Here is a 111,752-nt window from a genome sequence, read left to right as displayed (position 1 = left end):
GCGCCCAGCCGGTCTTCTGATCCTTGCCGATCGCCATCCAGGAAGTTTGCAGCATGAAGTCGGCAATGACGTGCTTCACGGTCAGAAGCAGCATCCATCCTACCAGCGCACCTACCGGAACCGAGGACGACATCGAAGGAAACAACAAAGCTGACGCCCTTTGCTGGGACTGACGGGGTGGCGAAAAAACCGGGGCCTAGGCTGTCAGCGCAATGTTCTTTTCAAACCCGGACTACTCTAACGTTGCCTTTATTTATGACATCTCCCGGGCAGGAATGCACCTCTCGGTAGTCTGAAAATCGCACGGTGTGGCGGAACTGCGATACTGCGGCACCGGCGCACAGCGGACTTATACGGGTAAGGTTACCGGCCAGCGCGGTTTGCAATCCCATAGGAGCGGGCTATCATTCCCAGGCAGGCAAAATTATCGTTCTTTTCTAGGTATTTACGAATTCATTCGGACGCCTGCCGCGCCAGCTCGGCGGCGACACGTCCCTGACCTTCCGGGTACGAGCCATGAGTGCTGAAGCCCCAACGCCGCATCCGAAAATGCCGCGTCGCCGGTCGCGGACGGTCAAGAGCAACCGGGCTCAGATCCTGCTGTTTTCCATCCTGACGCTGGTCCTGACCGCCGCCGTGGTGTGGGGTGGCCGGACCCTGCTGCGCAATTCCGAGACGCTGGTATTTGCGGTCGGTGATACCAACGGTCCCGAGGCGCGCTTCGCCGCCAGGCTGGCGACGGTGCTGAAAAATAATTCCTCGCGGCTCCGGCTCAAGATCGTGCCGAACGGCGACAATGCCAGGGCGTTGTCGCAGTTCGACCGCAAGGAAGCCAACCTTGCGATATTGCGCACCGACGCCAGGATACCGCCCCGCGCCCGCGCGCTGGCGATCCTCGAACACGACCTGCTGCTGCTGATCAGCCCGAACGGCAAGAAGATCAAGACCATCGCGGATCTCAAGAAAAAGAAGATCGCGGTTATCGCCGACAGTGAGAGCGGGGCTGTGCTGGTGCGCAACATTCTCGAATTGTCCGACACCCCGGACGCGGCGACACGGGTGCAGATGGCGGCGCCGGGCCAGACCTTCGACCAGCTCTTCACCGCGGGCTTCGGCGCCGTGATCAAGATCGCGCACGCCTCGCAGATCGTAAAGGACAAGAGCTACGAGCAATATGCCAGGCGTGGCGGCTTCACGCTGAATGCCATCGAGTCGGCGAAGGCGATCGCGCGAAAGTACCCGGCGATATCGGAGGAAACGGTGGCAACCGGAATGCTGTCCGCCTCCCCCGCCCTGCCCGCCGAAGACGTCGACACCATCGGGCTCGAATGGCTGCTGGTCGCCCAATCCAGGCTCTCGACCACGACTGTGGGCGATCTGGCGCGGATCATCTACGAGAACAAGGCCGAGCTCGCGCTTCCCGACGGGTTCGCCTCCAAGATCGAGCCGGCCGCGACCGACAAGGACGCCTTCATCGTGGCGCATCCGGGCGCCGCCGAATACATCAATGATGAAACCAAGTCCTTCGTCGAACGCTACAGCGACCTGATGTATGTCGCACTCGCAGCGCTCAGCATCATCGGCACCATCTTTGCCGCCATCTATGCCAAGATCACCCGGGTGGCGCCGGAAAAGGCCAGCCAGCTTGCAACCGCCATTCTCGATATCGGCGAGCGCATGGAATACGCCAACTCGCTGGACGCGCTCGACGAGTTGCAGGACGAGTTGGAAACGATCCTGCGGGGCGTGGTGATCGGCTTGCGCGACGGCACCATCAGTAGCGACGGGTTGGATACCTTCAAGCTCGGCTATGAATTCGTGCGCGACGAGATCGGCCTGCGCCGCGAGCACCTCAAGCGGCATGCCGCGGATGAAAAGGTCGTGGTCGTGAAGACCGCGCAGAGTGCGTGAACCCACTCTCGTCATGCCCCGGCCTTGTGCCGGGCATCCACGTCTTTGCTTCAATAAAACAAGAAAGACGTGGATGGCCGGGACGACGCCCGGACAAGCCCGGCCATGACAAAAAACGTGGATGCGTGCCCATCATTCAAACCACCGACGCAGATAGATGGTGGGCACGCTTCGCTTTGCCCACCCTACGTCTTTTCAGACGAAATCGCCACATACGCGCTGGCAGTCGCCCGCGCGCGGATCTCCGCGATCTTGCGCTTGAGCGCGGACTGCCGCGGATCGGGCAGCGCGGCGGCGCGAGCCTCGGTCACCGCGCCGGCGAGATCCGACAAGGCCAGCACGCCGTCGAAGGTCGGCTTGGCGAGGCCGTCGATGATCGCGTTCCAGTCCGCCATGCCCTGGCGATAGACGTCGCCATAACCCTCGATCATAGTCGCGGTCTGGATGATCGTCGGCGCCGCCTGCGGCTGCTTGGTCAGGCTGCGATCGATCATGTGCAGCCAGCGCTCGACCCAGACCCGCTCCTTGGCATAGCGTACCGAAAACAGCCGCCATCGCCGCAAGCCCGCCTCCATCTTGAGGCGACGAATGCCGTACCGGCTCGCCGTGCTGAAGCGGATGGAGACGCGCCTTTGGGCCCAGCCCAGCCAATCCAGCGCATCGATGACGTATTCGGCGAAGATGGCGGGAAGCGCGCCGATCAACTCCACGAGCCTGAATTTCCTGACGTCCACGGAGCCGGCAGAACGTCCCTGCAGTTCGGCGAGCTTGAGCTGCGCGATCCGGATCGGATCCTGATAGCTCATGCGCACCGCCATCAGCCGCGCAATCTCGCCAAGCATCACGTCGTCGACGCCTCGTTTGCCGATGAAGCGCCGCAGCCGGTCGACATAGAGCCGGGCGTAGCCCGGGCCCTGATAGTCGATGAGGAGATGGATGGCCTCGCTCGCCACCGCCATCACCGGCTCCGGCAGCCCCTCGGGCAGGAACGGCGCGGTGTCGTCATCATCCTCGCCGATGAAGTCGGCGAACAGATAACGCAGCGACGACAGGAACCCGCGGTCTGTCACTCTCCCTGCTCCGGCCTCTACGCAGGCTTCGGCTCGGCGGTGGACGCCAGATGCTGGGCCAGCCGCTTTTCCGCCGCATCCAGATTCTGGAACAGACGCGCGCTGGCGAGACGGAGGAAGTAGAAGCCGAACGCGGGGTTCTGCACGTAAAGCTCCTCGACCTTGGTGTAGCTGACGCTCAGGATCAGGCCGCTCTCGATACACTCCAGCGTTTGGGTTCGCGTGTTCGAGGGCGACAGCATGCCGAGCTCGCCGACGATGGCGCCGACCGGCAGCACGATGCCCGATTCGACCAGCTTGAACTTGCCGCTGACGATATAGAGCATGTCCTCGGCTTTCTCGTCCTTGTAGAACAGGATCTCGCCGGCCGCGCAATTGCGCTCGGTCATGAACGGCTTCAGCCATTCCATCGACAGGTCGCTGTTGACGGATTTCTTCACGTCGCGCACCAATTGCAGCATCTGATGCAGGCGGTAGGAATTGACCAGCAGCATGGCGAACTGCACCACCATCACCAGGTAGTTGTGGGCCGGGATCGCGGTTATGATCAGGATGACGTTGGCGAGAATGCCAAAGACCCGCAACGGGATCATGGTCTTCATCGTGGTGGTGGCGACCACGAAAATTGTCGCGAATAACGCGCCGGCCGTTCCTGCGTGTTGAGCCAGATGAGACGTATCCATTGGATGCCAACCAATTGCTTCAGGGACTGAATTTTTGTCGCGATTCTGCTGCGGCGCCGCCATCGTAAACGGCGCGGGGCCCTTTTGGTATACGAGGAAAAGGCGACGTTTTGTCGGGATTCTCACTATTCAGGGGTAAAATTCGCTCTCCTTCTCGGGCCGCGGCCTGAACCGGCCGGCCGTGGCGCAGCTGTCGTTGGCGGCCTCGCCGCAGGCGGGCACTTTGCGCGGCATTGGTCACGCTGCAGCCTGACCCTTATCCCGCATTATCGCACTTGCCAGGCCCCTTCTCATCCGATGTCCAAGCGGCTCGTTCTCTCGGCACTGGTTCAGTTCACCGCCAAGACGGCTGGCCGCAACATGACCAAGGCGGCCCATATCGCGGTGGCCGCCGCGTCGGTGCGATGGTGGCGCTCACGGCAGCCCCCGCCTCCGAGGCGGCGCACCAATGGGTCGATGCGGTGCTATGGGCGTGCCCGCTCAACATCCTCCGGGTGCTCAACGTCGTACAGCTCATTCCGGGTTGCGGCAGTTGCGGCACGCAAGAAAATAAGCAACCAAAACCACAATCCGTCATTGCCTGCGACAAACGGGAAGCGTTCGCACAAGGGAGCAGAGCGACAAAGCAATCCATTCTTCCCTTGCACAGCAAGATGGATTGCTTCGCGGAGCCTGTCATCTGGCGGCGCTTCGCGCCGACCCGATGGCTCGCAATGACGGTCAAAAATGGAGAGAATAATGTCCGACGTAGCCGACGCGGCGAGTGCGCCGATCCTCGAAATCAACGGCGCCCGCGCCACCATCCGCCTCAACCGGCCGCAGCACATGAACCGGCTGCAGAGCGAAGATCTCGGCGATCTCCTGAAACTGTTCGACCGGATCGAGGCTGATCCGGCGATCCGCGTCATGGTGCTGACCGGCACCGGCCGCGCCTTCAGCTCCGGTTATGATCTCAATTCGGTGGCTGACCGCGCGACCAGCGAGAACGAACAGCCGAGCGCGGGTTCGGCCTTCGAGGTCGTCGTCAACCGGCTGGAGGATCTCGGCGTGCCGACGATCTGCCGGGTCAATGGCGGCGTCTATGGCGGCTCGACCGATCTGGCGCTGGCCTGCGATTTCCGCATCGGCGTCGATACCGCCGAGATGTTCATGCCGGCGGCGCGGTTCGGGCTGCATTATTACAAGAGCGGCATCGAACGCTACGTGTCGCGGCTCGGCGTCGACAACGCAAAAATGCTGTTTCTCACCGCACAGAAAATCACCGCGCCGGAGATGCTGCGGATCGGCTACCTCACCGCCATGGTGCCGCCGGAAAGGCTGGACGAGGAAGTGGACAAGCTCGCCGCCATCCTGGCCGGCAATGCGCCGCTTGCAATGCGCGGCATGAAGCGCGCCATCAACGAATTCGCGCGCGGCAAGCTCGACGAGGACGCCGCCAACGTGCGCCACCGCGAGAGCATGCGCGGCGCCGAGATCAGGGAAGGCGTAAGAGCGCTGGCGGAAAAGCGTCCGCCGAAGTTCTGAAGAAGCTTAAGCCCGCTTCGTCCGCATCGCCCGGACCTGCTTGATCGCGGGATCGCGCGCCAGCGCCTTGTAGCGCGGGCTGTCGACGGCATAGATCGCGACGCGCCCTTCGGCATCGGCATGCACGCCCCAGCCGAAGCGCTTGCCGAGCCCCGATGCACGCAGGCACGCCTGCCCCTTAGAGAAGAATTCGTCGCGGGCGAGGTTTTTCTCCTTTTTCGTCGCCTTTGCGCCGAGCTGCCGGCCGGGCGCGGAGGTCGCGAACACCACATCATCGGAGGTGTATTTGTAGGGCGCTTCCGCAATCATCTGGTACTGAAGGCCAGCCACGGTCGGATTCCCTGCGCGCGCCGGCGGCTCTTCGCCGGTACGCGCGGGACAATCTTCCGCGACCTGGATGAAGGTGTCGAAGCAGTTGGTCGTGTGAACGGTCTTTGTCATCCAGGAATCCAGGCCTTCTTGATGCCGCGTCTTCTTGGCCTCACGCGCCGGGGGCTGCGGCGTGCTGCGCCGCCATTTCATCATCGGCCGCGCTGATCCGTTTGAACGCGGGGCGCGAGGTGATGCGCTCGGCATAGGCCTTGAATACGTCGTTTCCGGGCACGAGGCCAAACATCATCGTCCAACTGAACGCCACGCCCCAGAGAATGTCGGCGGCTGTCATGCGCTCACCGAGCAGATAAGGCCCCTTCGAAAGCTGCGCCTCCAATACGCCAAGCATGGTGTCGTAATCGGAATAGGGCGAGTGCGACACCGGCGTCGGTTCGCGCTTCATGAACCGGTCGATCAGGGCCGGCTCGAACGACGATCCATAATAGGCAATCCAGCGTAGATACGGGCCGCGTTGCGAATCGTCGAGCGCGGGCGTCAGCCCGGCCTTCGGAAACAGGTCGGCAAGATAGGTGTAGACGGCGACCTGTTCGGTCACCAGCGCCCCGCGATGGCGGATCGCCGGAACCTTGCCCAGCGGGTTGATGGCGAGATAGGCCGGCTGGCGCTGCTCGCCTGCCTTCATGTTCAGGACATGGAGATCGTAAGGCGCGCCCAGTTCCTCCAGCAGCACCCGCGTGCCCGTGGCGCGGCTCTGCGGCGAATAATAAAGCGTGATGCGGTCCTGGTTGGTCATTGGCAGTCTCCTTTTGAAGCCGACGGGCAGCAGGCCTTCTATGCCGGACCATACCTGACATCCTGTGTCAGGTATGGTTTAAGGGGCCATGCGCGCGAGCCGGCTGCTTTCGATCCTCACCACCCTGCAGGCGCGGGGACAGATCACCGCGCCTGCACTCGCCGAAGCTTGCGAGGTTTCGGTGCGCACCATCTATCGCGACATCGATGCGCTGGCGGCGGCCGGCGTCCCTGTTTATGCCGAGCGCGGCGCGGAAGGCGGCTATCGCCTGCTCGACGGCTATCGCGTGCGGCTGAACGGATTGTCGCAACCGGAGGCCGAGGCGCTGTTCATGACGGGACTGCCGGGTCCTGCGGCTGCGCTCGGCCTGGATGCTGCGATGATGGCGGCGCAGACCAAGCTGATGGCGGCGCTGCCCGAAAATCTGCGCCCGAACGCCGGGCGAATGCAGGAGCGCTTTCATCTCGATACGCCCGGCTGGTTTGGCGAGGCCGAGCAGCCGAAACATCTGCGCGCCATTGCTGCTGCGCTGTTGCGCGAAAGCTTGATCGAAATCCGCTACCAGAGCTGGCGGGCAGAGAAGCGCCGCCGCGTCGCGCCGCTCGGTCTCGTGCTGAAGGGCGGTAGCTGGTATCTCGCAGGCGATGTCGACGGCAGCGTGCGCACCTATCGCGTGGCGCGCGTTCTCGATTGCAATGTGCTGGAGAAGGGCTTCGTACGCCCCGCCGATTTCGATCTCGCCGCCTATTGGCAGGCGGCAACACTGCGGCTCGAGGCTGAGATGCATCCGAACGCCGCCACCGTGCGGCTGTCGCCGTTCGGCGTCAAACTGCTCAACGCCTTGAGCCAGCCTTACGTGCGGACGCGCACCCGCATCGAGGAGACGGCGGACGCAGACGGCTGGCGAATCGCCGTCGTGCCGATCGGGAAAACGGTATGGCATGCCGCCGCCGAACTGCTGCGTCTCGGCGCGGATGCCGAGGTGCTGGCGCCGGCGGAGCTGCGCGACAAGATGGCCGAGCTGACGCAAGAAATGGCCGCGCGCTACCGATGTCCGGATAGAGAAAATTTACGAAGATCCCGTTCCGCGAAACATTCCTGAAACACGATTCTTCGCTTCGCGCATGAACGCAAGCCGTTGCCGGCTCGACTGATGGGCAGGGACGCAACAACGGCCTCGCGCCAAAGAATTGGAGAAATTGAGTATGTTTCGCAAGATTACCCTCGGACTGATTGCCGCCGCCTCCCTCACCTTTGCTGCTGCGGCGCCCGCGTCCGCCGGGGGCTTTCATCACCATCATTGGGGCCATGGTTACGGCTGGGGTCCCGCCGTCAGCGTCGGCTTCGGCGGCGTCTATGTCGATACCGGTCTGAACGGCTGCCTGCGGCAGCGCTGGGTCGAAACCCGCCGTGGCGTGCGCCTGCGCACCGTGAACGTCTGCGCCTACTGATCCAACAGAGTTAGTCAAGAAAGATCCCGGCCGCACTGCGCGACCGGGATTTTTCCGCGTGCCTGATGCGTTGACCCCTGCCCGCGGCGGCCATATTGTGGCGCCTGCGGTGCAAGCCGCTCCCGGGCCCGCGGGAAGGGTTGAACCCACTTGCAAGCTTTCGAGCGACATCTAGAGCCTTTGTGCAGCCGGTTTTGCGGGCCGTCGGCGATGTCACGCACGGAGGTGTCTGATGGACCGATCACCCGATCGACTGAATCTCGATCATCTGAAAAAGCAAGCCAAGCAATTGATCCGTCTCTATCGAAGCCGCGACGCGGCAACGATGGTGCGGCTGCGCAGCGCACTGCCGGTAGCTTCCGGCCGTAGCGATGGGGATATTGCTTCCCTCGAACTTCGCCTGCACGACGCGCAATCATGCATCGCGCGCGAGCATGGCTTTGTGTCCTGGCCCGACCTGAAGCAATACGTCGAAGTGCAGATGGCGGCACGCGACAAGCGCGACGCCCGCGTCCTGCACTGGGCGCAGCTCCTCTATTCCGGCGATGTCAGCGGCACGGTGAACCGCGCCAACCCGCGCGTCGCGCTGCGGATCCTGGCTGACGATCCCGACCTGATCGCAGGCGATCCCTGGCTCGCCTGCGCGATCGGCGACGAAGGCGCGCTGCGGCGGGCGACGGAGGCCGATCCGGCGTGGGTTAATCGTCCCGGCGGCCCGCTGCGATTGCCGCCGCTGTTGGCGATTGCGCATTCGAGCCTCTCGCGCGTGGACGAATTTCGCCAGCGCCTGCACGCCAGCGCGCGATTGCTGATCGCTGATGGTGCCGACGTCAACCAGCACATTTTCAGCCGCTGGCCGCCGGGCTCGCTGGCCGAGCCGGACCAGAGCTGCCCGCTCTCGACGCTCTACGGCGCGGCCGGCAGCAACCATGATCCGGTGCTGACGAAGCTGCTGCTCGATGCCGGCGCCAATCCCAATGACGGTGAATCGCTTTATCACTCGCTGGAAAATCCGGCATGCACGCGCCTGCTGCTGGAGCACGGCGCACGCATTGCCGGGAGCAACGCGATCTACCGCTCGATCGACCTCGAGGACGACGCCGCGCTGAAACTGCTGCTGCAGCATGGCGGCGATGCGAACGAGCCGGCGCAAAATCCGCCGCTGACGGATTGGGGCTCGCCTTTGGCCTGGGCGATCTACCGAAGGCGGCCGCGTCACGTGATGGCGCTGCTGGAAGCCGGCGCCGACCCGGTGCGGCCGACCGCTGCCGATGTCAGTCCCTACCGGCTGGCGCTGCGGTTCGGCCTCTCCGATGCCGCGGCGCTGCTGCGCGGGCCAGCCGGCGAACCTGACATCTCCGACGAAGAGCGCTTCATCGCCGCGTGTGCGCGCGGCGATGAAGCCGAGGCGCGCGCGATTCAAGCCCGGCGGCGCGACCTGCCGGCCTCGCTGTCGCCGGCGCAATTGCGATTGCTGCCTGACATGGCCGCGGCCGGCGCCGATGACGTCGTGAAGCTGATGGTCACGCTCGGCTGGCCGATCGCGGTGCGCGGCGGCGACTGGGATGCATCTGCGCTCAACCAAGCGGTATTCCGCGGCAATGCCGGCCTGACGCGTTTTCTGCTCGAACACGGCGCTGAGTGGACCGAGCGGCATGGCTTCGGGGACAATGCTTGCGGCACGCTGTCATGGGCGTCCCTCAACGAGCCAGTCGAAGGCGGCGACTGGGCCGGCTGTGCACGCGCACTGTGCGACCATGGCATGCCCGGTGCCATTGCGATCGCCGGCGAATCCGAACACGCAATGGTCGCGCGCGTGCGAAGGCAATTCTCCGACGACGTCGCCGAGGAATTGCTGGGGCGCGAAGCTTGAAGCGCAACTCTCTCGTCATGGCCGGGCTTGTCCAGATCACGTCCGGGCATGACGAGTTTGTGGCGTCTACGACGAGTTACTCGTCCACGAATGTCACCGTATCCCCCACGCTTGCGCGCGAGGTGCGGTAGCTGTTGATCTTGTGGGAATGATCGGCAAAGCCGAAGGAAATGCCGCAGACCACCTTGCGATCATCGGCCAGCTTGAAGTGTCGCCGGATCAGCCCGGAATGCCGCGCCAGCGCGGCCTGCGGTATCGTGCCGAGGCCGAGCGCCTGCGCCGCCAGCATGAAGTTCGAGACATAGGCGCCGCAATCGACCGCGCCGTAGATGCCGAGCGGCTCGTCGGTGTGGATGATCGCGACATGCGGCGCGCCGAAGAAATTGTAGTTCTCCAGCGCCTGCTTGGCGTAGCCCATCTTGTCACCGCGCGCGATGCCGAGTGTGTTGTAGAGCTGAAAGCCGCTCTCGCGACGGCGCTCGAGATAGACGCCGAGATATTCGCGCGGCGGCCTGAAGTCGTGGTCGTCCCTGGCGCCGGAGGCCGCCTCGGCATAGATCGCCTTGCGAAACGCCTCCTTGGCCTCGCCGCTCGCGATCAGCACCTGCCAGGGCTGGCTGTTGCACCAGGACGCCGTGCGCTGCGCTACCTTCAAGATCTGCTCGATGGTCGCGCGCGGCACCTCGCGGGGCTGGAATGCGCGCACGGAGTAGCGCTCGTTCAGGAGCTCTTCGAGCACGCCGATGCGATCGGCGGTCGAATGGCGCGCCTTCGGCGCTTTTGCGTCCATGGCTACCGTCCCTTGGTCGGGATCTTGTTGAACGGCACGTCCTTGTCGACGCGGATGTCGCCCGGCAAACCAAGCACGCGCTCGGCGATGATGTTGCGCAGGATTTCATCCGTGCCGCCGGCGATGCGCATCGACGGTGAAGACAGCAGCATCTGCTGGAACTGGCCGTGAACCATTTCCTCATCCGTGCCGGTCAGCGCGCCGGCCGCGCCCTGCAGATCCATCGCGTAAGCCGCGATGTCCTGCAGCATCATGCCCGACACCAGCTTGCCGATGGAATTTTCCGGACCCGGCCGCTCGCCCTTCGACAGCGAGGAGATCGCGCGGTAGCTGGTGTATTTCAGCCCGTTCGACTTCACCGCCCAGCTCGCGAGCTTGGAGCGCACCGCGGGATCATCGATCGCGAGCCCATCCTCGAGCATGAGATTCGAGCAGAATTCGAACATCTCGGGGACGCCGGTCGCGAGCCGCGAGCCGATCGACATGCGCTCGTTCATCAGCGTGGTCAGCGACACGTTCCAGCCGTCGCCGACCGCGCCGAGACGCTGGCTGTCCGGGATCACGACATCGGTGAAATAGACCTCGTTGAATTCCTGCATGCCGTTGGCCTGCTTGATCGGCCGCACCTCGACGCCCTTGCTCTTCATGTCGAGGAAGAACATCGTCAGGCCCTTGTGCTTCGGCACGTTGGGATCGGTGCGCGTGATCAAAAGGCCGTAGTCGGAATAGTGCGCGCCCGAGGTCCAGATCTTCTGGCCGTTGACGATCCAGTTGTCGCCCTTCTTTTCCGCCCGCGTGCGCAGGCCCGCGACGTCGGAGCCGCCGGCCGGCTCGGAGAACAACTGGCACCAGATGTGCTCGCCGGACGCAAGCTTCGGCAAATAGTAGCGCTTGTGCTCCTCGCTGCCGAACGCCATCACCGTCGGCCCGCACATGCCTTCGCCGATCTGGAACGGCTGCGTCAGCTTGCCGTAGACACCCTCTTCCTGCTGCCAGATCACCTTCTCGATCGGCGTCGCGCCGCGGCCGCCATATTCCTTCGGCCAGTGCAAACACGCCCAGCCGCCTTCGGCCTTCTTCTTCTGCCAGGCCTTGCCGACATCGACGATCTCTTCCTTCTCCAGCCGGATACGGCCGAGCGAGGATTTTGACAGCTCCGCCTCATATTGCTTCGGGGCGTTGGCCTCGATCCATTTGCGGGCGGTAGCGCGGAACTCGGCTTCCTGCGGGGTGTCGTCGAAGTTCATGGCGGCTTCCTTTTTTCTTGTCATTCCGGGGCGCGCCTTGGCGCGAACCCGGAATGACGATAACTACGCCCTTCCCTTGGTCGGGATCTGGTTGAACGGCACGTCCTTGTCGACCCTGATATCGCCGGGCAAACCGAGCACGCGCTCGGCGATGATGTTGCGCATGATCTCGTCGGTGCCGCCCTCGACGCGGGTGCCGGGCGCGCGCAGCAGCATCGCCTGGAATTTGCCGGCAACTTCGGCGTCCTCCGGCCCGCTCAACACGCCGGCGGCGCCCTGCAGGTCCAGCGCGTACATCGCGACTTCCTGCACCATCGATCCCGCCACCAGTTTGCCGATGGAATTTTCCGGCCCCGGCCGCTCGCCCTTCGATAGCGCCGAGATCGCGCGCATGCTGGTGTATCGCAGCCCACTCGCCTTCACGGCATAGTTCGCCAGCCTGGAACGGACGCTGCGGTCTTCGATCGCCGGCCCATCCTCCAGCATCAGGCTGTTGCAGAAATCGAACAGTTCGGGAAAACCGGTCGCGACGCCGGCGCCGATCGACATGCGCTCGTTCATCAGCGTCGTCAGCGAAACGTTCCAGCCGTCATTGACGGCGCCGAGCCGCTGCGAATCCGGAATCTTCACGTCGGTAAAGTAGACCTCGTTGAAGTCGGACTGGCCGCTCGCCTGCTTGATCGGCCGCACCTCGACGCCGGGGCTCTTCATGTCCAGGAAGAACATGGTGAGCCCCTTGTGCTTCGGCACGGTCGGATCGGTTCGCGTGAGCAAAATGCCGTAGTCCGAATAATGCGCGCCCGAGGTCCAGATCTTCTGGCCGTTGATGATCCAGTCGTCGCCCTTCTTCTCGGCGCGGGTACGGAGCCCTGCGACGTCGGAGCCGCCGGCGGGTTCGGAGAATAGTTGACACCAGACCTTTTCACCTGACGCCAGCGGCGGCAGATATTTGCGCTTCTGCTCTTCGCCGGCGAACGCCATCATGGTCGGCCCGCACATGCCATGGCCGATGATGAACATGCCGGAAAGCTTGCCGAACGGCCCCTCTTCCTGCTGCCAGATCACGCGCTCGATCGGTGAAGCGCCGCGGCCGCCATATTCCTTCGGCCAGTGCAGGCAGGCCCAGCCGGCATCGGCCTTCTTCTTCTGCCAGGCCTTTGCGACCTCCAGAATATTGGCGCCCTTGAGGACGGTTCGGCCGAGAGAGGATTTGCGAAGTTCTTCCTCATATTGCTTCGGCGCGTTGGCTTGTATCCACGCCTTGGCCTCGGCGCGGAATGCGGCTTCCTGCGGGGTGTCGTCGAAGTTCATGTTCTATCCTCTCGTCCGTCATTCCGGACGAGCCGCGAAGCGGGTCGATCCGGAATCTCGAGATTCCGGGTTCGATGCTTCGCATCGCCCCGGAATGACTCATCAAGCCGCGTTCTTCTTGCGCATGCGGTCGATCAACTGATCTTCCCAGTACGACAGGCTGCCGAGCGTCAGCGCTGTGGCGTTAGCACGGCGATAGTACATGTGGCAGTCGAACTCCCAGGTGAAACCCATGCCGCCGTGCACCTGGATGTTGTTCTTGGAGCAGTGCTGGAACGCCTGCGTCGCGCTGATGCGCGCGGCCGCTGCGGCCTCCGGCAATTCGGAAGCGTTGGTCGAGAGCGCCCAGGCGCCGTAATAGCAGTTCGAGCGCGCCAGCGTCGCCGAGACATACATATCGGCGAGGATGTGTTTCACCGCCTGGAACGAGCCGATCGGCCGGCCGAAGGCGATACGATCGAGCGCATAGTCGCGGCCCATTTCCAGCGCACGGTCGGAGCCGCCGACCTGCTCGAACGCGAGCAGCACGGCAGCGCGGTCCAGCACTTGCGTGAGGATACTCCAGCCTTCGCCGGCCGCACCGAGCGGTTCGGCCTTGGCGTTCTTGAAGGCGAGCTCGGCCTGCCCCCTTGTCGGATCGACATTGGTCAGCGACTTCACCTCCACGCCGCCGGCCTTGAGGTCGACCAGGAACAGCGAGATGTCGGAATCGCGCCCCGAGGAGCCGGTGCGCGCGGCGACGACGGCGAAATCGGCAATCGCGCCGTCCGGCACCGGCTTCTTCACGCCTGACAGCGTACCGCCGGAAGCCTGCAGCTTGATCGCCTTGGACGACGGATTGCCCTTGCCCTCGAACAGCGCCAGCGTACCGATCGCCTCGCCCGAGGCAATCTTCGGCAGCCATTTCCGCTTCTGCGCGTCAGAACCGGCCAGCAGCAACGCTTCGGCGGCGAGGTAGACGGTGGAGGAGAACGGCACCGGCGCGTTGGCGCGGCCCATTTCTTCGGCGATCACGCAGAGCTCGAGATGGCCGGCGCCCGCGCCGCCGAATTCTTCGGGGATCGCAACGCCGAGGAAGCCCATCTCGGCGAGCCCCTGCCACAGCTTCTTGTCATAGGCGGCCTTGCCGTCGAGCACCTCGCGAACGGCTTTCGGCGGGCACTGTTCGGCGAGGAACTTCCTCGCCGCGTCGCGCATCTGTTTCTGGTCGTCGGAGAAATCGAAGTTCATGGCGGCTTACCTTCTTGGCTTGCTGTTATTTGTTTGCCGTCATTCCGGGGCGATGCGGAGCATCGAACCCGGAATCTCGAGATTCCCCGATGCGCAATTGCGCATCTGAGGTCTGGTCCTTCGGACCATCCCGGAATGACGGATGGAGAGAGCGTCGTTTTCATTGCAGCACAATCACATCTTCGCCGGGCTTGTCGGCGTAAAGCTTCTCCACCAGCGCGGCGCGGCGTTCGAGGCCGGCGCGCTGGTTGATGTAGCCCTTGTCGGTGAGTTCGTTGCCGTCGATCGAGGGCGGCTCGGCCATCAGCATGGCGCGCGCGATCCGCATGCTGCTGCCGGTAGTAGAGGCGTTGTGCGCTTCCAGCCCGCGCTTGAGGCAGGCGATCACCTCGGGATGCTTGATCACCTCTTCAAACGCCGCATCGGGATTACCAACGATTTGCCGGCAGGCATGCAGATTGGGCCAGGCGAGCAGTCCGATAAATTCGCGATCCTGTCCTGCGACCAGCGCGTCGTGCACGACGGGTGTCGCAGCCGCGATCGCATCCGTGCGCAGCGAGCCGACGTGCACAAAAGTGCCTGTGGTCAGCTTGAAGTCCTCGACGACGCGGCCGGCGAAGATGATGCCCTGCAGCGGATCGCTGTCATCGACGAACACGCCGGCATCGCCGATGCAGTAAAAGCCTTCCTCGTCGAACATCTTCTTCGTCAGATCAGGCTGGCCGAAATAGCCAGGCGTGACGTTGATGCCGCGCAGGCGGAGCTCGTATTTCGAGCCGCACGGCACCAGCTTCAGTTCGACGCCGGGGAACGGCAGGCCGATCAGGCCGACGCGCTCGGTGTCCCAATAGGTGCCGGTCGAGGTCGGCGCGGTCTCGGTCGAGCCCCAGCCCGTATAGAACACGATGCGCTCGCCGGTGGCCTTCACCGCCAGCGCCTGCATGCGATCGTAGAGATCGTCAGGCAGCCGCGCGCCGCCATAGCCCATGATGGAGAGGTTTTTGAAGAAGCTGCGGCACAGCGCGTCGTCCTGCTCCATCGCCGCCGCCAGCGCCGCGTAGCCTGCGGGCACGTTGGCATAATAGGTCGGCGAAACCTCGCGGAGATTGCGGAGGGTCTCCTCGAGTTGGCCCGGCATCGGCCGACCGTCGTCGATATAGAGCGTGCCGCCATCGACCAGGATCGGATGGAACGCAGCGTTGCCGCCCATGGTGTGATTCCACGGCATCCAGTCCAGCACGATCGAGGTCGGCCCGTTGGGATCGCGCGGGCGGACCTGCATCATCATCGCCGCATTGGCGCACATCATTTCCTGCGTGTTGATGACGGCCTTGGGCATGCCGGTCGAGCCCGAGGTGAACAGCAGCTTGCCGATCGTCTGCGGTGTGATCTTCGCGATCGATTCCTCGACTGCGTTCGTTACCGGCGTGGCGGCGAGATCGGTAAACGACAGGCTCTTGATACCCTCGCACGGCCGCAACACGTGCACGACGGTGACGCCGGTGAGATCGAGCGCCTTCAAGGCCTTCTCGAAGGTCGGCCCGTCCTGCACCATCACCACCGCAGGCTTGATCAGGTTGAAGAGATATTTGAGCTTGAGATGATCCTGGCTCATCAGCGAATAGGCCGGCGACACTGGCGCTGCGGGAGCGCGCGCCTGCATTGCGGCCTGCGTCATCAGCGCGTGTTCGATGGAGTTGCCGGAGAGGATTGCGACGGGACGGCCCTCGCCGAGGCCGAGATTGAGCAAGCCCTGCGTCAGACCGTCGACGATGCGCTTGGCTTCGCCGTAGGAAACTTTCCGCCATTGCCGGTCGGCGCCGCCACGCTGCGCCAGCCAGATACGCTCGGGCGCCTCGCTCGCCCATTTCGCGAGCGACGCCGGAATGTGCTTCTCGTAAGGCTGCAGCGGAATGCGCGACTTCAGGATGACGACGCCATCAGGACGACGCTCGACCGCGATGTCGCGCGGCAGCCACTCGATCTTGCGGAAGGCCGGCTTTGTCAGCACCTTCGCTGCACTCCCACCCATATTGCGTCTCCCGGAATTCGGTCCTTTGCGGATCTTGTCGTCATCGCCTGATATAGACAGGCTTTCGTTTCTCAAGGAAGGCCCTGATGCCTTCGCTGAATTCTTCGGAACGGCTGCACAACACCTGATTGCGGTCTTCCATCGCGATCACGGCTTCGATCGAGCCGGCATCAACGCTCATGTTGAGGCATTCCTTGGAGAGCCTTAAGCCCACCGGCGAGGCCGTTATCATCGCATCGACGTAAGGCTCGGCCGCGGCATCGAGCCCGCCTTCCTCAACCACTTCAGAAACGAGACCGACCGCGAGCGCGCGCTCGGCGCCGATGAAGCGGCCGGTGAGAATCAATTCGGACGCGATCGACACGCCGACGAGGCGCGGCAGGAAGTAGGAGGTGCCGATGTCGCAGCCGCCGAGACCGAGCTTGATGAAGGCGCAGTTCATCCGCGCCGATCGGGTGGCGATGCGGATGTCGGCGGCAAGCGCCAGCGCAAAACCGCCGCCGGCGGCCGCACCCTGGATCAGCGCGATGATCGGCTGCGGGCAACGCCGCATCAGCATCACGATGTCGGCGATGCGCCGCTGCGAGTCCAATGACTCGGTGACGCCGGGCGGCTCCTGCTGGCCGGCGCGGCGTTTCATCGCGTGCTTCAGATCGAGCCCGGCGCAGAACGAGGCGCCGGCGCCCTTCAGCACCACGACGCGGGTGGAACGGTTGCGTTGCAGGCCTTCGAAATAGGTGTTCAATGCGTCGATCAACGAAGGATCGAGCGCGTTGAGGCTGTCCGGGCGATTGAGGGTGACCCAATCGGCCCCGTCATGATGTGCGATCAGCAGCGGTTGAGTCACGAGGCGCTCCCTGCATCCGCGAGTTGCGGCGCTCATTGCTGCCCTCTCCCCTTGTGGGAGAGGGCTACGCCGGTATTAGCCGTGCATTCGATTGGGTGAGGGGTTGGCTCCGCGATAGATCTTTCTTCGTGGATAGAACCCCTCATCCGGCAGCTTCGCTGCCACCTTCTCCCACAAGGGGAGAAGGGAAGAACGCCCTACCGCGGCGCCATGCGGATGGCGCCGTCGAGGCGGATGGTCTCGCCGTTGAGCATCGGGTTCTCGACGATGTGAACCGCGAGGTTGCCGTATTCCGAGGCGTCGCCGAGGCGGGCCGGATGCGGCACCTGGGCGCCGAGGCTCTTGCGGGCCTCTTCGTTCAGGCCCATCAGCAGCGGCGTCAGGAACAGGCCGGGCGCGATGGTGTTGACGCGGATCTTGAGGCTGGCGAGGTCGCGCGCAGCCGGCAGCGTCAGGCCGACGACGCCGCCCTTCGATGCCGAATAGGCGATCTGGCCGATCTGGCCTTCATAGGCGGCGACGGATGCGGTGTTGATGGCGACGCCGCGCTCCTCGCCGATCGGCGGCGCGGTCGCGAGGCGCTCGGCGAACAGGCGTAGCACGTTGAAGGTGCCAATTAGATTGACGTTGATGATGCGGACGAACTTTGCCAGCGGATAGACGCCGTCCTTGCCGACGACGCGCTGCGAGCCGCCGATGCCGGCGCAATTCATCAAGACGCGCGCGATGCCGTGCGCGGCTTCGGCCTTGGCAATCGCCGCCTTGATCGCTTCCTCATCGGTGACGTCGGCGTGGAGAGCTATGCCCTTCACCTCGACAGCAACCTTCTCGGCGTTTTCCTTGTTCTGGTCGATGACGCCGATTTTCGCGCCCTTGGCGGCCATGGCGCGGGCGGTCGCGGCGCCGAGGCCCGAGCCACCGCCGGTGATGAGAACGGCTACGTCTTGCAACTGCATGGTAACTACCTTTCCTTGGTGCGTTTCTTCTCTGGATTTGCAGGCTACTGAAGTGTCGCTTTCGTCATCCGGCGGCGGCACCCTTTTCCTTCCCGTTCAGCATGCCGCCGAAGATCAGCGCTTCCATGTGCTTGATGTAGTCGCGGCAGACTTCGTCGGTGACGGGACCCACCCCGGTCGCGCGCGACATCGCGTGGCGGCCGAAGAACAGGTGATCGCAGGCGCCGATCAGGCTGGTGTAGAACAGCACCGGATCGATATCGCGGAACTCGCCGGCCTTGACGCCCTCGGCGAGCAGGCGGCGGTGGAAGTTCAGCAAGGGCGCGACGAAGAATTGCGAGACTTCGTCGGCGGCTTCCGCGCTGCTCTCGTGCAGGAGATAGTGGATCAGCCGGTTCATATAGGGGAACTGGTGATAGGCGCGGATGATGCCGCCGATATGCAGGCGCAGTTTCGCGGTCGGCGTGATCGGCTGGCTGATGAGGTATTCGAGCTGCGACATCTCGGTCGCGGCATCGCGCGCCAGGAGCGCCAGCAACAGGCCGTCCTTGTTGCCGAAATGATATTTCACCAGCGCGGCGTTGACGCCCGACTTCTGCGCGATGTCGGACAGGGAGACCTCGATCGAGGCGCGCTCGATCATCAGTTCGCTCGCGGCGACAAGCAGCTTCTCGGCGGTGGTATTTTTGCCGTTCGCAAGCCTGGTCGGTACGCTGGTATTCAACGGCGATCTCATCACGGCTGAGGGCGGGAAATCTGACCGCACATAAGCGCATGCCGCGGCTGCACTCAAGAGTTAATTGATTGATTGACTAAATCCCGACACACCCCTTTAATCCGCCCCATCTTCGAAAACTCACCAACAACGATCAGGGAGAACAGGAATGGCCGAGGCCTATATCGTCGCCGCTGCGCGCACCGCGGGCGGCCGCAAGGGGGGACGTCTCGCGGGCTGGCACCCGGCCGATCTCGCCGCTTCCGTGCTGAATTCGCTGGTCGATCGCTCCGGCGTCGATCCCGCCCAGATCGAAGACGTCATCATGGGCTGCGTGATGCAGGCCGGAGAACAGTCCAACAACATTGCCCGCAACGCGGTGATGGCCTCGAAACTTCCTGAGAGCGTGCCCGCGACCTCGGTCGACCGCCAGTGCGGTTCCTCGCAGCAGGCGCTGCACTTTGCGGCGCAGGCGGTGATGGCAGGCAGCATGGACATCGTGATTGCGGCGGGCGTGGAATCGATGACGCGCGTACCGATGGGTCTCGCCTCGTCGCTGCCCGCCAAGAACGGCTTTGGCCACTACAAGAGCCCGGGCATCGAACAAAAGTATCCGAACATCGTGTTCAGCCAGTTCACCGGCGCGGAGATGATGGCGGAGAAGTACGGCCTCTCCAAGGACCAGCTCGACGAATATTCCTACAACAGCCATCAGCGCGCGATCGCGGCGACGCAAGGCGGCAAGTTCAAGGACGAGATCGTTCCGCTGCAGATCACCCGCGCCGACAATTCGACCGACACCCACCATATCGACGAAGGCATCCGCTTCGACGCCAGCCTTGATGGCATCAAGGGCGTCAAGCTGATCGCGGAAAACGGCAAACACACCGCCGCCAGCGCCAGCCAGATCTGCGACGGCGCCTCCGGCGTGATGGTCGTCAACGAGAAGGGCCTGAAGTCGCTCGGCGTCAAGCCGCTGGCGCGCATCCATCACATGACCATGATGGGCGGCGATCCCGTGATCATGCTGGACGCGCCACTGCATGCCACCAAGCGCGCGCTGGAAAAGGCCGGCATGTCGATCAACGACATCGACCTGTTCGAGGTCAACGAAGCCTTTGCCGCGGTGCCGGTGGCATGGCTGAAGACGACCGGCGCCGACCCTTCAAGGCTCAATGTCAATGGCGGCGCGATCGCGCTCGGCCATCCGCTCGGCGGCTCCGGCACCAAGCTGATGACCACGCTAGTGAATGCCCTGAAGCAGAACAACAAGCGTTACGGCCTGCAGACCATGTGCGAAGGCGGCGGCATGGCCAACGTTACGATCGTCGAGCGACTCTAAGAACAACAAAGGCGATCGGCGACTGGCGGGCAGGAAGTGCGCTTCCTGCTCGCCATTTTCTTATTGAGGAAACACCCATGACCCATCCGTCCGTCTACGCCCGCACCCAGCCGAACAAGATCGCCTATCAGATGGCGGCGACCGGCAAGGCGATCACCTATCGCGAGCTCGACGAGCTCTCGAACCAAGGCGCGCATCTGTTCCGTTCACTTGGGTTGAAGGCCGGCGACCACATCGCCTTCCTGATGGAGAACCGGCTGGCGTTCATGGAGATCTGCTGGGCCGCGCAGCGTGCGGGTCTCTATTACACCGCGATCAGCCGCTACCTCACCGAGGAAGAGATCGCCTACATCGTCAAGGATTGCGGCGCCAAGGTTTTCATCACCACGCCGCAATGCGCCGACAAGGTCACGGGGCTGATCAAGGGCGAACCCGGCGAGCCGCTGTTCTTCATGGTGGATGAGCCCGCGCCCGGCTTCCGCTCCTTCGACAGGGAAGCGATTGCGATGCCCGTGACGCCGATCGCGGACGAGGTCGCCGGCTACGACATGCTCTATTCGTCGGGCACCACCGGGCGGCCGAAGGGCATCAAGAAGGAGTTCGAGGGCAAGGCGATCGACGTGCCGAATCCGCTCTTGAAAATTCTCTGCGCCGACATGTGCGGCATGAATTCCGACAGCATCTATCTGTCGCCGGCGCCGCTCTATCATGCCGCTCCCTTGCGCTTCAACATGATGGCAATCACGCTCGGCGGCACCTCCATCATCATGGAGCACTTCGACGCCGAGGAATTCCTGAAGCTGGTCGGAAAATACAAGGTCACGCAGTCGCAGCTGGTGCCGACCATGTTCGTGCGCATGCTGAAGCTACCCGACGAAGTGCGCGCCCGCTACGACGTCTCGACCCTGAAGGGCGCGATCCATGCCGCAGCGCCCTGCCCGGTCGACGTGAAAGCAAAAATGATCGAATGGTGGGGGCCGATCCTGATCGAGTACTACGCCGGCTCCGAAGGCAACGGCGTCACGGTCTCGACCTCGCAGCAATGGCTCACCCATCGCGGCACCGTCGGCCGCGCCGTGGTCGGCAAGGTGAAAATCCTGGACGAGAACGACGAGGAGCGGCCGACCGGCGAAATCGGCACCGTCTACTTCGCCGACGCGCCCGCCTTCGCCTATCACAACGATCCCGAGAAGACGAAGAAGGCCTACAACGATAAGGGGTGGTCGACGCTCGGTGACGTCGGCTATCTCGACGACGAAGGCTATCTCTATCTCACCGACCGCAAGAGCTACATGATCATCTCCGGCGGGGTGAACATCTACCCGCAGGAGACCGAGGACGTCCTGATCACCCATCCCGCCGTCTCCGACGTTGCGGTATTTGGCGTGCCGAACGAAGAGATGGGCGAAGAGGTCAAGGCCGTGGTGCAGCCGCACGATATGACAAAAGCGGGCAAGGCGCTCGAGGTCGAACTAATCGCGTTCTGCCGCAAACATCTGTCGCCAATCAAATGCCCGAAAAGCATCGACTTCGAGGCGGAATTGCCGCGCACGCCGACCGGCAAGCTGGTGAAGCGGCATCTGCGCGACCGCTATTGGCCCAAGCCGGCGGCGAAGGCGTAGAATCGTAGGGCGGGCAAAGGCGCAAAGCGCCGTGCCCACCATTTGATCCGCGCAAAGAATGGTGGGCACGCTTACGCTTTGCCCACCCTACGAAATGCCGCGATTATTTTCGTCCTTCCTTCCCTTCTCCCCTTGTGGGAGAAGGTGCCTTCGCGGAACGCGGAGGCGGATGAGGGGTCTCTATCCGCGGAGACAGACCCCTCACCCGTCCGCGATGCTGCGCATCGCGTCCACCCTCTCCCACAAGGGGAGAGGGGAGAGAAAGGCGAATCCATTATGACCACCCTCCCCGATATCCCGCTGCCCGCCTCCATCCGCTCGCGCTACATCGAGAACATCAACGGCCTGCGCATGCATGTGCTGGAAGCTGGCTTCGAAACCCGCGGCCGGCCCTGCGTGCTGCTGCTGCACGGCTTCCCCGAACTCGCCTTCTCCTGGCGCAGGGTGATGCCGATTCTCGCGGAGGCCGGCTATCACGTCATAGCGCCGGACCAGCGCGGCTATGGCCGCACCACCGGATGGGATCCAGACTACGACGGCGATCTCGCCTCGTTCCGGCTCCCCAATCTGGTGCGCGACATGCTCGGGCTGGTGTCGGCGTTCGGCTACAGAAGCGTCGACGCCGTGATCGGTCATGATTTCGGCTCGTCGGTCGCGGCATGGTGCGCACTGATCCGGCCCGATGTGTTTCGTTCGGTCGTCATGATGAGCGCGCCGTTCGGCGGCCCGCCGCCGCTGCCGTTCAACACGGTGAGCGAGCCTGCCAGACGCAGCGATGATCCCATTCATCGCGATCTGGCCGCGCTGCCGCGCCCGCGCAAACATTATCAATGGTACTATTCGACGCGCGAGGCCAACGACGACATGCACCACGCGCCGCAGGGCGTGCATGATTTCCTGCGCGCCTACTATCATCACAAGAGCGCGGACTGGAAGGACAACAAGCCCTATCCGCTCAAATCATGGACCGCGGACGAAATCGCGAAGCTGCCGACCTACTACGTGATGGACCACGCCAAGGACATGGCCGCCACGGTCGCCGAGCAAATGCCTTCGCCGGAAGAAATCGCCGGGAATAAATGGTTGCCGGACAGCGAGCTGGCTTTCTATAGCGCCGAGTATGAACGCACCGGATTCCAGGGCGGTCTGCAATGGTATCGTTGCGGCACCTCGGGCGCGTTCACACCGGAATTGCAGACATGGTCGGGCCGCACCATCGACGTGCGCTCCGCCTTCATCTCGGGCAAGCAGGACTGGGGCACCTATCAACGCCCCGGCGTGTACGAGACGATGCAGTCGAGGGCCTGCACGAACATGATCGGCTGCCATCTCGTCGACGGCGCCGGCCACTGGGTGCAGCAGGAGCAGGCCAACAAGGTGAGCTGGTTGCTGGTGCAATTCCTGCGAGGGACGAAGGCGAGCAGTTAGACGAAGGCCCGGGCACGCCCCACAATTGACCACGGCAAACGCCGATATTAGAATGATTCTAAATTAAGAAAAGGCAGGCGTTCCGTGAAGAATTTCGCCGATCTGACCGAGCGCGAAGTGCTGGCCGTTGCGATCTCTTCCGAGGAAGAAGACAGCCGCATTTACATGACCTTCGCCGAGGACCTCGCGGAGCGCTATCCGGACTCGGCAAAAGTGTTCGAGGAGATGGCGGAAGAAGAGCGCGGCCATCGGCACCGCCTGCTCGAACTCTATGAGAAGCGTTTTGGCTCACATCTGCCGCCGATCCGTCGCGAGGACGTCAAGGGATTCCTGCGGCGACGGCCGATCTGGCTGACCAAGAACCTGCCGCTCGACACCATCCGGAAAGAAGTCGAGACGATGGAGCTCGAGGCCGAGCGCTTCTACGCCAAGGCCAGCGAGAAGGCGGACGACGTCGGCGTCCGCCGCTTGCTCGGGGATCTCGCCGAGGAGGAGAAGCACCACGAGAGGCTGGCGGTCAAGCTGACGGGCGAGATCCTCAGCCCCGATGTGCGCGCCGAAGAAGACAAGACGCGCCGGCGGATGTTCGTGCTGCAATATGTGCAGCCGGGGCTGGCCGGACTGATGGACGGATCGGTCTCGACGCTGGCGCCGCTGTTTGCCGCGGCCTTCGCCACGCACCAGAACTGGCAGACGTTTCTGGTCGGGCTGGCCGCCTCGATCGGCGCCGGCATCAGCATGGGCTTTGCCGAGGCGCTGTCGGATGACGGCTCGCTGACCGGGCGCGGCTCTCCCTGGCTGCGCGGCATCACCTGCGGGGTGATGACGACGCTCGGCGGCATCGGCCATACGCTGCCCTATCTCGTTCCCGACTCCTGGCCGAATGCGTTCTGGATCGCGACCGCGATCGCCTGCATCATCGTGTTCTTCGAATTATGGGCGATCGCCTTCATCCGCGCACGTTACATGGACACGCCGTTCCTGCAGGCGGTGTTCCAGATCGTGCTCGGCGGAGCAATCGTGCTGGCGGTGGGGATATTGATCGGGGCGGCTTAGGAGCTTCCGCGTCAGCTCCCGTTCAGATCGCCGATCTCGGGGAAGAACATCTCCTTCCACGTGGCCGGCTCGTTGTTCGTGGTGCCGACCCGGCGCATGAATTTTGCGAATTTCATCGTCGCGGCCGGCGTCATCGTCCATTCGACATTGGAAGCGGTCACCACCTTGGTCACCATTTCCAGCGGCAGCTTGGAATTGCTGTCGTTGATCCAGCTTTGCGCGGTCCCCTTCGGATCGGCCGCGATGATCGCGGTCGCCTCCTTCACCGCGTCGAGGAAGGCGGCGTAGAGTTCGGGATTCTCCTTCCGGAACCGCGCCGAGGTCCACGCCACCGTGAACGTGTGCGGTCCCAGCACATCGAACGACGACAGCACGGTGCGGATGTTGTTCTGTTCCAGTTGCTGGAACTGGAACGGCGGCACGCTGAAGGCCGAGCTGATGCCGCCCGCGCCGCTCAAGAGCGCAATGGTCGCGTCCGGCGGCGACATCGACACGGTGAGCGGATCGAGCTTGGCGTAGTTCTCATCGCCGAAGGTGGCGGCTGACGCCATCTGCAGCAGCACCGCCTGCACCGATACCTTGATCGAAGGCACCGCGATGCGGTCGCGCTCGGTGAAATCCTTGATCGACTTGATCGCGGGATTGGCGGTGTTGAGCAGGAACGGCTGCGAGCTCAGCGCGCAGATGCCTTTGACCTCGAACGAGGTGCCCCGCGTCTTGTCCCATAGCGTGATCAGGCCGGGCACGCCGCCGCTGACGATGTCAGTCGAATTCGACAGCAGCGCCTCGTTCATCGCCACCGGGCCGTTGAAGCGTTGCCAGGAAACCTTGAAATCCTTGAGGCCGCGTTGCGTGGCGTATTTCTCGATCAGTCTGTCGCGCTTCATGACGTTGAATTGCAGGTAGCCCATCGAGAATTGTTCGGCCAACCTGATTTCCGCGGCGCGCGCCGGCACCGTCGCACTGCCGATCGTGATGGCCATCACTGCGATGCACGCCGATCTCATCGGAGCCTCCCCGCTATTTTCATTTTTTGTTGATCGGCAGATTAGCGCGCAAACGGCGGCTTCGCCAAGGGGTAGCAGCGCGACCGAACCGCCACTGTACAGCCATTGCTCTTGCCGCGTGCGCTCAAACTGAGCATCATCCGCAGCCTTCATCGAAACAGAGCGGGGAGTACGCCGTGGCCAAATCGCAATGGAGCTTCAAGACCGCCGTCGAATTATCGGCCGCACTATCAGCGAAGAAGGTCTCCGCGGTCGAACTCGCCGAGGACGCGATCGGCCGCATCGAACGGCATGATGCGAAGATCAACGCGATGTGCGTTCGCGATTTCGAGCGCGGCCTGGCCGCCGCCCGCGCCGCCGACGCCGAACTGGCGCGCGGCGTCAGGAAGCCGCTGCTCGGCATCCCGCTGACCGTGAAGGAATCCTACAATATCGCGGGGCTGCCGACGACCTGGGGCATTCCGGCGCAAAAGGACTTCCGGCCTGTGGAGGATGCGCTGTCGATCTCGCGCGTCAAGGACGCCGGCGGCGTCATCCTCGGCAAGACCAACGTCCCGCTCGGGCTCGGCGACTGGCAGAGCTACAACGAGATCTACGGCACCACCAACAATCCCTTCGATCTCGGCCGCACGCCGGGCGGCTCGTCCGGCGGATCCTCGGCCGCGCTCGCGGCCGGCTACGGCCCGCTGTCGCTCGGCTCCGACATCGGCGGTTCCTTGCGCGTGCCCGCGTTCCATTGCGGCGTCTACGCGCACAAGCCGACCTTTGCACTGGTGCCCGGCCGCGGCCACACGCCGCCGCCGTTCCAGCCGCTGCCGATCGATCGCGACCTCGCCGTGATCGGCCCGATGGCACGCAGCGCCGCCGATCTGTCGCTGCTGCTCGACACCATCGCCGGCCCCGATCCGCTGGAGGCCGGCAAGGGCTACACGCTCGCACTGCCGGCTCCACGTCACGCCGCGCTGAAGGATTTTCGCGTGCTGGTGGTCGATACCGATCCGGTGATGCCGACCGACGAGGTGGTGCGCGGCACGATCCACCAACTCGCTGCCAATCTCGAAAAGGCCGGCGTCAGGATCGAGCGCAACAGCCCGCTGCTGCCGAACTTTGCCGAGACATCCCGCCTCTACATGCGGATGCTGATGTCGTTCCTCGGCGCCTCCTTCCCGCCGGAGGTCTATGCCGGCGCGCAGGCCGCCGTCGCCGCGCTGCCGGCGAGCGAGACAAGCCTCGCCGCCGAACGCCTGCGCGGCATAGCGCAAAGCCACCGCAACTGGCTGATGGACGACGGCGCGCGTGCGCGCCTGCGCGCGCAATGGCGCGAATTATTCAAGACTTATGATGCTGTGATCTGCCCGATCATGCCGACGCCGGCCTATCCGCACGATCATTCGGATGATCAGGAAAAGCGCCGCATCAGGATCGACGGCAAGGAACACGTCTATCCCGACATGCTCTCCTGGCCCGGCATCGCTACGCTACCCGGCCTACCCTCCACCGCGATCCCGACCGGATTTTCACCAGGTGGATTGCCGGTCGGCGTGCAGGTCGTCGGCCCCTGGCTGGAAGACCGCACGCCGCTGAAGCTCGCCGAACTGATCGAGCGGGAGTTCGGAGGGTTCAAACCGCCGCCGATGTTTGACGATTGAGGAGCGAAACTTACCTGCGGCGTCATTGCGAGAAGCGCAGCGACGAAGCAATCTATATCTCGCAAGCGGCGGCATGGATTGCTTCGCTGCGCTCGCAATGACGAAGGATGGAGCGAAGGAAATCCGATGAGCAAAGACATCGAAGAACTCACCGCCCTCAACCGCGATTACGTGAATTCAGTCCAGAACTCCGACGTCAAACGCTTCGACGAAATTCTTGCCGCCGACTTCTATTGCTCGAATCCCGACAAGTCGCTGGTCGACCGCGCGGCGTTCCTGAAGCAAACCGCCGTGCCGGTGACGATCAAGAATCTCACCGCGCACGACGTCAAGATTCGCGTGCTCGGCGACTTCGCCATCATCCACGCCGCCACCCGCTATACGACCGCGGACGGCCAGCAGGCGCATGGGCGCTATACCGATTGCTGGGCGAGGCAGAACGGGAAGTGGCTGGCCGTGTCAGCGCATGTGTCGCGGTGAATTATGGGCGTCATTCCGGGGCAGCCCGACAGGGCTGAACCCGGAATCTTGTGCCGCACATAACTTCGAGATCCCGGGTTCGATGCTTCGCATCGCCCCGGGATGACGACGTTGTCGTCAGCTATCAAACACGATCACGCTGCGCAGCGTCTTGCCGGCTTTCATGTTGGCAAAGCCCTCGTTGATTTCGGAAAGCTTCAGCTTGGCCGAAATCCAGTCTTCCAGGTGTAGCTTGCCGCGCATGTAGAACTCGACGAGGCGGGGCATGTCGACGCGGAAATGGTTGGAGCCCATCGACGAGCCCTGGATGCGGCGTTCGCGCAGGAAGTCGAAGCCGTGCAGCTCGATCTTCTGGCCGAACGGGATCATGCCGACGATGGTCGCGGTGCCGCCGGCCGCCAGCATCGCAAAGGACTGCTCGGCGGTTTCCTTGCGGCCCAGCACCTCGAAGGAATGATGCACGCCGCCGCCAGTGAGCTCGCGCACCTGCTGCACCACGTCGCCCCGCGCGGGATCGACGATGTCGGTGGCGCCGAGTTTGGTCGCAAGCTGCAGCTTGGCGGGGTTGGTGTCGATCGCGATGATACGGCCGGCGCCCGCGATCGCGGCGCCATTGATCGCGGCCATGCCGACGCCGCCACAGCCGATCACCGCCACGGTCTCGCCAGCCTGAACCTTTGCGGTGTTCACCACGGCGCCGTAGCCGGTGATGACGCCGCAGCCGATCAGCGCCGCCAGCTCCAGCGGCATGTCCTTGCGGATTTTGACGATGGCGTTTTCGTGCACCAGCATCTGCTCGGCAAAGGACGACAGGTTTAGGAACTGGTTGAGCTTCTCCGACCGCGCCCAGGACAGCCGGTTGGACGCACCCGGCAGCATCTTCACGGTGGTGTCGGTGCAGAGCACGGTGCGGCCGGTGGTGCAGTTGTCGCAGGTGCCGCAGAACACGGAGAGACACGTCACGACGTGATCGCCCGGCTTTACGTAGGTGACGTCGGGGCCGACCTTCTCGACCACGCCGGCGGATTCATGCCCGAGCACGGCGGGCAGCGGATGCGGGTAGAGCCCTTCCATGAAGTGCAGGTCGGAGTGACAGAGGCCGGCGACGCGGGTGCGGATCAGGACTTCGCGCGGGCCGGGGTTCGGCACGCTGACATCCTCGATCACCAGCGGCTGGTTGACTTCATGCAGAACGGCGGCCTTCATCGGGTGCTCCCTATATTTCTGTTATTTTTGAACCAGTATTGAAATCAGCCTACGCTGCGACGAGCAATTCGCCAACCTCGGCCATGCCGACGTCGCGATCGCCGAGCAGGTGGTCGGTGATGGCGCGCTGGGTGGCATTTTCCGTTAAGCGGAACGGATCGCCCGTCGAGACGCGATGGTCGATTACCATCCGCGACAGCAGCAGCCGCCGTGCATCGCCACGCATCTCGTGAATGCGGCCGCCTTCCCAAGCCAGCGCGACGGCGCTGGCAACCTGATAAAGCAGGCTGGTGGCGCGCCGCGCATCGCCCTCATTGTCGCTGCGGCTGGCGATTTCGCGCGCGAAGCCAACCGCGCGGTCGGTCAGTTCGCGCAGGCGATTGCGCCACGCCTGCGGCACGTTGGCGCTGTCGTCGAGACGGGCATGCAGATCGGCGGCGAGCGCGGCATCGGCGCCGTGACGGCCGACCGCGCGCGTCAGCGTGTCGATCGCGACGATGTTGCCGGTGCCTTCCCAGATCGAGCCGAGATGGGCGTCACGCAGCAGCCGGGCGGTCGCGAATTCCTCGATGTAGCCGATGCCGCCGCGCATCTCCAACGCATCGCCGCAGACCTTGCGCGCATCGCGCGTGGCGCGGAATTTCAGCGTCGGGGTGAGGATACGCAGCAGCGCCGCCGCATCCTGGCTGCCGGCTTCCGCGCGGTCGAGCGCGTCTGCGGTGAGAAAACTCATCGACAGCGCCTGCTCGGTCGGCAGCATGATCTTCATCAATTGCCGCCGTGCCAGCGGCAGGTCGATGATACGCTGGCCAAACACCACGCGGTTCTTCGCCACCGTCATCGCGTCATGGTGCGCACGCCGCATCAGCGCGGTGGATTTGACGCCGTTGGAGAGCCGCGATGAATTCACCATTTCGGCCATCTGCACGAAGCCGCGATCGAGCTTGCCGACCGCATAGGCGATCGCGCCTTCGAACTTGATCTCGCCCGAGGCCATCGAGCGGGTACCGAGCTTGTCCTTCAGGCGCACGATCCGGTAGTGGTTTTGCGAGCCGTCGTCGAGGAAGCGCGGCATCAGGAACAGCCCCACGCCGCGGGTGCCGGGGCCTGCGCCTTCCGGGCGCGCCAGCAGCATCACCACCTTGGCGTCGGCATTGGAGCAGAACCATTTCTCGCCATACAGGCGCCAGTGATCGCCTTCCTGCACGGCCCGCGTCGTCAGCGTGCCGACGTCGGAACCGCCTTCCTTCTCGGTCATGAACTGGCCACCCTGGGTCAGCTTGCTCATGTCGGTCTGGGTCAGGCCGTCGAGATATTTTGCCTTCAGCGCGTCACTGCCGAAATTGTTGAGCAGCTTTGCGCAACCGTCGGTGACGTTGATCGGGCAGCCCATGCCGAATTCAGTCTGATTGAACAGGAAGGTGAAGGCGTGCTTGGCCACGACGGGATATTTGTCCGGCCAGCCCATGATGCCCTTGCGGATCGACAGTGCGTGAATGCCGAACTCGCCGAACGCAGCCTTTTCCAGCTCGCGATAGGCCGGGTGGTATTCGATATACTGGGTATCGCGGCCGAACTTGTCGCGCTGGTGCAGCACCGGCGTGTGGCGATCGGCGAGCCGCGCGCATTCGTCGAGATAACCGCCAGCGAGTTCACCGAGGCGGTCGAGATGCGGCTCGATATGGCGGAACAGCGCATCTGATAGATGCAGCCGCAGCAGATCCGTCAACGCCGGATCGGCCCGATAGAAATTCATGCCCGTCGTGTCAGGCGCGAGCAATCCCGGCTGGCTGGCTGACGCCGCTCCGCGATCTTGCATGAGTGGATGCATTTTTGGCCCTTGTTCGTTCCGCCCGATCTTGATCATCTACCGATAACGCAGGCGGACGCGCCGTCAACACGCATAATTGGAGGGCCGCCCGATTGCCAGGCGGAATCGGGTTCCTAAATACCGAGTCCCACCATCCGAGGACCGTCCCATGGAAATTCCGAAGTACAAGATTGCCCTGATCGTCGGCGTCGGCGAGGGATTGAGCGCATCGCTGGCGCGGCTGTTCGCGCGCGAAGGCATCAAGGTTGCGCTCGCCGCGCGCAAGATCGAGAAACTCGGCGCGCTCTGCACCGAAACCGGCGCCCGCGCCTTTGCCTGCAACGCTACCGAGGCCGAGGAGGTCGAACGCCTGTTCGGCATGGTCGAGCGCGAGATCGGCACGCCCGACATCGTCGTCTATAATGCCAGCGCCCGCGCGCGTGGCGCCTTCACCGATCTGGTTCCGGCCGAAGTTGCGAACGCCATCACGGTTTCCGCTTTCGGCGGCTTCCTGGTGGCACAGCAGGCGGCAACGCGCATGCTGCCAAACAAGCACGGCGCGATCCTGTTCACCGGCGCCTCCGCCAGCGTCAAGGGCTATCCGCAGTCGGCGCCGTTCGCGATGGGAAAATTCGCGCTGCGGGGGCTGGCCCAGAGCATGGCGCGCGAATTGTCGCCGCAGGGCATCCATGTCGCGCATTTCGTCATCGACGGCGGCATCCGCAGCGCTGTTCGCACCGAGCCCGCCGATAAGCCGGACTCGATGCTCGATCCCGACGCGATCGCGCTGAGCTACTGGAGCGTGCTGCAGCAGCCGCGTAGCGCCTGGACCTGGGAAGTGGAATTGCGGCCGTGGGTGGAGAAGTTTTAGCAGCCGATGCCGTCATTCCGGGGCGATGCGAAGCATCGAACTACGGTGCGCAGTTGCGCACCTGAGAATCTCGAGATTCCGGGTCTGGTGCTTACGCACCATCCCGGAATGACGTGCCAAAAATAAATAAGGGGGAAACCATGACCACCGAAACCAAAATCGATACCGGCACCGAGGAACTGCTCTGCGTGATCCGCGACCGTGTCGCGATCATCACGCTGAACCGCCCGGAAGCGCGCAACGCGTTTTCGGACACGTTGACGCCGGCGCTGCGCAACATGATCAAGGCCTGCGGTGAAAATCCCGAGGTCGGCGCGCTGCTGCTCACCGGCGCCGGCACTGCGTTCTGCGCCGGCGGCAACGTCAAGGGCATGGGCGCCAACCGCGACAAGACAAAGCTCGCGATGTCCCACGACGAGCGGGTCGCCGATCTGCAGGAGCGGCAACGTCTGTTGACCGGGGCGCTGGTCGCGGTGCGGAAGCCGACCATTGCCGCCCTGCCCGGCGCCGCGGTCGGAGCCGGCCTCGCTCTGGCGCTGGCCTGCGACATCAGGATATCAGCGCAATCGGCGTTCCTTTCCACCGGCTATCTCAAGGTCGGCCTCAGCGGCGACTACGGTATTGCCTGGCTCCTGACACGCCTGGTCGGCACTTCGCGGGCGCGCGAGTTGATGTTCACTTGCGACAGGGTCGATGCCGCCAGGTGCGAGGCGATCGGCCTGGTGAACCGCGTGGTGCCCGACGACCGGTTGCAGGCGGAAGCCTTCGCGCTCGCCAAATCGATCGCCGAAGGACCGACGATCGCGATCCGCTACATGAAGGACAATCTGGACGAGGCCCTGATGTTCGATTTCGCCACGGCGCGCGACCATGAGGCGGAGCGCATGATCCGAACCCAGGTGACCGCCGATCACAAGGAAGCGGTGCAGGCCTTCATCGAAAAGCGCAAGCCGGTGTTCAAGGGCAAGTGAATATCTTGTAGCCCGGATGAGCGGAGCGACATCCGGGATCGGGTCCCGCTGCAGCGAGAGTTTCCCCGGATATCGCTTCGCTCATCCGGGCTACGAAGTTGCGAAACTAGATCGGGTTCTCCGCAAACAGCCGCGCCACCATCACCGAATCGAGATAGGCGCGGACGCGCACGATAACGTCGTTCCTGAAATAGCAGACCCAGCAGTAATGATTGTCGAAGCGGAAGCCGTTCTTGGCGGTCGCTTCGGAATGCAGCTCCACAATCGCGACATCGTCCTGCACGATCAGGCTGTCGACATGTAGCTGCGCGCCGTTCGGCAGCACCTTGCCGAGGTTGGCAAATGTGCCGGCGATGAAATCGGCCTTCGACAAATAACGACCGGCGAGCGGATGCGTGCCCATCACAGTCCAGTCGACGTCATCGGCGACGTGGGCGAAGAAGCCGGCGCCATCGCCATGCTCGAGGCCGGCAAAGATTTTTCGCACGAATTCCGCATCGACTGCCATGATCAGCCCCTCCCTGCGAAGTCGCGGAAGGAAGGCTAGACCGCGGCGGAAGCATTATCAATCGGCCGCCGCCCGCCCCCGCGCGCGAAATCGACGAACGCGCGCAGCGCGGCGGGCAGTTGCCGCCGGCTCGAATAATACAGAAAGAAGCCGGGATAGGCCGGGCACCAGTCGGCCAGCACGCGCACCAGCTTGCGTTTGGCGATCAGCTCATCGACCTGCGCCTCGAACACGAAGGCGAGTCCGGCGCCGTCGAGCGCCGCATCGACCATCAAATCCTGGTCGTTGAGCGTCAGCGGCCCCTCGACATCGATATCGACCTCGATGCCGCCGCGCTCGAATTCCCAGCGATATATCACGCCGCTGGTGAAGCGGTAGCGGATGCACGGCATGCCCTTGAGGTCATGCGGCGTGATCGGCGGCTTGTGGGCCTTGAAATAGCCGGGCGAGCCCACGACCGCAAAGCGGTGCCGCGGGCCGATCGGGACCGCGATCATGTCGGCGGCGATGGTCTCGCCGAACCGGACGCCGGCGTCGAAGCCCGCCGCGACCGTATCGATCAGCGCGTCGTTGATGACGATCTCGACATTGACGTCGGGAAAGCTCTTGAGGAAACGCGTCACGATCGGCAGCAGCACCAGTTGCGTCGATTGCCGCGCGGCGTTGAAGCGCAGCGTGCCGGCCGGTTTGCCGCGGAAGTTATTGAGATCCTCCAGCGCGTCGTCGATATCGCGGAACGCCGGGCTGATCCGCGAGAACAGCCGCTCGCCGGCCTCCGTCAGCGCGACGCTGCGCGTGGTGCGGTTGATCAGCCGCAGATCCAGCCGCTCCTCGATGTTGCGCAGCGCGTGGCTCAGCGCCGAGGCCGAGACGCCGAGCTCGGTGGCGGCCGCGCGAAAGCTGCGGTGCCGGGCGATGGCCAGGAAGGTCGCGAGGTCTGACGGGTCAATCCGCATTGATGAATTTTTCTCAGTAACTCATGGAGTATTTAGCGGATTATCTCAGATATGGCGAACCGCTATTCCTTGCCCATCAGGCCAGGCGATCCCGCCGGGCCCTACCGAAAGGGCAAGAAAATGCGTGTCTGGTTCATCACAGGAGCTTCCCGGGGTTTTGGCGCGCTGATCGCAGAAGCCGCACTGAAGGCGGGCGATGCGGTGGTCGCTACCGCGCGCGATCCCAACACCGTCACTGCGCGGCTCGGCACACATGAGCGGCTGCTGGCGACGCGGCTCGACGTCACCAGCGAGGCCGAGGCCCATGAGGCTGCAGGCCAGGCGGTGAAAAAATTCGGCCGCATCGATATCCTCGTCAACAATGCCGGCTATGGCCTGCTGGGCGCGATCGAGGAAGCCAGCGCCTCCGAGACGGCCAAGCTGTTCAACACCAACGTGTTCGGTCTGCTCGGCGTTACCAGGGCGGTGCTGCCGCATATGCGCCGGCAGCGCTCGGGCCACGTCATCAACATCTCCTCGGTCGGCGGCTATACCGGCTATCCCGGCTGGGGCGTCTATGGCGCGACCAAGTTCGCGGTCGAAGGCATCAGCGAGGCGCTGTCAGCCGAAGTCGCGCCGCTCGGCATCAAGGTCACCGTGGTCGAGCCCGGCTTCTTCCGCACCGATTTCCTCGACGAGACGTCGCTGGCGCGCACCGCGCAGCACATCGACGACTATCGCGAGAGCGTCGGCAACACCCGGGCGTACGCCGCCGACGTCAATCACGGCCAGCGCGGCGACCCGCGCAAGCTGGCGAGCGCGTTCATCGCGCTGGTGAATGCGAAGAACCCGCCGCTGCGGCTGCCGCTCGGCAGCGACACGGTGGAGCGGATCGAAGCCAAGAACGCGTTCGTTGCAAGGGAACTGACGGAATGGAGGACGCTGGCGACCTCTACCGACTTCACTGACGAAGCCGCGTAACGACGGAAAATAGCCCGGTTCTGGTGCGGCCAGAACCGGGCTCAGTGATCAAACCGCAAGCGAGGACATGGCGCTGGGAGAGACGGCGGCAAGCCGCCAACTGGCGCATGGGATTTCCTGCGGCTCGATATGGATCTGTTTCTGGAAGCGCGTCAGCCTCCAGTCGCCGGGCGTATTGGTGAAGGCGTAGCCAGCCTTGCGGGCGAGCGCGATCATGACGTCGTTGGAACGCAGCGTGTCGCCAAAGATGCGCTCGGCGCCGAACGAGGCCGCGCGGCATTCGAGATTCTTCAACAGCGCCTTGCCGATACCGTGGCCCTGCCAGCGGTCATCGATCGACAGGCCGAACTCGATGGAAGCAGCTTCGCTGTCGAAGGCGTAGCGGGCCTCACCGACGATGGTCTCCCGGCCATCGACCAGCACGGTCGCGACCACGCTGAATCGGTCAGCTTCGCCGACGTGAATGAAATCCTCGAGCACCGATGGCGGCAGCTCGCTGGCTGCGCCGAGAAAGCGGCTGTAGCGCGAACGCGTCGAGAGCGAGCGGAAATAATTTTGCAGCGCCTCGGCATCGCGCGGCTCGACGAAGCGCACGGTCACGGCCTGGCCGTGCCGCGAGCGCAGCACGTCCGAATACTGCCTGAAATCGTCGAAACGTAGCGTGGTCATGGCGCGCTCCTGCCGCCCTTAAAGAAAATGGCTGGCGCCCCTCTGATGAGGCGGCGCCAGCCGGCTGCTACTCAAGCCCGCCAGAACGGCTTATCGGCCTCGTAGGCGACGTCGCTCCAGGAGATGCCGATATCGTGCAGTTCCCGGTCCGACCAGCTCGCCAGTTCGCGGCGCGACTGGTAGCGCTGCCGCCAGACATGAAGGGTTTCGGCCAACTGGCTCAAAACCCCCGCTCCATGATGATTTATCATCGATTCATGCGTGTAAGTGGACATTTTCGGCTCCTGTAGTAATCTGTTGGTGCTAGTATCTGCCTTGTTCGGGCCTTCCACAAACGACACTTTGTACCGTTTCGGATGAAATAAACTCATGTATTGGGGGATCGCGGAATGACCGCCAGGCTGCCGTCGCTCAATGGTCTGCGGGCCTTCGAGGCCGCCGCCCGGCATTTAAGCTTTACCCAGGCCGCCTCTGAGCTGAACGTCACGCAGACCGCGATCAGCCACCAGATCAAGCGGCTGGAAGAGGAGCTCGGCGTCCGCCTGTTCATCCGCCAGAACCGCTCGCTGGCGCTGACGGCGGAAGCGCAGGACTACCTTCCGGGCATCCGCGCCGCCTTCAACGATCTGCGCCTTGCGACCGACCGCCTGCTGCGCAAGGACGACGACCGTGTGCTGACGGTGTCGACGCTGGCTTCGCTCGCGGCCAAATGGCTGCTGCCACGACTGACCGCATTCCAGGAAGTTCATCCCGGCATCGACGTGCGCATCACCACCTCGACCAACCTGGTCGATTTCCAGCGCGACAATGTCGATGCCGGCATCCGCTATGGCCGCGGCCAATGGCCGGGCGTTCGCGCCGACTGGCTGATGGCGGACGAGCTCTTCCCGGTATGCAGCCCGGCGCTGCTCCAAGGCAACAAGCCGCTGAAATGCCCGGAGGACCTGCGGGATCACGTGCTGCTGCACACCAGCAACGCCAACTATGACGACTGGCGGCTGTGGCTGACGGCCGCTGGCCTGCCGGCGGATTTTTCCAAGCAGCCGGGCGTGACCTTCGACATGATCTTCATGACCGTGCAGGCCGCGATCGACGGCCTCGGCGTTGCCATGGGCCGCACTGCCTATGTGCAGGAAGACATCGCCAAGGGACGCCTCGTCGTTCCCTTCAAGATCGCTTTTCCGGTCGATGCGGGATTCTATCTGGTGTCGCCCGAGGGCAGAAGCGATCCACCAAAACTTGCGGCGTTCCGACAATGGCTGCTCGCCTCGGTGCGGAACCATCCCTGAGCGTGTGCGCTTATTTCGCACAGCGTGCGGCATGCGACATCGTCGCATGCCGCCGCGCAAATCACGCATGCGAGTGCACGAGAGGCGTGACGCGGCCGTTGCATCAGGCTAGAAAATCTTGAGGGGCGGATGGAGTTGCCTGGCCGAGCGCCGGTTTGATTTTCCAGGCCAACAACGACAACAAGAGCGCATGGCCGATTTGAATCGGAAATTCGATGTACTGGTGATCGGCGGCGGCAACGCTGCCCTCTGCGCCGCCATCAGCGCCCGCCGCGCCGGCGCTTCCGTGCTCGTGCTGGAAGGCGCGCCGAAATTCTATCGCGGCGGCAACACCCGCCACACCCGCAACATGCGCTGTGCCCATGACGCGGCGACCGAGATTCTCACCGGGCCCTACACCGAGGAAGAATTCTGGGACGATTTGCTGCGCCTCACCGGCGGGCAGACCGACGAGGAACTCGCCAAATTCATGATCAGGGAGTCGAAAGACATCCTGAACTGGATCGTCGAACAGGGCGTGCGCTGGCAGCCCTCGCTCGGCGGCACGCTGAGCCTTGGCCGCACCAATTCGTTCTTCCTCGGCGGCGGCCGCGCGATGCTGAATGCGCTGTATCTCACCGCCGAAAAACTCGGCGTCGAGATCGCCTACGATGCCGAGGTTATCGACCTCGAGATCGAAGACGGCATGTTCCTCTCCGCCAAACTGAAGCAGCCGATCGATGGTATCAGTGACGTCCGCGCTTCCGCGCTTGTCGCGGCGGCCGGCGGCTTTGAGGCCAACATCGAATGGCTGAAGGAGTATTGGGGCGAGGCGGCGGATAATTTCCTGATCCGCGGCACGCCCTATAATCGCGGCTCGATCCTGAAGATGCTGCTCGACAAGGGCGTGCAGGACATCGGCGATCCCACGCAATGCCATGCGGTCGCGATCGACGCCCGCGCGCCGAAATTCGATGGCGGCATCATCACCCGGCACGACTCGGTGATATTCGGCATCGTCGTCAACAAGCATGCACAGCGCTTTTACGACGAGGGCGAAGACATCTGGCCGAAGCGCTACGCGATCTGGGGACGGCTGGTGGCGGCGCAGCCGGACCAGATCGCCTACATCATTTTCGATTCCACTGTTGTCACCAGCTTCATGCCGACGCTGTTTCCGCCAATCGCGGGCGCCAGCATCGCCGAGCTTGCCGGCAAGCTCGAACTCGATCCCGCAGCGCTGGAGAAGACGATTACCGAATTCAATGCCGCCGTGCAGCCCGGCACGTTCGATCACACCATCCTGGACGATTGCCGCACCGATGGGCTGACGCCGCCGAAGACGCATTGGGCACGCAGGATCGAGACGCCACCCTATCTCGCCTATCCGGTGCGGCCCGGCATCACCTTCACCTATCTCGGCACCCGCGTGAACAAGCAGTCACGCATGGTGATGAAGGACGGCAAGCCTTCCGCCAACATGTTTGCGGCCGGCGAGATCATGGCCGGCAATGTGCTGGGCAAGGGTTATGCCGCCGGCATCGGCATGACCATCGGCAGCGTGTTCGGGCGGGTGGCCGGGCGCGAGGCGGCGAAGAATGCGAAGAATTAGGGTGGGGGAATTTCGGCGAGCGCAGCTCGTAGAGAGAGCCCCTCACCACTGCCCTCTCCCCGCGAAGAGCGGGGAGAGGGAGATAACAACGGAGAGAGGAAACATGTCGCGCACAGCAATTGCCGCAGCAGCAATGACCCTGATGATTTCATCCGCGGCCAGCGCCGCCGAGCCGATCGCGCTGCGCGATATGGGCTCGTTTCATGTCGGCGGACGACTGGTGGAAATTTCCGGCAAGCCGGTGAAGGAAGTGACCTTCACGCCCGGTGGCGTGCCGGCCAAGGTCGATCCGAACGGCACCTATCAGGTCGAGCAGATGTATGTGCAGTATTTTCTGCCCGCCAACGAAAAGGGCGCGTATCCGCTTCTGATGTGGCATGGCGGCGGCCTCACCGGCGTCACCTATGAGACGACGCCGGACGGGCGTGAGGGCTGGCTGAACTATTTCCTGCGCAAGGGCTGGGCCGTCTACAATTCGGATGCGGTCGAGCGCGGCCGCGCCGGCTGGGCGCAATATCCAGACATCTTCAAGAGCGAGCCGGTGTTTCTGACCACGGCCAATCCGTTCGAGCGCTTTCGCATCGGCGACGGCGTGGGCTCCTATGATCCCGATCCGGCCAAACGAAAGCTGATGCCGGGCAGCCAGTTTCCGAACGAGGGCTATGAGAACTTCGTCAAGCAGAACGTGCCGCGCTGGACCACGACCGACGATGCGATCATCGCCGCCTACATAGCCGAGATCGACCGCGTCGGTCCGTCCATCATCCTGTTCCACAGCCAGGCCGGCAGTTTTGGCTTCAAGGTGGCGCAGGCGCGGCCCGACAAGGTCAAGGCGCTGATTGCGGTCGAGCCGGCCGGCCTCGGCGATCCCGCCAAGGCCGATCTGCTGAAAAGCATTCCGACGCTGATCATCTATGGCGACTACATCGAGAAGGATTCGCGCTGGCCGAAGATCCGTGCCAACGGCCTTGCTTTCGCGGAGGCCGTCAGGGCCGCCGGCGGCCGCGTCGATGTCGTCGACCTGCCGCAGGCCGGCATCAAGGGCAATTCGCACATGGTGATGATGGACAAGAACAACGCCGAGGTCGCCGCGCTGATCCAGAAATGGCTCGAAGGCAAAGGCCTGACGAAGTAACCGGAAAGGCCGGAGGGCAGGAAGCAACGGATGCACGGAACGCGAATCCTTGATGAAGCCGACCGACTGATGACGGTCTGCAATTCCTGCCGCTATTGCGAAGGGCTGTGCGCGGTATTTCCGGCGATGGAAATGCGCCGCGCCTTCTCCGACGGCGACCTCAACTATCTCGCCAATCTCTGCCATGCCTGCGGCGCCTGCTACACCGATTGCCAGTTCTCGCCGCCGCATGAATTCGACGTCAACGTTCCGAAGACGCTCGCCGTCGCACGCGCCGAATCCTACGCGGCCTATACGTGGCCGCGCGCCTTCGCGGGCGCGTTCGCGCGCAACGGACTCGTCATCAGCCTGATCGCGGCGCTCAGCGTTGCCGCGTTCATCTTCGGCTTTGCTGCTTTCAACGACCGGCAGGTGCTGTTCGGCGTGCATACCGGTCCCGGCGCGTTCTACAAATTGATGCCGCACAATGCGATGGCAGCCCTGTTCGGCGCGGCATTTCTTTATGCGATCGTTGCGCTGGTGATGGGCGTGCGCGCGTTCTGGCGCGATATCGGCGAGCCCGTCGGCATGAAGACCGATGCGGCCGCGCTGTTTCAGGCGATCCGCGATGCCGGCGAGTTGCGCTATCTCGACGGCGGCGGTGTCGGCTGCTTCAACGAGGACGATCGCCCGACCGACCGCCGCCGGCTCTATCACCATTTCACTTTCTACGGCTTTGCGCTGTGCTTCGCCTCGACCTCGGTCGCGACGCTCTATCACTATCTGTTCGCACGCGAGGCGCCGTATCCGTGGTGGGATCTGCCGGTCGTACTCGGCACGCTCGGCGGCATCGGACTGCTGATCGGGCCGATCGGTTTGCTCGCCGAGCGATGGAAGCGCGATGCCGTGCTGGTGGACGAGGCGCGCTACGGCATGGATGTCGCGTTCATCGTGATGCTGTTCCTGACCAGCCTCACCGGCATGGCGCTTTTGATCCTGCGCGAGACCGCGGCGATGGGCCCGCTGCTGGCGCTGCATCTCGGCGTGGTGTTTTCGCTGTTCGTCACCATGCCCTACGGCAAGTTCGTGCACGGCATCTATCGGTTCACGGCACTGGTGCGTTATGCGATGGAGCGCAAGGCGACGGCGCATGGGGCGGTCGAGTAAAGCTCTCCGGTCTTTCTCCGTCATTGCGAGCCAACGGGTCGCAATGACGCGGTGATAGCGACGCAACACTCGACTGTCGTCCCCCGCGCATGCGGGGGATCCAGTACGTCGCGGCTTCTCGGTGCAACACTGCTGTCTCTGGAATACTGGATCGCCCGCCTTCGCCTTCGCGGGTGACGACGATTGAGGACGCGCGCGAAATGACCGGGCTCACATTCGGGTTACCTGCGTGACCTACATCACATGCCCTTCCGAACCACTTTTCTTCTCGCACCGTCGAACGTCTGTGCGAGCCATTCCGGCTTCGCCCAACCAGGAATGGAGAGTACAGATGTCGATGAAGTTGATGCTGTCGGCGGCAGCTTTGGTCGCACTCAGTGCGACGAGCAGCATGGCCGCTCCCGTGTTCGTGCCGTCGCCCTACTGCGATCAGGCAGTATCGCGACAGGCTTGCGGAGATCACATGAACTATGTGCAGTCGCTTCGCACCCGCCCCGACACTTCGCTGAGCTACATGAAGAATCTCGATCCGCGCGAAAACCAGGCGCTGCGTGACGGAGGCGGCGGTGGTGGTGGTGGCGGCGGCGGCGGCGGTCGCTAACCAACCGCAGTAACGAATTGTAGGGCGGGCAAAGCGACAGCTTGCCCACCCTACGGCCGTTAATCCCTGCGCAATGAATCAATGCAGCCATGCACGCTATTTGGTCTGGCATTGGCGCTTGCCAATACCTATGTCTGGCTCAGGTAGGAAATTCGCTCAGGGACAACTCCGATAAAGGAGCCATCCAATGGCGAACGCATTAACCACTGGGGCCTGGCTTTCTGCCCCGATCAAAAAGCCTTCATTTTTCGAACGATTGTTGCGCGTCTTCGTCGAATCCCGTCAGCGGCAGGCTGACCGTGTTGTTGACGAGTACATTGCCAGCCACGGCCTGCAAAAGCTGTCAGACGACGCCGAACGACAGATCAGCCGCTTGCTGATCAAGGCAGGTCAATAGCCATGGTCACACTCATCATCATGCAATTCGCAAGCAAGCTCGCGCGTTTTGGGAAAGAGGTTCTTGAGACCTGGCGCGAAGCTCAGCAACTCCGTCGCAGCCTTGCCGGCCCAATGGAGGAGTAGCACCGCAGGGTGCAGCAATGCGGCTTGTCCGCCGTAGCTCAACGAGCGAAGGCGTAAGCGTGCCCACCAAACACGCTGGATATGCCGGGGCGATGATGGGCACGGCACAGGAGCGCCGTTGCCCACCCTGGTCGCTTCAGTATCGCTGCACCATCTGATCGAGCTTCTTGCTGAGCAACCAGGACAGGCCAAGGAACGCGACCAGCATCACAATGCCCAGGCCCGATGAGGCATTGTTGATGGACGCCTCCGAGAATTGACCGAAGGCATAGCCGGCCGAGACAACGACGCCGGACCAAAGGCCCGCCGCGACGAAGTTGAGCGCAAGAAAAGTGGACCAGGGCAGCCGCGATATCCCGTAGGCAAACCCCGCGAGCCCGCGGACGCCGTGCGGGAAACGATGAAACAGGATCATCCAGACATAGTGACGTTCCGTCAGGCGAATAACCGTCTGCACGGTGCGCTCGAACCGCGGAAAACGATCGAGCAAGCGGGCGCCATAGCGCCGGCCGATCCAGAAGCGAATGACGTCGCCTGTGAAACTGCCGAGCCAGCAGACCACGATGAGCGTGCCAAGACCCAGCGCCCCCGAATGCGCCGCGTAGCCCGCGAAAAGCGCAAGCAGCAGGCTATGCGAGGCTGCATAGGCAAACATGAAGCTATAGGCCGCATCGCCGTGCTGGCGTATGAGGTCGAGAAACGAGGTCAGATCGGCCGGAAACAGCAATGTAAGTCCACTCGCTCTTGGAATGTTCCCCCAGATGAGTGGGTTCGGCCGGAACGCTAGCACTCCGCGGAAGGCCACGGAAGCCAGTAGAAGGGCCAATGGCTGCTACAAATCGACCACCACGTAATCGCTCTCGACCGAGACTGCGATCGTCTCTGCGACATAAGGTCCCTTCACTACCGCTGTTCCCGGTTCGACATTGACCGGATACGCTCGTGCGCGAAAGCGTTTGGGGTCGCAATAGGATTGCCCGGTGCGGATGTCGAACTCCCAGCCGTGCCAGGGACAGCGGATAATCTCGCCGAGTTTTGTGTACTCGATCTCGCCGGGATCGGAGGATTGCGCCAGCCCGATCAGTGGCCCTTCGCACAGCGCCGCGCCCTGATGCGGGCAGCGGTTCAGCAGGCCGAAGAACTCGCCCTTGATGTTGAAGATCGCGATCGGCCGGCCATCGATGTCGAGGAATTTTCGCGTCCCCGGCGGCAATTCATCCACCGCGGCAATGACATGCCGAGTCATTTTAAGGCCGCATGATCTATTTCGAAAAACCGGTTCCCACCCATCGGGTCGTGGCCCGAGGGCATGCTTTTTCGGATCATGCTACGCAATCCCGTACAGCTTCTTCGCATTGCCGAGATAGAACGCTTCGCGATTGGCCTCGCTGACGCCGGGCGGCAGCACGCGCGACGGCTCATCGAAATCCCAATGCGGGTAGTCGGTGGCGAACAACAGCTTGTCCCAGCCGATCCATTCGATGGTCTGGAACAGGTGGTCGCGGCGCTCCGGATCTTCCATCGGCTGCGTGGTCCACCAGATGTGATCGCGGATATATTCCGACGGCTTACGCTTCAGATACGGCACCTCGCTGTGCAGCCTTTCAAAACTCTTGTCGAGCCGCCAGCCGAGCGACGGCGCCCAGCCGAAGCCGGCCTCGATCATCACCATTTTCAGTTTCGGAAAACGCTCGAACACGCCTTCGAGCACGAGACTTGCCAGCACGGTCTGCTGGCACTGCGCATGGCCGACCATCTCCTCGATGTAGAAGCTTGGCCACCCCGAGGGGGTAAGCGGATTGCCGCCAAAGCCGAAGGCGTGGACGCCGACCGGTAGTCCAATTTCCTGCGCGGCCTCGTAGACCGGCCAGTAGCGGCGCTGGCCGAGCGGCTCGACGTTGCGCGAGAGCAGCAGCACCTGGACGAAGTTCGGATCGCCCGCGCGCTTGCGGATTTCAGCGGCGGCGGCCACGCCATCCTCATTGGCGACGACGATCGAACCTTTCAGGCGCCTGTCCTTGCTCGTCCATTTCTCGATCTGCCAGTCGTTGATCGCGGAACAGATCGCACCAGCCATATCCTGGTTGCGCAACCCCTGCCCGCTGTTGAGCGGATTGAGCACGCCGAGCGCGACGCTGTAGGGATCGAGCAGTTGCTTCTGCATGAAGGACAGCGAGGAACCTTGCGGCCCGCCTTCCGGCGGCCAGGCGTCTCGGCGCGAGGCATTTGGCTGCGCTTTAGGATAGGGCGGCCCTTCCATCATGCCATGATAAGCCTGCTTGCCGTAGGTATCGAGATGCGAGTGCCAGCGCTTGGCCATGAACGGAAAGAGTTCGTCGTTGGTGGCGCGCGCCGGATGGATGTCGCAATCGGCGATCGCAGTCTTGATGCTGACGGAAGCCGAAGACTCTGGGCGGAACTGGACGTTCATGGCGTCGTCTCCTTCACCGTCAGCAGCCGGCCGTATGTCGCGAGCGGGTTATCGATCATGATCTTGCGGACCAGATCGCCCGACAGGCCCGGCGGCAGCACCTCGTCACCGTCGAATTGCCAGTGGGGATAGTCGGTCGAGAATAGGAGCAATTCGTCCGACTGCATATGGTCAAACAGGCGGTTCAGGGTTGCGGGATCAGGCGGCGCATCGACCGGCTGCAGCGAGAAGCGGATGTTGCTGCGCACAATCTCCAGCGGCGCGCGATCGACCCACGGCGTTTCCATCCGTATACCGCGCCAGAACTTGTGCAGCCGCCAGAGATACGCCGGCAGCCAGGTGAAGCCGGACTCCAGCATGACCATTTTCAGTTTCGGATGCCGGGCGAACACGCCCTCCACGATCAGGCTGGTGAGCTGGGTCTGGAACGCGGTCGCCTGCGCGACATAATCCTCGATGTGATAGGAACCCCAGCCGACCGAGGTCGGCGGATTGTGATAGGCGCTGCCGGCATGGACGCCAACGGCGAGGCCCAGCCGTTCGGCAGCGGCGTAGATCGGCCAATAGGCGCGTTTTCCCAGCGGCATGTCGCCCATGACCAGCATCAGCACCTGGACGAAACGCTTGTCCTTGGCGCAGCGCTCGATCTCGGCGACGGACTTTTCGACGCTTTGCGTCGGGATCACGATCGAGCCGCGCAGCCGATCGTCCTTGTCGAGCCATTCTTTGGCGAGCCAGTCGTTCAATGCGCGGCAGAACGCATCTTGCATATCCTCGGAAAACACCATCTGCACGCCGTACAAGGGATTGCAGATGCCGTAGGCGACACCGAACCGGTCGAGCGCCTGCTTCTGCATGTCGGCGAGATCGGCGCCCGGCTTGCCCTGCGCCGGACGCCAGTCCGGCCGCGAGGAGATCGGGGAATTGGTCGGATAGGATTGCGAGACCAGGTCGGTCATGCCGCGCGTCGTCACCTGATCGCGCCAATAGTCGTTCATGTAGGGCAACGGGCTGGTCAGATGCGGAACAGCGGGATGCAGATCGCAATCCACGCCACCGGGAAGCGGCGACGTCATGATGTTTCCTCGTTCGCCGCATCAGCGCGGTTGTTTGAGGTATTCAATCAGGGCGGCTCGCGTGCCGCAACTCGGCAAGCGTATCCCTCCTGTGCTAGGAAGACATGACTGGCCGGATTTTTGGGAGGCGAGATGAAAGAACTCATAACAATAGCCGAACAGATTGCCGCTCAGTTGATCGCGCGCAAACAGACGATTGCGGTGGCGGAATCTTCAACCGGCGGCCTGATCTCGGCAGCGCTGCTGTCGGTGCCGGGCGCATCGGCCTATTTCCTCGGCGGCGCCGTGGTCTACACCCGCGACGCGCGACGGTTGTTGATGGATATTCCTGACGAGGCGATGAAGGGGCTTCGTTCGGCATCCGAGCCTTATGCATCACTGCTGGCAAGCCAGGTTCGCCAGCGCTTTGCAACGGATTGGGGCTTGTCGGAGACCGGCGCGACCGGGCCGACCGGCAATCGCTACGGCGATGCGGCCGGCCATTGCTGCACAGCGGTGGCGGGGCCGCAGAGCGAGGTATTCACGCTGGAGACAGGCAGTGCCGACCGGCAGGGCAACATGCAGGCGTTTGCGAAGACGGCGCTGAATTTGCTGCTGGAGAATTTGTCGAAGTAAGACGACCGTAGGGTGGGCAAAGCGAAGCGTGCCCACATGATCCGTTGAGTGAATGGTGGGCACGCTGCGCTTTGCCCACCCTACGAGAGCAGGCCATCGAGGATCGCATCCATGCAACAGTTCGACCGCGCCGCAGAAGATCTCGGCAATTCGATCCATTTCGAGCACGTCAACGTCACCATCCCCGATCAGCGGCTGGCAACGCTGTTCTATGTCACGGGCCTCGGGCTGACCCGCGATCCCTATCTGATGGTGTCCGACACCAACATGTGGGTCAATGTCGGCAGGAGCCAGTTTCATCTGCCGAACGGAAGCGCGCAGGTGCTGCGTGGCCATACCGGCATCGTCATCGCGGGCCGCGCAGCGTTGCTCGACAGGCTGGCGTCGGTCGCGAAGAAGCTCGAAGGCACGGCGTTTGCGTATCGCGAACACAACGATCATGTCGAAGCCGTCTGCCCGTGGGGCAATCGCGTACGCTGCTACGAGCCGGATGCGGCGCGCTTCGGGCGCATCACGCTCGGCATTCCCTATGTCGAGTTCGACGTGCCGGTCGGGACCGCGAAAGCGATCGCTGCCTTCTACCCCGCGATCATGGGGATGCAGGCCGAGCTTCTGAACGGCGGCGGCACGGTGGCGCGCGTCAAGGCCGGCAAGAATCAATATCTGCAGTTTCGCGAGACCGACCGCGTGCAGCCTGAATACGACGGGCATCACGTGCAGATCTACATCACGGACTTCTCGGGTCCCTACCGACGCCTCGGCGAGCGCGGCCTGATCTCGCAGGAAGACAATCAGTATCAGTACCGCTTTCGCGACATCGTCGATCTCGACAGCGGCAAGCACCTGTTCACCGTCGAGCACGAGGTGCGCAGCGCCACCCACCCGATGTTCATGCGGCCGCTGCTCAACCGCAACCCGGCCGAAACCAACCGCACCTACGCGCCAGGGCATGAGGAGTGGGCCTGGGCGATGGGGCCGGATGAGTATGATCGGCGATAGAGAGTAGTCTCATCCCAACAACGGTCGTCATCCTCCGCGAAAGCGGGGGATCCAGTACGCCGCGGCCAAGCGGTTCTATCACTGACGTCTCTGGGATACTGGATCATCCGCCTTCGCGGATGATGACAGCGGAGCGCTATGCGACGGCCCCCTCACCGCTCTCGGAACGAGCGCATCAACTGGTCACTGAACGGCTTCATCAGATAGGAGAACATGGTGCGGTCGCCGGTCTGCACGAAGGCTTCGACCGGCATGCCCGGGATGATCTTGACGTTGTCGCCGAGGCGGGCGACTTCGGTCGGCGGCATCGAGACGCGGATGGTGTAATAGCTCTGGCCGGTGCGCTGGTCGGTGGTGACGTCGGCGGAGACGCGGGTGACGACGCCGTTCAGCTCAGGCGTGGTGCGCTGGTTGAAGGCCGATAACCTCAGCAGCGTCTTCTGGCCGATCTGCAGCTTGTCGATGTCCTGCGGATTGACCTTGGCCTCGACCGAGAGGTCGTCCGCCTTCGGCACGATCATCATGATGGCGTCGCCCGCGGTGATGACACCGCCGATCGTGTGCACCGTCGACTGCAGCACCACGCCGTCCTGCGGCGCGCGGATGTCGATGCGGCGCAATTGATCCTCGGCAGTGACCTTGCGCTCGACGAACTCGCCGATCTTGTCATTGGTCTCGCGCAGATCCTTGGAGACCTCGCTGACGACGTCCTTGTCGACCTGGATGATCTGCAATTCGGTTTCGGTGATCTTGCCCCTCGCCTGCGCCCGCGCGGCGATGTACTGCGCGCGCTCACCCGACAGGCGGGCGAGATCGCGCTCCAGGACCGTCAGGCGCGAGATCTGGATCAGGCGCTGCTCGTAGAGCTGGCGAACGCCGACCAGCTCCTTCTCGACCAGCGCGATTTCCTTATCCTTGGCCTGCTCCTGCGCGGTGAGGCCGGCGATTTCCTCGTTGAGCTGCGCGACACGCTCGCGCAACTGCGATTTCTGCCCGGCGCGCCCGAACACGCGGACCTCGAACAGCTTTGTTTCACTCGCGATGACGTCGCGGACATCAGGATCGTCGGCGCGATCGGCGAGCTGCGGCGGAAACTTGATCGTATCGAGACCGCGCTGCTCGGCTTCCAGCCGCGCCGCGCGCGCCCACAAGCCGTTCAGCGTCTTGACCACGATGGCAAGGCTCGCCTTCACCACGGTCTCGTCGAGCCGCACCACGACGTCGCCGGCCTTGACGATATCGCCGTCGCGCACCCGGACCTCGCCGACCACGCCGCCGGTCGGATGCTGCACCTTCTTGACGTTGGAATCGACCACCACCGAACCCGGCGCGATCAGCGCGCCCGAGATCTGCACTGTCGAGGCCCAGCCGCCGAACCCTCCGACGAGCACCAGCATCAGCGCCAGCCCCAGGATGAGGTGGGAGCGGATCGAGCGGCGCGCGCCTTTCAGCTCGGCGGTCATGATTTTTTCGCAGCTCCTGCTTCGGACACGATCTTGATCGGTGGTGGCGGTGACGGGACGCGCTGCAGCACCTGGCCGAGCACGGTTTCCTTCGGACCGAACGCCTGCATGCGGCCATCCTTCAAGACCAGCAATTGATCGACCGCCTCGATGCCGATCGGCCGATGCGCGACCACGACCACGATGGCGCCGCGCTCGCGGGCGGCGCGCACCGCGCGGGTCAGCGCCTCGTCGCCCTCGCTGTCGAGGTTGGAGTTCGGCTCGTCGAGCACGATCAGGAACGGATGGCCATACAGCGCGCGCGCCAGCGCCACGCGCTGCGCCTGCCCGGCCGAGAGCGAAGCGCCCTGCTCACCGATCTGGGTGTCGTAGCCCTCGCGCATCTTGATGATCATGTCATGCACGCCGGCTTCCTTGGCGGCGGCGATGATGGCGTCGGATTTCGCCTCGGGGTCGAAGCGGGAGATGTTCTGCGCCACGGTGCCGGCGAACAATTCGACGTCCTGCGGCAGATAGCCGATGTGACGGCCGAGCACGTCCGACGACCACTGGTCGAGCGCCGCACCGTCGAGCCGCACCTTGCCGCGGGCGGGCGTCCAGACGCCGACCAGCGCGCGCACCAGCGACGACTTGCCCGAGCCGCTCGGACCGATGACGCCGACGCCGGTGCCGGCCTCGACGGCGAAATTGACGTCCTGCACGATGACGCGCTGCTCGCCCGGCGGCACGATGCTGACGGCCTCGACCGACAGCCGCTTGGTCGGCGCCTGCAGCATCGTCTGCGCGTTCGACGCCGGTATCTGCTCCAGCAGCTTGGAAAGACGATGCCAGCTTTGGCGGGCGGCGACAAAGCCCTTCCAGTGCGCGATGGCGAGGTCGACCGGCGCCAGTGCTCGGGCGCTCAGGATCGAGCCCGCGATGATGATGCCGGCGGTGGCCTCCTGATGGATCACGAGGTAGGCGCCGACCGCGAGCACCGCCGATTGCAGCATCATGCGCAGCACCTTGGCGACGGCCCCGAGGCCGCCGGCGATGTCGCTGGCGCGCTGGTTGCCGGCCAGATAGGTCTCGTTGGCCTCGCCCCAGCGCTTCATCAGCCGCCCGGACATGCCCATCGCAACCAGCACTTCGGCGTTGCGGCGGCTGGTGGCGGCAAGATCGTTGCGGCGCGCCGCCAGCGTCATCGCCTCCTTGGCCGGCGTGCGCGACAGGAACTCGGTGATCAGCGTCAGCGTCACCAGAATGATGGCGCCGGCCAGCGCGGTGACGCCGAGCAGCCAGTGAAACGCAAAGCAGATGGCGAGATAGAACGGCAGCCACGGCAGATCGAAGAACGCGCCGGGCCCCATGCTGCCGAGAAACGACCTGACATTGTCGAGATCGCGCAGCGGCTGCAGCCCTTCGTTACGGCTGCCGACCATCAGCGGCAGCCGCACCACGGTTTCGAACACGCGCGCATTGATGGCTTCATCGAGCGCGGTGCCGATGCGGCCGAGGATGCGGCCGCGAATCAGATCGAGGCCGCCTTGGGCGATGTAAAGGCCGGCGGCGAGAATCACGAGACCGACCAGGGTCGGCACGCTGCGGCTCGGCAGCACGCGGTCATAGACCTCCAGCATGAAGATTGAGCCGGTCAGGTACAGCAGATTGATCATGCAACTCATGACGCCGACGCCGATAAAGGCGTTGCGGCAGGCGCGCAGCGCCTCGCCGAGCTCGGACTTCCGGACGCCGGGAGCGGCTGCCATTTATGCGTATCTCTTCAAACGGATAAGGTACGTGCTGATTTTATCGGTGTTTTCGTACACCGTCCATTTTAAGTCACGTTAACCTACATCCAGTTCACCGCCATAAAGGGGGTGAAGCGCGCTTTTCGGCAGCTATTTTGACGCCGGCGCCGGTCCCGCCGCGGGTTCAGGCTCGGGGCTAGGACCAGAATTCCTGATATCGAGACCCAGCCGATTCGCTGCGGACGTCGGGCTGGACGCCGCTATCGCCCCCAACCCGCCGATCGCCACCTGGCTTGTGCGCCGACGCCGCGGTGCCGCGCTGGGTCGTCGACGCAGTGGCGCACGGAAAGTAGCGCGCGCTACCATCGCCCGCCGGTTCGGAGCAGCCGCACGATCACCAGCAGGATAATGGCGCCGATAGTGGAATAGACGATTTCGGACACCAGCCCGGTGCCGAGACGAATGCCGAGCTTGGGAAACAGCAGGCTCGCCAGCAGCGCGCCGGCGATACCGACGAGAATGTCGCCGATGATGCCAAAGCCGGTGCCGCGCACGATCTTGCCGGCGAGCCAGCCGGCCACCAGGCCGACGAAAAGAATGACGAGAATGCCTTCGTTGGAAATCACCATTTGAAGCCCCCAGGGTTTTGCGACGCAGGCCAACGGCAGCCTGTCCATCATCGTCCGATGGCACGAGCCGTCCGCGCGCTTTGCCGATGCGGCCAGCGAAGTGAAACTTTTTTATGTCACGCGCGTTATGTCGGCATGAAACAGAGCGATATTTGGTACGTCACCTTTGGTCCGGACAAGACGGATGAGACCGCGGAGAGCATGGCCCGCTCGACCCGCACGTTCAAATCCGAGATCGACGCCAAGCTGTTCGCAATGCAAATCCTGGCCAAGGGCTGGTCCGCCAGCGCAGGCACGCTCAACCCGCATCAGCCGAAGCAGGTCGTGGGTCCGGCGCAGATCGAGCAATGGGCCGATCCTGGAGTGGGCGGGTAAGGGGCGCGCAATCCGAGAACCGATTTCTTCGTCATGGCCGGGCAGAAGCGCGAAGCGCGTCTTCGCGCTAGATGTCCCGGCCATCCACGTCTTTGTCGCTGCGACACTGCCAAGACGTGGATGCCCGGGACAAGCCCGGGCATGACGAGTTCAGCCATCACCTATCAGGTAGCAACGACTTCAGCCGGCTCCGCCAAAACACATCGCGCCGTTCTGTCGGACGACACCTGCACATTCGGCGGCAGGCGTTCGCTGCAGCGTGGCTGAGCGACGCTGCAACGCGGCGCGAAGGAGCAACTGGCGGGGGCCTTGTCCAGCGAAGGCGGCGTGCCCGGGATGGTTTCGAGGCGCTGGCCGCGCTTGGCGCCGTGGACGGTCGAGGCCAGCAGGCCCTTGGCATAGGGATGCACCGGCGTGCGGACAATGTCGCGCAAGCGGCCCTGCTCGACGATCTGTCCCGCATACATCACCGCGACGCGGTCGCAGATTTCAATGGCGACGCCGATATCGTGGGTCACGAAAATCACGGACATGCCGAACTCGCGCTGCAATTCGCGCAAGAGCAGCAGGATCTGGATCTGCACGGTGGCGTCCAGCGCCGTGGTCGGTTCGTCGGCCAGGAGGATCTTCGGCTTGCAGGCCAACGCGAGCGCGATCATCGCACGCTGGCGCATGCCGCCGCTCATTTCGTGCGGATAAGCTTCAAGGCGGCGCTTGGCGGAGGGGATGCGGACCACCTCCAGCATTTCCAGCGCGCGCGCCATGGCCTCCTTTTCGCTCTTGCCCTCGTGGCGGATCACGCTTTCCGCGATCTGGCGGCCGATCGTGTAGACGGGATCGAGCGCCAGCGCCGGCTCCTGAAAGATCATCGAGACGGTCTGGCCGCGAAACGCCGAAAGTTCCTCGTCGTTCATCGCCAGCACGTCGCGTCCCAGGACTTTCACCGTGCCCGAAATCTGCGTGCGCTTCCGGGGCAACAGCCGCATCAGCGCGCGCAGCGTCACGCTTTTTCCCGAGCCGGATTCGCCGAGCAGACCGAGCACCTCGCCTTCGCCGAGCGAAAGCGAGATGTCGTTGACGGCATGAACCGTGCGCTCGCCGGTGAAGCGGATGTTGAGGTCGCGGATGTCGACAAGATTGCTCATGCCAGCTTGGGTACCTTTTGATGATAGTCGGTGGCGCGCTGGAATGCGGCACCGATCCGCACCAGCCCGGCCTCGTCAAAGGCTCGGCCGATCAACTGCATGCCGACCGGCAGGCCCTTGCTCGTGAAGCCGGCGGGGATCGAAAGCGACGGCAGGCCGAGATAATTGATCGGACGGGTGAAGCGCGTGATGCGCTGGATCACGGCTTCCGCGTCGAGGCTGTTGCCGACGTCGCTCTCGGCAATGGTCACTGCGGGCATCGGCGCCACCGGCGCGATCACGGCATCGGTGCCTTCGACTGCCGCGAGGTAGGCGGCCAGTGCCGGGCCACGCCAGCGCATCGCTTCGAGATAGGTCACGGCCGGAATCGCGAGCCCGTTCTGCAGCCGCATCAGCACCTGTGCGCCGTAATCCTGGGGACGCTCGATCATCCAGCGCTTGTGGAAGGCGGCGGCTTCGGTGGCGAGCACGATCTGGCAGGCGGCGGTGAGCTGGCGCTGATCCGGCAACTCGACCTTGACGATTTCGGCGCCTTCTTTTTTGAGAGTCGCGATGGCCGCGTCGAGCACGCGCGCGACTTCGGAATCGAGATCGTCGACATAGAACGCCGTGGGCACGCCGATCTTCGTGCCCTTGAGCGAGCCTGTGGTCGCGGCCATGTAGTTCGGCACCGGCCGCGTCGACGTGGTCGGGTCCTCAGGGTCAGCGCCCGCCATCAGCCCGACCAGCAGCGCGCAGTCCTCGACCGTCTGCGCCAGCGGGCCTACGGTATCGAGCGATTGCGACAGCGGCATCGCGCCGGCGCGGCTGATCAAGCCCACGGTAGTCTTGAAGCCGGTGACGCCGCAGAAATGCGCGGGCATCCGGATCGAACCGCCGGTATCGGAGCCCAGCGCCGCAAAGGTCAGTCGCGCCGCGACCGCCGAACCCGAGCCGGACGACGAGCCGCCGGTGATGTGATCGACATTCCAGGGATTGCGCACCGCGCCGTAGTGGACGTTGTGGCCCGTCGGGCCGTAGGCGAACTCGACCATCTGCAGCGAGCCAAGCCTGACGGAGCCTGCGTTCTTCAGCCGCTGCAGTGCGGTCGAGGTCGTTGTCGCCACGAATTCGCGCCGGATCTTTGAGCCGCAGGTCACGACCTTGCCGGCCTCGTAATACATGTCCTTGTGCGCCATCGGCACGCCGTGCAGCAGGCCGGCAATCTTGCCCTTGGCGAGATCAGCGTCGGCGGCATCGGCCGCGGCAAGCGCCGCATCGGCCTCGATTGCCATGTAGGCGTTGACGCGGGGCTGCCACTGCGCGATCCGGTCGAGGCAGGACTGCGTCACCTCGCGCGAGGAGATTTTCCTGGCTCCGATCGCCTTGGCGACCGCGACCAGCGACATCAGGGCCGGTTCGCCGCTCATTTCGACACCTTCGCATTCTGCACCAGCAGGAAGCTCGCCGGCTCGAGATCCATCGGCAGCGTGCCGACGACCGGCGCAAAGCCGTCAAACGCCGGGCCGATGGAATTGGCGATGCGCGCGGAAACTTCCGCATCCTGCGGCACGCCAGCGACGTCGGTCATTACCTTGACCTGTTTGGGATCGGGTCTTGTCATGCGACGCTTGCTCCCTCGTTTTTATTGGCCGGTGCGCGGCTGTGCCCGGAGCCCGGGATGGCCATGTAGCACGCCGCCTGATGGCCCATTGTATCGACATCGCTGAGGTCTGGTGTCGCATTTGCGCAGAGCGGCTCCGCAAACGGACAGCGGGTGTGAAACCGGCAGCCGGACGGCGGATCGATCGGATTGGGCGGATCACCCGAAATCGGCGGCGTCTCGGTGCGATTGTCAGGGTCGGACGACGGCATGGCGGCGAGCAGCGCCCGCGTATAGGGATGGGCCGGCGCGTCCCAGACCTTGTCGACCGGGCCGAGCTCGACCACCTCGCCGAGATACATGACGAGCACGCGGTCCGAGATGTAGCGGACGACGTTGAGGTCGTGGCTGATGAACAGATAGGTCAGGCCGAATTCGCGCTTCAGATCGGCGAGCAGGTTGAGCACCTGCGCCTCGACCGATTTGTCGAGTGCCGAGACCGCTTCGTCCAGGATCACCAGCCGCGGCGACAGCGCCAGCGCACGCGCGATATTGACGCGCTGACGCTGGCCGCCGGAAATCTCGTGCGGGTAGCGGTTGGCGAAGGTTTCGGGCCGTAGGCCCACCTTGCCGAGCAGTTCGCGCGCCAGCGTGCGCGCGGCGGCATCCGCCATGCCGTGCACCTTTGGGCCGAATGCGATCGATTCCTCGATGGTGAGGCGCGGATTCAGCGAGGCGTAGCTGTCCTGAAACACCATCTGCATGCCGCGGCGCAGTTCGCGCAGTGACAGCGCGCGGCCGACCTGCATGCCGTCATAGACGATATCGCCGGCGTCATGCTTCATCAGGTGCATCAGAAGCCGCGCCGTGGTCGACTTGCCGCAGCCGGACTCGCCGACAATGCCGACGGTCTCGCCCTTGGCGATCGAGAAGGAGACGTTATCGACCGCGCGCACGGTTTTGCGGGGGCTGAACAGATCGCCCCGCACCGGGAAATGCTTGGTGAGGCCTGTGACCTGCAGCAGCGGCTGCGCGGCGCCGCCGACGTCCTCAACCTGTTCCAGTAGTTCGACTGACGGGCTTGCTTCACTCATCGCGTCAGTTCCTGATATCCATGGCGCTGCGCATGCCGTCGCTCAAGAGATTGAAGCAGATCGACACCGCGAAGATCATGACGCCCGGCAGCGCCGCCACCCATGGGTTGACATAGATCGCGGTGCGCAGCGTGTTCAGCATCAGGCCCCATTCCGGCTCCGGCGGCTTTGTCCCCAGACCGAGGAACGACAGGCCGGCGGCGAGGATCATCGACACCGAGATCAATCCCGTCGCGTAGACGAAGATCGGTCCCAGAACGTTGCCCAGCATGTGCACGCGCATGATGGTGAAAGGGCCGGCGCCGGAGGCGCGCGCGGCCTCGACGAAATCCATGTTGCGCACGCCCGTGGTGACACTTTCGGAAACGCGGGTGATCTGCGGCACGAACACGATGGTCAGCGACACGATCGAGTTGACGATGCCAGCGCCCAGCGCGCCGGAGATCGCGATCGCCAGCAGCACCGAGGGGAAGGCGTAGAACACATCGATGGTGCGCATGATCGCGGTGTTGAGCCGGCCGCCGACATAGCCGGCGACGAGGCCGAGCGAGGTGCCTATCACAAAAGCAAAGATGACAGGCAGAATGCCGATGATCAGCGACAGCCGCCCGCCGTAGATCAGCCGGGCCAGCATGTCGCGGCCAAGTTCGTCGGTGCCGAGCGGATAGTTCGGCGTGCCGATGTGGCGAAGCCTCCGAATCATCGAGCCCTGATAGGGATCGGCGAGGCCCAGCCAGGGCGCCAGCAGCGCGGAAGCGAAGATCAGCACCAGCACGAAGGCGCAGACCATGCTGACCTTGTCTCTGATGATGCGGCGGCCGACGGTCGCCCAATAGCCGCGCGCCTTGGTGATGGGCGCGGCTTGTAACGCGGTATCCGACATCACGGTCATGATCAGCCCCGCTTGATGCGCGGATCGATCGCGGCCTGCGCGATATCGACCAGGAGATTGAGGGTGACGAAGAACAGCGCCAGCACCAGGATGGTGCCCTGCAGCAGCGGCAGGTCGCGCTGGAAGATCGCCGAATTGAGCAGCAGGCCCGAACCGGGCCAGGAGAACACGGTCTCGATCAGGATCGAGCCGCCGAGCATGTAGCCGAGTTGCAGGCCCATCACCGCCAGTGCGGTCGGCGCGGCGTTCTTGATGACATGCTTGAACACGTCCCATTCGCGCAGGCCCTTGGCGCGCAACGCCTCGACGAAATCCTGCGAAAGGATATCGCCGGTCAGTGCGCGTACCGTGCGGGTGACGATGCCCATCGGGATCACCGAGGTCGTGATCGCCGGCAGGATCAGATATTTCATGTGCTCCCAGTCCCAGCCCCAGGAACCGGAGCCGCCGGGACCGGCGCCGACCGCGGGCAGCCAGTTGAGCTGCACCGAGAAGATGATGACCATCACCATGCCGAGCCAGTAATGCGGCACGGAGACGCCGGCGATGGCAACAGAAGTCGCGACCTTGTCGACCCAGGTGTCGCGGAAATAGCCGGCGATCAGGCCGAACAACAGTCCGAGTGTGAAGCCGATCAGCGCTGCGGCAATCGCGAGCGTCACGGTGTTGCCGACCGCGCGCAGCACTTCCGACAGCACCGGGCGGCCGGTAGCGATCGAGGCGCCGAGATCGCCGTGGAGCGCGCGCCAAATCCACAGCCCGAACTGCACCGGCAGCGGCCGGTCGAAGCCGTAAGCCGTGCGCATTTGCGCGGCGAGTTCCTGCGAGGCATCCGCCGGCAGCACTGCCACCAGCGGGTCGCCGGGCGTGATATGCACGAGCAGGAAGCACACCAGCGCGACGCTGATGACGATCGGGATGACGTAGACGATACGTCGAGCAATATAGGCGAACACGAGCGGCTCTCTTCTTCCCTTCTCCCTTGTGGGAGAAGGTGGCTTCTCGAACGCGTCATGGCCGGGCTTGTCCCGGCCATCCACGTCTTGGCCACAACAGCGAGGAAGGCGTGGATGCCCGGGACAAGCCCGGGCATGACGACTGAAGTAGTCCCTCTCCCTACGGCGCCATCGTCACCGGCGAGAAGTCGACGAACCAGCTCTTCGGCTGCACGAAGCCCTTCACCTTCGGGCTCATCGCGCGCGGCGAGACGTCGTGGGCGACGTAGAGGAACGCCGCGTCGTCCACCGACGCCGCATGCAGGTCGGCGAGTGCCGCATCACGTGCTGCCGGATCGAAGGTCTGGCGAGCCTTGGTCACCAACTCGTCGAACTTCGGGTTGTTGATGTAGCCCCAATTGTTCGACACCGGCGGCGCCATCGACGACTGCAGGAAGCGCACCAGCGCGAAGAACGGGTCCATCGCCGCATAGGTGACGTTGGTGGCGTTGGCGCCGTTGGCGGTCGGATCCTTGGCGCCGCGGCGCCAGTTGGTGAACAGCGTGTTCCACTCGATAACGTCGAGCTGAACGTCGAAGTAGCATTCGGCCAGCGCCTGCTGCAGATATTCGTTCATCGGCAAGGGCTGCATCTGGCCCGATCCCGAGGCAGACGTCTGGGTCTTCACCGTCAGCTTCTTGCTCGGGCCGTAGCCGGCTTCCTGCATCAGCTTCTGGGCAGCCTTCAGGTCATACTTGATCTCGAAGGTCGGTTTTCCCCGCCAGGGATGGCCGGCCTCGAAGGTGCCGGTGGCCGGCACCATCAGACCGGCAAGCAGGCCCTCCTTGAGGCCTTCGCGGTCAATGCAGAGATTGGCGGCCTTGCGGACGCGGATGTCGTTCCAAGGCGAACCTTCGATGCGCGAGAACTGCCAGGGCCAGACGTGCGGCGATTCATTGGCCTTGAGCTGGAAGCCGCGCTGCTTGATCTCCTTGACGGCATCGGGCGCCGGCGCCTCGACCCAGTCAACCTGGCCGGAGAGCAACGCCGCAGTGCGGGCATTGGCTTCCGGCATCGGCAGCAGCACCATCCGGTCGACCTTGGGCACGCGCGCCTTGTCCCAATAGCCCTCGTTCTTGACGAGTTCGAGACGCTCGCGCGGCGTGAACTTCGACATCTTCCACGGGCCGGTGCCCGACGCATCCCTGGCGAACGCGGCCCACGCGGCCTGCGACTTGGCCTTGGCGTCGGCGCCTTCAGCCTTGTCATAGAACGCCTGCCACTTGGCAGGGCTCGCCATGAACAAATTGGTCAGGTTGATGGGCAGGAAGCTGTCCGGCTCCTTGGTGGTCAATTCCACCGTCATGTTGTCGATCTTACGCGCAGACGCCAGCGTCGGCATGCGTGAGGCAGTGACGCCGACCTGGCTGGCGTCGAAATGCGGCGCATCCTGCTTCAGCACCTTCTCGACATTCCAGACCACGGCGTCGGCATTGAAGTCGCTGCCGTCGTGGAATTTGACGCCGGGGCGAAGTTTGAAGGTCCACTTCTTCTTGTCGGCCTCATCGACCTTCCACTCGGTCGCGAGCCCGGGAATCATGACGCTCGCCTTGTCGGCCGAGGAGAGGTCCCACATCGTCAGGCCGTCATACATGGTGAGGCCGGTGAAGCGGTTGCCCTCAAACCCCTGATCGGGCTGCCCGAGCGTGCGCGGAATATCGGCCGCCGTCATGCCGATCCGCAGCACGGTCTCCGCGCTTGCGAGCTGCGGCAGCCCCACCACCAGGGCAGTCGCCAGCAGCCACGCGGTGGCCGTCTTCTTCGATGTCTCGTTACGCATATGCAGCAATCCCTTCTCGACTTGGGTGACTAATTCTTATGCAAAGGTATGCAACGCCTGTGCCAAGGACGGCGCCCCGCAGGAGGCCATTAGCCGCACAACTCCCGTGAGTGCGCGCATGCAAGTGCGCCTTCCATGCTCCATCTGGCACCAAGTTTGCATTTTTTAGCTCCAACCCCTGCCCGATGGAGCTTAAATCATGCGCACCCGATATTCGATGCTTCTTGCTGCCGCGGCAATAGCCCTCGGATTCCCTCTTGGCTTGCCTACAATTTCGGCGCAGGCGGAGACCGTTGTGCGCTACGGCATATCAATGGCCGACATTCCGTTGACCACCGGCCAGCCCGACCGTGGCGCCGGCGCCTACCAGTTTTCGGCCTATACGATCTACGATCCGCTGGTCGCCTGGGAGATGGACGTGGCCGACCGGCCGGGCAAGCTGGTGCCGGGGCTGGCGACCGAATGGAAGGTCGACGAGCAGGACAAGAAGAAGTGGCGCTTCACCTTGCGCAAAGGCGTCAAGTTTCACGACGGCAGCGAGTTCAACGCCGACGCCGTGATCTGGAATCTGGACAAGGTGCTCAACGACAAGGCACCGCAATTCGACAAGCGGCAGAGCGCGCAGGTGAAAACCCGCCTGCCCTCGGTCGCCAGCTACACCAAGATCGACGACGACACGATCGAAATCACGACCAAGACCGTCGACTCCTTCTTCCCGTACCAGATGCTCTGGTTCCTGGTCTCGAGCCCCGCGCAATATGAAAAGCTCGGCAAGGACTGGGACAAGTTTGCCAGCCAGCCCTCCGGCACCGGGCCGTTCAAGCTGACGAAGCTGGTGCCGCGCGAACTCGCGGAGCTGACCAAGAACGCAGATTACTGGGACAAGAGGCGGCTTCCGAAGGCCGACAAGATCGTGCTGATCCCGATGCCGGAGGCGCTGACGCGCACTAATGCGCTGTTGGCCGGCCAGGTCGATTTGATCGAAACGCCGGCGCCCGATGCAGTGCCGCAGCTCAAATCCGCCGGCATGAAGATCGTCGACAACGTCACGCCGCATGTCTGGAATTATCATCTGAGCGTGCTGCCCGGCTCGCCCTGGACCGACATTCGCCTCCGCAAGGCGCTCAATCTCGCGATCGATCGCGACGCGGTGGTTGGCCTGATGAACGGATTGGCAAAGCCCGCCAAGGGACAGGTCGACCCGTCGAGCCCGTGGTTCGGCAAACCCGCCTTCGGGCTCAAATACGATGTCGCGGCGGCGAAGAAGCTGGTGCAAGAGGCAGGCTACTCGAAGGAGAAGCCGCTGAAGACGACCTTCGTCATCGCGCAGGGCGGCACCGGGCAGATGTTGTCGCTGCCGATGAACGAATTCCTGCAGCAGAGCTTCAAGGAAATCGGCATCGAGATCGACTTCAAGGTGGTCGAGCTCGAAACACTGTATACAGCATGGCGCAAGGGCGCGGCCGACGAGATGAATGCGAACATCACCTCCAACAACATCGCCTATGTCACGTCAGACCCGCTCTACGCCATCGTGCGCTTCTTCCACTCCGGCCAGATCGCGCCCGTCGGCGTCAACTGGGGCGGCTACAAGAATCCGAAGGTCGACGCGCTGATCGACGAGGCCAAGCAGACTTTTGACGTCGCCAAGCAGGACGAACTCCTGGCGCAGGCGCACGCAGCGATCGTCGACGACGCCACCCTGGTCTGGGTGGTGCACGACACCAACCCGCATGCGCTGTCGCCGAAGGTGAAGAAGTTCGTGCAGGCGCAGCACTGGTTCCAGGATCTGACCCAGATCGGGCTGGAGTAGCGGGAATCGTAGGGTGGGCAAAGGCGCTCTTGCGCCGTGCCCACCATTCCGTTCCACGCTCGTGATAGTGGGCACGCCTTCGCTCTTCGAGCTACGGCGGACAAGTCGCTTTGCCTACCCTACGGATCTTCGTTGAATAAGGCGACCGCCCCCTCACAAAGATCGTCATACTCCGCGAAAAGCGGAGTATCCAGTACGCCGCGACCTCCCGGTTAATTCTCTAACGTCTCGGAGTACTGGATCACCCGCTTTTGCGGGTGATGACAGCGAGTGAATTATTTCGTCAATAGCGCGAACGCGCCGTTCCAGTCTTCCGGCGGCGGGTTTTCGAGATAGTCGCGGATGCGGGCTTCGTACAAATTGTAGAGCAGCTCCAGCGAATTTGCCTCGTCGGTCTTGCGGCCGCGCTCGATCGCGGCGAGCGCGCCGTCCCAATCGCGGGCGCGGTAGCAGGAGAGCATCTCGATGGTCAGGTTGCGCAGGCGCTGGAAGCGGCCGGACTGTGCGACGTCTTCGCGGCCGGCGATGGCGTAGATCACCTCCGGCTCCTTCTTGCCCTTCACCATGATGAAGTCGAGTTCGAGGATGGCGAACTTGTCCTTGACCGCCAGCGCGGTCCTGGAGCCGACGATGATGGGGAAGCCGTATTCCTTGGATTGCCCTTCGAGGCGCGAAGCTAAATTGACACTGTCGCCGAACACCGAATAATTGAACTTGAGGTCGGAGCCCATGTTTCCGACCACGCAAATGCCGGTATTGAGCCCGATGCCGGCATTGAGCGGAATGAACGGACGCCCCTCTTCCTTGGCCTCCTGCTCGCGCGCCTGATTGAGCTCGTCGATGCGCTCCAGCATGTCGACCGCCGCCTCGCAGGCGTTGAGCTCGTGATCCTTGTCGTCGAGCGGCGCGTTCCAGAACGCCATGATGGCGTCGCCCATATACTTGTCGATGTAGCCCTTGCGCGCGAGGATCGCGTTGGTCAGCGGCGTCAGGAAGCGATTCATCAGCGCGGTGAGGCCCTGCGGATCGTTCTTGTAGGTCTCCGAGATCGAGGTGAAGCCGCGCATGTCGGAGAACATGATGGTCAACTCACGCTCCTCGCCGCCGAGCACGAGCTTTTCCGGCGACTGCGCGAGCTGTTCGACCAGCACGGGCGACATGTATTGCGCGAAGGCGCCACGGATCTGCTTGCGCTGTTGCTGCTCGCGCACGAAGCTGGAAAAGATCAGCGTGAGATAGATCGCGGTAGTCGACATCAGGGGATAGGTAAAATCGATCAGCAAGCGGTGCTGCGCGTAGAAATACGCCGATGTTCCGACCAGAACGGTTGCAAACGCGCCGCCAACGATGACCAGCGTGACCGGCCCGAACAGCGGCGCGAACGCAATCACCAGTAGCCCGAACAACATCGCCGCCGTAAATTCGAGGACGGTACCGTAGATCGGCCGCGAAATTACCGTGCCCGTCAGCGCGCTCTCCAGCACCTGGGCATGGATCTCGACCCCGGGCATGGCGCGCGACACCGGCGTGGTCTTGATGTCGTTGAGGCCGACCGCCGAGGTGCCGATCAGCACCAGCTTGCCTGCGATCATGTCGGGCGCGACGTTCTGCTCCAGCACGTTGAAGGCAGGAACGTAGATCGAGGCGTCGTTGCGGGCATAGTGAACCCAGAGCTGCCCGTTAAGATCGGTCGGTATCTGGACGCGCCCGATGCCGAGGCTCTTGATGCCGCCCTTTTCGGCCCTGATCAGAATGGTGCCGGAGCCGGCAGCGACGCGGAGCATCTCGAAGGTCAGCGAGGGCATGGTCTGGCCCTGCGCCAGCATGATCATCGGCACCCGCCGCACGATGCCGTCGCGCTCGGGCTTGATGGTGAACAGGCCACGCCCGGCGGCGGCGTGCTCCAGTACCGGCACGTTGCGCAGAAGGCCCGGAAATTCGAACATGAAGCGCTGCGGCTCCTCGCCAAGCATCGCGAGCCCGGTGACCGGCAGCGTCTTATCGAGGGCCGCGATTTCCTCCGGCAGCCCGGACTCGCCGAGCACGACGCGCGACTTGCGGATCACGTCGGCGAAGATCTGGTCGTTGCTCGGTAACGAACGCAGCTTGGCGCGGGTTTCCTCGTCGAGCTGCGGGATCGCCTCGGCCGCGACACCGGGATTGAGCCGGTCGGGCTCCGAAAACACCGCGTCGAAGGCAATCACCACGGCGCCCAGCCTGGTCAGCTCGGTGACGAGGGCTGCGATCCGCGTCCGCGGCCATGGCCACTGCCCGAGCTTCTCGAGGCTCTTGTCGTCGATGTCGACGATGGTGACCGGCCGTGCCGTTTTCTTGCGCGGATCGATACGCTGGAAAGCGTCAAAGGTCCTGACGCGAATTTCTTCCACCGGCGCCGGATCGGCGACGCGCAGCGCGGCAAACCCGATCAGCAGTACAAGGCACAGCAGCCTTGCATAGCCAATGCGCCGCTTGAACCACCTCGGTAAGGCCCGTAGTCGCTTCATGGCTCTCGATTGTTCGCTAACTGGCGGCGCCAGACAAGCCGGAAGATGGCACCGGCATCAAGGATGCGGGCGCGAATGGCGGATAGCCATACTAGGGATGCGGCGAGACGATGAAATCGCTCGTATGCAGGCTGGCGACCGCGACCCCCTTGAGGGTGATGGTTTCGCCGTGAGTGAGCGTGATCAGCGTGTCCCCGTCATCTGTCGGGCTCGCCGTCGCATGGGTACTGAGCCACGTCTCGATATTGGACGAATTGACCTCGGAGAACGCGCGCAGATCGATGTGATCTTCGCCCGGCTTGAAGTCGGCAATCTCATCGGCGCTCGGATCGTTGTATTGGTCCGCCGGCGCAAATACAAACTGATCGGCCTTGGCGTGGCCGGTCAGCGTGTCGTCGCCTTCGGTTGCGAAAATGACGTCCTTTTCGTTCGTGCCTTCGAGCGTGGCGCCGTTCCATCCGGATTGCTGGAATACGAAGTTCAGGGTGTCGCTGTGGCCATTGGCATCTGTTGCGATCACCGTGACGATGTCGTTCAGGTGGCTATCGCCGTTGTAGTCCGTCGGTGTGTAAATGATGCCGTCGGCAAACTGGTCATTGATGTCCGAAACATTGCCCGCCTCCACCGGGGAAAGCGTACCGTGCACAGCGCTCGCCGTGATCGTCACGTCCGCGTCCTGGTCGTCATCGGACAATTTGATATCAAACACGGTGGTGGTGAACTCGTCGTCGCCATTCTCCACAACCCTGATGCTTTCGGCGCTCAGGACCGGGGCGGCCGGATTTGCGACGGCCTCGACGTCGACCTTTGCGGTGAAATAGGCCAAATCCTGTCCGCCATGAGCGGTGCCGCCGCCGTCCTGGAGCGTGAAGGTCACCGTGCGCTCGCCGGCAACCGGATCGGGCGTGGAATTCGAAAACTCGATCGCCTGCGCCAGTGCGGCGACGGCCGCATCGCTGGCGCTGCCGTTCAGCGTCACGGTCAGGCTGTTGGTATCGTAATCCGAAAACGTTCCGACGATCTGGGCGCTGCCCGGACCGGCCGTCCCATCCGCATCGTACAGAATATCGGTGCCGCTGACCGAAATGAACTCGCCGTTCGCGATGGTGAGCGTGTCGCCCTGGTGTCCACCATCCGTCACGGTCGCGCTGAACGATCCGCCGGCGTAATTGCTGCTATCGACGTCGCTGGCCGAGACGCTGCCGGCGAGAGCCACTGCGGCTTCGCCCGCCTGATAGGTCGGCGCGAGATTGGCGGCGGTGAAAACCGGGGCGTCGTTGGTGCCGGTGACGGTGATCGTGAAAGCCCTGGACGCTGTTCCGCCATCGCCATCGTCGATTGCAACCGTATAGGTCAGCGTCAGGACTTCGCCCGTGGCCAGATAGTCGAACGCCGTCGAAGCCGCGGAGAATGACAGGTCGACCGAGCCGGACGACGAGCCCGCAGCCTTGGTCACCGCGCCTGATGTCACCAGCGCGATCAGCGCCGCATTGTCGAGCGCAAGGCCCGACGTGGTACCGGTCGCCACCGCGTCGGTGATGGTTGCGGTATGACCGACGTCAGACAAATCGCGATCGGTGAACGCGACCGAGACCGTCGTCGTCAGCGCCGCGGTATTGGTCGGCTCCGTCAGGCCCTGCAGTGCGACATCGGCAATTTCGGGCGCGTCGTTGCTGCCGTTGATGGTAACGGCGACATCCTGCCAGGTGACGCCGCCATGATGGTCATCGACCTGCACCGTGTAGGTCAGCGTGACCGCCTCGCCATCGGCGAGATAGTCGAAATATTTGTCCGGCGCCGAGAACGACCAGATATTCGAACCCAGCACGCCATCCGTGGAATCGATCAGCGGCCCCAGCGACAGCCAGCTCAATTGAACCGTGCCGTCGGCGAGGCCCGTCATCACGCCGGAAGCACTGACGCCGGTGATCTTGACCTCATGCGTATCGGTCAGGTCGGCATCGGTGAACGTGATCGCGCCGCTGGCCGTATCCGGCGTCGTCGAATTGTGGGTGTCGGCCTTTTCCGCAATCGTCGCGACCTGTGGATCGCTGGTGATCTCGGCCGTATCGTTACTGCCGGTGACCATGACGGTAAACGGCTTGGTCACTACGCCGCCATGCCCGTCGTCGACGGTCGCCGTGTAAGTCAGGTTGAGGATTTCGCCGTCGGCGAGGAAGTCGAACGCCCCGTCGGCAACGCTGTAACTCCAGCTTGCCGAACCGTTGTTGGTATTGCCGCTGGCCTGCACCACCGTCAGCGGCACATCCACATTCGCGATCGCGGCCAATTGGGCCGCGGTGAGCGATGAGGTGATGTCGGTGTAGGCGGCGCTGGCATAGGCGAAAGACGTGAACGCCGCGCTCGCCACCGGACGGTCGGTCAGGTCAACATCGATGAAGCTGATGGTGCCCGATATGGTATGAAGCGCCGGCGATCCGGTCGGATTCGGCTGGCTGGGATTCGACAATTCGAGGAATGCCGCGCTCGTCGCCTCAACGGTCGGAAGGTCGTTGGTACCGGAGACGGCAACGTCCGCGCCGTCGATGGAGACCGTGATCGACGTGGTGATGACGCCGCCATGGCCGTCATCGACCTTGGCGACATAGTTGAGCACCAGCGTCTCGCCCTTGGCGAGGAAGTCGAACTTGCTGTCCTCGATGCTGTAGGTCCAGCTCGCCGAGCCGTTGTTGGTGTTTCCGCTCCCTTGCACCACGCTGAGCGGCACCTCGACGGTCTGGATCGCCGCCAACTGCTCCGGCGTCAGCGTCGCAGTGACGTCGTTGCCCTCAGCGTCGTAATAGCGGAACGGATCGGTCGCGGAGATTTCCACGCTGACGACAGGACGGTCGGTCAGGTCGACGTCGCCGAAAGTGACGGTGCCGGACACGACATCGATCGCGGTGTTGCCGGTACCGATCCGCTCCGTGATTTCGCCGCCGGTCGCGGAGATCGTCGGCTTGTCGTTGGTGCCGGTGATGACGATGGTGAACGGCACGAACGTCGTCTCGTTGAACGGCGCATAGTTGTTGTCGACCCGCGCCAGGTAGGTGAGCTCCAGCTTCTCGCCGGCGGCGAGGAAGTCGAACGCGCCATCGCCGATATTATAGGTCCAGGTCGCCGTCCCGAAATTCTTGCCATTGGGATCCTGCGCTACAGACAGCGGCACTTCGACCGCCTGGATGGCGGCGATTTGCTCCGCCGTCAGCGTGGCGGTGACGTTGGCGCCCTGCGCATTCTGATAGATGAAGGAAGAAAACTGCGCACTGACGCTCGGTATGTCACCGCGGTTGAGGTCGAGATAGCTGACGCTGCCGGAGATGCTGTTGAGCGCGGAGCTCGCGGTCACATCTATCCGTTCGGTAACGGCGCCGCCGGACGCATCAGCCTGCGGCGGGCCCGGAATGTGCTCGAGCCTGGGCGGCGGACCCGTATCCGTGGAAGGGGTAGCCCCGTTCGGGACGTTGACCAGCTGAACCGTCACGGGAATGAACTCCCCGCCGGTCAGCTTGACGAACAACGTCTCCGGAATGATCGAGTCGGTGAAATTGGTGGTGAGCTTGGTGTTCGGGTTGTTCAGGTCGGTGAACTTCAGCGAGAACACGTCGCTGATGATCTTCTGCGCATCGGGCGATAGCTGCACCGACGATTGGAAGCTGACACCGCCCTGACCATTGATGATCGTCTGCGTGCCGGCCCGGTTGACGGTCGCAATCGGCGTCAGCGTGGTCTTGTCGAACAGGATGTAGGAGCCGGTGGTGCCGTCGGGCTCGACCAGCACCTGGAATTTCGCCGGCGGCGCGACGCCCGACCCGGGCACCTCGAAGTCGATCTCGACCAGCACCGCGGTGCCGCGGATGCCCATGGTGGCGACCGGCGTATCGACCTTCATGTCGCCCTTCTTGGCGGTGGCGCCGGCGACGAAGGAGATCGTGCCCTGCACCAGGCTGAGCAGCGATTTGTTGTCCGACCCGTTGGGGTCGTAGACCATCTCGTTCAGCACCATCCTGGCGTTCGACGCGAGGCCGAACACGGTGCCGTCGATGAAGGTGATGCCGAGCGTCGAGTCGGAGCCGGACTGGACGACGTCGCCCTTATGGACGGTGTCGCCCTGGTTCAGGATGATCGACACGCCGTTGCGGATCGCCGTCGCATTGCCGACCAGCTTCGTCACATGGCCGATCATTTGCGGCGCGACGCTGGCGCTGCCGTCGGCCTGCGCGAACTGGGTGTGCCCGGCCAGCGCGTTGACGATGTCGCCGGTCAGATGGGCGCCATCGGGCGAGGCGAGCGCGGCGCGCTTCTCGCCCTTGAAGTAGTCGGGCAGCACGAGCTCGCGCTCGCCGCTCGAGAGGATCAGGTCGACGCCCGACCGCTTGAAGTCGCCGCTGAACAGCAGATGCGCATCAGGAACAATGATGGCGTCGGACGGCGCATGTGTCGAAACTTTGTCGACCTGGACCTTGCCGGGAGATGAAAGATGGCCGTGCGGTGACGGCCATGGCCCAAGGCCAATATCCGCGCCGGAAAAAGGGCCGAGGTCGCCCGATCCGAATTTGCCGGCGTAGTTCAATGGACCACCGATCTAAATGGTTAAGAAGTATGAAATTTCCCCGCGGAGTTTTCATACCACGCAGGTAAGGAACACAAAAGAACACGCGCCGCGAATACCCTTAATATGGGGTAAGTCTGCAACAGGACCGAAAAGGTCCGGAAAAAGTGTCGGGCGAGAGTGTGGCGAGGAAAAGGCGGGAGCTGCCCCAGCCCGATTGAAAAATGGGCACGGCCTTACCGAGGCATAAAGATAAGTCGTCATAATGCTTTATCTTTGCCGCAGCATCTTTGCCGCAGCGCAGCGATGCTGCTTCCTGAGGGAAGCGACAACCGTCTAAAGGCTGATCATCTCCCCGCTCCCATTGAAGCCGCCATCCCTTCGAGGCATCGGGACAGTTGCAATCGCCTACCGAGCGACCCTGCGGGCAAGGTTAATTCGGTGACGCTGTGACCCTTTCGCAACCGTAAACTTTGCGCCGTATCCCGCAGCCTCCCCTGATAACCGATCGGCTTTGACGAGCGCCAATCCCGAGTGGATCGATAAAATTAGCTGTAACTGGCAAGGCGACGTTCAGGCTGTTTCGCCCTTTGCGGCTGGGAGTACCCCGTTTTAAGCAGATCAAAAGCCCCCTCGCCCATCCTTTCCCCCTGCGAAATGATCCGGTCGCGAGCGGGCAGACCAAGCCAGCCGATGCCCGGACAAGGGGCGTCAGATGGGGTTGTCAGTGTTTTCGCGCGCATGGCGCGCGGGCATCATTGCGTGCGGCATGGCCTGTTTCGGCCCGGGCGATCTGCGCGCCGAAATGCAGCCTCAGCCCGATTCAACGGAATCAATGACACGATCGGCCGAGCCGTTCGGACTTCCCGTGTCCGCGCTTACCAGCGGTGGACTGCACGACAAATGGCTCGGCGTTCAGCACCGGCTCGACGACGAAATGGTGCAGCTTGCGCTCTGCGAGGGCGACCGTGACGGCTGCGCCTCTCCGGCCGCGCTGACATTCCTCGACATCGTCGACGCCGCGCGCTTGCGCGAAGGCCGCGCCCGGCTTGGCGAAATCAACCGCGCCATCAATCTCGCCATCCGGCCGGCGAGCGATCTCGCCCGGCACGGCCAGATCGACGTCTGGACGCCGCCGCTCGCAACGCTCGCCCGCGGTGGTGGCGACTGCGAGGATTATGCGATTGCGAAACTCGTGGCCTTACGCCGCGCCGGCCTTTCGCCCGACGACCTCAGGATCGTGGTGCTGCGCGATACCATCCGCGGCGAAGATCATGCGGTGGCTGCCGCGCGGCTGGATGGACACTGGCTGATGCTCGATAACCGCCGCATGGCGATGGTCGAGGACGCCGATGTCAGAAACTTCCGGCCGACATTCGTGATCGGCCAGCACGGCGTGATGCGATATGCCGATGCGCCCCTGCTCGCCGACGCCTCGAACACCAATCCCGCAGCGCCACTCGTCGTGAGCGCTCTGGCTGGCTCATGGACCGATCACATGAATGCGCTGACTGAATGACGGCGCGCAATTGTTGCGCAGTGACGACTGACAACAATCTGCTTTCCTTCCGATCTTTCCTGCCTGATCTTCCCTGCTTCATGCAGATGCTGCGCTGCAGCCGGTATACCAGCGCGCGCGCGTTTCGGTGAAAACGGGACGAGACAAATTTTCTCTTTTGCATTTCGTACCCCGGCTTGATTGACGCGATCCTTCTCACCGGCATAGCATTCCATCAGATCCGCTAGAGATCACTGGGAGGGAATGAAATGATACGTTCGCCGCGTGTTGATTCCGCTTGCCGTCTGCTTCCTGAAATTGCCGCTACTTCCCGCCGACCGGCGCGCCTTGCACAGGCTGCGATCGTCGTCGGGCTGGGCTTGACGCTATCCTGCAGCACAGCCCTTGCGCAGAGCCCCGCCAAGGGATCACCCGAGCACATCAAGGCCGTCACCTCGGCGGTCGACGGCGCATCGATCAAGGCCAACACCGCAACCTCGAACGACTGGCCGACTATCGGCCTCGACTATGCCGAGACGCGCTTTTCCAAGCTCAACAAGATCAACGCCGACAACGTCAAGACTCTCGGGCTGGTATGGAGTTATCCGCTCGAATCCTCCCGCGGCGTCGAGGCGACGCCGGTGGTGGTCGACGGCATCATGTATCAGACTGCGTCGTGGAGCGTGGTGCACGCCATCGACGCCCGCACCGGCAAGCGGATCTGGACCTTCGATCCGAAGATCGACCGCGAGAAGGGCTATCGGGGCTGCTGCGACGTGGTCAACCGCGGCGTCGCGCTCTGGAAAGGCAAGGTTTACTTCGGCGCCTATGACGGCCGGCTGTTTGCGCTCGATGCTGCCACAGGCAAGGTGGTCTGGGAAAAAGATACCATCGTCAGCAAGGAGCACTCTTACACCATCACTGGCGCGCCGCGCGTATTCAACGGCAAGGTGGTGATCGGCAATGGCGGCGCGGAATTCGGTGTGCGCGGCTATGTCACCGCCTACGACGCGGAGACCGGTAACCAGGCGTGGCGCTGGTTCACAGTACCAGGCGATCCGTCCAAGCCGTTCGAGGATGAATCGATGGCGGCGGCGGCCAAGACCTGGGATCCGGCCGGCAAATACTGGGTCAACGGCGGCGGCGGCACGGCCTGGGACACCATCACCTTCGATCCTGATCTAAACCTCGTCTATATCGGCACCGGCAACGGCGCGCCCTGGAACCAGAAGGTTCGCAGCCCCGCCGGCGGCGACAACCTCTATCTGTCCTCGATAGTCGCGCTGAACGCCGATACCGGAAAGTACGCTTGGCACTATCAGGAAACACCCGGCGATCACTGGGACTACACCGCGACCCAGCCGATGATCCTGGCCGACATCACGATCGATGGCGCGCCGCGCAAGGTGATCCTGCACGCGCCGAAGAATGGCTTCTTCTTCGTCATCGACCGCACCAACGGCAAGTTCATCTCGGCCAAGAACTTCGTCGACGTGAACTGGGCTACCGGCTACGACGCCAACGGCCGGCCGATCGAGATCAAGGAGGCGCGCAGCGACGAAGCCTATGACAGCATTCCCGGTCCGGCCGGCGCCCACAACTGGCATCCGATGTCGTTCAATCCGCAGACCGGTCTTGCCTATATTCCGGCGCAGGGCGTGCCTACCAACCTCACGCCCGAAAAGGCCTTCAAGCACAATGCCGTTGAGCCCGGCAAATTCGCCAGCGCGACGGGTTGGAATCTCGGCTTCGCTCTGAATGCCACGCCACCGAAAAATCCGGCATTCGGGCGTCTCCTGGCCTGGGATCCGGTCAAGCAGAAGGAAGCCTGGCGCGTCGAGCACGTCGCGCCGTGGAATGGCGGCACGCTCACCACCGCGGGCAACCTCGTATTCCAGGGCACCGCCGACGGTCGTTTCGTCGCCTACAATGCCACGACGGGCGAGAAACTCTGGGAAAGCCCAACCGGCACCGGCGTGGTCGCGGCGGCTTCGACCTACATGATCGACGACCAGCAGTATGTGTCGATCGCGGTCGGTTGGGGCGGTGTGATCGGCCAGTGGATTCGGGTCACCGAGTTGAGTAGCCCCGGCACGGTCTACACCTTTGCGCTCGGCGGCAAGACGCCGCTGCCCGCCTTCACGAAGTACCAGACCGAAGGCCTGTTGAAGGGCGTAAAGTATGACCCGAAGGATATCCCTGAAGGCACGGCCATCTATGTCGCCGCCTGCGCTGCCTGCCACAGCGTGCCCGGCGTCGACAACGGCGGCAACATCAGGAACCTCGGTTATGTTGCGCCCGAAACCATCACCAACCTGAAGGACATCGTGTTCAACGGCCCGTTCCGCGATCGCGGCATGCCCGATTTCACCGGCAAGCTGAAGGAAGCGGATATCCCGAAGCTGCAGGCCTTCATTCAGGGCACGGCCGACGCGATCCGGCCGAAGTGACGGCGTCATCCGGGTATGGTCGCGCAAGCGCCATGCCCGAATCTCACACCGCAGCGGCTGAACCCAGAAAGAGGGCTGTGCGAGGTCATCGCGCAGCCCTCTTGCGTGTCGCGTAGGCGGTCTCCGCTTGAAACGCCGTCATTGCGAGGAGCGAAGCGACGAAGCAATCCATCTTTCCCCGCGGGGATGCATGGATTGCTTCGCTTCGCTCGCAATGACGACAATACTGGCAACGGCTGATAACGCAAAAATAAGGGGTGCGCGATCGTCTCGCAAAGCGCGAAAATAGTGTCCCGGTCAGTCCTCGTCCTCAACCCAAAGACAACCGGCCTTGGTCGTCCCTATCACGAGAACACCCATGTCAAACGTAGCCGGCGTTGCCGGCATCCAGGAGTCGCACTCAGCTCCAGTGTTCGAGACAAACACAACGTCTTGCCCATCGAACAGCGCCATGAATTGCCGCCAGAGATCGGTCGCCTCGGACACACTCATGATTTCCAGGCTATAGGCGAGATCGGAACACAGCACGTGGGTTGCGATCTTGTTTGCCTCGAGGCTCCCGATCGATCGGTAGATTGCGCCGTCATCAGCCAGCCCAAAGGCGCGGGCGACCTCCGTAACACTCATCCGGCCTTCGACGACGCCGCATCGGGTGTAGCCGGCCCGGCGCTCGCGTTGAATCCGGTTGCAAATGTCAGCGTCTCGGCCCGTCAGAGCTGGCTCCTCTCCGTTCGTCATCTGCGCTCGCCCGCCCATTGGGAAGTGTTAGCAGTGCGAATGCGCGATCCAAAGCAAAGGGGCTGTGCGAGATGATCGCACAGCCCTGGTCATTTAGCTCTGTACAGCAGGAGCGAAGCGCTCCCTCAGAACATCAGGCCCTCCTTGACCAGCACCCAGCGGCCGTTCTTGACCTGCTGGACCTGGGTGATGGTGGTGGCGAGATGGTTGGTCTTCGAGAACACGGTCGGCGGCGAATTGAAGATATCCTGGAACTTGTCGCCGGACTCCAGCGAGTCGAGCATCTTCTGGCCAGTGAGATCCTTGCCAGCCTTGTTGGCATAATGCGCGAACGTCATCACCGCGTTGTAGCCGATGATCGCCTGGGTGTTGGCGTCGCTGCCGAACATCTTCTTGTAGTTGGCGAGCCACTCCTTGACCTTGCCCTTGGCCGTGTCCTCGTACGGGATTTCGAAGCCCGAGATGGAATAGAGCCCTTCGACCGCTTCCTTGCCAAGTGCGGGCACTTCCAGCACGTTGACGGGCGTGGCGCCGAGGAAGGTCACGTCCCAGCCGAGCTTCTTGGCCTCGCTCATCACCCCGATCGGCTCGCGAATCACCGCGCCGAGCAGGACCATGTCGCAGCCGTCGGATTTCATCTTGGCGACCTGCGCGCTGAAGTCGGACGCACCGCGCTTGTAGCTCGTGATCGAGGCGGGCTTCACCTTCATCACTTCGAGCTGCTGGTTGAAGCCGTCGAGCACGTTCTTGCCGTACTCGTCGTCCTGGTACATGATGCAGGGCTTCTTGAAGTTCTTCAGCTCCATCATGTATTTGAGCCCAGCGCGGGTGCTCTCGACATAGGGCAGGATGTTGCTGAATTTCAGCCGTTCCTGCGGCTTGGCCGGATCGAACTTGTAGGTGAATTCGGCCGCCGTCAGCGGGAAAAGCTGCAGCACGCCGGCATCGAACAGGATGTCCTGCGCGGCAAGCACGGTGGGCGAGCCCATCGCACCGACCATGGCGAAAACCTTGTCGCGCTCGACCATCTTCTGCGACGCCAGCACGGCGCGCTTCGGATCGTAGCCGCTGTCTTCAAGGACCAGCTTGATCTTGCGGCCATGGATGCCGCCGGCGGCGTTGATTTCCTCGGTCGCCATCTTCATGCCGTTGGATACCGGAACGCCCCAGAACTTGATCGGGCCGGACAGATCCTGATGGGTGCCGACGACGATCTCGCCCGCCGAGATGCCTTGATCGGTAACCTTGGTCTGGGCTGCGGCCGGCAATTGGGTCAGCGCAAGGGCGCTTACCGCAAGGCCAAGCACCTTCAACGATTTCGACATTACAGTCTCCTCTTCGTTTGGCCCGTGTTGAGCGAAGGGTGGGGCCTTCTCAGTCCTTCGCCGTTTTCAAATATTTTGGTCCCAATCTCCGTCTACGCCACCGCCCGCTCGCCATACATGGCGTTGATTTCGGCCGCGTAGCGCTTGTTCACAAAACTGCGCTTCAGCTTCATGGTCGGCGTCAGCTCCTCGTCCTCGGGCGTGAGCTGGCGCTCGATCAAATAGAACTTCTTGATGGTTTCGACGCGCGCGAAGTTGACGTTGACGGCCTCGATCTCGCGCTGGATCAGGTCCTGAATTTCCTGCGCACGGCACAGGCTGGCGTAGTTGGTGAACGGGATGTCGTGATCCTGCGCGAACTTCTCGACGTTCTCCTGATCGATCATGACCAGACACGTCAGATACGGCCGCTTGTCGCCGATCACAACGGCATCGGAAACGTAGGGCGAGAACTTCAACTGGTTCTCGATCTCCGACGGCGTGATGTTCTTGCCGCCCGAAGTGATGATGATGTCCTTCATCCGATCGGTGATCCTGACGAACCCCTCATTGTCGATCGAGCCGACATCGCCGGTATGCAGCCATCCCTTGGCGTCGATGGTCTCGGCGGTCTTCTCCGGCTGGTTCAGGTAGCCCATGAACAGGAAATCGCCGCGGATCAGGATTTCACCCTGCGGTGAAATCGCCACTTCCCCCCACGGCGCGGCCTTGCCGACCGAGCCGAGCTTGATGCGATCGGGCGGCATGACGGTGGCCACACCGCAATTTTCCGTCTGGCCGTAGACCTCGCGCATGTCGATGCCAAGCGCGAGATACCAGCGGATCAGATCGGGTGCGATCGGGGCCGCGCCGGTAAAAGCCAGCCGGCAACGGTCGAGCCCGAGCATGCGGCGGATGTTGCGGAACACCAGATAATAGGCGGCGCGGTTGGCGAGCCGCAGCGACAATGGCGGTGTGTCGCCCTGCAGCCTGTACTCCGTCATGCGATTGCCAATCGCGAGCGCGTTGCGGTACATCCAGTTCTGGAACGTGGTCGCATCCTTCAACGCGATCGTGATTCCGGAATAGAACTTTTCCCAGACCCTGGGCACCGCGAGGAAGGCAGTCGGCTGCACCTCGCGCAGATTGTCCGGCACAGTCTCCGGGCTCTCGGCGAAATTCATCACCGATCCCAGCGCCAGCGAGACGTAGTAGCCGCCGATCCGCTCGGCAACATGACACAGCGGCAGGAATATCAGCCGCTCTTCGTTGTCGCTTGACGGAAACAGATCGTTGGCGTGGCGCATCTGATGCGTCACGCTGCGATTGGAATGCATCGCGCCCTTGGGTGGGCCGGTGGTGCCGGAGGTGTAAACGAGAATGGCGAGATCGTTCGCGTTGCGGCTTCCGATCATCTCGTCCCACAGCGCCTCGTTGCCCTGCTCGTGGTTGCGCCCGAGCGCCATGAATTCTCCGAGCGACAGCACCATCGGATCGCTGAAGCCGTGGAGGCCTTCCATGTCGAACACGACGATCTTCTGCAACGTCGGGCAGCGCGAACGGCAGGCCAGGATCTTGTCGAGCTGTTCTTCGTCTTCGGCGAAGATCACCTTGGTCGAGGAATCGTTGATGAGATATTCGACCTGCGAGGAGGAGTCGGTCGGGTAGATGCCGGAGGAAACGCCGCCGGCGCACAGGATGCCCATGTCGGCATAGACCCATTCCGGCACCGCGTTGGCGATGATCGAGGCGACGTCGCCGGGCCGAAAACCGGACGCATGCAGGCCGAAGGCGATGTCCTTCGAGATCTGCAGCCACTCGCGCCAACTGGTCGGCTGCCAGATGCCGAACTTCTTCTCGCGGATCGCCGGCCGGTCGCCGCGCGCCTCCACGGACTTCAGAAAGCTCCTCGCGATCGTGTCGGCGACCGTCAGCACTGCCGGTCTGGCCATGCGTCTTCCTCCCTCTGTCGCCTGCCTCGACCGCCGGTCTTGAGAGCCGGTCTTGTCTTTCGAGGCAGGGCTCGAATTTAGCTCGAATTCCTTCGTAACGCCAAGGTCTTAACTGCGACATCTTTGAACTTGAGCATGATCTTGCCGGAAAACCGGCACCCACTTTTCCGGATCATGCTCTAGCGCCAGGTTTTCTTCTTTTTCCAGCGTCGTTCGCCGCGGGCGCCCTCTTCCTTGGCACCGAGATAGAACTCCTGGATGTCCTTTGAATTCATCAGCCGCTCGCAGGTGTCGTTCATCACGACCCGGCCGATTTCCAGCACATAGCCGTAATGCGCCGTCTCCAGCGCCACCTTGGCGTTCTGCTCGACGAGGAGGATGGACATGCCCTGCTCCTCGTTGACGCGCTTGATGATGGTAAAGATCTCCTTGACCAGGATCGGCGACAGCCCGAGCGACGGCTCATCCAGAAGCAGCAGCGTCGGTCGGTTCATCAGCGCCCGCCCGATCGCCAACATCTGCTGCTCGCCGCCGGAAAGCTGCCCGGCGGGCTGGTTGATGCGCTCCTTCAGCCGCGGGAAATAGCCGTAGACGCGGTCGAGATCCTCGGCGACGCCATCGCGGTCCTTGCGCGGATAGGCCCCCATCATCAGGTTTTCGCGCACCGACAGGAACGGAAACACCTCGCGTCCCTCCGGCACATGGCTCAGGCCCAGCCGCACGATCTTGTCGGCCTCCATGCGCTGGATCGGCTTGCCCAGGAATTCGATCGAGCCCTTCTGGGGATCGAGAATGCCGGAGATGGTCTTGAGCACGGTGGTCTTGCCGGCGCCGTTGGCGCCGAGCAGGGTCACGATGCGGCCGCGCGGCACTTCCAGGCTGATGCCGCGGATGGCCATGATCGGCCCGTAATAGCTCTCGATATTGCTGAGCTTGAGGATGATGTCGGAAGCACTCATGGCATCATCCTCATGCGCCGAGATAGGCGGCGACGACGTCGGGATGGCGCTGCACCTCCGACGGCGAGCCCATCGCGAGCACGCGGCCGTAGTTGAGCGCAATCACGCGGTCGGAAACGCGATTGACCAGCGTCATGTCGTGTTCGACCATCAAGACGGTGATGCCGAGTTCGCTCTTCATGTCGCGGATCCAGAACGACATGTCCTCGGTTTCCTCGACATTGAGCCCGGACGACGGCTCGTCGAGCAGGATCAGCTTCGGCTCCGAGCATAGCGCACGCGCGAGCTCGATCACCTTGCGGACGCCGTAGGGAAGTCCAGAGATCAGTTTGTCGCGATAGGCTTCGAGGTCGAGGAACTCGATCACCTGTTCGACGCGACGGCGATGAAGCTTTTCGCCGGCGCGCACGCTCGGCAGGAACAGCAATTCCTGCCAGAGCTGCGTGGTGGAATGCCGGTGGCGGCCGACCAGGAGGTTGCTCAGCATGGTCGCATTCTCGAACAATTCGATGTTCTGGAAGGTGCGCGCAATGCCGAGGCCTGCGATCTCATAGGCCGGCTGCTCGGTGATGTCCTGGTCCTCGAAGAAGATCTTGCCCGAGGTCGGCGGATAGATCCGCGAGATCAGGTTGAAGATCGAACTCTTGCCCGCGCCGTTGGGGCCGATGATCGAGAGGATTTCGCCCTTCTCCACCGCGAAACTGACGGAATCGACCGCCTTGAGGCCGCCGAAATGCAGCGACAGGTTCTCTGCACGGAAATAGCTCATCGGTTCCGCTCCGATTTCACGTAGATCTTTTGGCGTTTGAAGGTGGCGCGCTTGTAGAGCGGGAAGAGCTGGAAGAAGAGTTTTATCTTCAGCCATCGCCCGTACAGGCCGAGCGGCTCGAACAGCACGAACAGCACGATGATGACGCCGTAAATCGCGCCCTTCAGGCCGTTGGCCGAGGCAATGGCCGCGGCATTGGCGTGGATTTTGGTGGCCGTCACGCTGTCGGCGCCGAAGGTTGCGGCGACGCCTGCGATGATGCCTGGCAGGTCGTCCTTCAGGTAGGTCAGGAACGGATCGATCATGACCAGGAAGATCGCGCCGAGCACCGCGCCGTGCAGGCTGAAGGTGCCGCCGATCAGGATCACGATGATGAACTCGATCGAGAGCTGCAACGTGAACATTTCCGGGGAGATGAAGGAGAGCTTGTGCGCGAACAGCACACCGGCGAGCCCCGTGATACCAGCGCTGATCGCAAACGACTTCACCTTGTAGAGCGAAACGTTGACGCCCATGCTGCGCGCCGCGGTCTCGCTGTCGCGGATCGCGACGAAGGCGCGCCCCGTCGGCGAGCGCAAGAGATTGAGCGTGCCGACGATGGTGAGGACCAGGACGGCAAGACAGAGATAGTAGAAGGTCGGACCGTTCTGCGGCACCGCCTGCCCGAACAGGCTCAGCGTCTTGACCCGCATGCCCTCGTTGCCATGGGTCACGCTTTCCCAGCGGGCCAGCACTTCCTCGACGATGAAGGCAAAGGAGATCGTCGCGATGACGAGGTAGATACCCGTCAGCCGCAGCGCCGGAAATCCGACCAGCGCGCCAACCACGCCGGTGAGCAGGCCGCCGGCCAGGAAGTAGACCGGAAACGGCACGTCATATTGCTGCAGATACGCCGCCGTGTAGGCGCCGATCGCGAGAAAGGCGGCATGGCCGAGCGAGGCCTGACCAGTGAAGCCGGTGAGGATCATCAGCCCGACGCCGACGGTGGCGTAGATACAGACGAACACCAGCTGGCTGACCAGGTAGCTGGACAGCACGAACGGCGCGATCAGAAGAAACGCGATCAGGATGCCGTAGGAGACGTAGTAGCCGCTGTGCGGAAACAGCTTGATGTCGTCTTCGTAGTCCGTTTTGAAAAGAAATCGCATCAGACCTTCTTCCGCGTATGAACACCGAACAGGCCTTCGGGTTTAAGCAGCAGCACCACCAGAAGAACGATGTAGGGCGCGACGTCCTTCCAGCCCTGGGGCAGGTAGAAGCCGGCCATGCTCTCGATCACGCCGATCAGCACGCCGCCGACCACGGCGCCCGGAATCGAGCCGAAGCCACCGAGTACCGCGGCGGGAAACGCCTTCAGGCCCAGCACCAGACCGACATTGGAGTGAATGAAGGTGATCGGCGCGAGCAGCACGCCGGCCGCGGTCGCCACCGCTGCCGAGATCGCCCACACGATCGACACCACGCGCTTGACCGGAATGCCCATGTAGTAGGCAGCCAGCATGTTCTCGGAGCTGGCACGCATCGCGGTGCCGAGCGTGGTGCGGTTGAAGAACAGATACAGCAGCGCGCAAAGGATGATGGTGGCCGCGATCACCGACAGCTTGTCGTAGGCCAGCACCAGCGAGCCTATACGCAACACGCCATCGCTGAACGGCGTCTCGATCTTGAAGTCGTCGGTGCCCCAGATCATGCCGACCACCGAGCGCAGGAAGTATCCTAGCCCGATCGTCGCCATGATGATGGAAAACTGCGGATAGCCGAGGATCGGACGCACGACGACGCGCTCCGCCAGCATGCCGAATGCCGCCATGGCCGCGACGGCGCCGGCGAATCCAAGCCAGTAATTGAGGCCAAGCATGCCGATGAACGTGAAGGCGAAGAACCCGCCCAGCATCATCAAATCGCCCTGGGCGAAATTGACGACCTCGGTTGCCTTGTAAACGAGCACGAAACCGAGCGCGATCAGGCCATAAACGCAGCCGAGCGCAATGCCACTCACCAGCTGCTGAACGAAGTCCAGCATCATTTCCCTCCCCAGATGCCGGGCGATTCTGTCGATCGCCTCTTCCGCATCTTGTGTCTACACGCTGCGTGGTATTCCACGAAGCAGCCGCACATGTCCCGCTGCATTGAGCCCAAAGCACCAAGCGCTGTCAACAAAGCGCTGCGTACTGTGCCGTTAACAATTGCGGAGAAATGCCGCAGCCCGGGAAGTTGCGGGGTTTTGCGCGATTTGGTCCACCGGATTCACCGCGCCGAAAGTTCTTCGGTTCATGGTCCGCGACGAACAACTGGATCGCTCCGAAATCATGAAAGCGGATGTATTGGCGCTCGAGGTGCGAGGGTTAACGAAGCGTTTTGACCGCCCGGCGGTCGACGCGCTCGATCTCACCATTCGCACCGGCGAGTTCTATGCCCTGCTCGGCCCCAACGGCGCCGGCAAGACCACGACCCTGCGCATGGTCGCCGGCCTGCTCAAGCCCGACGCCGGCTCCGTTTCCATTCTGGGCATCGATGCGCTCGCCGATCCCGTCGCCGCCAAGCAGATCATGGCCTGGGTTTCCGACGAGCCGATGATCTATGACAAGCTGACGCCGCTGGAATATCTCGAATTCGTCGCCGGCCTCTGGGGTGTCGATCCCACGGTTTCCGAAACCTCCGCACACCAGCTTCTGGTGTCGCTCGGACTGGAGCCGCATTTGCACGAGCGCTGCGAGGGATTCTCCAAGGGCATGCGTCAGAAGGTGGCGCTGGCCGGCGCGCTGGTTCACGATCCCCGGCTGATCATCCTGGACGAGCCACTCACCGGCCTCGACGCGCTCTCCGCGCGTCACGTCAAGGGATTGCTGCAGCAGCGGGTGCGCTCCGGCTGCACCGTGATCATGACGACGCATATTCTCGAAGTCGCCGAGCGGATGGCCGACCGGATCGGCGTCATCGCCGCAGGCCGGCTGGTCGCCGAGGGCACGCTTGCCGAGTTGCGCCAGCAGAACGGCCGCGGCGACACCAGCCTCGAAGACATGTTCATCGCGCTCGTCGATGCCGAGGCGGCGGCCGCATGAGTTCGGCCGCGGCGCTCACCTGGTTTGCCCGGCACGAAATCCGGCTGGCCTGGCGCGAATGGCTGGCGATGATCGCCGGCAGGCGGGGAAAACGGAAGCGCGCGATCATCGCGCTGATCGTGTTTGCCGCCGTCATGCACCTTCCGGCCTACGCCGTGATCGGCCGCTTCGCCGATCTGGAGGCCCCGCTCGACAAGCCTGAGCTGATCGTCATCACCGCGACCATCTTCCTCGCCTGGGCGTTGATGCTGTCACAGGCGATCGAATCGGTGACGCGGGTGTTTTACGCCCGCGCCGATCTCGATCTTCTGATGTCGTCACCGGCGAACCTCGCCAACGTGTTCTCGGTACGGATCGCGGCAATCGCACTGTCGGTCATCGGCATGGCGCTGTTACTGTCGACGCCCTTTGTCGATGTTCTCGTGATCGGCGGCGGGGCGCGCTGGCTCGCGGCGTTCGGCGTCGTCATCGCCATCGGGCTTTCGGCCGCAGCCGTTGCGATCGCGATCACGGTCGCGCTGTTCAGGTTGATCGGGCCGAGCCGCACCCGCCTCGTCGCGCAGATCGTGGCCGCCATCATCGGCGCCGGCTTCGTCATCGCGCTCCAGGTCGCCGCCATCCTTTCCTATGGCACATTGTCCCGCTTCGCGGTGCTGACGTCAGATGCGGTTTCCGTCTATGCACCCGATCTCGACAGTCCGCTGTGGTGGCCGGCGCGCGCGGCGATCGGCGACGGCACGGTGCTGTCGTGGCTGATGGCCGGCGGGCTCCTGCTGCTCGGCGCCGTGATGGCGATTTTCTCGCCGCGATTTGCCGATACCGTTGTCCGCGTCGCCGCAACTGCGCGGTCTGTCCGTCGCGGCCCGCACGCGACGGCGTTTCGCGGCGGCTCGCGGCAACAGGCGCTGCGCACCAAGGAATTCTTGCTGCTGCGGCGCGACCCGTGGCTGCTGTCGCAAAGCCTGATGCAATTGCTGTATCTGGTGCCGCCGGCCCTGATGCTGTGGCGAAGTTTTTCGGAAAGCTCGGCCGCGATCGTGCTGATCACGCCCGTGATCGTGATGGCGGCGGGTCAGCTTGCCGGCGGCCTCGCCTGGCTGACGATCTCGGGCGAGGACGCCGCCGACCTGGTCGCGACCGCACCGCTGCCGCCCTCGCGCGTGATCCGCGCCAAGATTGAAGTGGTGCTGATCGCAATCGGCGTCATCTTCGCGCCGCTGATCGCAGCGCTTGCGTTTGCATCAATGACGCAGGCGATCGTCACTGCGATCGGCGTCATCGTCGCCACCATCTCCGCCGCCGCGATCCAGCTCTGGTTTCGCGTGCAAGCCAAACGCAGCCAGTTCCGCCGCCGCCAGACTTCGTCGCGGCTGGCGACCTTCGCGGAAGCCTTCTGCTCGATCGGCTGGGCCGCCACCGCGGCGCTTGCGGTTACGATCCCGATCGCCGCCGTGATCAGCGGCGCGCTCACCGTGGCGATCCTCGCGGCAACGTGGAAGATCAGTCCGCGGCGGAGCTGAACTTCTTAGGCAGCTTTGATATCAGCCTCTGGTTGCGATAAAAGTCTGCTTATCGGAAAAGGCCTTTAAACGTCCGGGGGCAGCAGCAAATGCCAGGTGCGGCGCATCGTCCGTATTTCAAAAGTTCGATCGTGCAGCTTGAGGGTCTGTTTAAGCAGGCTCTGTCAGACTTGGACATTCTTCGAACGCTCGACCGCGAACTTAGCTACCGATCAACGGTCCGGGCCGCGAAGCTTCGGTCGAAAATATCGGACCAACTCACAAGATTGTCGGCTGGACAAGTCGAGGAGGCCGTCGACGAACAGTCCGGCAATGGCTTTGAGGAACCGTCCGCTGCTGCATTGACTGGCGCGCCTGATAAGGCCCGCCCCGAATCGCCCGAGAATTCCCGGCCCGGACAAGACCAGCCCGTAGCCGAGGTCGTCATTGAGCCCGCGGACGACCTCGGCGACCTCCCATCGTTCTCGATGCCCAAAACTGCCAACGAGCCAACAGCAGTTCTCGCAGCATGGATCGCGCTAGAGGCCTTGTCGCCACAAACCTATCGCCGTCCAGATGATCTTGTGGCCGGTGACCGCCGATGCGTCGCCGATCTTACCAAGGGGCGCGTCCCTTGGGAGACGAGAGAAAATTCGCGCCCGAGAAAACGGCTCTATTACCAGATTGTTCTGGGTTCGATACCTATGGGGCGAGCAACCGAGGATCTGGTAAAGGCATTTGGTGATGATGAGGAACGAAACGATCGAGTCCGCGAAAAAGCCGCGATTGGTGCAATCCTCGTAGATAAGAACGGATTGATCGTTGAGGAAAATGGTATCGCCGTTTCAAGTTTTGCCTGGGCGCTTCCGTTAGCCTTAAAGCTCAACCTCGGCTGTCTTGGCGCTTGGCCAACAATCGAAGCGAAGATCATCACGAAACTGGAAAAAATTATTCGCCGCGTCGATCGTGAAGGAAGACCTGTTCCCCTTGACCTGAAGACAATCGAAGAAGCGTATCGCTGGCTTGTCACGCAATTTGACTTGCCCGATCACCTTGTCGAGCCGCCAACTTTCGCTTTGCGCGTCTATCATTACTACAAAGCAAGAAATCCACCCGAAGCCACGCTGCTGAACTCATTCTACCTTGGCGACTTGGCCAGAGGCATAACCCTCGTCAATGAGAATGCGGCTCCGGCCGGCTTGAAGCGCTATTTGGGAATTGATTGGCCAAGGAAAGCTTTCGATCTACTGAACAACCAAGTCGCTCTGGAGCGAGCCGTCGCGCCGGCAATGACTCCCGCTGCGCGATGGCCTTCTCCTGGCGGCCACCCACTGGTGATGTTGCAGCAGGCGGCCGTCAACCTCGCAAGATCAGACCTCACCAACACCGAAGGGCTTATTGCAGTAAACGGACCACCCGGAACTGGTAAGACGACCTTGCTTCGCGACATTGTCGCAGCTTGCGTGCTCGATCGAGCAATGGCTATGACCGCATTCGAAGATCCCGAGAAGGCCTTTACACCATCGGGCCAAAAAATGGCCGCTGGTGAAAAGGCATTCTTCCATCTCTATGCACTGAACCCCAGCCTCAGGGGCCACGAAGTCCTAGTCGCCTCTAGCAACAACAAGGCCGTCGAAAATATTAGTAAGGAGCTTCCAACAACGAAGGCTATCAATCGCACCACGGACGAATTGAGCTATTTCAACTCGATCAGTGATTTAGTGCATGAACTGCGTGAAGCTATTGATAGCGATGACAGCGACGCGATGGCTATTCCGGCTGAGACGTGGGGTCTAATCGCAGCCGTGCTGGGCAACGCGAGAAATAGGGCTGCATTTCAGCAATCATTCTGGTGGCACGACGACCGTGGTTTTCGGATCTATTTGAAGGCCGCGAAGGGCGATTCTGTAGTTCGAGAGCTGGTTGACCCCGATACTGGCAAAATCCGACGAAGAACGCCTGCTGTTGTCCACCTCGAGAAGCCGCCGTCACCATCGGAGGCGAAAGCCAAGTGGAGCAAGGCGCGAACCAAACTTCTCACTTTAAAGCGAGAAGTCGATAACGAACTCAAGGCACTGGAGAATATTCGGCAGCTTTGTCTTCGGCTCCACGACGCTCGCCGCGAGTTAGATAAAACAGAGATTGATGTTAAAACGCTTGTGTCAAAGCTACCGGCACTAGAAGTATCGATCGCCCAAGCGCAAGACCATGTTGTTGGCACCCGCGCCAAGCACAACCAAAGCGTCGCTGACTTGCACCGCCATCGAAAGCTGCGTCCCAACTTCTTCGCACGCATTTTCCGAACCCGAAGCTGGCAGGCATGGTCAAGCGTAAACATACTCTTGATTGATGTTGAACTAGTGGCAGGTCGCCAACTCAACATTGCTGAACAAGCGTCGGAGGAAGCGGCGAAAGCGTTGAAGACCTTCCAGAGGGCAGCTTGGCTGCCGCGCGACAAAACGTGGCTCAACTTTCACAAAGCGTGGAAGCGCAGCGCCGCACGCTCGGAAGCAGACTTGTTGACGAGCAGCTTTTTGCTCTCGGTCATAAGGCTACTAATCTCACGGCCCCATGGATTCCTGATCGCCTACATCAGAAGCGCGAGGATCTCTTCGTTGCGGCCTTAGCTGTACACCGTGCCTTTATCGATGCCTCGGCACAGAAAATTCTTCACAATCTCAATGTGTTGATGGACGTGTTGTCGTCGGGACCAATGCAAGACGAAGCAAAGCGCACGCTCCTCAACGACCTTTGGTCAACGCTTTTCCTCGTCATACCAGTAATTTCCACCACTTTCGCCTCCGTCGATCGCATGCTTGGTGGGCTTCCGGCTGGCAGCATCGGTTGGCTCTTAGTTGACGAGGCGGGCCAAGCATTGCCGCAGGCCGCAGTTGGGTCAATCATGCGGGCGAAGCGATCCATTGTAGTGGGCGACCCCATACAAATCCCGCCGATTGCTACTCTGCCAGAACGGCTAAATCTCGAGATTTGCAGTTTCTTCAAGGTAGACAGATCTGCTTGGGCTGCGCCCGATGCGTCTGCCCAAACGGTCTCCGATCGAGCGTCGCAATTTCAGGCAGAGTTCCGGTCCGAACAGGGGTCGCGAAGGGTGGGAATTCCGTTGCTCGTTCACCGACGATGCCGGGAGCCAATGTTTTGGCGTCTCCAACAGGGTCGCCTATGACGGCCAGATGGTTTACGCGACAGAGCAGCGGAACACGAGCGCTGTTGGAGCTGTTCTCGGATCGTCGAAATGGTTCGATATCGACGGCGAAGCCGATTCAAAATGGTGCCCCGCAGAAGGCCAGCTGGTCATCGCATTACTCAAGAAAATTGCTGCAGCCGGAGTCACCAATCCAGACTTGTTCATCATTAGCCCATTCCGAATCGTTGCCCAGGAGATGCGCCGACTCATGGAGCAGGAGACTGCATTGCTTTCTGCTCTAGAGGTCGATGCTTATGAATGGGGAAACAATCGAGTGGGTACAATTCACACTGTCCAAGGCCGGGAGGCAGACACCGTATTCTTGTTACTGGGCGCCCCCAAGGCGTCGCAAGGTGGAGCACGAAGCTGGGCCGCCGGTACGCCCAATATCCTCAATGTGGCGGTCTCGCGTGCCAAGCAGGACCTTTACGTCGTTGGGTCTCATGGTGCATGGTCAGGTTTGGGTCATTTCAGAGAATTGGCTAGGTCGCTGCAGACTATTCGCATTTGAACTGCGATCTATTGACGAACGCTGCCGGGGTCGATTGTAGAAGTACATCGCAAACGCGAGGCGAAAACATCATGGACACGCTTATCGTTTCGATGGAAGGACACATTTTTCTTAGCGAAGACTTGCTGAAGCACCTTGGCGTTCAGCCCGGCCTGCAGGTCACTATAGAAAAACTTCCCGGTCATCGGATTGCAATCAAAGCCTTTCGACCCAAGGGAAAAACTTCAGACGTTTTTGGTTTCCTGAGCAGGGAGGATAATCCTTCCCTTTCAGTCGACGAAATCAACGAAGCAGCCGCTCTGGGTTGGGCCAGTAAACGCAAACGATAGAACATAGCTTGCTACTGCTTCTCCAGCCCTGCCCGTTCGATCACGTCGCCCCAGCGCTTGATCTCCTTCTCGATGAACGGGATCATCTCCGCCTTCTGCAGCATCATCGGGCGAGTGCCGAATTTTTCGAAATGCGAGCGCACGCGTTCGGACGTCAGCGCCGCATGCGCGGCTTCCGCCAGCCGGTCGACGATGGGCGCGGGCGTTCCCGCCGGCACCATCAGGCCCGACCAGCTCTGGGTCGTCATCTCCTTCATGCCTAGTTCGGCCATCGTTGGCACGTTCGGAAATGCACGCAGGCGTTCCGGCGCGGTGGTCACCAGCACCTTCAACTTGCCGGCTTCAACATGCGGGCCGACGGAAACCGGGTAATCGAACATCACATCGACGCGTCCTGCGATCAGATCGTTCAATGCCGGCGCGCTGCCCTTGTAGGGCACATGCAGCATCTCGATGCCGGCGATCGTCTTGAACAGTTCGGCGACCAGATGCGTCGCAGTGCCGACACCCGCCGAACTGAAGGACACCTTGCCCGGATTTTGTTTGGCATAGGCGATGAACTCCGGCACCGAATTATATGGCGCGCCGGCATAGGCGACGAAGAGATTCGGGCTTTCTCCGACCAGGTGCACCGGCGCAAAACTCGTCAGCGGATCGTAGGACAGGTTCTTGCGCAGCGAGACGTTGGCCGCCATCGTGGCCTGCGTGCCATAGATCATCGTGTAACCGTCGGGCTTGGCGCGCGCCACCTGCTCGATGCCGACCGTTCCGCCCGCCCCGCCGCGATTGTCGATCACGACAGACTGTCCGAGCGTCTTCGACATTTCTTCGGCGACGATGCGCGACGTCGTGTCGGTGATGCCGCCCGGCGCGAACGGCACGACCCAGGTGATCGGACGGTTGGGAAATTCTTCGGCCGGGGCCGGTGCGACAAGAGCGAAGGATGCGAAGACGATCGCAAGCAAGACGTGACGCTTTGCCATGGAATTCCGCCCCGTAAAATTTCGTCCTTCTGAAGAGGACTTGCGCGGCGAAGATGACGGTTTTCGGAACGGCTTGCCATGCGGCAAAGTCGACCTAGGCGCGGATCAGCTTCATCACCGCCGCCGCAAAATCCTCCGGCGCTTCCTGCGGCAGATTGTGCCCGATGCCCGCGAGTACGCGATGTTCGCGGCGGCCGGAGAATTTCGGTGCGCTGGCCGTGCCGTCGGTAGCGGCAATGACGCCATCGCCCGCGCCGTCGAGCGTGATCGATGGCACCGTGATAACAGGCAACGCAGCCAGCCTGCGCTGGATGTCGGCATATTGCGGATCGCCGTCGGCCTGACCGAAGCGGTGACGGTAGCTGTGGATCACGATATCGACATAGTCAGGGTTGTCGTGGGCCACCGCCGTGCGCTCGAAACAGGCATCATCGAACTTCCAGTTCGGCGACCATTGCGCCCACAGGATCTTCGCGATCTCGCGCCGGTTGGCGGCAAGCCCGGCGCGGCCGCGCTCGAGCTGGAAGTAATACTGATACCAGAGCGCCACCTCGCGTTCGGGACGCATCGGCACCATGGCATTGGCGATATCCTGGATCAGATAGGAGTTCACGCTGACGAGCCCGATGCAGCGCTCCGGCCACAGCGCCGCGCCGACGCAGGCCGCGCGGCCACCCCAATCATAGCCCGCGAACACCGCGCGGCGGATGCCGAGCGCGTCCATCAGCGCCATCATATCGGCGCCGACCGCCGCCTGCTCGCCCGAGCGCGGCGTCGCGTCATCGCGAAACCGGGTGGGACCGTAGCCGCGCACATAGGGAGCGATGACGCGGCAGCCTTGCGCGGCCAGTTGCGGCGCGACGTCGATATAGGAATGAATGTCGTAGGGAAAGCCGTGCATCAGCATCACGGCCGGTCCATCGGCGGGACCCGCTTCGTAATACGCGATGCTCAGCGGACCGGCATCGACCTGCCGCAACGGTTCGAGCCGTTTCGACGATGGAGCGCGCGTAGCGGGGGCGTTTTCGGTCACGGCGAACTCCCTGGGTTGAATTTCACCATATGACACGGCTGCCTGCCGATGAAGCAATTCCGGTGCAGAGCTGTGCGCGAATGTCAGCATGACGGCTGCAAAATTCGGCGATACAGTATTCCGCCTTTGCCGCGAGATTGGGTCAAGCCATGTTGCGATCCTCTGCCGTTGCCCTCGCCCTCCTCGGTTCGCTGATCGTCCCGGCGGCCGCCCAACAACAGCCGCTGCGCAGCGAGTGCCTGGCGATGGCAAACGCGCCGCCGCGCGCGACCCCGGTCAGCCTGCACCGCACCGCCGCCAAGGCCGAAGAGGTCGCGATCACCTATGTCGGGCATTCCACCTATTATATCGACACGCCCGGCGGCGTGCGGATCGGAACCGACTTCAACGGCGCCTACCGGACCGGCCGGCTGCCCGATGTCGTCACCATGAATCGCGCGCACTCGACGCACTACACGTTGTTTCCCGATCCGAAGATTCCGCATGTCCTGCACGGCTGGGGCGAGAACGGACAGGCGGCGCATGTCTCGACGCGCGTCGGCGACGTCTATATCCGCAACGTGCCGACCGACATCCGCCGCTATTATGGCGAGGGCTCCGGCGCAATGCTCAAGGACGGCAACTCGATCTTCATCTTCGAGGTCGCCGGCCTGTGCATCGGCCATCTCGGGCATCTCCACCACAAGCTCGACGAGACGCATTTCGCGGCGATCGGCCGGCTCGATATCGTGATGGTGCCGATCGACGGCACCTATACGATGTCGCTCGACGGCGTCTCCGACATCACCCGGCGCCTGCGCTCCTCGATCGTGCTGCCGATGCACCGCTTCGCCACCCCGCTCGACGAGTTCATGCGTCTGATCGGCCAGCAATTCACGATCGATCAGCGGAGCGAGCGAACGCTGAAGATTTCGCGGGAAACGCTGCCGGGCACGCCGACGGTGATTATTCTGGAAGGGGTGTGAAACGTAGGTGCGAAAGCCTGCCGCCGTCATCGCGAGCCACCGGGTCGGGCGAATGCCCGCCCGATGACAGGCTCCGCGAAGCAATCCATAGTGCAACAAGCGGAGAGATGGATTGCTTCGTCGCTTCGCTCCTCGCAATGGCCAGCAGAACAAACAACAACAATCAGGGAGAGAAACTCATGGCGAGCACTGCACCCGCCGCTAAAAGCGGGCTTTTTGCCGATCCGCGCGAAGACTGGCTGGCGCAGCACACCGAGGAGATTATTGATCCCGCCCGTCCGATCGTCGATCCGCATCACCATCTCTGGGATCGCGGCGGCCTGCGCTACATGATCGAGGAGATGGCCGCCGACATCGCCCCCGGCCACAACGTCATCGCAACCGTCTATGTCGATTGCCGCTCGATGTACCGCGCGCGCGGGCCCGAAGCGTTTCGCCCGGTCGGCGAGGTCGAATTCGCCAATGGCGTAGCTGCCATGGCGGCGAGCGGCGGCTACGGCAAGGCTGCGATCTGCGCCGGCATCGTCAGCCACGTCAATCTCCTGCTCGGCGAAGGCGCGAAAGCCGTGCTCGAAGCCGAGATCGCGGCCGGCAACGGCCGCTTCCGCGGCATCCGGCACTCTTCGGCCTGGGATGCCGATCCCAACGTGGCCGGGATGTATGCGACGCGGCCGCAGGGGCTGTTGCTCGATACCACCTTCCGCAAGGGCTTTGCCTGCCTTGCGCCGCTGGGCCTGAGCTTCGACGCCTGGCTGTTTCATCCGCAGATCGGCGAACTCACCGATCTCGCCCGCGCCTTTCCCGACACAAAAATCGTGCTGGATCATTGCGGCGGCCCGGCCGGCATCGGCCGCTTTGCCGGGCGGCGCGAGGAGGTCTTTCCGGGATGGAAAGCCTCGATCCAGGAAATCGCGCGATGCCCGAACGTGGTGGTCAAGCTCGGCGGGCTCGCGATGTGCCTGCTTGGGTATGATTTTCATCTGCGGCCGAAGCCGCCCTCATCCGAGGAAGCCGCCGCCGCGTGGCGGCCCTATATCGAAACCTGCATCGAGGCCTTTGGGCCCGATCGATGCATGTTCGAAAGCAACTTCCCGCCGGACAAAGGCCAGTGCAGCTATCAGGTGATCTTCAACGCCTTCAAGCGACTGGCCGCGCAGTACAGCGAAGCCGAAAAGACCGCGCTGTTCTCGAAGACGGCGACGGGCTTCTACAGGCTCAAGCTGGACTGATTACGCCCATTCACCCTTGCGCATGACCGGGACGCGGCGTCCGTCGGCGTGGACGCCGTCGATGTCGGTCTCGGCCGTGCCGATCATCCAGTCGATATGGATGAGGCTCTTGTTGCCGCCCTGGGCCGCGATCTGTTCCGGCGTCAGCTTGTCGCCATTAACGAAGCACTTCGAGTAGCATTGTCCGAGCGCGATGTGCGAGGCGGCGTTCTCGTCGAACAGCGTGTTGAAGAACAACAGCCCGCTCCTGGAGATCGGCGAGGAATGCGGCACCAGCGCCACTTCGCCGAGGCGCGCCGCGCCCTCGTCGGTGTCGAGCACCTTCTTCAGCACCTCCTCGCCGCGCGAAGCCTTCGCCTCGACGATGCGGCCTTCCTCGAACTTCACCTGGATGTTGTCGATCAGCGTGCCCTGATAGGACAGCGGCTTCGACGAGACCACATGGCCGCTCACGCGCCGGCAATGCGGCGTGGTGAAAACTTCCTCGGTCGGGATGTTGGCGTTGCAGGTGATGCCGTTCTTCGCCGTCGAGGCGCCGCCTTCCCACTCATGGCCGTCAGCGAGCCCGATCGTCAGGTCAGTGCCGGGACCGGAATATTTCAGCGCATGAAAGCGTTGGCCGTTCAGCCATTCGGTCCGCTCGCGCAGCACCGCGTTGTGTTTCTCCCAGGCCGCGACGGCACCGTCCTGATCGACGCGGGACGCCGCAAAGATCGCGTCCGCCAGTTTTGCAACCGCGACATCCTCCGGGACATCGGGGAAAACCTGCTTCGCCCAGGACGGGCTGGGATATGCGATGATGTTCCAGTTGGTGTCGAAATTGACGATCTTCTCCAGCGCCGGCTGATAGGCGATCGAATTGGCCTTGCTGGCGCGCGCCACCTTCACCGGATCCTCGCCCGACAGCAGCATCGGATTGTCGCCAACGATGGCCAGCCGCGCGGTATTGGCGGTGAATGCCTTCGCCATGCCCTCATAAAGCCAGTTGGCGGCACGATCGAAGCTTGCGTCATGGCCATGGCGATAGCGCGACAGCGTGATCGCCTCATCCGCCAGGAACGGCGTCACGATACCCGCGCCGGCCTTGTAGGCATGTTCGGCAATCCGGCGCACCAGCGGCAGCGCGACCGAGGGCGCGGTCACCAGCAGGTCTTGTCCCGGCCGTAACTGCAAGCCGACCTTGATCGCGACTTCGGCGAGGCGGTCGAGTTTTACTGGATCGATCGGGGCGGAAACGTTGCGCTGAACTGCAGTCATGATTCTTTCGGCCAATGCTGAAGGACTGTTAAGGCTTCGCCGCCTTCCGCCGTGATCACACCATCAGGCCAAGGCGAGCGAAGCGCCTGACAACAGCCATAGCACAAGTATGGTCCGGCGAAACCCGATCTCGGTGATGTTCCGGAATGCAACAATGCCGAGCAGGGAACCGCTTCAGGCAGCGCGCCTATGTCACAAGCCACGCACCGTCAGCACGATGGTGTCGGCGCCCGCTTTCCGGTCGACCGATATCTCCCGATACTCCGGCGAATTCTGGAATTCCCTGGCCGCGGCGTCATCGGGAAATTCCATGATCACGACCTTGTCGCGCGGCCATTCGCCTTCCAGCACGACGGGGTGCGCATCCACCACCAGCAGCTTACCCCTGAACTTCCTGAACACGCCCATGAAGCGCGATTGATAGCGGTCGTAGAGTTCGCGGCGGGTGAATTTCAACTGGGCGATGGTGTAGACGCTCATGATGGATCCTCATCTGCGTGGCAGGTGAGCGTCGGCGCTTTCAGCTGATGTCGCTCCGGTCAGCCCCGAAATTTCTTCTTTTTCTTCTTTCCGAATACGGGCTTCGCAGAAGCTCCATTCTCATGCCGCGGCTTTCCCGCGTGCGCGTGCTCGCCTCGATCCCGCCTTTTGGTATCGTAATGCGCCTTCTTGTCAAACGCCGGCTTGTCAGAGATCTTGTTTTTGCCGCGCGGCTTTGGCGCCCTTTCCTTCTCGCGTACTTCCTCGTTGGGGGCGCCACTTGTGAGCGCCTCGATGCGAATGCTGTCTTCCTTGTCGGGGCGGCGGATGCGCGCGGCGAAGCGGCGGGCGACACGCGCGGAAATTTCGAATTCGGTGACGGTGTCGAGAATGCGGATGGTACCGATGTCTTCCTTCTTGATGCTGCCGCGACGGCACAGCATCGGCAGCAGCCAGCGCGCTTCGGCGTTCTTGCGCCGTCCGATCGCGGCGGTGAACCAGACGCTGTCCTCCGTCATGCGATGGCGCACCGAAGCTTTGCCAGGCTTCGATCCGCGCTCGGCTTCGCGATCCGCCCGTTCACGGGCGCGCTCCGCACGGGATTTGACCCGATCCTCGCCGGAATCGACGATGTCCTCGGGCGACGGCAGGCGTGCGCGATAGAGCCGCGCCAGCGCCGTGGCGATCTGTTCCGGCGACCGTTCGGCGAGCAGGGCTTGCGCGAGCGCCTGGTCCTCAGGCGTTATCTCGCCTGCGAACACATCGTCGCGCAGCAGCCGCTCCTGATCGAGCTTTCGGATCTCATCGGGCTGCGGCGCCACGCCCCAGGCCGCGTCGATGCCGGCCAGCTTGAGCAGCATGTCGGCGCGACGGCGCCGGGCCGAGGACACCAGGAGAATGCTGACGCCCTTGCGCCCTGCCCGCCCGGTGCGGCCGGAGCGATGCTGCATGACTTCGGGATCGTTGGGCAGGTCGGCGTGGATGACGAGATCGAGGTTCGGCAAATCGATGCCGCGCGCGGCGACATCGGTCGCGACGCAAACCCGGGCGCGGCCGTCACGCAGCGCCTGCAGCGCCAGCGTCCGCTCGTTCTGGGTCAGTTCGCCCGACAGCGCCACCACCGAAAAACCGCGCTCCAGCAGCGTCGCCTGCAGATGCCGCACGGCCTCGCGCGTGTTGCAGAACACCAGCGTGCCCGGCGATTCGAAGTAGCGCAGAATATTGACGACGGCATGCTCGACATCGCCGGCCGCGATCCGGACCGCGCGGTACTCGATATCGGCGTGTCCACCCTCCTCGCCCGCGACTTCGACGCGAAAGGCGTCCTGCTGATAGTCCTTCGCCAGCGCGACGATGCCGGGCGGCAAGGTCGCCGAGAACAACAGCGTGCGGAGGTCCTCCGGCGTGGCCTGCAGGATGAATTCCATGTCCTCGCGGAAACCGAGATCGAGCATCTCGTCGGCCTCGTCGAGCACGATGGCCTTCAACTCGGAAACGTCGAGACGGCCGCGCCGCAGATGGTCGCAGAGCCGCCCCGGCGTGCCGACCACGATATGTGCGCCTACCGCCAGTTCGCGCTGCTCGCGGCGCGGGTCCATGCCGCCGACGCAGGAAACCACGCGGGCACCCGCGTGCTGATAAAGCCAGGCGAGTTCGCGATGCACCTGAAGCGCCAGCTCGCGGGTCGGCGCAACGATCAGCGCCAGCGGCGCCGCGGCCTGCCCGAACCGCTCGGCGCCTTCCAGCAGGTTGCTCGCGACCGCCAGGCCATAGGCGACGGTCTTGCCCGACCCGGTCTGCGCCGAAACCAGCAGGTCGCGGCCATCGGCATCATCAGCCAGCACCGCCGTCTGCACCGGCGTCAGGCGGTCGAAATTGCGTTCCGCCAGGGCTCGGGCGAGCGGCGGACAGGTAGGTAGAAAAGTCACGAGATGTCAGACCTTGCTTGGCGTTGTCAGCCGGGAAATATGAAATGGATGCCTCGAACCGAAACGACTTAAAGCTGCGCATTGACGACGCGCAGCCGCACGGCCTGACGGATTTGAATGAGGTGGGGATGCTTTAGGCGAAATCGACCCCAGACGCCATCCATTCTTTGCAGGTCAGCCGATCACTTCTAGGCTATGGTTTCAGGGGATTTCACCGGGGGGCCGTGCACCGTGACTGCGTTCAAGACGATTCGCGCCCGCGCCGAGAAGCGCAAGGGCGGGCCGAAGGCGCTGGCCAAGCTGCTGCCGGCCAAGCCCGATCCGAAGGCGCTCGCCAGGCTCGGCGACGACCGGATTTTGGCTGAAATGGCCAAGCGGGTGTTCTGCGCGGGCTTCGCCTGGAGCGTGATCGAGAACAAATGGCCTGGCTTCGAAAAGGCGTTTCTCGGCTTCAAGCCCGGGCCGCTGTCGCTGAAGCCGGACGAGTTCTGGGACGATCTGATGAAGGACACGCGTATCGTCCGCAACGGCGCCAAGATCATGTCGGTGCGCGCCAATGCAAGCTTCGTCCGGGACATCGCCAGGGAGCACGGCAGTTTCGGCAAGTTCCTCGCCAACTGGCCGTCCTCCGACGAGGCCGGGCTGCTGGAACTGCTGGCCAAGCGCGGCAGCCGGCTTGGCGGCAATACCGGGCAGATGATGCTGCGCTTTCTCGGTTGGGACGGGTTTGTCACTTCCCGCGATGTCGTGCTCTGCCTGCGCGATGCCGGGCTCGACATCGCGGAGACCGTGACTTCCAAGCGCGATCTCGCCAAGGTGCAGGCGCAGTTCAATGCGTGGGCGAAGGAGAGCGGTCTTCCCTACGTGCACATCTCGCGGATTTGCGCGCTGTCGATCGGAGAGAATTACGCCGCGGAAAAACTTGAAAGCATGATGGGCGGTGATGAATGATCCGCCTTCGCTCTTCGAGCTACGGCGCGACAGGCCATCAGATCACGAAAAACCCATGTGTGGCGTCACGGCGGAGCTGGTCGACGAGACCGTATTCCCAGTCGAGATAGGCCTGCATCGCGCTCTCTTTGACGTCAGTGCCCTCATAGGGGCGGCGATAGCGGTGTGACGGATCGGGCTTTGGGATAACCAGCGGCGGACCTACTTCCAGCGCGGCGGCATCGTAACCGCCTTCGAGCACGTAAACTTCCCAGCCCATCTGCGCGAGCCAGGATGCGGTCATGTCGGCGCGGACGCTTCTGTCGTCCGTCAGCACGATGCGTGCGCCGCGCACTGGCGCTGCCATGTCCACCTCCTGCACCAACTGTCCGCCGGCGTAGTGGCGAAAGCCTGCGAGGTGGCCGGCGGTGTATTCCTCCTCCGAACGCACGTCGAAGCGATACAGCGTGCGATCGGCCTGCGCCTGCAGCGTCGTCATTTCCACAAGGCCGATGTGCCGAACACCGGCGCGATAGGCGACGTCGCGCGCGTTGGTCTCGCCGCCTGCAATGGCGCCGATCTCGCCGCGGCGGCCGGAGCCATGCTCGAGATTCTGCTTTGCCAGCGTCCAGCCGATCGTTCCGTTGCGCAACGCCACCACTTTGTTCGTGACGCCGGCATTGATCAGCGACTGGGTGCCGATGATCGAGCGGGTGCGGCCGGCGCAATTGACGATGATGGTAGTCTCAGGATCGGGCGCGGCGCGGCCGGCGCGCAGCACCAGTTCCGCGCCAGGCACGCTGATGGAACCGGGGATGTTCATGGTCGCATATTCATCGAACCGGCGGACGTCGAGAATTTGGATGTTGGCCCCGCCTGCGATCAGCGCGCCGACTTCCTCGGCGGCCAGCGACGGCGTGTGGCGGCGCGACTCGACCAGTTCGCCAAAGGCCTTGGCGTAGGAATTGACGTCCTCGAACACCTCATAGCCCGCCGACTTCCAGCCCTGCAGCCCGCCATCAAGCTGGCGGACATTGGAATAGCCCAGTGCGGCCAACCGTTCCGCGGCCTGCGGCACGAGGCCCTCGCCGGCGTCGTAGAGCACGATCGGCACGTCCTTGCGCGGCAGCCGCGCCTCGGCTTCGAGCGCGATCCGGTCGGCTGCCATGTTGGCGGCAAACAGGGGATGGCCGGTGGCGAAGGTGGCTTCGTGCCTGACGTCGAGCAGCGCGATTTCCTGGCGCAGCAGCAGCGCGGTGCGGACTTGCGAGGGCGTGACTGAGGGTACGGTCATGGACGGGATTTCCGAAAACGGCATATGATCGCTGGCATCATGGGCATGCTGAGCGGGCGATGGATCTCAAACAATTGCGGACATTCCGGGCCGTAGCCGAACTCGGAAGCTTGAGCAAGGCCGCCGACCGGCTACGTGCCGCGCAGCCGGCGCTGAGCCGGCATATCAAGCTGCTCGAGCATGAACTGCGGGTCGAGCTGTTCGTGCGCAACGGCCGCGGCATGCTGCTCACCAGCGCCGGCCGGATGCTGCTCGACCGCACCACAGGCCTGATCCGCCAGATCGAGCAGGTCAGCGACGACCTCAAATCGGCCAATGGCAACCCGTCGGGCCGCGTCATCCTCGGCATGGTGCCGACGGTCAGCGCGGTGCTGTCCGGACGGTTTGCCCGCCGTGTCCTCAACGAATTTCCCGACGTCTCGCTGCGCATCGTCGAGAGCTATGGCGGGCATCTGGTCGAATGGCTGCACCGCGGCGAAATGGATCTCGCGATCATTTATGGCCCCGCCGTCGATCTGCATCTCCAGGTCCAGTCGATCGGCCGCGAGGACATCGTCGCCGTGGGGCCGCCGGGGTCGGGTTTGAACAAGCGCAAGCAGATCGATCTGAAATGGCTGGTGAAGCAGAAGCTGATTTTGCCGAGCATCTCGCATGGCCTGCGGGCGCTGCTGGAGAAGGCGCTGGCCCGCGAAAAGCTGAAACTCGATGCGATGATCGAGGTGGACTCCTACCGCGCGCAGATCAGCCTGATGGAGGAAGGCCTCGGCTATACGCTGCTGCCGCCTTCCGCCATACGCACTGAAGTGGCGGCAAAGCGCCTGGAGATGGCTGCCGTCAGTCCCTCGGTGTCGCGCGAACTGATCCTGGCTTCGCCGATCGCGCATCCGCCGTCGATTGCGACAACGACGATCGCGACGCTGATCGTATCCGAGATTCAGCAGCTTTCGAAGGAAGGGCGCTGGAAGATCAACATGACGGCGTAGCCGGCTGCGCACTCTCTCTCCGTCATGGCCGGGCATAGTAGTCTGCCTTGCGCAGACTACGTACACTTGTCTGCGCTCCCGGCCATCCACGTCTTTCTTTGCTATGCTGCAAAGACGTGGATGCCCGGCACAAGGCCGGGCATGACGACGTCATCATGAGTAATACTTCAATTAAACAGCGCCTCGTCTCCCAGCACCGATTGCCGGAAGCGCGTCGTCAGGATGACGCCGTCGGCTGGCGGCATCACGAACACCAGCGCCTCGGGATTGATCTTGATCTGCGCGAAGGCCGTTCCCCTGCCCTCATGTGCGAGGTCGCGCAATTCAGTGACTTCGGCCATCGTGCGGACGATGCGCGAGGTGCGGATGCCGCAGGCGGTGGCGATGGCGGCGAGGTCGACGCCGGAAGCCGTCGGGGTCTTCTGCATGCCGGTCTCGCCGAAGCGCTCATTGTCGAGCACGGCGACCGTGAGATTCTTCGGCGCTTCGACGCCGATGGTGGCGAGCGAGCCGACATTCATCAGCATCTCGCCGTCCCCGGTGATGACGAGCACCTTGCGCCTCGGCTGCGCCAGCGCCAGCCCGAGCCCGATCATGGAGGCGCCGCCCATCGCGCCCCAGAGCGGGAAATTGTTGGGATGATCGCCGGCAGCCGAGACGTCCCAGTTCGGCGCGCCGAGGCCGGCGATGACGAGGAGATCGGCGCGGTCGCGCAGCAATTCGTTGACGACGTCGCGGCGATGCAGAAGCGCGTTCGGATTGCTCATTTGCGGGCCAGCTCCTTGAAATTCTTGGCGCCGAGCACGCGCTGTCCGATCAGGACCGCGACCGGCTTCCAGGTGTTGAAGGCGAGGTTCGCCGCGCCCTGCACGGCGGAAGCGACGAGATGCGGCTCATCGACCTTGTTCACGATCACGCCCATGGCCTCCAGCGAAGGACGCGTGCCCTGCCCCATCGGGATCTGCCATGGATTGAACTCGCCCCAATCACCGCGCATGGTGACGATCATCAATAGCGGCATGTGGCAGATGACCGGCAGCGACAGCATGTTGATGCAATTGCCGACGCCGCTCGACTGCAGCAGCAAGACGCCGCGCTCGCCGCCGAGCCACGCGCCCGCCAGCATCGCCACGCCCTCTTCCTCCGTTGTCAGCGTGACGACGCGGGTTTCCGGATCGGCCTCGAACGAGCGGATCAGGCGGCTATGGCCGGCGTCCGGCACCATGGCGACCTGACGGATGCCGGCGTCCTTCAGCACGCGGTAGATCTCGTCCGGCCAGGTCGGGAGCGCCGGCGCCGCCTCGCTTCGTGATTTCGCTGCTTCCGCCATCGGGCTCAATTTCCTCTGCGATTCCCGGTTGATTTGGCGCGAGAATAGATCGCGGTGGGGGTTCGAGGAATTTGAATGTGGACATGGCTTCTATCGCAAAATTGAAAGGCTGGGTGGGGCAGGCCTGTAGGGTGGGCAAAGCGAAGCGTGCCCACCATCGCGAAGCTCGCACGGTGATAGATGGTGGGCACGTCGCTAATGCTCCTTTGCCCACCCTACGCACTATGCATGCATCGTTACTTCGGCTTGGAATCCGGCGGGCAATCCGGAGATACCTTCAGCGGCTTGCCGCCGCTCTGCACGGTCGGTGCCGCCGAGTTCGCCCCGCCGGCATCCGGCAGCACTGCGCTCTTGCCGACGGTCACCGAATTCGAGGTCTTCTCCTCGCCGCTTCCCGATGTCGCAGCCGGTGATGTCGTGCAGGCCGTCTTATCGGTCGATCCTGCCGTGGTCTGGGCGGACGCCGCATTCACTCCAATTGCCGCTACGAGAATCGCTGCCGCGACGCGGATCATTTTCGTCTCCAATGGCTGAAAAATAGCTTGCTCGGAGCAAAACGTTCTGCTGCAACGAAGGTTCCGGTTAGCCCTGATGCGGCGACGCCAGAGATTAAAACCGGCGCAGGATTTGCTTCGGCGAACCGGCCGGAAAAGGAAAATTTCATGACCATCGACCTGACCCGCCGCACGCTGCTTCACCTCGCCGGCGCCTCGTCGCTGAGCGCGGCCGCCATGGCCGCGGCGCGAGCCGAGGGGAATTCGGCAGGCTCGGGCGGGCCGACCTTCGCCAACCGCACGCCGATGCGGATCGGCATGGTGACGCTGCGCGTGCGCGACCTCGACAAGGTCGCCGACTACTATCGCGATGCGATCGGGCTCACCGTCATGGCGCGCACCGAGACGGGTGCGCAGCTCGGCTCGGGCGGGGTGCCGCTGCTCAATCTGCAGCGGCGCGAGAACGCTGCGCGCGAGGAGCGCAACGCGGCCGGGCTCTATCATACCGCGTTCCTGATGCCGACGCGCAAGGACCTCGGGCGCTGGCTGGTGCATGCGGCGAAGAACAAGATCCCGCTCTCCGGCTTCGCCGATCACCTCGTCAGCGAATCCGTCTATCTCGACGATCCCGAAGGCAACGGCATCGAAGTCTATGCCGACCGCGCGCCGGAACTCTGGAAGTGGGAAGCCGGAACGGTAGCGATGGCAACCAACCAGCTCGACATCGACGGCCTGCTGGCGCTCGCGGGTACGCAGACGACCAACTATGCCAAGGCGCCCGACGGCCTGCGCATCGGCCACATGCATCTGCGCGTCGGCGATCTCGAACAGGCCGACCGTTTCTATGCCGGCACCATCGGCTTCGCGCCAACCCGCAAGCGGACCGGCGCGGCGTTTTTGTCCTCGGGGCGCTATCACCATCACCTCGCGATCAACGTCTGGCAAAGTTCGGGTGCCGGGCCGCGGGATGACGCGACGACGGGGCTTGCCTGGTTCTCGCTGGAGATCGAGGCACAGCAAATTCTCGAGGCCCAGCAGCAGCGCCTGCGGCAGGCGGGCGCCGCAGTCGAGACCATCACCAATGGCATCGAGACATCAGATCCCTGGGGCACCAGGGTGCGGCTGATCAAGGTTTGACAGCGCGACGAACGAATGAGCGCGGCGTCCCATGCGCTGGGGCCAAAGCTGCGCCGAAAGGATGAAGTTAAATGAACTTGCCGATGAGCTGGGACGAATGGGCCGCGCATGACGGCGTTGCGCTGGCTACGCGCGTTGCGAAGGGCGAACTGACCGCCGCCGAACTGGCGGCGCAGGCGGCCGCCGGCATTGCCAAGGTCGACCCCGCACTATCCGGCGTCGTCGAATTGTTCGAGGACGCGATCGCCGATCCCGCGACCGACGGCACCGCGCTCGACGGGCCGTTTGCCGGGCTGCCGTTCCTGATGAAGGATCTGGGACCGACGCTGAAGGGCCGGCTGCAGGAAATGGGCTCGCTCTATATGCGCGGCAATCGCGCCACGGCCGATACGTTCATGACCAGGAAGATGCGCGGGGCCGGGCTCAACCTGATCGGGCGCACGACGACGCCGGAGTTCGGCGTCTGCAGTTCGGCTGACAATCCCGCCGTCTACGTCACGCGCAATCCCTGGAATACCGACTACACCACCTGCGGATCGTCAGCCGGCAGCGCCGCGATGGTCGCGGCGGGCGCGGTGCCGATCGCGCATGCGACCGACGGCGGCGGATCGATCCGGATTCCTGCCGGCGTCAACGGCAATATCGGGCTGAAGGTCTCGCGCGGCGTGTTCTCGCTGTCGCCACTATTGTCCGATCTCAGCGGGCTGGTTTCGATTCAGGGCTGCCAGTCGCGCTCGGTGCGCGACACCGCGGCCTTCGTCGATGCCTGCCGCGGCCCGGCGCCGGGCGAGTTCATGCCGTTCTGGAGTCCGCCCGAGCCCTATACGCGGATGATCGCGCGCGATCCGGGCCGGCTGAAGATCGCACTGTCGTACAAATGGGGTGACTACCAGGCGACACCGCATATCGCGGCCGAGCTGCAAAAGGCCGGGCGTTTCCTCGAAGGCCTCGGCCATCACGTCGACTACGCCCTGCCCGAGCTGGACTACAGCGAAGCCTTTGCGGCGCAGACCACCTGCTACATCAGCAATTTCGCCGTGGTCATCTCCAACATGCTGGCGGCGCGCGGGCTGGAGCGGCCGCCGGAAGACCTGATCGAACCCATCAATGTCAGGATCTGGGAGCACGGCCGGCACACGAGCTATGCCGACCGCGCCCGCATGCAGGCGGTGTTCAATACGACATCGCGCGCGTTCGGCGCGTTCTTCGAGGACTGGGACATCATCCTGACGCCGATCACCGCGCTGCCGACGCCGAAGGTCGGCACCACGGAGTACCTGACCACCAGCGACAACCCCGATGTGCTCGACTGGTTCGGCAATCTCTGGCGCAATTTTGCCTTTACCCCGCTCGCCAATCTCTGCGGCATCCCCGCGATCTCGCTGCCGCTCGCCACCCACGAACACGGCCTGCCGCTCGGCATCCAGGCCATTGCCAAGCAGGCCAATGACGGGCTGTTGTTGCAGCTCGCGGCGCAGATCGAGCGGGCGATCGAGGGGAAATGGAATGCGGGCGAGAGGCCCGGCGTGCATGTGACGAAGGGTTGATCTCAACCGTCATTGCGAGCCAACGGGTCGGCGCGAAGCGCCGCCCGATGATAGGCCCAGACATAAAATCGCGAAAACAACCCCATGCAAAGTAGAATGGGCCCCCGGCTCGCAGCACTCACACCGCTTTCGCCCGAGGCACGAGATGATCCGTCGTCACGGCCCGACCTAATCTGATCCTACTCTAGGATCTTCGTGCGACTGAGCCCTCCGCGACTTCCCCTCCTCTATCAAGGAGAGCGTCGCGGGCTTCCTTCAGGCGCTTCAAGCTCGCCATGTTGGTCTCGCGTCTTTCCTCCAGACGCGCGAGATAGGACAATTCGGCCATGACCTGGGCGAGGTTCAGGACGTCGTCCATGCTGTTCGGACCTTGCTCTGCGGGCTGATCGGCTTCTTCAAGGGCGGGGTCGTAGGCGGGGCACACTGACTTTAGCATCAAAGTTCCAGTCCATTTGTGAAATTTACCACACATAGCGCACGACGCCTTTGCCGGAGTAGCTGCGGGTAACGCTGGAAAACTCGCCTTCGAAAGTGGCGCCGACCGCGAGCCCATTGCGCCATTTCACTTCGGCGGAGGCGGTGGTGAGCGCGGCGTCGCGCGCCTGGGCTGCGCCGTTGATCACGAAGCTTGCGCCGGGCAGCGTCTGGAACGTCGCAGCGATGGCGCGGTCGGGATTGAAATCGTGCGCCCATGCGGCTCGGCCGCGCAGCGTGCGGATCGCGCCATTGGCGACGGAAAAATTGGTACCGCCGCCGGCCAGCGCAAAGCCGGCTAGCGTATGTGCTGAGAACCAGTAATCGGCCCCGGCGGCGGTCCCAAACAGACGGCTCGTCGCGCCGTTCGATCCAAGTGCCGGTATCGCAGTCCCCATTCGGCACGACTCCCCACGTCAACCCTGACCATTCCATGTCATTTCGGCTCGGCAAGGTCCTGAAACTGCGGCTGAGACATTCTGAAATTTTTCTGATATTCGGCACACCTGTGCGTTTGGGCACATTTTTGGGGTCGATCCCCGCGCTAAATGGGGTCCGTTGCCGGTTGGAGGGGACGGTGCTGCGCTTTTCTGGTTTTGAGCTCGATCCAGAGCGCGCCGAACTGCGCCGACCCGATGGCGGGACGATCAAGCTTCGGCCCAAGACGCTGGAGATACTGCGGCTGCTCGTCGAGAATGCCGGCCGCACCCTGAGCAAGCAACAATTGATGGAGGCGGTCTGGCCGAACGTGCATGTCGGCGAAGACAGCCTGTTCCAGTGCATCCGCGAGATCCGCACCGCGCTCGGCGACGACAAGCGGCAGGTGGTCCGGGTAATCTCGGGACGCGGTTACCTTTTCCAGGCCGAGGTAACAGACACGGCGGCCCCTGCCCCGCGGGCGACGCCACCACTGCCCCGCCCCCGCAAACCGAGGCGAACCGCGAACCGGTCGGGCGCCGGTTCGCTGTCAGCCTGCGAAGCAGCGCCGCGCTCGCGGCTGCAGCCGTGCTCGTCATCCTGGGAGCGGCGCTCACGCTTGTGACGGTGCGTCCCGGACTGATCTTTGCGCGCGGGGCCACGACCATCGCCGTCATGCCGATGACGGACGCGGGCAACGATCCGCTCGTCGCCCAGATGGCCGCTGAGGTCAGCGGACGGCTGACCGACGGGCTGGCGAAGATCGAAAACATCCGCGTGCGGGCTCCGGAAACAGGCGCAGCGAAGGCCGACTTCGTGGTGAAGGGCGAACTGCAAAAGAGCGAGCAGGCCTGGACGATACGGACGCGCATGACCGAGGCGGCAACCGGCGAGGTCAAGTGGACCGCGTCCTATTCGGTCGACCTGACGGATACGGATCTGCCGATGCAGCAGTCCCGGCTCGCGGCGGGCGTCGGTCACGCCTTGGCGCTGCGCGTCAACGAATTGTTGAATGCCGACGCGTCATCGGCCGCGAAGAGCAAGGTCGTGATCGAACAGGCGACCGCCCATATCAAGCAGACTTCGCCGGAACGTTTTCAGGCGGCGCAGGCCATGCTGGAGAAGGCGCTCGCGGAAGACCCCGACAATGTCGAGATTCAGGTCGCGCTTGCAGCATTGCTGATGCGCGGCGTGCAGATGGTGTGGCTGAGCGGACCCGAGCGCGAGGCAGCGGAGATCAAGGCTGAGGCAATGCTGCAGCAGACGCTGCGCGCCAAGCCGAACTACATCCCGGCGCACGAAGCCTATTGCCGCTTCCTCAACGCGACCAACCAGTTCCGCGCGAGTCTCGTGGCTTGCGCGAAAGCCCTGAGCTTCGATCCGTGGAACGGGATCGCGCTGTATCATGTCGGCCTTGCGCAGATTCAAACCGGACGCTTCGAGGACGCGTTGGCGACGTTCATGCAGGCGGAGCGCTTCGACACGCCGCAGGTGTCGCGCTGGACCTGGAAGATCGGCGCGGGCTGGGCCAACATGCTGATGGGCCGCGCCGAGGACGCGGTGCCGTGGCTTTTGAAGTCGATCGCAATCACGTCCGCGAGCGGCCGCACGCATATGCTGCTGGCGGCGGCCTATCAGCAGTTGGGCAAGACCGAGGAAGCCAGAGCGGCGATGGAAAAGGGCATGGAATTGCGGCCCGGCTCGACCTATCACAACGTCCCGACGCCCAAGAAGAATTCCAGCCCGGTCTACATCGAAGCTACCGAACGCATCATGCAGTTGATGCTCGCGGCCGGCCTGCCCGCGAGTTGAGCCCGGCCGGCGCGGCTACAGCGCCGGATGCCGGCGGTGCCAGTCCGTCGTGCGCTGGAACGCGATGCCGGCGCGGATCAGCGTCGCCTCGCCGAGATCGGCGGCCACCATCTGGAAGGCAATCGGCAAGCCATCGGTGCTGAACCCGCCTGGCAGGGTCAGCGTCGGCTGGCCCGTCATATTGAAGGGCGCGGTGTAGGCCTGGAGCCTCGCGATCAGTTCCGGCTGTAGCCCCATCGTCCCCATGGTCTTCAGCGACAGCGGCGCGAACGGATGCGCCTGCACGAGCAGCAGGTCGATCTTTCCGAACAGAGCGCGCATGCGGCCGCGGAAAGCCATCCGCCGTAACAACACGTCCTGATAGTCGAGGCCGGACAGAGCGCGTCCGGTATCGAGAACCATGCGCATCACCGGACCGTACTCCGCCCGGCGCGAAGGATAAGTCGCCTTGTGCGCGACCGCGGCTTCCACCGCGCAATTGGGCGCCCAATCGGCCACGGCCTGGGTAACGTCAGGCACCTGCACTTCCACGAATTCGGCGCCCAGCGCGGACAGCACGCGCTCCGCATCATCGAGAACCGCAAGCACCTGCGGATCGACGTCGCTGCGGCCCCAGTCGCGATCGACGCCGATCCTGAGACCATCGACACTCGGCTTCGCCATCGCCGCGACATTCGTCACCGGCGCCTGCAAAGCGGTGGGATCGGCCGGGTCAGCACCGGCGACGGCGGTCAGAAGCGCGGCGGCATCCGCGACGCTGCGCGCCATCGGTCCGACATGATCGAGACTCGGTGCGAGATCGAACATACCGTGGCGGCTCACCCGCCCCCATGTCGGCTTGATGCCGGTCAGGCCGTTGGCCGCCGACGGCCAGCGGATCGAGCCGCCGGTGTCGGAGGCGAGTGCGCCGAAGCAAAGCCCGGCCGCCACCGCCACGCCCGGCCCGCTTGAAGAGATGCCCGGCCAATAGTCGGCGTTCCAGGGATTGCGGGGCGGCGCGATCTCAGGGTGATGATCGGAATAGGCGCCCTCCGTCATCTGCAGCTTGCCGAGCAGCACGGCGCCGGCTTCGCGAAGGCGCCGCACGGCAGTAGCGTCCTCGCTTGGCCTGAAGCGCTTGTTAATCGTCGTTCCCGCCGCGGTCGGCACGTCGCAGGTCCAGAACAAGTCCTTTACAGCGAGCGGCACCCCGTGCAGCGGGCCGCGATAACGACCGGCGACGATGTCGGCTTCCGCCATCTGTGCCTCGGCCATCGCGCGCTCGGCCGTGACGACAGCGTAACTGGCGAGCGTGCCGTCCAGCGCTGCGATCCGGTCGAGTTGCTGACGGGTCGCCTCGACAGGCGATATCTCGCGCCTCCGGATCAACTCCGCCAGGTCAGTCAGCTCCAGGAAATGCAACTGCTCCATGACGCTCAGCCCATCGCTCCCGCGTGGACATTCGCGACAAAGCGAGCCAGCGCTCTGCCGACCTCGTCAGGCGCCTCCTCCTGCAGAAAGTGCGCGCCCGGAATCATGACCGTCTGCTGGTTGGGCCAGGCGCGGCAAAACTCGCGCTGCGCGCCAATCAGAAAACCGGCCGGTTCGGCGTCGATGAAAAGTTTTGGTATCGGGCTTGCGGAGAGCCACCGCGCGTAGTCGTCGACGATCGCCACCACATCTGCCGGTTCGCCGGCGATCGGCAGATCGCGCGTCCAGGCCAGCATCGGCATGCGCGAGAGACCGGGATTGCGATAGTGGCGCCGGTAGACCTCGATCGCCTCCTCGGGGATGTGGCGCAGCGGCAGCAGATATTCGATGAACAGATTCTGCCGGAGGATCATGTCCTCGCCGCGATCGGTCCGCTGTCCCTGAAAGAAGGCGCGCGTGGCCGCGGGCCATTCATCCCAGGACGCGAACGGACGCACGATCCCCTCCATGTAGGCGATCGCCTTCACGCGCCCGGGGTTGCGCCGAGCCCAATCGAAGCCCAGCGCCGAGCCCCAGTCGTGGACGACGAGGATCACGTTCTTCGTCAAGCCCATCGCCTCGAACCAGGCGTCGAGATAGCGGCGATGATCGACGAACCGGTAATTTCCATCAGGCGCAGGACCGGAATTGCCCATGCCCACATAGTCCGGCGCAAGGCAGCGCCCATAGGGCAGCAGGTACGGGATGATGTTGCGCCACAGATATGACGGCGTCGGATTGCCGTGCAGGAAGACGATCGGATCGCCCTCGCCGGCATCGACGTAAGCCATGTTGGTATCCAGCACCGCCACACGCTTCCGGTAGGACACCTCCTCGGTCGAGATCGGGGAATGGGTCATTTGGGAATCTCCTCTGCTCAGGCGTGCGGAACCCCTGCTGCCTTCGACACCTGCTAACGTAATTAACAGGTGTTTGTTGCAGAAACCAGTAAAAAGATTATGCTGGTGTTATGAGACTTTCGGAAAAATTCCCGGTTCCGGGCGATATCGCGTTGCTGTACGATTTCGTGAACTCGGTCGACCTGCGCCGATATGTCGAGCAGGGCGTCGCGCATGAGCCCGGTGACGAGCTGGAGACGCCGGCGCAGCTCGAAAAATGGCTGCAGACACGTGGCCTGCTAAAATCCGGCACCCGGATTTCGCACGCCGAGCACCGCGAAGCGCTGGAGCTGCGTACCGCCCTCAGACAGTTCCTGAGCTCATCGCCGGCACAGCAGAGCGCGGCGGCCATCGAGCTTGAACGCGCCGCCGCCCGCTTTCCATTGTCGGTCACGGCTTCCCGGAAGCGTTCGCTCGATTTGCGGCCGGTCGTGCGGCGTGCGAGCAGCGGGCTTGGCGGCGTTCTGGCCGAGCTCGTGCGCCTGTCCGACAGCGGCAGGCTTGAACGTATGAAGATATGCAGTTCCGACGAGTGCCACTGGGTCTTCTACGACCGCTCCAAGCCGGGCAATCGCCGCTGGTGTTCATCGGACCGATGCGGAAACCGGGAGAAGACCCGAGCCTATCGCGACCGCCAGCGCCGCGGCGATTGATGGCTTTGTCGGCCTGGGGCAACTGCTCGCAGATTATTCCGTGGCCTGCACCGGCAACGTGCCGGCCTGACTGCGACCGGCTTCAGTCGCATCCCACCAGTCACCGAGGGCGTCAAGCAGCGGCACCAGTTTGAGACCAGCCGGCGTCAGGTCATATTCCACGCGCAACGGATATCCCTCGAATTCAGTACGCGCGACAATGCCGGCGTCCTCCAGCTTGCGAAGCTCCAATGTGAGCATCCTGTGCGAGATGGTGGGGTTGTCCCTGCGCAAATCGCTGAAGCGTTTGGTGCCCTGCTTCAGATAGTAGATCAGCAGACCGGGCCAGCGACCGCTGATGACCTGCATCACTTCTTCGATGGGACAGCGGGAGACGAGATCTTTCATCCGATGACTCGTGGTTACAAAAAGGTGCGTAATTTACTTGGGCAGCGCGATCCGTAGTTTCCAGTCACGCTGCGCAGCGTGATCGACAGAAATCACGGAGAACAAACCAGTGGAACCGATTCTCACTTATGGCTTCCCCGCCGGAAGCTCGATGGGGCTTGTCGCCGCGCTTGAATGGCTTGGCAAACCCTATTCGCTCTGCCGGGTCGATATGCTCGGCGAGATGCGCGATCCTTCCTATGCCCGCATCAATGCCCGGCATGAAACGCCGGTCTTGATTACGGATGCAGGGCGGGTGCTGACCGAGGCGATGGCGATCGCCAGTTGGCTGGAGGCAAGAGACAGCGAACGACGCATCAGCTTCGAACCGCTTTCGCCGGAAGCAGACCGGATGCACCAGCTCATGGCCTTTGTTAACACCGGCTTCACCGGCGCCTTCTCGCCGCTATGGGTCGCCCTGGAGATGGCGAAACCGAACCCGCAACTGCAGGCATCGCTGCGTGAGTTCGGCTCCGCGCGGGTGATCGAACGGCATGACAAGCTCGAAGCCATGATCGGCGATCAATCCTTTCTCATGGGTGAGCGCCCGACGCTGGCCGATGGCATTCTGATCGGCGTCGCGCGATGGCTCGACTTCCATCAGGTCGCTGATCCCTCGCGCTGGCCAAAACTCGCCGCCTTACGCCGGCGCCTTGATGCCGACCCAGCCGTCATCCATGCAACGGCGCTGGAGAGCGGAGACATTGGTTCGGGATCAGGCGCTTGTGTCGGCCACATCCCGCTCGCGGATGTCATCGAACGGTTCGGCGACTGAGACCGCAAATGCGCCCTGGCAGGGCCACCGTCATTGCGAGCGAGGCGACCCGCGCTCGCGCAAATCGTAGATTCCATGAGGCGGTGAGCGTGGCCTTTCCGATAAGGTTTGGGTTTCCACACTCGAACCCCTCGGAGAGTCAGATGCAAGCATCCACCGTAGCCGCGCCCACCGCCGGGCATATTGGCACAATTTTCGTTGCAATCGAACTGAGCCAGCGGAGCTGGCGGGTCGCGCTGCACAGCCCGGACAAGGACAAGATATCGCACCACAAGCTGGAGGGTGGCGATCATGCCGAGCTGTTGGCGTTGGTGGGTCGGGTTCGGGAGCGGGCGGCTCGAACGCTGGGAGGCGTTCCGGCGGTGGCGAGCTGCTACGAGGCGGGCTACGACGGGTTCTGGCTGCACCGGCTGCTGCTGGCGGCCGGCATCACGAACTACGTGTTTGATCCCGCCAGCATTGCGGTGGACCAGCGGGCGCGGCGGGTGAAGACCGACCGGATCGATGGCGAGCGGATGCTGCGCACGCTGATGGCGTATCTGCGCGGCGAGCCGCGGGTGGTGCGGATCGTCCGGGTGCCTGCCGCCGAACAGGAGGACGCCCGCCGCGGCAGCCGCGAGCGCGACCGGCTGATCAAGGAGCAAACCGCGCACACCAACCGGATCAAGGCGCTGCTGCGCCTGCTGGGCATGACGGTCGGGAACCCGCGCCGACGCGACTGGCTGAGCTGGCTGGCGGCGCAGCGGGATTGGCAAGGCCAGGCGGTGCCGCCGCGGATGCTGAGCGAGATCCGACACGAGCACGCGCGGCTGATGCTGGTGCGCGATCGGCTCGATGCGCTCGCGCAGGAGGCGGCCGCAGCGGAGCCAATGCCTGCGGAAGCCGAGATGACCCGGCGCAGCGAACTGCTGCGCCGGCTCAAATGCCTCGGCCCGGCGTTCGCGACGACGCTGACCAGCGAGGTGTTCTACAAGGACTTCCGCAATCGCCGCGAGGTCGGGAGCTATTTCGGGCTGACGCCCAGTCCGTGGCGGAGCGGCGGCATCGACCGCGACCAGGGCATCAGCAAGGCGGGCAATCCGCGCGCCCGCTGTGCCGCGATCGAACTGGCCTGGCTGTGGCTGCGGCATCAGCCGGACAGCAAGCTGACCCTGGAGTACCGCAAGCGCACGCTCGATGCCGGCAAGCGCATCAAGCGCGTCGCCATCGTCGCCCTGGCGCGCAAGCTGATGGTGGCGCTCTGGCGCTACCTCACGACCGGTCTCGTGCCGGAAGGCGCGGCGCTCAAGGCTGTAAAGATCTAACCACTTCAACGAATGCGTCAGCGTCGCGGCATCTGCCGCGGTCAGCGCGGGATGGATGGTGACCGTGCCACCCTTGGGCCAGCAAACAGGCTGTTTCGTAGATGGGTCTCATCCTCGTGGCTTCCTCGCCGCATGCATGCGGAATGTGGGTACGGACAACGGTCCGACCGGATATGAGGTGATGCAGTGAGCAACTGCATAAATCGCCGGAAGCCAGTCCCTGAGCGCACCGACCGCGGCGGCACGCTGCGCTACGCATGGCTCCGCGCGCCGCCGCTCCACCGAACGTAAAAATCACATCCAAGCCCTGTCGGGATGCTTGACTCAAAACGCCTCATATGAGGGTGGGCAAAGGCGCGCTTCGCGCCGTGCCCACCATCCGGGACGCCGCTCGCAATGGTGGGCACGCTGCGCTTTGCCCACCCTACAAAATTCTTGCGCCGCTAGTCGAACGCTACGCCAACCCTGTACTCCCTGCGCCAAACGACATGGCAAGGCAGCTTCAATCCGTCCTCAGGGAGGATCAATGTGAATTCATTGGGAATACGGATCAGGTCCGGAAAATCCAGCGCCGCGCCCGTGGTGGATATATCGCGAACGGTACAGGCATACTTATCGCCGCCATACTCGATCTTGGCGGCCTTCATGACACGGACACGTGGCGCAATCCGGGTTTCGACCATCGCGAAAACTCCGCGGGACATCAACATCAAAGGAGATAGCAATTAAAAACCGGACTATGCGGCCGAAAAATTAAATATTCCGGAACGTCGGGGCGCCGGGTCGCGGTCGCGGGGCCAAAGCCCCGCGCAGTGCATATAGCGAACGCACAAGTGACGGCCCGTCCTACTTCCACTTCGCCAGATAGAAGCGCGGCAGTTCGTCCGGGTACGGCGTGAAGTCGAGCTGCTTCGAATGGCCGTAGGTCGTTACGTAGGTGTGCAGCGGGGCCCAGTAGGCCTGCTCGGTGATCTTCTTGATCGCCGCCGAATAGGCCTCCTTGCGCACCTCCGGGTTGATGGTTGATCCGCCCTGGATCAGCGATTTCTGCACGTCGGGGTCGCGCGCGTAGTCGTCGGCGCCGCCATCGAAGAAGTTAGGCATGATGGCAGAGACGTCGTTGATCGAATAGCTACCCCAGCTGCCGAGATACATCCTGAGTTCGCCGGCCTTGGCGCGCTGGATCAGGGCCGCGGTCTGAAGCTGGTTGAGCTTGGCGCGGATGCCGACCGCATGCAGGTAGTTCTGGACGGATGATCCCCATTGCGGCAGCACGTAGCTGGCGAGCTCGACGTCAAAGCCGTCGGGATAGCCGGCCTCGGCGAGAAGCTTCTTTGCCTTCGCGGGATCATAGTCGTAGGTCACCGCGGCTTCGGCGTCGCAGCCGAACTGCGACGGGAAGCATGGTGCGCCCGGGACGCGGCTGCCGCCGGTGACGAGCTTCTCAGCGATCGCCTTGCGATCGATCGCGTGCCAGATCGCCTGACGCACCTTCTGCTTGGTCAGGGGATTGTCGGCGCCGGTGCGGCCGGCGGCGTCGAGCGAGAGATAGCCGATCCGCATCGATTCCTTGCGCACCGCCTGCAGATGCGGCATCCGGTTCACGGCCTCAAGCTGGTCCGGATTCATGTTCCAGATCCAGTCGGCGCGGCCGGCGAGCAATTCGGTCATCTCGGTCGCGGCGTCAGGCACGAAGCGCACGCTCATCTTCTTGATCGTGGGCTTGCCCTTGGGACTGCCGGCCCAGTAATCCTCGAACCGCTCGAAGTCGATGGAGACGCCGGGCTCGACTTTGGTGATCTTGTAGGGGCCCGCGCCGACCGGCGCCTTGGCGTAGCCTTCCGCGCCGACCTTTTCGCGATAGGCCTTGGGGTAGATCGGCAGCACCAGCGCGAAATATTCCAGCGCCGCCGGGTTCGGGCGCTTCAGCTTGACGCGCACCGACAGATCGCCGGTCTTCTCCGCCTTGTCGATCCAGTTGTAGTTTGCGGGCGTCGATACACGGCTCGCCGGATCAGCCACGAGGTTGATCGTGTAGACGACGTCGTCGGCTGTGAACGCGCTGCCGTCATGAAACTTGACGCCGGGCCGCAGCACGAACTCGATCGTGGTCGGGTCCGGCAGCTTCCATTCGGTCGCCAGCAGCGGCTCGAGCTTGAAGGTGTCCGGATTGCGGTAGACCAGCGCGTCCCAGCCCTGGTGGTGCATCACCACGCCGGTGCGAAGGTTGTTGTAGAAGGGATCGAGTTGGGCAGCGCGTCGCGCATCACGATCCGCAGCGTGTCGGCTGATTTCTGTGCCGCCGCCGGCAATGCACCGGCGCCCGAGAGAACCGCCGCCAGAATTGCAACCCGGAGCTTGCTTTGCATGCGCATATCGCTCTCCATTATTTTCCGTTTACAAAGTGAAGCACGCCC

Annotated in this window: 102 protein-coding genes and 2 pseudogenes (2 of these 104 only partly in view); 43 read left to right on the top strand and 61 right to left on the bottom strand. The window is 63.2% G+C overall.

Translation table 11 applies throughout. The annotated features are described in order from the left end of the window. Positions 1–94 carry the 5' portion of a DUF3307 domain-containing protein gene (locus LMTR21_RS03425; protein WP_187399303.1) on the bottom strand. It extends 260 nt beyond the left edge of the window, so 94 of the gene's 354 nt are visible here — the first part of the coding sequence; the start codon lies at positions 92–94; the stop codon falls past the left edge of the window. A gap of 422 nt (positions 95–516) precedes the next feature. Between LMTR21_RS03425 and LMTR21_RS03420 the strand changes: the two genes are divergently transcribed. Further along, positions 517–1,911, top strand: coding sequence for a TAXI family TRAP transporter solute-binding subunit (locus tag LMTR21_RS03420; RefSeq protein WP_084030466.1), 1,395 nt, complete (start codon positions 517–519; stop codon positions 1,909–1,911). 185 nt (positions 1,912–2,096) lie between these two features. On the opposite strand, the gene LMTR21_RS03415 is transcribed toward LMTR21_RS03420, so the two are convergent. Next, on the bottom strand, positions 2,097–2,981 hold the full coding sequence (locus LMTR21_RS03415) for a DUF6537 domain-containing protein (protein ID WP_065751353.1): 885 nt from the start codon (positions 2,979–2,981) through the stop codon (positions 2,097–2,099). Positions 2,982–2,998: 17 nt separating this feature from the next. Continuing rightward, positions 2,999–3,664: a Crp/Fnr family transcriptional regulator gene (locus LMTR21_RS03410; protein ID WP_065751354.1), complete on the bottom strand. Its 666-nt coding sequence runs from the start codon at positions 3,662–3,664 to the stop codon at positions 2,999–3,001. A gap of 738 nt (positions 3,665–4,402) precedes the next feature. Here LMTR21_RS03410 and LMTR21_RS03405 point away from each other — a divergent pair. Beyond that, entirely contained in the window at positions 4,403–5,188 is a 786-nt protein-coding gene (locus LMTR21_RS03405; RefSeq protein ID WP_065751355.1) for an enoyl-CoA hydratase/isomerase family protein, read from the top strand. Between the two features lie 6 nt (positions 5,189–5,194). Here the strand turns inward: LMTR21_RS03405 and LMTR21_RS03400 are convergent, their stop codons facing one another. Both LMTR21_RS03400 and LMTR21_RS03395 read right to left on the bottom strand, forming a co-directional pair. After that, positions 5,195–5,629 (bottom strand): DUF6157 family protein, encoded by a 435-nt coding sequence (locus LMTR21_RS03400; RefSeq protein ID WP_065751432.1) that lies wholly within the window; start codon positions 5,627–5,629, stop codon positions 5,195–5,197. Between the two features lie 40 nt (positions 5,630–5,669). Further along, positions 5,670–6,314 carry a glutathione S-transferase family protein gene (locus LMTR21_RS03395; protein WP_065751356.1) on the bottom strand — a complete coding sequence of 215 codons (645 nt, stop codon included), beginning with the start codon at positions 6,312–6,314 and terminating at the stop codon, positions 5,670–5,672. Positions 6,315–6,402: 88 nt separating this feature from the next. On the opposite strand from LMTR21_RS03395, the gene LMTR21_RS03390 reads away from it, so the two are divergent. From LMTR21_RS03390 to LMTR21_RS03380, 3 genes are all read left to right on the top strand, one after another. After that, the gene (locus LMTR21_RS03390; protein ID WP_148635929.1) at positions 6,403–7,416 is read left to right on the top strand and encodes a helix-turn-helix transcriptional regulator; all 1,014 of its coding nucleotides are present in this window, start codon (positions 6,403–6,405) and stop codon (positions 7,414–7,416) included. A gap of 103 nt (positions 7,417–7,519) precedes the next feature. Next, entirely contained in the window at positions 7,520–7,765 is a 246-nt protein-coding gene (locus LMTR21_RS03385) for a hypothetical protein (protein ID WP_065751358.1), read from the top strand. Between the two features lie 232 nt (positions 7,766–7,997). Then, positions 7,998–9,638: an ankyrin repeat domain-containing protein gene (locus tag LMTR21_RS03380; protein ID WP_065751359.1), complete on the top strand. Its 1,641-nt coding sequence runs from the start codon at positions 7,998–8,000 to the stop codon at positions 9,636–9,638. Between the two features lie 76 nt (positions 9,639–9,714). Here LMTR21_RS03380 and LMTR21_RS03375 read toward each other — a convergent pair whose 3' ends face one another. From LMTR21_RS03375 to LMTR21_RS03335, 8 genes are all read right to left on the bottom strand, one after another. Then, complete coding sequence (locus tag LMTR21_RS03375) at positions 9,715–10,428, bottom strand: nitroreductase (RefSeq protein WP_065751360.1); 714 nt, start codon at positions 10,426–10,428, stop codon at positions 9,715–9,717. Positions 10,429–10,430: 2 nt separating this feature from the next. Continuing rightward, positions 10,431–11,675, bottom strand: coding sequence for an acyl-CoA dehydrogenase (locus LMTR21_RS03370; protein ID WP_065751361.1), 1,245 nt, complete (start codon positions 11,673–11,675; stop codon positions 10,431–10,433). 63 nt (positions 11,676–11,738) lie between these two features. Then, entirely contained in the window at positions 11,739–12,986 is a 1,248-nt protein-coding gene (locus LMTR21_RS03365) for an acyl-CoA dehydrogenase (RefSeq protein ID WP_065751362.1), read from the bottom strand. 102 nt (positions 12,987–13,088) lie between these two features. Further along, the gene (locus LMTR21_RS03360; protein ID WP_065751363.1) at positions 13,089–14,216 is read right to left on the bottom strand and encodes an acyl-CoA dehydrogenase family protein; all 1,128 of its coding nucleotides are present in this window, start codon (positions 14,214–14,216) and stop codon (positions 13,089–13,091) included. A gap of 160 nt (positions 14,217–14,376) precedes the next feature. Then, on the bottom strand, positions 14,377–16,248 hold the full coding sequence (locus tag LMTR21_RS03350; RefSeq protein ID WP_065751364.1) for an AMP-binding protein: 1,872 nt from the start codon (positions 16,246–16,248) through the stop codon (positions 14,377–14,379). Positions 16,249–16,288: 40 nt separating this feature from the next. Then, on the bottom strand, positions 16,289–17,095 hold the full coding sequence (locus LMTR21_RS03345; protein WP_065751365.1) for an enoyl-CoA hydratase/isomerase family protein: 807 nt from the start codon (positions 17,093–17,095) through the stop codon (positions 16,289–16,291). Between the two features lie 197 nt (positions 17,096–17,292). Beyond that, positions 17,293–18,051: an SDR family NAD(P)-dependent oxidoreductase gene (locus LMTR21_RS03340; protein WP_065751366.1), complete on the bottom strand. Its 759-nt coding sequence runs from the start codon at positions 18,049–18,051 to the stop codon at positions 17,293–17,295. Between the two features lie 64 nt (positions 18,052–18,115). Further along, the gene (locus LMTR21_RS03335) at positions 18,116–18,787 is read right to left on the bottom strand and encodes a TetR family transcriptional regulator (RefSeq protein WP_065751367.1); all 672 of its coding nucleotides are present in this window, start codon (positions 18,785–18,787) and stop codon (positions 18,116–18,118) included. 148 nt (positions 18,788–18,935) lie between these two features. Between LMTR21_RS03335 and LMTR21_RS03330 the strand changes: the two genes are divergently transcribed. The 4 genes from LMTR21_RS03330 (at position 18,936) to mbfA (ending at position 24,214) form a co-directional block, all read left to right on the top strand. Next, the gene (locus LMTR21_RS03330; RefSeq protein WP_065751368.1) at positions 18,936–20,108 is read left to right on the top strand and encodes an acetyl-CoA C-acetyltransferase; all 1,173 of its coding nucleotides are present in this window, start codon (positions 18,936–18,938) and stop codon (positions 20,106–20,108) included. A gap of 77 nt (positions 20,109–20,185) precedes the next feature. Then, on the top strand, positions 20,186–21,730 hold the full coding sequence (locus tag LMTR21_RS03325; protein ID WP_065751369.1) for an acyl-CoA synthetase: 1,545 nt from the start codon (positions 20,186–20,188) through the stop codon (positions 21,728–21,730). A gap of 276 nt (positions 21,731–22,006) precedes the next feature. Beyond that, positions 22,007–23,158 carry an alpha/beta fold hydrolase gene (locus tag LMTR21_RS03320; RefSeq protein WP_065751370.1) on the top strand — a complete coding sequence of 384 codons (1,152 nt, stop codon included), beginning with the start codon at positions 22,007–22,009 and terminating at the stop codon, positions 23,156–23,158. Positions 23,159–23,242: 84 nt separating this feature from the next. Beyond that, a complete protein-coding gene (gene mbfA, locus LMTR21_RS03315; RefSeq protein ID WP_065751371.1) occupies positions 23,243–24,214 on the top strand; it encodes an iron exporter MbfA in 972 nt (323 codons plus the stop codon). 11 nt (positions 24,215–24,225) lie between these two features. Here the strand turns inward: mbfA and LMTR21_RS03310 are convergent, their stop codons facing one another. Then, positions 24,226–25,221, bottom strand: coding sequence for an ABC transporter substrate-binding protein (locus LMTR21_RS03310; protein WP_065751372.1), 996 nt, complete (start codon positions 25,219–25,221; stop codon positions 24,226–24,228). 176 nt (positions 25,222–25,397) lie between these two features. Between LMTR21_RS03310 and LMTR21_RS03305 the strand changes: the two genes are divergently transcribed. Then, the gene (locus LMTR21_RS03305; protein ID WP_065751373.1) at positions 25,398–26,870 is read left to right on the top strand and encodes an amidase; all 1,473 of its coding nucleotides are present in this window, start codon (positions 25,398–25,400) and stop codon (positions 26,868–26,870) included. A 126-nt stretch (positions 26,871–26,996) separates the two neighbouring features. Continuing rightward, positions 26,997–27,350: a nuclear transport factor 2 family protein gene (locus LMTR21_RS03300; protein WP_065751374.1), complete on the top strand. Its 354-nt coding sequence runs from the start codon at positions 26,997–26,999 to the stop codon at positions 27,348–27,350. Between the two features lie 117 nt (positions 27,351–27,467). Here the strand turns inward: LMTR21_RS03300 and LMTR21_RS03295 are convergent, their stop codons facing one another. After that, complete coding sequence (locus tag LMTR21_RS03295; protein ID WP_065751375.1) at positions 27,468–28,556, bottom strand: Zn-dependent alcohol dehydrogenase; 1,089 nt, start codon at positions 28,554–28,556, stop codon at positions 27,468–27,470. Positions 28,557–28,605: 49 nt separating this feature from the next. Then, positions 28,606–30,375, bottom strand: a complete 1,770-nt coding sequence (locus LMTR21_RS03290; RefSeq protein ID WP_430642526.1) for an acyl-CoA dehydrogenase family protein — start codon at positions 30,373–30,375, stop codon at positions 28,606–28,608. Positions 30,376–30,535: 160 nt separating this feature from the next. Between LMTR21_RS03290 and LMTR21_RS03285 the strand changes: the two genes are divergently transcribed. Both LMTR21_RS03285 and LMTR21_RS03280 read left to right on the top strand, forming a co-directional pair. Next, positions 30,536–31,237 carry an SDR family NAD(P)-dependent oxidoreductase gene (locus LMTR21_RS03285; protein ID WP_065751377.1) on the top strand — a complete coding sequence of 234 codons (702 nt, stop codon included), beginning with the start codon at positions 30,536–30,538 and terminating at the stop codon, positions 31,235–31,237. Positions 31,238–31,377: 140 nt separating this feature from the next. After that, positions 31,378–32,208, top strand: coding sequence for an enoyl-CoA hydratase (locus tag LMTR21_RS03280; protein WP_065751378.1), 831 nt, complete (start codon positions 31,378–31,380; stop codon positions 32,206–32,208). 106 nt (positions 32,209–32,314) lie between these two features. Here the strand turns inward: LMTR21_RS03280 and LMTR21_RS03275 are convergent, their stop codons facing one another. After that, complete coding sequence (locus tag LMTR21_RS03275) at positions 32,315–32,716, bottom strand: nuclear transport factor 2 family protein (RefSeq protein WP_065751379.1); 402 nt, start codon at positions 32,714–32,716, stop codon at positions 32,315–32,317. A 35-nt stretch (positions 32,717–32,751) separates the two neighbouring features. Beyond that, complete coding sequence (locus LMTR21_RS03270; protein ID WP_065751380.1) at positions 32,752–33,672, bottom strand: LysR family transcriptional regulator; 921 nt, start codon at positions 33,670–33,672, stop codon at positions 32,752–32,754. 120 nt (positions 33,673–33,792) lie between these two features. On the opposite strand from LMTR21_RS03270, the gene LMTR21_RS03265 reads away from it, so the two are divergent. Beyond that, a complete protein-coding gene (locus LMTR21_RS03265) occupies positions 33,793–34,632 on the top strand; it encodes an oxidoreductase (RefSeq protein ID WP_065751433.1) in 840 nt (279 codons plus the stop codon). 48 nt (positions 34,633–34,680) lie between these two features. Here the strand turns inward: LMTR21_RS03265 and LMTR21_RS03260 are convergent, their stop codons facing one another. Both LMTR21_RS03260 and LMTR21_RS03255 read right to left on the bottom strand, forming a co-directional pair. After that, a complete protein-coding gene (locus tag LMTR21_RS03260; protein ID WP_065751381.1) occupies positions 34,681–35,301 on the bottom strand; it encodes a GNAT family N-acetyltransferase in 621 nt (206 codons plus the stop codon). A 71-nt stretch (positions 35,302–35,372) separates the two neighbouring features. Further along, positions 35,373–35,525: a DUF1127 domain-containing protein gene (locus LMTR21_RS03255; RefSeq protein ID WP_430642525.1), complete on the bottom strand. Its 153-nt coding sequence runs from the start codon at positions 35,523–35,525 to the stop codon at positions 35,373–35,375. A gap of 165 nt (positions 35,526–35,690) precedes the next feature. Between LMTR21_RS03255 and LMTR21_RS03250 the strand changes: the two genes are divergently transcribed. From LMTR21_RS03250 to LMTR21_RS03225, 6 genes are all read left to right on the top strand, one after another. Continuing rightward, positions 35,691–36,590, top strand: a complete 900-nt coding sequence (locus LMTR21_RS03250) for a transcriptional regulator GcvA (RefSeq protein WP_065751383.1) — start codon at positions 35,691–35,693, stop codon at positions 36,588–36,590. A gap of 199 nt (positions 36,591–36,789) precedes the next feature. Continuing rightward, positions 36,790–38,181, top strand: a complete 1,392-nt coding sequence (tcuA, locus tag LMTR21_RS03245) for an FAD-dependent tricarballylate dehydrogenase TcuA (protein WP_065751434.1) — start codon at positions 36,790–36,792, stop codon at positions 38,179–38,181. 103 nt (positions 38,182–38,284) lie between these two features. Further along, positions 38,285–39,316, top strand: a complete 1,032-nt coding sequence (locus LMTR21_RS03240) for an alpha/beta hydrolase (protein ID WP_065751384.1) — start codon at positions 38,285–38,287, stop codon at positions 39,314–39,316. A gap of 30 nt (positions 39,317–39,346) precedes the next feature. Continuing rightward, on the top strand, positions 39,347–40,462 hold the full coding sequence (gene tcuB / locus LMTR21_RS03235) for a tricarballylate utilization 4Fe-4S protein TcuB (RefSeq protein ID WP_065751385.1): 1,116 nt from the start codon (positions 39,347–39,349) through the stop codon (positions 40,460–40,462). 331 nt (positions 40,463–40,793) lie between these two features. Next, positions 40,794–41,063 (top strand): hypothetical protein, encoded by a 270-nt coding sequence (locus tag LMTR21_RS03230; protein ID WP_246175074.1) that lies wholly within the window; start codon positions 40,794–40,796, stop codon positions 41,061–41,063. Between the two features lie 187 nt (positions 41,064–41,250). After that, on the top strand, positions 41,251–41,460 hold the full coding sequence (locus LMTR21_RS03225) for a hypothetical protein (RefSeq protein WP_065751386.1): 210 nt from the start codon (positions 41,251–41,253) through the stop codon (positions 41,458–41,460). 261 nt (positions 41,461–41,721) lie between these two features. Here the strand turns inward: LMTR21_RS03225 and LMTR21_RS03220 are convergent, their stop codons facing one another. The 4 genes from LMTR21_RS03220 to LMTR21_RS03205 all read right to left on the bottom strand — a co-directional run bounded on the left by LMTR21_RS03220 (position 41,722) and on the right by LMTR21_RS03205 (position 45,092). Then, on the bottom strand, positions 41,722–42,312 hold the full coding sequence (locus tag LMTR21_RS03220; protein WP_084030468.1) for a DedA family protein: 591 nt from the start codon (positions 42,310–42,312) through the stop codon (positions 41,722–41,724). A 105-nt stretch (positions 42,313–42,417) separates the two neighbouring features. Then, positions 42,418–42,831, bottom strand: coding sequence for a Rieske (2Fe-2S) protein (locus tag LMTR21_RS03215; RefSeq protein ID WP_065751387.1), 414 nt, complete (start codon positions 42,829–42,831; stop codon positions 42,418–42,420). 81 nt (positions 42,832–42,912) lie between these two features. Then, positions 42,913–44,016: an amidohydrolase family protein gene (locus tag LMTR21_RS03210; protein ID WP_065751388.1), complete on the bottom strand. Its 1,104-nt coding sequence runs from the start codon at positions 44,014–44,016 to the stop codon at positions 42,913–42,915. Continuing rightward, positions 44,013–45,092, bottom strand: a complete 1,080-nt coding sequence (locus tag LMTR21_RS03205; RefSeq protein ID WP_065751389.1) for an amidohydrolase family protein — start codon at positions 45,090–45,092, stop codon at positions 44,013–44,015. The genes LMTR21_RS03210 and LMTR21_RS03205 overlap by 4 nt, the downstream gene beginning before the upstream one ends. Before the next feature lie 132 nt (positions 45,093–45,224). Here LMTR21_RS03205 and LMTR21_RS03200 point away from each other — a divergent pair, with 132 nt between their 5' ends. Together LMTR21_RS03200 and LMTR21_RS03195 are read left to right on the top strand one after the other, a co-directional pair. Then, on the top strand, positions 45,225–45,707 hold the full coding sequence (locus LMTR21_RS03200) for a CinA family protein (RefSeq protein WP_065751390.1): 483 nt from the start codon (positions 45,225–45,227) through the stop codon (positions 45,705–45,707). Between the two features lie 111 nt (positions 45,708–45,818). Beyond that, entirely contained in the window at positions 45,819–46,706 is an 888-nt protein-coding gene (locus LMTR21_RS03195; protein WP_065751391.1) for a hypothetical protein, read from the top strand. A 152-nt stretch (positions 46,707–46,858) separates the two neighbouring features. On the opposite strand, the gene LMTR21_RS03190 is transcribed toward LMTR21_RS03195, so the two are convergent. From LMTR21_RS03190 to LMTR21_RS03180, 3 genes are all read right to left on the bottom strand, one after another. Further along, on the bottom strand, positions 46,859–48,169 hold the full coding sequence (locus LMTR21_RS03190; RefSeq protein WP_065751392.1) for an HlyD family type I secretion periplasmic adaptor subunit: 1,311 nt from the start codon (positions 48,167–48,169) through the stop codon (positions 46,859–46,861). After that, the gene (locus LMTR21_RS03185) at positions 48,166–49,917 is read right to left on the bottom strand and encodes a type I secretion system permease/ATPase (protein ID WP_065751393.1); all 1,752 of its coding nucleotides are present in this window, start codon (positions 49,915–49,917) and stop codon (positions 48,166–48,168) included. The genes LMTR21_RS03190 and LMTR21_RS03185 overlap by 4 nt, the downstream gene beginning before the upstream one ends. Before the next feature lie 341 nt (positions 49,918–50,258). Beyond that, a complete protein-coding gene (locus LMTR21_RS03180; protein ID WP_057834089.1) occupies positions 50,259–50,528 on the bottom strand; it encodes a GlsB/YeaQ/YmgE family stress response membrane protein in 270 nt (89 codons plus the stop codon). A 135-nt stretch (positions 50,529–50,663) separates the two neighbouring features. Here LMTR21_RS03180 and LMTR21_RS03175 point away from each other — a divergent pair, with 135 nt between their 5' ends. After that, on the top strand, positions 50,664–50,903 hold the full coding sequence (locus LMTR21_RS03175) for a Sec-independent protein translocase family protein (RefSeq protein ID WP_065751394.1): 240 nt from the start codon (positions 50,664–50,666) through the stop codon (positions 50,901–50,903). Between the two features lie 164 nt (positions 50,904–51,067). On the opposite strand, the gene LMTR21_RS03170 is transcribed toward LMTR21_RS03175, so the two are convergent. The 7 genes from LMTR21_RS03170 to LMTR21_RS03140 all read right to left on the bottom strand — a co-directional run bounded on the left by LMTR21_RS03170 (position 51,068) and on the right by LMTR21_RS03140 (position 58,400). Then, on the bottom strand, positions 51,068–52,048 hold the full coding sequence (locus LMTR21_RS03170; protein WP_065751395.1) for an ABC transporter ATP-binding protein: 981 nt from the start codon (positions 52,046–52,048) through the stop codon (positions 51,068–51,070). After that, complete coding sequence (locus tag LMTR21_RS03165) at positions 52,045–53,457, bottom strand: Asp-tRNA(Asn)/Glu-tRNA(Gln) amidotransferase GatCAB subunit A (RefSeq protein WP_065751396.1); 1,413 nt, start codon at positions 53,455–53,457, stop codon at positions 52,045–52,047. Before LMTR21_RS03165 ends, LMTR21_RS03170 begins: the two co-directional genes overlap by 4 nt. Next, positions 53,454–53,651 carry a hypothetical protein gene (locus LMTR21_RS03160; protein ID WP_065751397.1) on the bottom strand — a complete coding sequence of 66 codons (198 nt, stop codon included), beginning with the start codon at positions 53,649–53,651 and terminating at the stop codon, positions 53,454–53,456. The genes LMTR21_RS03165 and LMTR21_RS03160 overlap by 4 nt, the downstream gene beginning before the upstream one ends. Then, a complete protein-coding gene (locus LMTR21_RS03155) occupies positions 53,648–54,724 on the bottom strand; it encodes an ABC transporter ATP-binding protein (protein ID WP_065751398.1) in 1,077 nt (358 codons plus the stop codon). Before LMTR21_RS03155 ends, LMTR21_RS03160 begins: the two co-directional genes overlap by 4 nt. A gap of 4 nt (positions 54,725–54,728) precedes the next feature. Next, the gene (locus tag LMTR21_RS03150; protein ID WP_065751437.1) at positions 54,729–55,607 is read right to left on the bottom strand and encodes an ABC transporter permease; all 879 of its coding nucleotides are present in this window, start codon (positions 55,605–55,607) and stop codon (positions 54,729–54,731) included. An 11-nt stretch (positions 55,608–55,618) separates the two neighbouring features. After that, positions 55,619–56,572: an ABC transporter permease gene (locus LMTR21_RS03145; protein WP_065751399.1), complete on the bottom strand. Its 954-nt coding sequence runs from the start codon at positions 56,570–56,572 to the stop codon at positions 55,619–55,621. Positions 56,573–56,732: 160 nt separating this feature from the next. Further along, positions 56,733–58,400, bottom strand: coding sequence for an ABC transporter substrate-binding protein (locus tag LMTR21_RS03140; protein WP_430642524.1), 1,668 nt, complete (start codon positions 58,398–58,400; stop codon positions 56,733–56,735). Positions 58,401–58,590: 190 nt separating this feature from the next. Here LMTR21_RS03140 and LMTR21_RS03135 point away from each other — a divergent pair, with 190 nt between their 5' ends. After that, positions 58,591–60,204, top strand: a complete 1,614-nt coding sequence (locus LMTR21_RS03135; RefSeq protein ID WP_084030469.1) for an ABC transporter substrate-binding protein — start codon at positions 58,591–58,593, stop codon at positions 60,202–60,204. A gap of 275 nt (positions 60,205–60,479) precedes the next feature. Here LMTR21_RS03135 and LMTR21_RS03130 read toward each other — a convergent pair whose 3' ends face one another. Together LMTR21_RS03130 and LMTR21_RS03125 are read right to left on the bottom strand one after the other, a co-directional pair. Then, a complete protein-coding gene (locus tag LMTR21_RS03130) occupies positions 60,480–62,708 on the bottom strand; it encodes a CHASE2 domain-containing protein (protein ID WP_065751401.1) in 2,229 nt (742 codons plus the stop codon). Between the two features lie 91 nt (positions 62,709–62,799). Beyond that, positions 62,800–67,281 (bottom strand): VCBS domain-containing protein, encoded by a 4,482-nt coding sequence (locus LMTR21_RS03125; RefSeq protein WP_246175072.1) that lies wholly within the window; start codon positions 67,279–67,281, stop codon positions 62,800–62,802. A 694-nt stretch (positions 67,282–67,975) separates the two neighbouring features. Between LMTR21_RS03125 and LMTR21_RS03120 the strand changes: the two genes are divergently transcribed. After that, positions 67,976–68,779 carry a transglutaminase-like cysteine peptidase gene (locus LMTR21_RS03120; protein ID WP_065751402.1) on the top strand — a complete coding sequence of 268 codons (804 nt, stop codon included), beginning with the start codon at positions 67,976–67,978 and terminating at the stop codon, positions 68,777–68,779. 248 nt (positions 68,780–69,027) lie between these two features. Then, positions 69,028–71,208, top strand: a complete 2,181-nt coding sequence (locus LMTR21_RS03115; protein ID WP_065751403.1) for a PQQ-dependent dehydrogenase, methanol/ethanol family — start codon at positions 69,028–69,030, stop codon at positions 71,206–71,208. A gap of 297 nt (positions 71,209–71,505) precedes the next feature. Here LMTR21_RS03115 and LMTR21_RS03110 read toward each other — a convergent pair whose 3' ends face one another. The 7 genes from LMTR21_RS03110 to LMTR21_RS03080 form a co-directional block, all read right to left on the bottom strand. Next, positions 71,506–71,835: a hypothetical protein gene (locus LMTR21_RS03110; RefSeq protein WP_141688158.1), complete on the bottom strand. Its 330-nt coding sequence runs from the start codon at positions 71,833–71,835 to the stop codon at positions 71,506–71,508. Between the two features lie 236 nt (positions 71,836–72,071). Continuing rightward, complete coding sequence (locus LMTR21_RS03105; protein ID WP_065751405.1) at positions 72,072–73,271, bottom strand: ABC transporter substrate-binding protein; 1,200 nt, start codon at positions 73,269–73,271, stop codon at positions 72,072–72,074. Between the two features lie 92 nt (positions 73,272–73,363). Next, complete coding sequence (locus tag LMTR21_RS03100) at positions 73,364–75,202, bottom strand: AMP-dependent synthetase/ligase (RefSeq protein ID WP_065751406.1); 1,839 nt, start codon at positions 75,200–75,202, stop codon at positions 73,364–73,366. 179 nt (positions 75,203–75,381) lie between these two features. Further along, a complete protein-coding gene (locus LMTR21_RS03095; protein WP_065751407.1) occupies positions 75,382–76,161 on the bottom strand; it encodes an ABC transporter ATP-binding protein in 780 nt (259 codons plus the stop codon). A gap of 10 nt (positions 76,162–76,171) precedes the next feature. After that, complete coding sequence (locus LMTR21_RS03090) at positions 76,172–76,930, bottom strand: ABC transporter ATP-binding protein (protein WP_065751408.1); 759 nt, start codon at positions 76,928–76,930, stop codon at positions 76,172–76,174. Next, complete coding sequence (locus tag LMTR21_RS03085; RefSeq protein ID WP_065751409.1) at positions 76,927–78,078, bottom strand: branched-chain amino acid ABC transporter permease; 1,152 nt, start codon at positions 78,076–78,078, stop codon at positions 76,927–76,929. The genes LMTR21_RS03090 and LMTR21_RS03085 overlap by 4 nt, the downstream gene beginning before the upstream one ends. Then, entirely contained in the window at positions 78,078–78,953 is an 876-nt protein-coding gene (locus LMTR21_RS03080; protein ID WP_057834134.1) for a branched-chain amino acid ABC transporter permease, read from the bottom strand. The genes LMTR21_RS03085 and LMTR21_RS03080 overlap by 1 nt, the downstream gene beginning before the upstream one ends. A 286-nt stretch (positions 78,954–79,239) precedes the next feature. On the opposite strand from LMTR21_RS03080, the gene LMTR21_RS03075 reads away from it, so the two are divergent. The 6 genes and pseudogenes from LMTR21_RS03075 (at position 79,240) to LMTR21_RS03060 (ending at position 85,536) form a co-directional block, all read left to right on the top strand. Further along, on the top strand, positions 79,240–79,992 hold the full coding sequence (locus tag LMTR21_RS03075) for an ABC transporter ATP-binding protein (protein ID WP_065751440.1): 753 nt from the start codon (positions 79,240–79,242) through the stop codon (positions 79,990–79,992). Then, positions 79,989–81,512 (top strand): permease, encoded by a 1,524-nt coding sequence (locus LMTR21_RS03070; RefSeq protein ID WP_065751410.1) that lies wholly within the window; start codon positions 79,989–79,991, stop codon positions 81,510–81,512. Before LMTR21_RS03075 ends, LMTR21_RS03070 begins: the two co-directional genes overlap by 4 nt. Before the next feature lie 89 nt (positions 81,513–81,601). Next, positions 81,602–84,118 (top strand): DEAD/DEAH box helicase family protein, encoded by a 2,517-nt coding sequence (locus LMTR21_RS40520; RefSeq protein WP_210250554.1) that lies wholly within the window; start codon positions 81,602–81,604, stop codon positions 84,116–84,118. Between the two features lie 62 nt (positions 84,119–84,180). Further along, positions 84,181–84,387, top strand: a pseudogene (locus tag LMTR21_RS41720) (hypothetical protein); the annotation flags it as partial. Between the two features lie 136 nt (positions 84,388–84,523). After that, complete coding sequence (locus LMTR21_RS40510; protein ID WP_246175061.1) at positions 84,524–85,207, top strand: DEAD/DEAH box helicase; 684 nt, start codon at positions 84,524–84,526, stop codon at positions 85,205–85,207. A 71-nt stretch (positions 85,208–85,278) separates the two neighbouring features. After that, positions 85,279–85,536: a transcriptional regulator gene (locus LMTR21_RS03060; RefSeq protein ID WP_065751411.1), complete on the top strand. Its 258-nt coding sequence runs from the start codon at positions 85,279–85,281 to the stop codon at positions 85,534–85,536. 11 nt (positions 85,537–85,547) lie between these two features. Here LMTR21_RS03060 and LMTR21_RS03055 read toward each other — a convergent pair whose 3' ends face one another. Further along, the gene (locus LMTR21_RS03055; RefSeq protein ID WP_065751412.1) at positions 85,548–86,519 is read right to left on the bottom strand and encodes a Bug family tripartite tricarboxylate transporter substrate binding protein; all 972 of its coding nucleotides are present in this window, start codon (positions 86,517–86,519) and stop codon (positions 85,548–85,550) included. Positions 86,520–86,613: 94 nt separating this feature from the next. After that, positions 86,614–87,642 (bottom strand): alpha/beta fold hydrolase, encoded by a 1,029-nt coding sequence (locus tag LMTR21_RS03050; RefSeq protein WP_084030470.1) that lies wholly within the window; start codon positions 87,640–87,642, stop codon positions 86,614–86,616. Positions 87,643–87,701: 59 nt separating this feature from the next. Between LMTR21_RS03050 and LMTR21_RS03045 the strand changes: the two genes are divergently transcribed. Both LMTR21_RS03045 and LMTR21_RS03040 read left to right on the top strand, forming a co-directional pair. Continuing rightward, complete coding sequence (locus LMTR21_RS03045; RefSeq protein WP_065751413.1) at positions 87,702–88,517, top strand: MBL fold metallo-hydrolase; 816 nt, start codon at positions 87,702–87,704, stop codon at positions 88,515–88,517. Between the two features lie 179 nt (positions 88,518–88,696). After that, positions 88,697–89,746, top strand: coding sequence for an amidohydrolase family protein (locus tag LMTR21_RS03040; RefSeq protein WP_246175058.1), 1,050 nt, complete (start codon positions 88,697–88,699; stop codon positions 89,744–89,746). Here the strand turns inward: LMTR21_RS03040 and LMTR21_RS03035 are convergent, their stop codons facing one another. The 3 genes from LMTR21_RS03035 to LMTR21_RS03025 all read right to left on the bottom strand — a co-directional run bounded on the left by LMTR21_RS03035 (position 89,747) and on the right by LMTR21_RS03025 (position 93,411). Beyond that, positions 89,747–91,003: an aminopeptidase gene (locus LMTR21_RS03035; RefSeq protein WP_065751414.1), complete on the bottom strand. Its 1,257-nt coding sequence runs from the start codon at positions 91,001–91,003 to the stop codon at positions 89,747–89,749. Positions 91,004–91,195: 192 nt separating this feature from the next. Beyond that, positions 91,196–91,483: a DUF1330 domain-containing protein gene (locus tag LMTR21_RS03030; protein ID WP_065751415.1), complete on the bottom strand. Its 288-nt coding sequence runs from the start codon at positions 91,481–91,483 to the stop codon at positions 91,196–91,198. A 59-nt stretch (positions 91,484–91,542) separates the two neighbouring features. Continuing rightward, positions 91,543–93,411: a DEAD/DEAH box helicase gene (locus LMTR21_RS03025; protein WP_065751416.1), complete on the bottom strand. Its 1,869-nt coding sequence runs from the start codon at positions 93,409–93,411 to the stop codon at positions 91,543–91,545. A 231-nt stretch (positions 93,412–93,642) separates the two neighbouring features. Between LMTR21_RS03025 and LMTR21_RS03020 the strand changes: the two genes are divergently transcribed. After that, complete coding sequence (locus tag LMTR21_RS03020) at positions 93,643–94,362, top strand: DNA-3-methyladenine glycosylase I (protein WP_065751417.1); 720 nt, start codon at positions 93,643–93,645, stop codon at positions 94,360–94,362. 37 nt (positions 94,363–94,399) lie between these two features. On the opposite strand, the gene LMTR21_RS03015 is transcribed toward LMTR21_RS03020, so the two are convergent. Further along, entirely contained in the window at positions 94,400–95,635 is a 1,236-nt protein-coding gene (locus tag LMTR21_RS03015) for a rhodanese-like domain-containing protein (RefSeq protein ID WP_065751443.1), read from the bottom strand. A gap of 59 nt (positions 95,636–95,694) precedes the next feature. On the opposite strand from LMTR21_RS03015, the gene LMTR21_RS03010 reads away from it, so the two are divergent. Then, on the top strand, positions 95,695–96,618 hold the full coding sequence (locus tag LMTR21_RS03010; protein ID WP_065751418.1) for a LysR family transcriptional regulator: 924 nt from the start codon (positions 95,695–95,697) through the stop codon (positions 96,616–96,618). A gap of 167 nt (positions 96,619–96,785) precedes the next feature. Here the strand turns inward: LMTR21_RS03010 and LMTR21_RS03005 are convergent, their stop codons facing one another. The 3 genes from LMTR21_RS03005 to LMTR21_RS02995 form a co-directional block, all read right to left on the bottom strand. Then, complete coding sequence (locus LMTR21_RS03005) at positions 96,786–97,385, bottom strand: thiamine pyrophosphate-dependent enzyme (RefSeq protein ID WP_065751419.1); 600 nt, start codon at positions 97,383–97,385, stop codon at positions 96,786–96,788. Further along, the gene (locus LMTR21_RS03000; RefSeq protein ID WP_057860690.1) at positions 97,382–97,948 is read right to left on the bottom strand and encodes a thiamine pyrophosphate-binding protein; all 567 of its coding nucleotides are present in this window, start codon (positions 97,946–97,948) and stop codon (positions 97,382–97,384) included. Before LMTR21_RS03000 ends, LMTR21_RS03005 begins: the two co-directional genes overlap by 4 nt. Positions 97,949–98,184: 236 nt before the next feature. Continuing rightward, positions 98,185–98,463 carry a hypothetical protein gene (locus LMTR21_RS02995; RefSeq protein ID WP_084030471.1) on the bottom strand — a complete coding sequence of 93 codons (279 nt, stop codon included), beginning with the start codon at positions 98,461–98,463 and terminating at the stop codon, positions 98,185–98,187. Between the two features lie 147 nt (positions 98,464–98,610). Here LMTR21_RS02995 and LMTR21_RS02990 point away from each other — a divergent pair, with 147 nt between their 5' ends. Together LMTR21_RS02990 and LMTR21_RS02985 are read left to right on the top strand one after the other, a co-directional pair. Continuing rightward, positions 98,611–99,579 carry a VOC family protein gene (locus LMTR21_RS02990; protein WP_065751421.1) on the top strand — a complete coding sequence of 323 codons (969 nt, stop codon included), beginning with the start codon at positions 98,611–98,613 and terminating at the stop codon, positions 99,577–99,579. A gap of 71 nt (positions 99,580–99,650) precedes the next feature. After that, complete coding sequence (locus LMTR21_RS02985) at positions 99,651–101,126, top strand: amidase (protein ID WP_065751422.1); 1,476 nt, start codon at positions 99,651–99,653, stop codon at positions 101,124–101,126. Between the two features lie 184 nt (positions 101,127–101,310). Here the strand turns inward: LMTR21_RS02985 and LMTR21_RS02980 are convergent, their stop codons facing one another. Continuing rightward, a complete protein-coding gene (locus LMTR21_RS02980) occupies positions 101,311–101,562 on the bottom strand; it encodes a hypothetical protein (protein ID WP_065751423.1) in 252 nt (83 codons plus the stop codon). A gap of 25 nt (positions 101,563–101,587) precedes the next feature. Beyond that, positions 101,588–101,848: pseudogene (locus LMTR21_RS02975) on the bottom strand (autotransporter outer membrane beta-barrel domain-containing protein); the annotation flags it as partial. Between the two features lie 185 nt (positions 101,849–102,033). Here LMTR21_RS02975 and LMTR21_RS40650 point away from each other — a divergent pair. Together LMTR21_RS40650 and LMTR21_RS02970 are read left to right on the top strand one after the other, a co-directional pair. Next, a complete protein-coding gene (locus tag LMTR21_RS40650; protein WP_246175055.1) occupies positions 102,034–102,642 on the top strand; it encodes a winged helix-turn-helix domain-containing protein in 609 nt (202 codons plus the stop codon). Continuing rightward, positions 102,606–103,829, top strand: coding sequence for a tetratricopeptide repeat protein (locus tag LMTR21_RS02970; protein WP_246175047.1), 1,224 nt, complete (start codon positions 102,606–102,608; stop codon positions 103,827–103,829). Before LMTR21_RS40650 ends, LMTR21_RS02970 begins: the two co-directional genes overlap by 37 nt. Positions 103,830–103,844: 15 nt before the next feature. Here the strand turns inward: LMTR21_RS02970 and LMTR21_RS02965 are convergent, their stop codons facing one another. Together LMTR21_RS02965 and LMTR21_RS02960 are read right to left on the bottom strand one after the other, a co-directional pair. Beyond that, positions 103,845–105,239: an amidase gene (locus LMTR21_RS02965; RefSeq protein ID WP_065751425.1), complete on the bottom strand. Its 1,395-nt coding sequence runs from the start codon at positions 105,237–105,239 to the stop codon at positions 103,845–103,847. A 5-nt stretch (positions 105,240–105,244) separates the two neighbouring features. Beyond that, complete coding sequence (locus LMTR21_RS02960; RefSeq protein ID WP_065751426.1) at positions 105,245–106,138, bottom strand: haloalkane dehalogenase; 894 nt, start codon at positions 106,136–106,138, stop codon at positions 105,245–105,247. Between the two features lie 152 nt (positions 106,139–106,290). Between LMTR21_RS02960 and LMTR21_RS02955 the strand changes: the two genes are divergently transcribed. Further along, positions 106,291–106,830, top strand: coding sequence for a CGNR zinc finger domain-containing protein (locus tag LMTR21_RS02955; RefSeq protein WP_187399301.1), 540 nt, complete (start codon positions 106,291–106,293; stop codon positions 106,828–106,830). Positions 106,831–106,863: 33 nt separating this feature from the next. On the opposite strand, the gene LMTR21_RS02950 is transcribed toward LMTR21_RS02955, so the two are convergent. Continuing rightward, positions 106,864–107,217 carry a winged helix-turn-helix transcriptional regulator gene (locus tag LMTR21_RS02950; RefSeq protein WP_065751428.1) on the bottom strand — a complete coding sequence of 118 codons (354 nt, stop codon included), beginning with the start codon at positions 107,215–107,217 and terminating at the stop codon, positions 106,864–106,866. Positions 107,218–107,326: 109 nt separating this feature from the next. Here LMTR21_RS02950 and LMTR21_RS02945 point away from each other — a divergent pair, with 109 nt between their 5' ends. Together LMTR21_RS02945 and LMTR21_RS02940 are read left to right on the top strand one after the other, a co-directional pair. Further along, positions 107,327–108,031, top strand: a complete 705-nt coding sequence (locus tag LMTR21_RS02945) for a glutathione S-transferase family protein (RefSeq protein ID WP_065751429.1) — start codon at positions 107,327–107,329, stop codon at positions 108,029–108,031. 143 nt (positions 108,032–108,174) lie between these two features. Beyond that, on the top strand, positions 108,175–109,335 hold the full coding sequence (locus LMTR21_RS02940) for an IS110 family RNA-guided transposase (RefSeq protein WP_148635928.1): 1,161 nt from the start codon (positions 108,175–108,177) through the stop codon (positions 109,333–109,335). Between the two features lie 443 nt (positions 109,336–109,778). On the opposite strand, the gene LMTR21_RS02935 is transcribed toward LMTR21_RS02940, so the two are convergent. The 4 genes from LMTR21_RS02935 to LMTR21_RS02925 form a co-directional block, all read right to left on the bottom strand. Then, the gene (locus LMTR21_RS02935) at positions 109,779–110,018 is read right to left on the bottom strand and encodes a PilZ domain-containing protein (RefSeq protein ID WP_065751826.1); all 240 of its coding nucleotides are present in this window, start codon (positions 110,016–110,018) and stop codon (positions 109,779–109,781) included. A 163-nt stretch (positions 110,019–110,181) separates the two neighbouring features. Then, on the bottom strand, positions 110,182–111,543 hold the full coding sequence (locus LMTR21_RS02930; protein WP_084030502.1) for an ABC transporter substrate-binding protein: 1,362 nt from the start codon (positions 111,541–111,543) through the stop codon (positions 110,182–110,184). Continuing rightward, the gene (locus LMTR21_RS39880; RefSeq protein ID WP_187399300.1) at positions 111,543–111,710 is read right to left on the bottom strand and encodes a hypothetical protein; all 168 of its coding nucleotides are present in this window, start codon (positions 111,708–111,710) and stop codon (positions 111,543–111,545) included. Before LMTR21_RS39880 ends, LMTR21_RS02930 begins: the two co-directional genes overlap by 1 nt. Before the next feature lie 41 nt (positions 111,711–111,751). After that, position 111,752, bottom strand: partial view of an ABC transporter ATP-binding protein gene (locus LMTR21_RS02925; protein WP_065751810.1) — a 1-nt sliver only. 950 nt of this gene lie beyond the right edge of the window; a 1-nt sliver of its 951-nt coding sequence is all that appears in the window; the start codon falls outside the window, past its right edge — the gene reads right to left on this strand; only part of the stop codon is in view: it crosses the right edge, with 1 base visible at position 111,752.

This window comes from Bradyrhizobium paxllaeri, from assembly GCF_001693515.2.
Classification (GTDB): domain Bacteria; phylum Pseudomonadota; class Alphaproteobacteria; order Rhizobiales; family Xanthobacteraceae; genus Bradyrhizobium; species Bradyrhizobium paxllaeri.
Note: the sequence above shows the minus strand (reverse complement) of the source record. Positions and strands in the feature narration are given on the sequence as shown.

What these genes read in the sequence shown, in the direction of transcription:
- LMTR21_RS03420 (WP_084030466.1), top strand. Translation starts at nt 517, where the DNA reads ATGAGTGCTGAAGCCCCAACGCCGCATCCGAAAATGCCGCGTCGCCGG.
- LMTR21_RS03410 (WP_065751354.1), bottom strand. Translation starts at nt 3,664, where the DNA reads ATGGATACGTCTCATCTGGCTCAACACGCAGGAACGGCCGGCGCGTTA.
- LMTR21_RS03405 (WP_065751355.1), top strand. Translation starts at nt 4,403, where the DNA reads ATGTCCGACGTAGCCGACGCGGCGAGTGCGCCGATCCTCGAAATCAAC.
- LMTR21_RS03400 (WP_065751432.1), bottom strand. Translation starts at nt 5,629, where the DNA reads ATGACAAAGACCGTTCACACGACCAACTGCTTCGACACCTTCATCCAG.
- LMTR21_RS03395 (WP_065751356.1), bottom strand. Translation starts at nt 6,314, where the DNA reads ATGACCAACCAGGACCGCATCACGCTTTATTATTCGCCGCAGAGCCGC.
- LMTR21_RS03390 (WP_148635929.1), top strand. Translation starts at nt 6,403, where the DNA reads ATGCGCGCGAGCCGGCTGCTTTCGATCCTCACCACCCTGCAGGCGCGG.
- LMTR21_RS03385 (WP_065751358.1), top strand. Translation starts at nt 7,520, where the DNA reads ATGTTTCGCAAGATTACCCTCGGACTGATTGCCGCCGCCTCCCTCACC.
- LMTR21_RS03380 (WP_065751359.1), top strand. Translation starts at nt 7,998, where the DNA reads ATGGACCGATCACCCGATCGACTGAATCTCGATCATCTGAAAAAGCAA.
- LMTR21_RS03375 (WP_065751360.1), bottom strand. Translation starts at nt 10,428, where the DNA reads ATGGACGCAAAAGCGCCGAAGGCGCGCCATTCGACCGCCGATCGCATC.
- LMTR21_RS03370 (WP_065751361.1), bottom strand. Translation starts at nt 11,675, where the DNA reads ATGAACTTCGACGACACCCCGCAGGAAGCCGAGTTCCGCGCTACCGCC.
- LMTR21_RS03365 (WP_065751362.1), bottom strand. Translation starts at nt 12,986, where the DNA reads ATGAACTTCGACGACACCCCGCAGGAAGCCGCATTCCGCGCCGAGGCC.
- LMTR21_RS03360 (WP_065751363.1), bottom strand. Translation starts at nt 14,216, where the DNA reads ATGAACTTCGATTTCTCCGACGACCAGAAACAGATGCGCGACGCGGCG.
- LMTR21_RS03350 (WP_065751364.1), bottom strand. Translation starts at nt 16,248, where the DNA reads ATGGGTGGGAGTGCAGCGAAGGTGCTGACAAAGCCGGCCTTCCGCAAG.
- LMTR21_RS03340 (WP_065751366.1), bottom strand. Translation starts at nt 18,051, where the DNA reads ATGCAGTTGCAAGACGTAGCCGTTCTCATCACCGGCGGTGGCTCGGGC.
- LMTR21_RS03335 (WP_065751367.1), bottom strand. Translation starts at nt 18,787, where the DNA reads ATGAGATCGCCGTTGAATACCAGCGTACCGACCAGGCTTGCGAACGGC.
- LMTR21_RS03330 (WP_065751368.1), top strand. Translation starts at nt 18,936, where the DNA reads ATGGCCGAGGCCTATATCGTCGCCGCTGCGCGCACCGCGGGCGGCCGC.
- LMTR21_RS03325 (WP_065751369.1), top strand. Translation starts at nt 20,186, where the DNA reads ATGACCCATCCGTCCGTCTACGCCCGCACCCAGCCGAACAAGATCGCC.
- LMTR21_RS03320 (WP_065751370.1), top strand. Translation starts at nt 22,007, where the DNA reads ATGACCACCCTCCCCGATATCCCGCTGCCCGCCTCCATCCGCTCGCGC.
- LMTR21_RS03310 (WP_065751372.1), bottom strand. Translation starts at nt 25,221, where the DNA reads ATGAGATCGGCGTGCATCGCAGTGATGGCCATCACGATCGGCAGTGCG.
- LMTR21_RS03300 (WP_065751374.1), top strand. Translation starts at nt 26,997, where the DNA reads ATGAGCAAAGACATCGAAGAACTCACCGCCCTCAACCGCGATTACGTG.
- LMTR21_RS03295 (WP_065751375.1), bottom strand. Translation starts at nt 28,556, where the DNA reads ATGAAGGCCGCCGTTCTGCATGAAGTCAACCAGCCGCTGGTGATCGAG.
- LMTR21_RS03290 (WP_430642526.1), bottom strand. Translation starts at nt 30,375, where the DNA reads ATGCAAGATCGCGGAGCGGCGTCAGCCAGCCAGCCGGGATTGCTCGCG.
- LMTR21_RS03285 (WP_065751377.1), top strand. Translation starts at nt 30,536, where the DNA reads ATGGAAATTCCGAAGTACAAGATTGCCCTGATCGTCGGCGTCGGCGAG.
- LMTR21_RS03280 (WP_065751378.1), top strand. Translation starts at nt 31,378, where the DNA reads ATGACCACCGAAACCAAAATCGATACCGGCACCGAGGAACTGCTCTGC.
- LMTR21_RS03275 (WP_065751379.1), bottom strand. Translation starts at nt 32,716, where the DNA reads ATGGCAGTCGATGCGGAATTCGTGCGAAAAATCTTTGCCGGCCTCGAG.
- LMTR21_RS03270 (WP_065751380.1), bottom strand. Translation starts at nt 33,672, where the DNA reads ATGCGGATTGACCCGTCAGACCTCGCGACCTTCCTGGCCATCGCCCGG.
- LMTR21_RS03265 (WP_065751433.1), top strand. Translation starts at nt 33,793, where the DNA reads ATGCGTGTCTGGTTCATCACAGGAGCTTCCCGGGGTTTTGGCGCGCTG.
- LMTR21_RS03260 (WP_065751381.1), bottom strand. Translation starts at nt 35,301, where the DNA reads ATGACCACGCTACGTTTCGACGATTTCAGGCAGTATTCGGACGTGCTG.
- LMTR21_RS03250 (WP_065751383.1), top strand. Translation starts at nt 35,691, where the DNA reads ATGACCGCCAGGCTGCCGTCGCTCAATGGTCTGCGGGCCTTCGAGGCC.
- LMTR21_RS03240 (WP_065751384.1), top strand. Translation starts at nt 38,285, where the DNA reads ATGTCGCGCACAGCAATTGCCGCAGCAGCAATGACCCTGATGATTTCA.
- tcuB (WP_065751385.1), top strand. Translation starts at nt 39,347, where the DNA reads ATGCACGGAACGCGAATCCTTGATGAAGCCGACCGACTGATGACGGTC.
- LMTR21_RS03230 (WP_246175074.1), top strand. Translation starts at nt 40,794, where the DNA reads ATGTCGATGAAGTTGATGCTGTCGGCGGCAGCTTTGGTCGCACTCAGT.
- LMTR21_RS03225 (WP_065751386.1), top strand. Translation starts at nt 41,251, where the DNA reads ATGGCGAACGCATTAACCACTGGGGCCTGGCTTTCTGCCCCGATCAAA.
- LMTR21_RS03215 (WP_065751387.1), bottom strand. Translation starts at nt 42,831, where the DNA reads ATGACTCGGCATGTCATTGCCGCGGTGGATGAATTGCCGCCGGGGACG.
- LMTR21_RS03210 (WP_065751388.1), bottom strand. Translation starts at nt 44,016, where the DNA reads ATGAACGTCCAGTTCCGCCCAGAGTCTTCGGCTTCCGTCAGCATCAAG.
- LMTR21_RS03205 (WP_065751389.1), bottom strand. Translation starts at nt 45,092, where the DNA reads ATGACGTCGCCGCTTCCCGGTGGCGTGGATTGCGATCTGCATCCCGCT.
- LMTR21_RS03200 (WP_065751390.1), top strand. Translation starts at nt 45,225, where the DNA reads ATGAAAGAACTCATAACAATAGCCGAACAGATTGCCGCTCAGTTGATC.
- LMTR21_RS03195 (WP_065751391.1), top strand. Translation starts at nt 45,819, where the DNA reads ATGCAACAGTTCGACCGCGCCGCAGAAGATCTCGGCAATTCGATCCAT.
- LMTR21_RS03190 (WP_065751392.1), bottom strand. Translation starts at nt 48,169, where the DNA reads ATGACCGCCGAGCTGAAAGGCGCGCGCCGCTCGATCCGCTCCCACCTC.
- LMTR21_RS03185 (WP_065751393.1), bottom strand. Translation starts at nt 49,917, where the DNA reads ATGGCAGCCGCTCCCGGCGTCCGGAAGTCCGAGCTCGGCGAGGCGCTG.
- LMTR21_RS03180 (WP_057834089.1), bottom strand. Translation starts at nt 50,528, where the DNA reads ATGGTGATTTCCAACGAAGGCATTCTCGTCATTCTTTTCGTCGGCCTG.
- LMTR21_RS03175 (WP_065751394.1), top strand. Translation starts at nt 50,664, where the DNA reads ATGAAACAGAGCGATATTTGGTACGTCACCTTTGGTCCGGACAAGACG.
- LMTR21_RS03170 (WP_065751395.1), bottom strand. Translation starts at nt 52,048, where the DNA reads ATGAGCAATCTTGTCGACATCCGCGACCTCAACATCCGCTTCACCGGC.
- LMTR21_RS03165 (WP_065751396.1), bottom strand. Translation starts at nt 53,457, where the DNA reads ATGAGCGGCGAACCGGCCCTGATGTCGCTGGTCGCGGTCGCCAAGGCG.
- LMTR21_RS03160 (WP_065751397.1), bottom strand. Translation starts at nt 53,651, where the DNA reads ATGACAAGACCCGATCCCAAACAGGTCAAGGTAATGACCGACGTCGCT.
- LMTR21_RS03155 (WP_065751398.1), bottom strand. Translation starts at nt 54,724, where the DNA reads ATGAGTGAAGCAAGCCCGTCAGTCGAACTACTGGAACAGGTTGAGGAC.
- LMTR21_RS03150 (WP_065751437.1), bottom strand. Translation starts at nt 55,607, where the DNA reads ATGTCGGATACCGCGTTACAAGCCGCGCCCATCACCAAGGCGCGCGGC.
- LMTR21_RS03135 (WP_084030469.1), top strand. Translation starts at nt 58,591, where the DNA reads ATGCGCACCCGATATTCGATGCTTCTTGCTGCCGCGGCAATAGCCCTC.
- LMTR21_RS03130 (WP_065751401.1), bottom strand. Translation starts at nt 62,708, where the DNA reads ATGAAGCGACTACGGGCCTTACCGAGGTGGTTCAAGCGGCGCATTGGC.
- LMTR21_RS03120 (WP_065751402.1), top strand. Translation starts at nt 67,976, where the DNA reads ATGGGGTTGTCAGTGTTTTCGCGCGCATGGCGCGCGGGCATCATTGCG.
- LMTR21_RS03115 (WP_065751403.1), top strand. Translation starts at nt 69,028, where the DNA reads ATGATACGTTCGCCGCGTGTTGATTCCGCTTGCCGTCTGCTTCCTGAA.
- LMTR21_RS03110 (WP_141688158.1), bottom strand. Translation starts at nt 71,835, where the DNA reads ATGAGTGTTACGGAGGTCGCCCGCGCCTTTGGGCTGGCTGATGACGGC.
- LMTR21_RS03105 (WP_065751405.1), bottom strand. Translation starts at nt 73,271, where the DNA reads ATGTCGAAATCGTTGAAGGTGCTTGGCCTTGCGGTAAGCGCCCTTGCG.
- LMTR21_RS03100 (WP_065751406.1), bottom strand. Translation starts at nt 75,202, where the DNA reads ATGGCCAGACCGGCAGTGCTGACGGTCGCCGACACGATCGCGAGGAGC.
- LMTR21_RS03095 (WP_065751407.1), bottom strand. Translation starts at nt 76,161, where the DNA reads ATGAGTGCTTCCGACATCATCCTCAAGCTCAGCAATATCGAGAGCTAT.
- LMTR21_RS03090 (WP_065751408.1), bottom strand. Translation starts at nt 76,930, where the DNA reads ATGAGCTATTTCCGTGCAGAGAACCTGTCGCTGCATTTCGGCGGCCTC.
- LMTR21_RS03085 (WP_065751409.1), bottom strand. Translation starts at nt 78,078, where the DNA reads ATGCGATTTCTTTTCAAAACGGACTACGAAGACGACATCAAGCTGTTT.
- LMTR21_RS03080 (WP_057834134.1), bottom strand. Translation starts at nt 78,953, where the DNA reads ATGCTGGACTTCGTTCAGCAGCTGGTGAGTGGCATTGCGCTCGGCTGC.
- LMTR21_RS03075 (WP_065751440.1), top strand. Translation starts at nt 79,240, where the DNA reads ATGAAAGCGGATGTATTGGCGCTCGAGGTGCGAGGGTTAACGAAGCGT.
- LMTR21_RS03070 (WP_065751410.1), top strand. Translation starts at nt 79,989, where the DNA reads ATGAGTTCGGCCGCGGCGCTCACCTGGTTTGCCCGGCACGAAATCCGG.
- LMTR21_RS40520 (WP_210250554.1), top strand. Translation starts at nt 81,602, where the DNA reads ATGCCAGGTGCGGCGCATCGTCCGTATTTCAAAAGTTCGATCGTGCAG.
- LMTR21_RS40510 (WP_246175061.1), top strand. Translation starts at nt 84,524, where the DNA reads ATGCGTCTGCCCAAACGGTCTCCGATCGAGCGTCGCAATTTCAGGCAG.
- LMTR21_RS03060 (WP_065751411.1), top strand. Translation starts at nt 85,279, where the DNA reads ATGGACACGCTTATCGTTTCGATGGAAGGACACATTTTTCTTAGCGAA.
- LMTR21_RS03055 (WP_065751412.1), bottom strand. Translation starts at nt 86,519, where the DNA reads ATGGCAAAGCGTCACGTCTTGCTTGCGATCGTCTTCGCATCCTTCGCT.
- LMTR21_RS03050 (WP_084030470.1), bottom strand. Translation starts at nt 87,642, where the DNA reads ATGCTGACATTCGCGCACAGCTCTGCACCGGAATTGCTTCATCGGCAG.
- LMTR21_RS03045 (WP_065751413.1), top strand. Translation starts at nt 87,702, where the DNA reads ATGTTGCGATCCTCTGCCGTTGCCCTCGCCCTCCTCGGTTCGCTGATC.
- LMTR21_RS03040 (WP_246175058.1), top strand. Translation starts at nt 88,697, where the DNA reads ATGGCGAGCACTGCACCCGCCGCTAAAAGCGGGCTTTTTGCCGATCCG.
- LMTR21_RS03035 (WP_065751414.1), bottom strand. Translation starts at nt 91,003, where the DNA reads ATGACTGCAGTTCAGCGCAACGTTTCCGCCCCGATCGATCCAGTAAAA.
- LMTR21_RS03030 (WP_065751415.1), bottom strand. Translation starts at nt 91,483, where the DNA reads ATGAGCGTCTACACCATCGCCCAGTTGAAATTCACCCGCCGCGAACTC.
- LMTR21_RS03015 (WP_065751443.1), bottom strand. Translation starts at nt 95,635, where the DNA reads ATGACCGTACCCTCAGTCACGCCCTCGCAAGTCCGCACCGCGCTGCTG.
- LMTR21_RS03010 (WP_065751418.1), top strand. Translation starts at nt 95,695, where the DNA reads ATGGATCTCAAACAATTGCGGACATTCCGGGCCGTAGCCGAACTCGGA.
- LMTR21_RS03005 (WP_065751419.1), bottom strand. Translation starts at nt 97,385, where the DNA reads ATGAGCAATCCGAACGCGCTTCTGCATCGCCGCGACGTCGTCAACGAA.
- LMTR21_RS03000 (WP_057860690.1), bottom strand. Translation starts at nt 97,948, where the DNA reads ATGGCGGAAGCAGCGAAATCACGAAGCGAGGCGGCGCCGGCGCTCCCG.
- LMTR21_RS02995 (WP_084030471.1), bottom strand. Translation starts at nt 98,463, where the DNA reads ATGATCCGCGTCGCGGCAGCGATTCTCGTAGCGGCAATTGGAGTGAAT.
- LMTR21_RS02990 (WP_065751421.1), top strand. Translation starts at nt 98,611, where the DNA reads ATGACCATCGACCTGACCCGCCGCACGCTGCTTCACCTCGCCGGCGCC.
- LMTR21_RS02985 (WP_065751422.1), top strand. Translation starts at nt 99,651, where the DNA reads ATGAACTTGCCGATGAGCTGGGACGAATGGGCCGCGCATGACGGCGTT.
- LMTR21_RS02980 (WP_065751423.1), bottom strand. Translation starts at nt 101,562, where the DNA reads ATGCTAAAGTCAGTGTGCCCCGCCTACGACCCCGCCCTTGAAGAAGCC.
- LMTR21_RS40650 (WP_246175055.1), top strand. Translation starts at nt 102,034, where the DNA reads ATGTCATTTCGGCTCGGCAAGGTCCTGAAACTGCGGCTGAGACATTCT.
- LMTR21_RS02965 (WP_065751425.1), bottom strand. Translation starts at nt 105,239, where the DNA reads ATGGAGCAGTTGCATTTCCTGGAGCTGACTGACCTGGCGGAGTTGATC.
- LMTR21_RS02960 (WP_065751426.1), bottom strand. Translation starts at nt 106,138, where the DNA reads ATGACCCATTCCCCGATCTCGACCGAGGAGGTGTCCTACCGGAAGCGT.
- LMTR21_RS02950 (WP_065751428.1), bottom strand. Translation starts at nt 107,217, where the DNA reads ATGAAAGATCTCGTCTCCCGCTGTCCCATCGAAGAAGTGATGCAGGTC.
- LMTR21_RS02940 (WP_148635928.1), top strand. Translation starts at nt 108,175, where the DNA reads ATGCAAGCATCCACCGTAGCCGCGCCCACCGCCGGGCATATTGGCACA.
- LMTR21_RS02935 (WP_065751826.1), bottom strand. Translation starts at nt 110,018, where the DNA reads ATGGTCGAAACCCGGATTGCGCCACGTGTCCGTGTCATGAAGGCCGCC.
- LMTR21_RS02930 (WP_084030502.1), bottom strand. Translation starts at nt 111,543, where the DNA reads ATGCACCACCAGGGCTGGGACGCGCTGGTCTACCGCAATCCGGACACC.
- LMTR21_RS39880 (WP_187399300.1), bottom strand. Translation starts at nt 111,710, where the DNA reads ATGCGCATGCAAAGCAAGCTCCGGGTTGCAATTCTGGCGGCGGTTCTC.